Origin of the sequence: Brevibacillus fluminis, assembly GCF_052072235.1 — a bacterium.
In the GTDB taxonomy this organism is placed as follows: domain Bacteria; phylum Bacillota; class Bacilli; order Brevibacillales; family Brevibacillaceae; genus Brevibacillus_D; species Brevibacillus_D fluminis_A.
This window is the reverse complement of the sequence record NZ_CM125436.1, coordinates 3,403,431-3,518,405: the sequence shown is the minus strand read 5'-3', so window position 1 is coordinate 3,518,405 and position 114,975 is coordinate 3,403,431. Positions and strand designations below refer to the sequence as shown.

The 114,975-nt window shown below is 52.3% G+C and carries 117 protein-coding genes (2 of these 117 running past the window's edge); 111 read left to right on the top strand and 6 right to left on the bottom strand.

From position 1 onward, the window contains the following. Together rsmD and coaD are read left to right on the top strand one after the other, a co-directional pair. Positions 1-246 carry the 3' portion of a 16S rRNA (guanine(966)-N(2))-methyltransferase RsmD gene (rsmD, locus tag ACTID9_RS17495; protein WP_441066006.1) on the top strand. Its footprint begins 327 nt before the window's first position, so the window shows 246 of its 573 coding nt (coding positions 328-573); the start codon falls outside the window, past its left edge; its stop codon occupies positions 244-246. Continuing rightward, positions 243-725, top strand: coding sequence for a pantetheine-phosphate adenylyltransferase (gene coaD / locus ACTID9_RS17490; protein ID WP_441066004.1), 483 nt, complete (start codon positions 243-245; stop codon positions 723-725). The genes rsmD and coaD overlap by 4 nt, the downstream gene beginning before the upstream one ends. A gap of 11 nt (positions 726-736) precedes the next feature. Here coaD and ylbJ read toward each other — a convergent pair whose 3' ends face one another. After that, positions 737-1,966, bottom strand: coding sequence for a sporulation integral membrane protein YlbJ (gene ylbJ / locus ACTID9_RS17485; protein WP_441066002.1), 1,230 nt, complete (start codon positions 1,964-1,966; stop codon positions 737-739). A 142-nt stretch (positions 1,967-2,108) separates the two neighbouring features. Here ylbJ and ACTID9_RS17480 point away from each other — a divergent pair, with 142 nt between their 5' ends. Further along, complete coding sequence (locus tag ACTID9_RS17480; RefSeq protein ID WP_441066000.1) at positions 2,109-2,906, top strand: patatin-like phospholipase family protein; 798 nt, start codon at positions 2,109-2,111, stop codon at positions 2,904-2,906. Beyond that, entirely contained in the window at positions 2,903-3,943 is a 1,041-nt protein-coding gene (locus tag ACTID9_RS17475; RefSeq protein ID WP_441065998.1) for a SepM family pheromone-processing serine protease, read from the top strand. Before ACTID9_RS17480 ends, ACTID9_RS17475 begins: the two co-directional genes overlap by 4 nt. Here the strand turns inward: ACTID9_RS17475 and ACTID9_RS17470 are convergent. After that, the gene (locus ACTID9_RS17470) at positions 3,927-5,153 is read right to left on the bottom strand and encodes a nucleotidyltransferase (RefSeq protein WP_441065996.1); all 1,227 of its coding nucleotides are present in this window, start codon (positions 5,151-5,153) and stop codon (positions 3,927-3,929) included. The two genes, ACTID9_RS17475 and ACTID9_RS17470, sit on opposite strands and share 17 nt — an antisense overlap. 170 nt (positions 5,154-5,323) lie before the next feature. Between ACTID9_RS17470 and ACTID9_RS17465 the strand changes: the two genes are divergently transcribed. The 13 genes from ACTID9_RS17465 (at position 5,324) to rnc (ending at position 15,734) form a co-directional block, all read left to right on the top strand. Then, on the top strand, positions 5,324-5,839 hold the full coding sequence (locus ACTID9_RS17465) for a YceD family protein (protein ID WP_441065994.1): 516 nt from the start codon (positions 5,324-5,326) through the stop codon (positions 5,837-5,839). Between the two features lie 193 nt (positions 5,840-6,032). Continuing rightward, positions 6,033-6,203 (top strand): 50S ribosomal protein L32, encoded by a 171-nt coding sequence (gene rpmF / locus ACTID9_RS17460; protein ID WP_122916600.1) that lies wholly within the window; start codon positions 6,033-6,035, stop codon positions 6,201-6,203. Positions 6,204-6,328: 125 nt separating this feature from the next. Continuing rightward, complete coding sequence (locus ACTID9_RS17455; RefSeq protein WP_441065991.1) at positions 6,329-7,111, top strand: ABC transporter permease; 783 nt, start codon at positions 6,329-6,331, stop codon at positions 7,109-7,111. 2 nt (positions 7,112-7,113) lie between these two features. After that, a complete protein-coding gene (locus ACTID9_RS17450) occupies positions 7,114-7,902 on the top strand; it encodes an ABC transporter permease (RefSeq protein ID WP_441065989.1) in 789 nt (262 codons plus the stop codon). A 51-nt stretch (positions 7,903-7,953) separates the two neighbouring features. Continuing rightward, the gene (locus ACTID9_RS17445) at positions 7,954-8,916 is read left to right on the top strand and encodes an ABC transporter ATP-binding protein (RefSeq protein WP_441065987.1); all 963 of its coding nucleotides are present in this window, start codon (positions 7,954-7,956) and stop codon (positions 8,914-8,916) included. Between the two features lie 97 nt (positions 8,917-9,013). Further along, positions 9,014-9,595, top strand: coding sequence for a transcription factor FapR (gene fapR, locus ACTID9_RS17440; RefSeq protein WP_441065985.1), 582 nt, complete (start codon positions 9,014-9,016; stop codon positions 9,593-9,595). A gap of 30 nt (positions 9,596-9,625) precedes the next feature. Continuing rightward, a complete protein-coding gene (plsX, locus tag ACTID9_RS17435; protein ID WP_441065983.1) occupies positions 9,626-10,633 on the top strand; it encodes a phosphate acyltransferase PlsX in 1,008 nt (335 codons plus the stop codon). Positions 10,634-10,638: 5 nt separating this feature from the next. Beyond that, positions 10,639-11,643 carry a beta-ketoacyl-ACP synthase III gene (locus tag ACTID9_RS17430; RefSeq protein ID WP_441065981.1) on the top strand — a complete coding sequence of 335 codons (1,005 nt, stop codon included), beginning with the start codon at positions 10,639-10,641 and terminating at the stop codon, positions 11,641-11,643. Positions 11,644-11,661: 18 nt separating this feature from the next. Continuing rightward, entirely contained in the window at positions 11,662-12,612 is a 951-nt protein-coding gene (fabD, locus tag ACTID9_RS17425; protein WP_441065979.1) for an ACP S-malonyltransferase, read from the top strand. Continuing rightward, positions 12,606-13,346 (top strand): 3-oxoacyl-[acyl-carrier-protein] reductase, encoded by a 741-nt coding sequence (gene fabG / locus ACTID9_RS17420; RefSeq protein ID WP_441065977.1) that lies wholly within the window; start codon positions 12,606-12,608, stop codon positions 13,344-13,346. Before fabD ends, fabG begins: the two co-directional genes overlap by 7 nt. A gap of 75 nt (positions 13,347-13,421) precedes the next feature. Then, a complete protein-coding gene (gene acpP, locus ACTID9_RS17415) occupies positions 13,422-13,655 on the top strand; it encodes an acyl carrier protein (protein WP_122916591.1) in 234 nt (77 codons plus the stop codon). A 120-nt stretch (positions 13,656-13,775) separates the two neighbouring features. Beyond that, positions 13,776-15,017, top strand: coding sequence for a beta-ketoacyl-ACP synthase II (fabF, locus tag ACTID9_RS17410; protein WP_441065975.1), 1,242 nt, complete (start codon positions 13,776-13,778; stop codon positions 15,015-15,017). A gap of 30 nt (positions 15,018-15,047) precedes the next feature. Then, positions 15,048-15,734 carry a ribonuclease III gene (rnc, locus tag ACTID9_RS17405; RefSeq protein ID WP_122916589.1) on the top strand — a complete coding sequence of 229 codons (687 nt, stop codon included), beginning with the start codon at positions 15,048-15,050 and terminating at the stop codon, positions 15,732-15,734. 165 nt (positions 15,735-15,899) lie between these two features. On the opposite strand, the gene ACTID9_RS17400 is transcribed toward rnc, so the two are convergent. Further along, entirely contained in the window at positions 15,900-17,684 is a 1,785-nt protein-coding gene (locus tag ACTID9_RS17400) for a sigma-54 interaction domain-containing protein (RefSeq protein ID WP_441065972.1), read from the bottom strand. 299 nt (positions 17,685-17,983) lie between these two features. Here ACTID9_RS17400 and ACTID9_RS17395 point away from each other — a divergent pair, with 299 nt between their 5' ends. From ACTID9_RS17395 to ACTID9_RS17370, 6 genes are all read left to right on the top strand, one after another. Further along, positions 17,984-19,141 (top strand): amidohydrolase family protein, encoded by a 1,158-nt coding sequence (locus ACTID9_RS17395; protein WP_441065970.1) that lies wholly within the window; start codon positions 17,984-17,986, stop codon positions 19,139-19,141. Positions 19,142-19,174: 33 nt separating this feature from the next. Then, positions 19,175-20,515, top strand: a complete 1,341-nt coding sequence (locus tag ACTID9_RS17390) for an APC family permease (RefSeq protein ID WP_441065968.1) — start codon at positions 19,175-19,177, stop codon at positions 20,513-20,515. Positions 20,516-20,583: 68 nt separating this feature from the next. Then, entirely contained in the window at positions 20,584-21,771 is a 1,188-nt protein-coding gene (locus tag ACTID9_RS17385; RefSeq protein WP_441065966.1) for a M20 metallopeptidase family protein, read from the top strand. Between the two features lie 4 nt (positions 21,772-21,775). Beyond that, positions 21,776-23,122 (top strand): glutamine synthetase family protein, encoded by a 1,347-nt coding sequence (locus tag ACTID9_RS17380; RefSeq protein WP_441065964.1) that lies wholly within the window; start codon positions 21,776-21,778, stop codon positions 23,120-23,122. A gap of 36 nt (positions 23,123-23,158) precedes the next feature. After that, positions 23,159-23,911, top strand: a complete 753-nt coding sequence (locus tag ACTID9_RS17375) for an SDR family NAD(P)-dependent oxidoreductase (protein ID WP_441065962.1) — start codon at positions 23,159-23,161, stop codon at positions 23,909-23,911. A gap of 235 nt (positions 23,912-24,146) precedes the next feature. Next, positions 24,147-25,832, top strand: a complete 1,686-nt coding sequence (locus tag ACTID9_RS17370; RefSeq protein ID WP_441065960.1) for a methyl-accepting chemotaxis protein — start codon at positions 24,147-24,149, stop codon at positions 25,830-25,832. A 58-nt stretch (positions 25,833-25,890) separates the two neighbouring features. Here ACTID9_RS17370 and ACTID9_RS17365 read toward each other — a convergent pair whose 3' ends face one another. Then, positions 25,891-26,379: a PepSY-associated TM helix domain-containing protein gene (locus tag ACTID9_RS17365; protein WP_441065958.1), complete on the bottom strand. Its 489-nt coding sequence runs from the start codon at positions 26,377-26,379 to the stop codon at positions 25,891-25,893. A gap of 179 nt (positions 26,380-26,558) precedes the next feature. On the opposite strand from ACTID9_RS17365, the gene ACTID9_RS17360 reads away from it, so the two are divergent. From ACTID9_RS17360 to ACTID9_RS17255, 22 genes are all read left to right on the top strand, one after another. After that, entirely contained in the window at positions 26,559-27,242 is a 684-nt protein-coding gene (locus tag ACTID9_RS17360; RefSeq protein ID WP_441065956.1) for a response regulator transcription factor, read from the top strand. Beyond that, the gene (locus ACTID9_RS17355; RefSeq protein ID WP_441065954.1) at positions 27,239-28,696 is read left to right on the top strand and encodes a sensor histidine kinase; all 1,458 of its coding nucleotides are present in this window, start codon (positions 27,239-27,241) and stop codon (positions 28,694-28,696) included. The genes ACTID9_RS17360 and ACTID9_RS17355 overlap by 4 nt, the downstream gene beginning before the upstream one ends. Positions 28,697-28,799: 103 nt before the next feature. Beyond that, entirely contained in the window at positions 28,800-32,372 is a 3,573-nt protein-coding gene (gene smc / locus ACTID9_RS17350) for a chromosome segregation protein SMC (protein WP_441065952.1), read from the top strand. Between the two features lie 23 nt (positions 32,373-32,395). Further along, entirely contained in the window at positions 32,396-33,397 is a 1,002-nt protein-coding gene (gene ftsY, locus ACTID9_RS17345) for a signal recognition particle-docking protein FtsY (protein WP_441065950.1), read from the top strand. After that, positions 33,366-33,671 (top strand): GNAT family N-acetyltransferase, encoded by a 306-nt coding sequence (locus tag ACTID9_RS17340; protein WP_441065948.1) that lies wholly within the window; start codon positions 33,366-33,368, stop codon positions 33,669-33,671. The genes ftsY and ACTID9_RS17340 overlap by 32 nt, the downstream gene beginning before the upstream one ends. 121 nt (positions 33,672-33,792) lie before the next feature. Next, complete coding sequence (locus tag ACTID9_RS17335; RefSeq protein ID WP_441065947.1) at positions 33,793-34,131, top strand: putative DNA-binding protein; 339 nt, start codon at positions 33,793-33,795, stop codon at positions 34,129-34,131. 11 nt (positions 34,132-34,142) lie between these two features. Beyond that, positions 34,143-35,588, top strand: coding sequence for a signal recognition particle protein (ffh, locus tag ACTID9_RS17330; protein WP_441065945.1), 1,446 nt, complete (start codon positions 34,143-34,145; stop codon positions 35,586-35,588). A gap of 93 nt (positions 35,589-35,681) precedes the next feature. Beyond that, positions 35,682-35,954, top strand: a complete 273-nt coding sequence (gene rpsP / locus ACTID9_RS17325) for a 30S ribosomal protein S16 (RefSeq protein ID WP_441065943.1) — start codon at positions 35,682-35,684, stop codon at positions 35,952-35,954. 23 nt (positions 35,955-35,977) lie between these two features. Beyond that, complete coding sequence (locus tag ACTID9_RS17320; protein ID WP_441065942.1) at positions 35,978-36,205, top strand: KH domain-containing protein; 228 nt, start codon at positions 35,978-35,980, stop codon at positions 36,203-36,205. 73 nt (positions 36,206-36,278) lie between these two features. Then, the gene (locus ACTID9_RS17315) at positions 36,279-36,755 is read left to right on the top strand and encodes a YlqD family protein (protein WP_441065940.1); all 477 of its coding nucleotides are present in this window, start codon (positions 36,279-36,281) and stop codon (positions 36,753-36,755) included. Further along, positions 36,694-37,212 carry a ribosome maturation factor RimM gene (gene rimM / locus ACTID9_RS17310; protein ID WP_441065938.1) on the top strand — a complete coding sequence of 173 codons (519 nt, stop codon included), beginning with the start codon at positions 36,694-36,696 and terminating at the stop codon, positions 37,210-37,212. The genes ACTID9_RS17315 and rimM overlap by 62 nt, the downstream gene beginning before the upstream one ends. A 9-nt stretch (positions 37,213-37,221) precedes the next feature. Next, a complete protein-coding gene (gene trmD, locus ACTID9_RS17305; protein ID WP_441065936.1) occupies positions 37,222-37,950 on the top strand; it encodes a tRNA (guanosine(37)-N1)-methyltransferase TrmD in 729 nt (242 codons plus the stop codon). Positions 37,951-38,138: 188 nt separating this feature from the next. Further along, complete coding sequence (gene rplS, locus ACTID9_RS17300) at positions 38,139-38,486, top strand: 50S ribosomal protein L19 (RefSeq protein ID WP_122916571.1); 348 nt, start codon at positions 38,139-38,141, stop codon at positions 38,484-38,486. Positions 38,487-38,683: 197 nt separating this feature from the next. Further along, on the top strand, positions 38,684-39,247 hold the full coding sequence (gene lepB / locus ACTID9_RS17295) for a signal peptidase I (RefSeq protein WP_122916570.1): 564 nt from the start codon (positions 38,684-38,686) through the stop codon (positions 39,245-39,247). A gap of 29 nt (positions 39,248-39,276) precedes the next feature. After that, positions 39,277-40,158, top strand: coding sequence for a ribosome biogenesis GTPase YlqF (gene ylqF, locus ACTID9_RS17290; RefSeq protein WP_441065933.1), 882 nt, complete (start codon positions 39,277-39,279; stop codon positions 40,156-40,158). A 123-nt stretch (positions 40,159-40,281) separates the two neighbouring features. Further along, on the top strand, positions 40,282-41,067 hold the full coding sequence (locus tag ACTID9_RS17285) for a ribonuclease HII (RefSeq protein WP_441065931.1): 786 nt from the start codon (positions 40,282-40,284) through the stop codon (positions 41,065-41,067). Positions 41,068-41,084: 17 nt separating this feature from the next. After that, entirely contained in the window at positions 41,085-42,827 is a 1,743-nt protein-coding gene (locus tag ACTID9_RS17280) for a hypothetical protein (RefSeq protein ID WP_441065929.1), read from the top strand. Next, positions 42,824-43,117, top strand: coding sequence for an EscU/YscU/HrcU family type III secretion system export apparatus switch protein (locus ACTID9_RS17275; RefSeq protein ID WP_441065927.1), 294 nt, complete (start codon positions 42,824-42,826; stop codon positions 43,115-43,117). The genes ACTID9_RS17280 and ACTID9_RS17275 overlap by 4 nt, the downstream gene beginning before the upstream one ends. Then, the gene (locus ACTID9_RS17270; RefSeq protein ID WP_441065925.1) at positions 43,114-43,476 is read left to right on the top strand and encodes a YraN family protein; all 363 of its coding nucleotides are present in this window, start codon (positions 43,114-43,116) and stop codon (positions 43,474-43,476) included. Before ACTID9_RS17275 ends, ACTID9_RS17270 begins: the two co-directional genes overlap by 4 nt. 267 nt (positions 43,477-43,743) lie before the next feature. After that, a complete protein-coding gene (locus tag ACTID9_RS17265; protein WP_441065923.1) occupies positions 43,744-44,502 on the top strand; it encodes a class I SAM-dependent methyltransferase in 759 nt (252 codons plus the stop codon). Positions 44,503-44,605: 103 nt separating this feature from the next. After that, entirely contained in the window at positions 44,606-45,796 is a 1,191-nt protein-coding gene (locus ACTID9_RS17260) for a D-alanyl-D-alanine carboxypeptidase family protein (RefSeq protein WP_441065921.1), read from the top strand. Positions 45,797-45,933: 137 nt separating this feature from the next. Next, positions 45,934-46,389 (top strand): hypothetical protein, encoded by a 456-nt coding sequence (locus ACTID9_RS17255; protein WP_441065919.1) that lies wholly within the window; start codon positions 45,934-45,936, stop codon positions 46,387-46,389. A 130-nt stretch (positions 46,390-46,519) separates the two neighbouring features. On the opposite strand, the gene ACTID9_RS17250 is transcribed toward ACTID9_RS17255, so the two are convergent. Beyond that, a complete protein-coding gene (locus ACTID9_RS17250; RefSeq protein ID WP_441065917.1) occupies positions 46,520-47,149 on the bottom strand; it encodes a C40 family peptidase in 630 nt (209 codons plus the stop codon). A gap of 181 nt (positions 47,150-47,330) precedes the next feature. Here ACTID9_RS17250 and lspA point away from each other — a divergent pair, with 181 nt between their 5' ends. The 3 genes from lspA (at position 47,331) to ACTID9_RS17235 (ending at position 50,137) form a co-directional block, all read left to right on the top strand. Beyond that, on the top strand, positions 47,331-47,789 hold the full coding sequence (gene lspA / locus ACTID9_RS17245) for a signal peptidase II (protein WP_441065916.1): 459 nt from the start codon (positions 47,331-47,333) through the stop codon (positions 47,787-47,789). Positions 47,790-47,979: 190 nt separating this feature from the next. Continuing rightward, complete coding sequence (locus ACTID9_RS17240; RefSeq protein WP_441065914.1) at positions 47,980-48,489, top strand: metallophosphoesterase; 510 nt, start codon at positions 47,980-47,982, stop codon at positions 48,487-48,489. Positions 48,490-48,559: 70 nt separating this feature from the next. Continuing rightward, entirely contained in the window at positions 48,560-50,137 is a 1,578-nt protein-coding gene (locus ACTID9_RS17235) for a YifB family Mg chelatase-like AAA ATPase (RefSeq protein ID WP_441065912.1), read from the top strand. 15 nt (positions 50,138-50,152) lie between these two features. Here the strand turns inward: ACTID9_RS17235 and ACTID9_RS17230 are convergent, their stop codons facing one another. Further along, positions 50,153-50,533: a hypothetical protein gene (locus ACTID9_RS17230; protein ID WP_441065910.1), complete on the bottom strand. Its 381-nt coding sequence runs from the start codon at positions 50,531-50,533 to the stop codon at positions 50,153-50,155. Positions 50,534-50,579: 46 nt separating this feature from the next. On the opposite strand from ACTID9_RS17230, the gene ACTID9_RS17225 reads away from it, so the two are divergent. The 63 genes from ACTID9_RS17225 to rnpM form a co-directional block, all read left to right on the top strand. Beyond that, positions 50,580-51,704, top strand: coding sequence for a hypothetical protein (locus ACTID9_RS17225; RefSeq protein ID WP_441065908.1), 1,125 nt, complete (start codon positions 50,580-50,582; stop codon positions 51,702-51,704). Positions 51,705-52,443: 739 nt separating this feature from the next. Then, complete coding sequence (locus ACTID9_RS17220) at positions 52,444-53,664, top strand: MFS transporter (protein ID WP_441065906.1); 1,221 nt, start codon at positions 52,444-52,446, stop codon at positions 53,662-53,664. Positions 53,665-53,888: 224 nt separating this feature from the next. Continuing rightward, positions 53,889-54,788 (top strand): AlbA family DNA-binding domain-containing protein, encoded by a 900-nt coding sequence (locus tag ACTID9_RS17215; protein WP_441065904.1) that lies wholly within the window; start codon positions 53,889-53,891, stop codon positions 54,786-54,788. Between the two features lie 159 nt (positions 54,789-54,947). Next, a complete protein-coding gene (locus ACTID9_RS17210; protein WP_441065902.1) occupies positions 54,948-55,904 on the top strand; it encodes a hypothetical protein in 957 nt (318 codons plus the stop codon). Between the two features lie 213 nt (positions 55,905-56,117). Continuing rightward, the gene (gene sucC, locus ACTID9_RS17205) at positions 56,118-57,278 is read left to right on the top strand and encodes an ADP-forming succinate--CoA ligase subunit beta (RefSeq protein ID WP_441065901.1); all 1,161 of its coding nucleotides are present in this window, start codon (positions 56,118-56,120) and stop codon (positions 57,276-57,278) included. Positions 57,279-57,412: 134 nt separating this feature from the next. Next, positions 57,413-58,315, top strand: coding sequence for a succinate--CoA ligase subunit alpha (sucD, locus tag ACTID9_RS17200; RefSeq protein WP_122916553.1), 903 nt, complete (start codon positions 57,413-57,415; stop codon positions 58,313-58,315). Positions 58,316-58,446: 131 nt separating this feature from the next. Then, positions 58,447-59,547, top strand: coding sequence for a DNA-processing protein DprA (gene dprA / locus ACTID9_RS17195; protein WP_441065898.1), 1,101 nt, complete (start codon positions 58,447-58,449; stop codon positions 59,545-59,547). A 92-nt stretch (positions 59,548-59,639) separates the two neighbouring features. Beyond that, entirely contained in the window at positions 59,640-61,718 is a 2,079-nt protein-coding gene (topA, locus tag ACTID9_RS17190) for a type I DNA topoisomerase (RefSeq protein WP_441065896.1), read from the top strand. A gap of 37 nt (positions 61,719-61,755) precedes the next feature. Continuing rightward, the gene (trmFO, locus tag ACTID9_RS17185) at positions 61,756-63,075 is read left to right on the top strand and encodes an FADH(2)-oxidizing methylenetetrahydrofolate--tRNA-(uracil(54)-C(5))-methyltransferase TrmFO (protein WP_441065894.1); all 1,320 of its coding nucleotides are present in this window, start codon (positions 61,756-61,758) and stop codon (positions 63,073-63,075) included. 56 nt (positions 63,076-63,131) lie between these two features. Beyond that, positions 63,132-64,052, top strand: a complete 921-nt coding sequence (gene xerC, locus ACTID9_RS17180; RefSeq protein WP_441065893.1) for a tyrosine recombinase XerC — start codon at positions 63,132-63,134, stop codon at positions 64,050-64,052. A 6-nt stretch (positions 64,053-64,058) separates the two neighbouring features. Next, positions 64,059-64,604, top strand: a complete 546-nt coding sequence (gene hslV, locus ACTID9_RS17175) for an ATP-dependent protease subunit HslV (protein ID WP_441065891.1) — start codon at positions 64,059-64,061, stop codon at positions 64,602-64,604. 19 nt (positions 64,605-64,623) lie between these two features. Beyond that, a complete protein-coding gene (gene hslU, locus ACTID9_RS17170; RefSeq protein ID WP_441065889.1) occupies positions 64,624-66,021 on the top strand; it encodes an ATP-dependent protease ATPase subunit HslU in 1,398 nt (465 codons plus the stop codon). A 40-nt stretch (positions 66,022-66,061) separates the two neighbouring features. Further along, on the top strand, positions 66,062-66,841 hold the full coding sequence (gene codY, locus ACTID9_RS17165) for a GTP-sensing pleiotropic transcriptional regulator CodY (RefSeq protein ID WP_441065887.1): 780 nt from the start codon (positions 66,062-66,064) through the stop codon (positions 66,839-66,841). A 314-nt stretch (positions 66,842-67,155) separates the two neighbouring features. Continuing rightward, the gene (flgB, locus tag ACTID9_RS17160; RefSeq protein ID WP_441065885.1) at positions 67,156-67,560 is read left to right on the top strand and encodes a flagellar basal body rod protein FlgB; all 405 of its coding nucleotides are present in this window, start codon (positions 67,156-67,158) and stop codon (positions 67,558-67,560) included. A gap of 6 nt (positions 67,561-67,566) precedes the next feature. Further along, on the top strand, positions 67,567-68,028 hold the full coding sequence (gene flgC, locus ACTID9_RS17155; RefSeq protein WP_441065883.1) for a flagellar basal body rod protein FlgC: 462 nt from the start codon (positions 67,567-67,569) through the stop codon (positions 68,026-68,028). Between the two features lie 14 nt (positions 68,029-68,042). Next, complete coding sequence (fliE, locus tag ACTID9_RS17150) at positions 68,043-68,339, top strand: flagellar hook-basal body complex protein FliE (protein ID WP_441065881.1); 297 nt, start codon at positions 68,043-68,045, stop codon at positions 68,337-68,339. A 33-nt stretch (positions 68,340-68,372) separates the two neighbouring features. After that, positions 68,373-69,959, top strand: a complete 1,587-nt coding sequence (gene fliF / locus ACTID9_RS17145) for a flagellar basal-body MS-ring/collar protein FliF (RefSeq protein ID WP_441065879.1) — start codon at positions 68,373-68,375, stop codon at positions 69,957-69,959. A 12-nt stretch (positions 69,960-69,971) separates the two neighbouring features. Continuing rightward, complete coding sequence (gene fliG / locus ACTID9_RS17140) at positions 69,972-70,985, top strand: flagellar motor switch protein FliG (protein WP_122916541.1); 1,014 nt, start codon at positions 69,972-69,974, stop codon at positions 70,983-70,985. Positions 70,986-71,082: 97 nt separating this feature from the next. Beyond that, positions 71,083-71,799, top strand: a complete 717-nt coding sequence (locus ACTID9_RS17135) for a FliH/SctL family protein (RefSeq protein ID WP_441065877.1) — start codon at positions 71,083-71,085, stop codon at positions 71,797-71,799. After that, positions 71,786-73,108 (top strand): flagellar protein export ATPase FliI, encoded by a 1,323-nt coding sequence (gene fliI / locus ACTID9_RS17130; RefSeq protein WP_441065875.1) that lies wholly within the window; start codon positions 71,786-71,788, stop codon positions 73,106-73,108. Before ACTID9_RS17135 ends, fliI begins: the two co-directional genes overlap by 14 nt. Beyond that, positions 73,108-73,548 carry a flagellar export protein FliJ gene (fliJ, locus tag ACTID9_RS17125; protein WP_441065873.1) on the top strand — a complete coding sequence of 147 codons (441 nt, stop codon included), beginning with the start codon at positions 73,108-73,110 and terminating at the stop codon, positions 73,546-73,548. The genes fliI and fliJ overlap by 1 nt, the downstream gene beginning before the upstream one ends. A gap of 18 nt (positions 73,549-73,566) precedes the next feature. Next, complete coding sequence (locus ACTID9_RS17120) at positions 73,567-74,457, top strand: magnesium transporter MgtE N-terminal domain-containing protein (RefSeq protein WP_441065872.1); 891 nt, start codon at positions 73,567-73,569, stop codon at positions 74,455-74,457. A 58-nt stretch (positions 74,458-74,515) separates the two neighbouring features. Further along, complete coding sequence (locus tag ACTID9_RS17115) at positions 74,516-75,907, top strand: flagellar hook-length control protein FliK (RefSeq protein ID WP_441065871.1); 1,392 nt, start codon at positions 74,516-74,518, stop codon at positions 75,905-75,907. A 23-nt stretch (positions 75,908-75,930) separates the two neighbouring features. Beyond that, positions 75,931-76,329, top strand: coding sequence for a TIGR02530 family flagellar biosynthesis protein (locus ACTID9_RS17110; RefSeq protein ID WP_441065869.1), 399 nt, complete (start codon positions 75,931-75,933; stop codon positions 76,327-76,329). 100 nt (positions 76,330-76,429) lie between these two features. Beyond that, a complete protein-coding gene (locus tag ACTID9_RS17105; RefSeq protein ID WP_441065867.1) occupies positions 76,430-77,254 on the top strand; it encodes a flagellar hook-basal body complex protein in 825 nt (274 codons plus the stop codon). Positions 77,255-77,327: 73 nt separating this feature from the next. Next, positions 77,328-77,552 carry a flagellar FlbD family protein gene (locus ACTID9_RS17100; protein ID WP_441065865.1) on the top strand — a complete coding sequence of 75 codons (225 nt, stop codon included), beginning with the start codon at positions 77,328-77,330 and terminating at the stop codon, positions 77,550-77,552. A 13-nt stretch (positions 77,553-77,565) separates the two neighbouring features. Continuing rightward, positions 77,566-78,021, top strand: coding sequence for a flagellar basal body-associated FliL family protein (locus tag ACTID9_RS17095; RefSeq protein WP_441065863.1), 456 nt, complete (start codon positions 77,566-77,568; stop codon positions 78,019-78,021). 39 nt (positions 78,022-78,060) lie between these two features. Then, positions 78,061-79,056 (top strand): flagellar motor switch protein FliM, encoded by a 996-nt coding sequence (gene fliM / locus ACTID9_RS17090; protein WP_441065861.1) that lies wholly within the window; start codon positions 78,061-78,063, stop codon positions 79,054-79,056. Beyond that, on the top strand, positions 79,049-80,437 hold the full coding sequence (gene fliY / locus ACTID9_RS17085) for a flagellar motor switch phosphatase FliY (protein ID WP_441065859.1): 1,389 nt from the start codon (positions 79,049-79,051) through the stop codon (positions 80,435-80,437). The genes fliM and fliY overlap by 8 nt, the downstream gene beginning before the upstream one ends. Before the next feature lie 36 nt (positions 80,438-80,473). Then, the gene (locus tag ACTID9_RS17080; protein WP_122916530.1) at positions 80,474-80,836 is read left to right on the top strand and encodes a response regulator; all 363 of its coding nucleotides are present in this window, start codon (positions 80,474-80,476) and stop codon (positions 80,834-80,836) included. A gap of 3 nt (positions 80,837-80,839) precedes the next feature. Then, positions 80,840-81,529: a flagellar biosynthetic protein FliO gene (locus ACTID9_RS17075; RefSeq protein ID WP_441065856.1), complete on the top strand. Its 690-nt coding sequence runs from the start codon at positions 80,840-80,842 to the stop codon at positions 81,527-81,529. Then, the gene (gene fliP / locus ACTID9_RS17070; RefSeq protein WP_441065854.1) at positions 81,526-82,317 is read left to right on the top strand and encodes a flagellar type III secretion system pore protein FliP; all 792 of its coding nucleotides are present in this window, start codon (positions 81,526-81,528) and stop codon (positions 82,315-82,317) included. The genes ACTID9_RS17075 and fliP overlap by 4 nt, the downstream gene beginning before the upstream one ends. 18 nt (positions 82,318-82,335) lie before the next feature. After that, positions 82,336-82,605 (top strand): flagellar biosynthesis protein FliQ, encoded by a 270-nt coding sequence (gene fliQ / locus ACTID9_RS17065; RefSeq protein ID WP_122916528.1) that lies wholly within the window; start codon positions 82,336-82,338, stop codon positions 82,603-82,605. A gap of 4 nt (positions 82,606-82,609) precedes the next feature. Beyond that, positions 82,610-83,386, top strand: coding sequence for a flagellar biosynthetic protein FliR (fliR, locus tag ACTID9_RS17060; RefSeq protein ID WP_441065852.1), 777 nt, complete (start codon positions 82,610-82,612; stop codon positions 83,384-83,386). A gap of 2 nt (positions 83,387-83,388) precedes the next feature. Beyond that, a complete protein-coding gene (gene flhB / locus ACTID9_RS17055) occupies positions 83,389-84,486 on the top strand; it encodes a flagellar biosynthesis protein FlhB (RefSeq protein WP_441065850.1) in 1,098 nt (365 codons plus the stop codon). 21 nt (positions 84,487-84,507) lie between these two features. Next, on the top strand, positions 84,508-86,544 hold the full coding sequence (flhA, locus tag ACTID9_RS17050) for a flagellar biosynthesis protein FlhA (protein WP_441065848.1): 2,037 nt from the start codon (positions 84,508-84,510) through the stop codon (positions 86,542-86,544). After that, on the top strand, positions 86,541-87,965 hold the full coding sequence (flhF, locus tag ACTID9_RS17045; RefSeq protein WP_441065846.1) for a flagellar biosynthesis protein FlhF: 1,425 nt from the start codon (positions 86,541-86,543) through the stop codon (positions 87,963-87,965). The genes flhA and flhF overlap by 4 nt, the downstream gene beginning before the upstream one ends. After that, positions 87,958-88,830 (top strand): MinD/ParA family protein, encoded by an 873-nt coding sequence (locus tag ACTID9_RS17040; protein WP_441065845.1) that lies wholly within the window; start codon positions 87,958-87,960, stop codon positions 88,828-88,830. Before flhF ends, ACTID9_RS17040 begins: the two co-directional genes overlap by 8 nt. Before the next feature lie 41 nt (positions 88,831-88,871). Then, a complete protein-coding gene (locus tag ACTID9_RS17035; protein ID WP_441065843.1) occupies positions 88,872-90,074 on the top strand; it encodes a protein-glutamate methylesterase/protein-glutamine glutaminase in 1,203 nt (400 codons plus the stop codon). Positions 90,075-90,092: 18 nt separating this feature from the next. After that, positions 90,093-92,174, top strand: a complete 2,082-nt coding sequence (locus ACTID9_RS17030; protein WP_441065841.1) for a chemotaxis protein CheW — start codon at positions 90,093-90,095, stop codon at positions 92,172-92,174. Positions 92,175-92,189: 15 nt separating this feature from the next. After that, entirely contained in the window at positions 92,190-92,666 is a 477-nt protein-coding gene (locus ACTID9_RS17025) for a chemotaxis protein CheW (protein ID WP_122916520.1), read from the top strand. Positions 92,667-92,669: 3 nt separating this feature from the next. Next, positions 92,670-93,299 (top strand): chemotaxis protein CheC, encoded by a 630-nt coding sequence (locus ACTID9_RS17020; RefSeq protein ID WP_441065840.1) that lies wholly within the window; start codon positions 92,670-92,672, stop codon positions 93,297-93,299. After that, entirely contained in the window at positions 93,286-93,771 is a 486-nt protein-coding gene (locus ACTID9_RS17015) for a chemotaxis protein CheD (protein WP_441065838.1), read from the top strand. Before ACTID9_RS17020 ends, ACTID9_RS17015 begins: the two co-directional genes overlap by 14 nt. A 3-nt stretch (positions 93,772-93,774) precedes the next feature. Then, positions 93,775-94,152, top strand: coding sequence for a hypothetical protein (locus ACTID9_RS17010; protein ID WP_441065836.1), 378 nt, complete (start codon positions 93,775-93,777; stop codon positions 94,150-94,152). Positions 94,153-94,169: 17 nt separating this feature from the next. Next, the gene (locus ACTID9_RS17005) at positions 94,170-94,964 is read left to right on the top strand and encodes a FliA/WhiG family RNA polymerase sigma factor (protein ID WP_441065834.1); all 795 of its coding nucleotides are present in this window, start codon (positions 94,170-94,172) and stop codon (positions 94,962-94,964) included. Positions 94,965-95,263: 299 nt separating this feature from the next. Beyond that, the gene (locus tag ACTID9_RS17000; RefSeq protein WP_441065832.1) at positions 95,264-96,670 is read left to right on the top strand and encodes a DUF342 domain-containing protein; all 1,407 of its coding nucleotides are present in this window, start codon (positions 95,264-95,266) and stop codon (positions 96,668-96,670) included. Between the two features lie 15 nt (positions 96,671-96,685). After that, a complete protein-coding gene (locus ACTID9_RS16995; RefSeq protein WP_441065830.1) occupies positions 96,686-97,012 on the top strand; it encodes a hypothetical protein in 327 nt (108 codons plus the stop codon). Between the two features lie 21 nt (positions 97,013-97,033). Continuing rightward, positions 97,034-97,576 (top strand): DUF6115 domain-containing protein, encoded by a 543-nt coding sequence (locus ACTID9_RS16990; RefSeq protein WP_441065828.1) that lies wholly within the window; start codon positions 97,034-97,036, stop codon positions 97,574-97,576. After that, a complete protein-coding gene (locus tag ACTID9_RS16985) occupies positions 97,569-98,228 on the top strand; it encodes a hypothetical protein (RefSeq protein ID WP_441065826.1) in 660 nt (219 codons plus the stop codon). Before ACTID9_RS16990 ends, ACTID9_RS16985 begins: the two co-directional genes overlap by 8 nt. Positions 98,229-98,398: 170 nt before the next feature. Next, entirely contained in the window at positions 98,399-99,103 is a 705-nt protein-coding gene (rpsB, locus tag ACTID9_RS16980; protein ID WP_441065824.1) for a 30S ribosomal protein S2, read from the top strand. Between the two features lie 93 nt (positions 99,104-99,196). Continuing rightward, positions 99,197-100,084, top strand: coding sequence for a translation elongation factor Ts (gene tsf / locus ACTID9_RS16975; RefSeq protein WP_441065822.1), 888 nt, complete (start codon positions 99,197-99,199; stop codon positions 100,082-100,084). A 91-nt stretch (positions 100,085-100,175) separates the two neighbouring features. Continuing rightward, a complete protein-coding gene (pyrH, locus tag ACTID9_RS16970; RefSeq protein ID WP_441065820.1) occupies positions 100,176-100,901 on the top strand; it encodes a UMP kinase in 726 nt (241 codons plus the stop codon). Beyond that, positions 100,901-101,458 carry a ribosome recycling factor gene (gene frr, locus ACTID9_RS16965; RefSeq protein WP_441065818.1) on the top strand — a complete coding sequence of 186 codons (558 nt, stop codon included), beginning with the start codon at positions 100,901-100,903 and terminating at the stop codon, positions 101,456-101,458. The genes pyrH and frr overlap by 1 nt, the downstream gene beginning before the upstream one ends. A 69-nt stretch (positions 101,459-101,527) precedes the next feature. Further along, positions 101,528-102,301: an isoprenyl transferase gene (locus tag ACTID9_RS16960; RefSeq protein ID WP_441065816.1), complete on the top strand. Its 774-nt coding sequence runs from the start codon at positions 101,528-101,530 to the stop codon at positions 102,299-102,301. Positions 102,302-102,322: 21 nt separating this feature from the next. Then, positions 102,323-103,123 (top strand): phosphatidate cytidylyltransferase, encoded by an 801-nt coding sequence (locus tag ACTID9_RS16955; protein WP_441065814.1) that lies wholly within the window; start codon positions 102,323-102,325, stop codon positions 103,121-103,123. A 40-nt stretch (positions 103,124-103,163) separates the two neighbouring features. After that, on the top strand, positions 103,164-104,315 hold the full coding sequence (locus ACTID9_RS16950) for a 1-deoxy-D-xylulose-5-phosphate reductoisomerase (RefSeq protein WP_441065812.1): 1,152 nt from the start codon (positions 103,164-103,166) through the stop codon (positions 104,313-104,315). A 23-nt stretch (positions 104,316-104,338) separates the two neighbouring features. Then, a complete protein-coding gene (rseP, locus tag ACTID9_RS16945; RefSeq protein WP_441065810.1) occupies positions 104,339-105,607 on the top strand; it encodes an RIP metalloprotease RseP in 1,269 nt (422 codons plus the stop codon). A 157-nt stretch (positions 105,608-105,764) separates the two neighbouring features. Then, positions 105,765-106,820, top strand: coding sequence for a flavodoxin-dependent (E)-4-hydroxy-3-methylbut-2-enyl-diphosphate synthase (gene ispG / locus ACTID9_RS16940; RefSeq protein ID WP_441065808.1), 1,056 nt, complete (start codon positions 105,765-105,767; stop codon positions 106,818-106,820). Positions 106,821-106,912: 92 nt separating this feature from the next. Further along, positions 106,913-108,625, top strand: a complete 1,713-nt coding sequence (locus ACTID9_RS16935; RefSeq protein ID WP_441072629.1) for a proline--tRNA ligase — start codon at positions 106,913-106,915, stop codon at positions 108,623-108,625. Positions 108,626-108,765: 140 nt separating this feature from the next. Beyond that, on the top strand, positions 108,766-113,070 hold the full coding sequence (locus ACTID9_RS16930) for a PolC-type DNA polymerase III (protein ID WP_441065806.1): 4,305 nt from the start codon (positions 108,766-108,768) through the stop codon (positions 113,068-113,070). A 137-nt stretch (positions 113,071-113,207) separates the two neighbouring features. Continuing rightward, positions 113,208-113,666, top strand: coding sequence for a ribosome maturation factor RimP (gene rimP, locus ACTID9_RS16925; RefSeq protein WP_441065805.1), 459 nt, complete (start codon positions 113,208-113,210; stop codon positions 113,664-113,666). A 57-nt stretch (positions 113,667-113,723) separates the two neighbouring features. After that, positions 113,724-114,818 (top strand): transcription termination factor NusA, encoded by a 1,095-nt coding sequence (gene nusA / locus ACTID9_RS16920; protein ID WP_441065803.1) that lies wholly within the window; start codon positions 113,724-113,726, stop codon positions 114,816-114,818. Continuing rightward, positions 114,818-114,975, top strand: the 5' portion of a protein-coding gene (gene rnpM, locus ACTID9_RS16915) for an RNase P modulator RnpM (RefSeq protein ID WP_122916718.1). Its footprint extends 133 nt past the window's final position; only the first 158 of its 291 coding nucleotides appear in the window; its start codon is at positions 114,818-114,820; the stop codon falls past the right edge of the window. Before nusA ends, rnpM begins: the two co-directional genes overlap by 1 nt.

Sequence of the window (114,975 nt, the reverse complement as noted above, 5' to 3'; positions counted from 1 at the left end):
CGCGATGTGAAGTTTTCCGTCGTTTTTCTTGATCCGCCCTATGCTTATCAAAAAATTGCGGCAGAGATGGCGATTTTGCAGGATACAGGATTGTTGGCGGATGGCTGCTGGATCGTGGCCGAGCATGATGCCGAATTCAAGCTTGGTGCGCAAATCGCCGATTGCGTCTTGCAGAAGCAGGCGACATACGGCGATACGACGATCAGCATTTATCGCTACGAACCGAAGGGAGAGGCACAGGAATGAAAATTGCAGTTTGTCCCGGCAGTTTCGATCCCGTAACAAACGGGCACCTGGACATCATTTCGCGCGCGGCCGCCATTTTTGACAAAGTGATCGTGGCCGTTTTGACGAACTCGAAAAAAACGCCGCTGTTTACCGTGGAAGAGCGGATGGAGCTGATTCGCAGCGCAACCGCCGATTATCCCAATGTGGAGGTCGATACATTCGACGGCCTGCTCATCGACTATATGAAACAGCGGCAAGCACAAGTGCTGATCAAAGGGCTGCGCGCCGTCTCCGATTTTGAATACGAAATGCAGATGGCCTCGGTCAACAAAAAGCTGGATGACTCCGTTGAAACCTTTTTCATGATGACCAGCAATCAGTATTCGTATCTTTCCTCCAGCATCGTGAAGGAAGTCGCGCGCTATCATGCGCCGGTCAGCGATCTGGTTCCGCCGGTAGTGGAGCAGGCGATTCTTGCAAAAATGAAGAACAGGTAAAAAAGCCCGCCTCAGCGAGTGGGGCGGGATACTTGTCGATACAATAGCAGGCTGATGATGATCAGCACGATAAAGATGAGTGTGGCAGTCAAACCGTTGTGACTGAGCGAATCGCTCCAGGCATGCAGCATGCGCGGCTGGTCATACACTTGAAACACCGGCTTGCTGGCGGCGATTCCTTCCGTCATGCGCGTGAGCGGGCCCCAGAAAATCAGGGTCATAATGGCGGCCAGGATCGCGTGGATAAAGCGCGCCAACAAGTAGGGGGCGACGCGGATATCGGTGCTTGAAAGGATGCTCGCCACCTGTGCGTGCACGCTCAAACCTCCCCAGGAAAGGACGGCGCTCGCGATCGCAGCTTTCCACATGAGCGACACCTGGCCTGGAACTTCGCTCGTGGCTTGTGCGCCGAGCGTCACCTCGAACAACCCGGAAATGAGCGCTTTGGCAAACTGTGGCGGCAGGTCGAACGGAGCGAGCAGCACCGTGAAGACAGCGGACAGAAACTGCGTGATGTTCAGCGTACCAAGGAGCTGCAAAATAACCGAAAACACGATTAAAAAGCCGCCGATCATCAAAAGCGTTTGCAAAGCCGAATGAACGGCATCGCCCATCAAGCGGCCAAAGGCTCGGCCGTCATTGAGGCGGGCGCGATGCATGGCTTGCAAGGCGCGGAGCAGTAAAGGAAGCTTGTTTTTGCTAATCGGCTTTGTCGCCAGGTCGCGCGGCGCGTGAAACCGGTACATGATTCCCAGCAACAGCGCGGATACGTAATGGGTGGCGGCGAGGATGAAGCCAAGCTGCTCGTTGTGAAAAAAGCCGACGGCAACCGCCCCGATCACGAATAGCGGATCGCCGGTCGTGACAAACGATACAAGCCGTTCCCCTTCCGCCCGGGTGATGGTTCCCGATTCCCGCAAGCTGGTGGTCAGTTTAGCCGTGACGGGATAGCCGGAAGCAAATCCCATCGTCAAGATGAAGCCTCCTGTGCCCGGCACATTGAAAAGCGGACGCATCAACGGTTCCAGCAGCACGCCGACAAAATGAACGACGCCAAACCCCATCAAGATTTCCGACAACACAATGAATGGGAGTGTAGCGGGAAACACCACTTCCCACCAAATATTCAAGCCCCTCAGGGCGGCTTGAAACGATGTTTGCGGATTTGAAACGAGTGCAATAACCAAGCCAATGGAAAAAAGCGCAACAAACAGCGTGAGAAAATGCGAACGGCGAGCCATACGTCCCTCCTGCGGATCAGGATAGTACATGTCTACGTCCAAGGTGGTGAAACTATTCGCCCAAGCTTCCCACGAAAGCGAAATGAAGCGCATGGTTCCTACATAAGCTAAAAAATGGTGATTGGGAAAAGGGGGACGGCACATGGCAGCAGGCAAAAGACGACCCAAGATCGGCTTGGCGCTCGGCTCGGGCGGCGCGCGCGGCTTCGCGCACATTGGCGTGCTCAAGGTGTTAGAAGAGCATCAGATCGAGGTGGATTTTTTGGCCGGCAGCAGCATGGGCAGCCTGGTCGCCGCATTTTACGCGAATGGCATCAAGCCGGACATGATGGAAAAGCTGGCATTGAATCTGAAGCGGAAGCATTGGCTTGATGTGATCGTGCCGAACCTGGGCTTCGTCGCCGGTCAAAAGATCAAAGAATTGATAAGACTGTTGACGCATGGGAAAAATATCGAACAGCTGAATATCCCCTTGGCGATTGTCGCGACCGACATCGAACGCGGGGAGCGCGTCGTTTTCACGAAGGGGCCGATCGACCAGGCGGTGCGCGCAAGCATCTCGATTCCAGGCATCTTTGTGCCGGAAAAGGTGAACGGGCGGCTGCTTGTGGATGGCGGCGTCATCGATCGGGTGCCGATTACCGTGGCGCGGGAGCTTGGCGCCGACATCGTGATCGCCGTCGATGTGGCCCAGTTCGACACGCAGATTCAAGTCAATTCCATCTTTGAAGTGATCGCGCAGGCGATCGATGTGATGGAGCGCGAGATTTTGCGCCATCGGATTGTTTCGGCGGACTTGGTGATCCGGCCGGATGTGGGACAGTACAGCAGCATCGCGTACAGCGGCATTCAGGAGATTATCGCCGAAGGGGAACGGTGCGCACGGGAGCATGTAGAGAAAATCATCGAGTTGATTGAAAAATGGGAGGACCAACAGTGAAAAGCTTACGCCAATCACGCTGGCTGATCGTGGTTTTGATCGGCCTTTTGACCATCAGTCTGTATATACCGTTGCCATACTACGTCACGAGACCGGGTTCAGCCATGGAACTGGCGCCGATCATCAGCGTCGAGGGCGGAAAGAAGGATGAGAAGGGCGCGTTCATGCTGACGACCGTGCGGATGGGACAGGCCAATATCGCCTGGTATGTGTATTCCAAATTTTCGCCGGATGCCGAGCTGATCGATCGCGATCTCGTCCTGAACAAAGGGGAGTCGAACGAAGATTACACCAAACGCGAGCTGGGCGTTATGCAAGATTCACAGATGACGGCTGAAGCGATGGCTTTCCAACGGGCAGGCTATCCCGTCAAGATACAGAAGCTGGGCGTCATCGTCAACGGGACGCTCGAAGGCATGCCTGCGGCAAAGGTGCTGAAGGTGGGGGACATCATTACACAGGTGGATGACAAGCGGATCACCGACACGAACGAGCTGTTCACCGCCCTCGCCAACAAAAAGGCGGGCGACACGATCGCACTAACCTATCTGAGGGACAAACAAGAACAGAAAGCGAGTTTGACACTGGTCGAGCTGCCGGCGGACAACGGGCAGAAGCCACGTCCCGGATTCGGGATCAGACCGGCAGACAAGACGCTGATTGAAGTGCCGAAAAAGGTAAACATCAACGCGGAAAACATCGGAGGGCCATCCGCCGGACTGATGTTTACGCTGGAAATTTACGATCAGCTGCGCCCGGATATCGACCTGACCAAAGGGTACCGGATCGCCGGTACAGGCACGATCAATCCGGATGCGACAATCGGGCGCATCGGCGGGATCAACCACAAAATCATCGCTGCGCAAAATGCAGGAGCAGAAATTTTCTTTGCCCCTGACGATTCGGATGCGCCTGTATCGAATTATCAGGAGGCGCTTGCGACCGCGAAGCGGATCGGGACGAAGATGAAGATCATCCCGGTCAAAAAGCTGGATGACGCGCTGGTCTATTTAGAATCGCTCACGCCAAAACAATAGGCGGGCGCCGGTACTCAGCCGTGAACGGGCGATCTCCCGGTTCAGGCTGGGCCAGGCTGTAGACGGCGGCAGCGGCGATCTCCATGTCCAGCATCGGATGCAGTCCATCCGTCACTTTTGTGATCAACGGGATGGACGACTTCTTTTTCGCCTCATGCAAAAGCTGCTTGCCAACCTTCGAAAAGCCGAGAATCCGGGCATAAGGCGCCCCGTTTTTTAAGGAAAGCTCGGCCATCGTACTTTTTTTCATGTCAAGCAGGACGGCTGTCAGCATACGCTGGATGCGGTTCCATGTGTAGCGCTTGTTTTTCGTGGCGGCGACCAGTTCCGCAACCGTGCCAGCTTGTCTCGCTGCCGCTTTCAGCCGATGCTCGATCCCCTCGCCGACTTCATGGTAGCCAGCGATTTCTTCCGGGGAGAGCTGCAATAGACGGTGAAAAAGCGGATGGCGGAACCGTTCCCAATTGATTGGCCCGCGCCCCAGCGCAAACTCGCGCTGCATAATGGCGAGCGTGGTGGGGGGAACATAGGGTGCCAGCTCATCAAAGCCGGCATCATCGCCGAAAATCAGCTTGCGGATGGCTGTGGCGCTGGCGATCTGGGCGTCGGTGATCGTCGTTTGATGGTATCCGGCCTTTTGCCGCTTGATGGTCGCAGGTTGAATGCGGCTGCCCAGCCGTTTGAGGGCAAGCAAATAGTTGAGTCCCAAAATATTGTTGGGCGAGGCTAAATCGGCCTCTGGTGAACCGTTGTGGCCCAGCAACTCCGAAGCCGCCCGTGCGTAGGCGGTCGGGTAGGAGAGTCCTTCTCCGAGATGGGCCTTAAGCGAACGGGAAAAAGCTTCCGGTTCTTCAGCGAGCAGTTCCGCCAGCTCGCTGATCCAACCGATCTCCCCGCTTTCGCTGCCGAAGCAGAGGGAATCGACCACGCCGATGCGGTCGAGCACCGACACGGCACCCAACGCGAACAGCTCGGCGGTGGCGCACGAGAAGGGCAGCGGAAGCTCGATGACCAGGTCGATGCCCGCCTGCAGCGCCATTTCCGCTCGCGCCCATTTGGAGAGCAAGGCGGGCTCGCCGCGCTGCAAAAAATTGCCGCTCATCACGATCGCGCAGGCGTCTGCGCCCGTGACCCGCTTGGCTTCCGTATAATGATAGTAATGACCGTTATGCAACGGATTGTATTCGACGACCAATCCTACCGTCTTCAAGCAACGTTCCTCCTTTTTTTTTCTTGCTCCATAGTGTAGTAGAGTGCTATCTTTTTAGCAACCGTTGGAAAACGCGACGGGACGGAACGAGAGTGCTGTCAAGGAAATTTGGTTGACAAAGATTTGGGCAAAAGCTATAATCATCTTTGTTGCGCTTGAGGTGAAAAAACATGATTATTCGATTGAGTGAACTGGATCATCGCAAAGGTGAACCACTACCGTTCCGAGTGACATTGGATGCCGACGAGATCAAGTCGCGCCATCAAGAAATTCGCAGTGTCACACCCGTGCAAGCAGTCGGTGAGGCTGCCAAGCTGGGAACTCTCTATTATGTGAATGGGCATATGGAGGCAGACGTCAATTACGTCTGTGCCCGCTGTTTGACCCCGTTCACCCAGCACATGCATGTGCCGTTCTCCGAGTCGTTTACCAACGACGAATCGCTGGTGTTCGACGAAGAAAGCGACATCCAACTGCTGGATGGAGAAGAGATTGAGCTGGAGCCGCTGCTTTCAGAAGATTTTCTCCTGGAAGTGCCAACGTTCCCGCTTTGTTCCGAGGATTGCAAAGGATTATGCCCATCGTGCGGCGTGAACCGCAATGAGCAGCCATGCAGCTGCAAAAACGAGCGCATCGATCCGAGGTTGGCCGGTCTGGCTGACTTTTTCCAAAAGAACAACGAGTAATCTTGGACAAAGGTTCAATATGAAGCAATGTGTATTGTAACAGATTCACGCTTCATTTTTGAATGACTGGCGCGCTTGGCTTGTCCGATGCCGCCGATCATGAATAGAAGGCTTCCTCTCAGTGTGAAGAGCGCTTGTGTGCTTCCTTCTATCGAGGCCTACTTGAAACAGAATTGAAGGAGGTGTAAGTAAGATGGCAGTACCTCAACGGAGAACTTCCAAAACTCGTAAAAGAATGCGTCGTACGCACTTCAAATTAGAGATTCCAGGCATGATCAAATGCGACAATTGTGGCGAACACAAGCTGGCTCACCGCGTTTGCGGAAGCTGCGGACACTACAAAGGTCAAAAAGTAGCAAAATAAGAAGCAGGGTGATACCTCACCTTGCTTTTTTCTTTCGGCAAAAAACACGGTGGCGCCAAGCTTCTTGGCGCTGCCTTCGTTGCGTTTTCGCCAAAATCGCGTTTTTGCAAAAGAGGGGGAATGAGATGGTTTATTGGCTGCTTCTCGTAAAAAGCTTTCGTCGCAATCTTCAGTATCGGATGGCACATCTTATCAACAATTTTGCCAGCACCATATTCGGGTTCGTGTTCATCGCCATTTGGGCCGGCGTGCTCGAAGGCAAAGGGAACACGGACAGCCTCTACAACCCTTCCACCATGACGCATTACATCGCGTTTACACAAGTCATGCTGTGGATCACGACATTCCTCAGCCCGGGATTGGGCATCCATCTTCAGGTGCGCACCGGTGCGGTCAGCCTCGACCTCATGCGGCCTGTGAGCTATTTCCTGTTTGTGGTTTCACAGGAAGCGGGCAAGATTTGCTACAACTTCCTGTATCGCACGCTGCCCATCGCCATCGTCTATTCCGCTACAGTCGGCTTTTATCTTCCACGCGAGCCCATCACCTGCATCGCTGCGCTGCTCTCCATTTTACTCGCGGTTTACATCGGGTTGCTCCTGTTTTTTCTCGTCGGTCTCACTTCTTTTTGGACAAATGAAATCAGCGGATTGCACAACGTGCTTATCACCTTGCTGTTTGGTCTCGGCGGCCAATTTGTGCCGATCGATCTGTTTCCGCATTGGCTTGGTTCGCTTGCGATGGGGTTGCCGTTCGCCGGTGTGCTCTACTACCCGACCATGCTGTATCTGGAACAGGTGTCTTACGGTGTGCTCGGCCTGCAAGCAATCTGGGCGATCGTCCTGACCATCGTCTGCCTCGTGCTGACCGGCAGGGCGCGGCGCAGAACCGAAATTCAAGGAGGATAGCCATGTGGTCTTTTTATTGGAAAATGGTAAAAACCAATATTCGCTCACAGCTGCAATACAAAGGCAACTTCATCATGACCGCATGTGCCAACGCCAGCCTGTCGGTGCTCGACTTTTTGCTGCTTGGCGCAGTGCTGGCGCGGTTTGATCACGTAAAAGGCTGGAGCCTGTATGAGATCGGCGTGTTGTACGGGATCATCTCCTGTGCGATGTCCTTGTATCGGACGATGTCTGCGGAAATCCACGAGTTCGAAAAATACATCATCCAGGGGGAATTCGACCAGCTCCTGGTTCGGCCGATGCCGCCGTTGTTCCTGTTGCTGACCAAGCGTGTGGATTTGGGGAAAGTGGGGGGGCTGCTGCAAGGGATCGTCGTGCTTGTTGTCTCGCTCGCCGGATTGTCTCGCCAAGGAGCGGCGATCGGGCTTCTCATCGCGTATGTGCCCGTGGCGATCCTGCTTGGGTTCGTGATGATGTTCTCGATCTCGTTGATTACAGCGACAACGGCTTTTTGGACGTCACAGGTGAAGGATTTGCAGGCGTTCACGCTTTATGCCCCGTCCAATGCGGCGAACTATCCGATCAGCCTGTACCCGAATTGGCTCAAGCTCGTTTTTCTGGGCCTGCTCCCGGTCGGCTTCATCAATTACATACCGGCACTGTATTTGCTGGACAAAGGGGGCAGCTGGTATCATTTGCTGCTGTCTCCAATCGTGGTGATCGGATACTTGCTCGTGGCGCTTTGGTTTTGGCGCTTCGGGATCAAACATTACCATAGCACAGGCTCGTGAGCGGCAACGTGTTTTTGCTTTTCTGGCCGATAATAGAAGGGAGAGAAAGAAATGATCGTAGCCGACGGGCTTGAGAAAACATTTTGGCACAGACCGAATGCAAAGGGGGTGCTCGGCAGCTTCCGCGCGTTGTTTTCCGGAGCAGGCTCGGCGAAAAAAGCGGTCGAGTCCGTCTCCTTTGCGATCGGGGAAGGAGAATTCGTCGGGTATCTGGGGCCAAACGGCGCGGGCAAGTCTACCACCATCAAAATGCTGGCGGGCATCCTCCACCCTTCCGCCGGATCGGTTGAAGTGGCAGGATTGAGTCCACAGCGGCAGCGCAGAGAGGTTGCCAAAAAAATCGGCGTCGTGTTTGGACAGCGCACGCAGCTTTGGTGGGACTTGCCGGTGCGCGATTCGTTTGAAATTTTGCAGGCCATGTACCAGGTTGACAACAAAAAGTACGCCCTGGCGATGGAGCGATTTGACGATCTGCTGGAGCTGGGGAGCTTCATCGATACGCCTGTGCGCAAGCTGTCGCTCGGCCAGCGCATGCGTGCCGACTTGGCGGCCGCCCTGCTGCATGATCCGGCGATCCTGTTTCTGGATGAGCCCACGATCGGGCTCGATGTGGTCGCCAAAGAACGAATCCGCGGGTTTTTGAAGGAAATCAACCGGGCGGAGCGAAAAACCATTTTGTTGACCACCCATGACATGGATGACATCGCCGAATTGTGCCAGCGCATCATTGTCATCAATCACGGGAAGCTGGTCATGGATGGCAGCTTGTCCGCCCTGCGCGAGCAGATCGGGCTGCCGACCACATGCACGGTGCAATTTGCCGCCACGCCGCAGATCCAGCCGATTCACGGCGTCGAACGCGTCGAGACGAACGGCGCGCAGGTCCAGGTTTTTTACGACAAACGCACGGTTTCGACCCCGGTAATCCTCGATGAGATCAGCAAATGGGGCGATCCGCTTGATATTACGCTGGCGGAGCCGGAGATCGAAGAATTGATTCGCCGGATTTATTAGGGTTGTAATGATCCCGCATGTCGAATATACTAGTTTTGGCACCAGGTATTAATTTCTGATCGTAAAAAAGGTTCGATATGTCTATACATATTGGGGGGTGGCGACCATCGCCCGATTGCCGAAAAAAGATCGACAAACGCGGCTCGTCCAGTATTTAAAAGAAAATCCTTTCGCAACGGATGAAGACTTGGCGACAGCTTTTCGCGTCAGCATCCAGACCATCCGGCTTGATCGGCTGGAGCTTGGCATTCCGGAGCTGCGCGAGCGGATCAAGTCGGTGGCAGAACGCAGTCTGGACCCGGTGAAGTCGCTGGGGATTGATGAAGTGATCGGTGAGGTTGTCGATCTGCAATTGGATGTGCAGGGAATCTCCGTGCTCGACATCAAGGAAGAGCATGTGTTCACCCGTACGCAAATTGCCAGAGGACATTATATATTTGCACAAGCCAATTCGCTTGCAGTCGCGTTGATCAATGCAGACGTCGCGCTGACGGCAACGGCGCGCATCCGGTTTATCCGCCCCGTCAAGCTGGGCGAGCGGCTGGTCGCCAAAGCGGTGGTCCGCTCGAGCAGCGGGGATGAGAGCCGCGTGCGCGTCGAGACGAGAGTACAAAATGAAGTTGTTTTTTCTGCAAGCTTCCGTGTCGTGCGCGCAGCCGCATGGGAAGCGGAACCATAATTGTAGGCAATGAGAAGAGGAGGAAATGATTTGCGTATCGCTATCGATGCGATGGGAGGCGACCACGCTCCGAAAAGCGTAGTGGAAGGTGCATTGCTCGCCATCCAGTCCAACCCGTCGCTTACGGTTGTGCTCGTAGGAGACGAGGCAGCCATCAGACAACACATGCCCGCAACCATCCCCTCCAGAATTGAGATTCAGCACACGACCGAGGTCATCGAGGCAGAGGATGAACCGGTGCGTGCGGTCCGCCGCAAAAAAGATTCGTCAATGGTCGTAACGATGGAGCTGGCCAAGCAGCGAAAAGTGGACGCTTGCATCTCCGCGGGGAATACGGGCGCGCTGATGACAGCAGGTCTGCTGATCGCAGGGCGGATGAAAGGAATCGAGCGCCCTGCGCTGGCGGCGTTTATTCCGAATGTGCAAGGCAAAGCGTCGCTCTTGCTCGACGTCGGCGCCAACGTAGACGCGAAGCCCGTTCATTTGCTGCAATATGCGATCATGGGCAGCGTGTACGCCGACAAAGGCATGGGCATCCCGGAGCCGAAGGTCGGGCTGCTCAATGTCGGTACGGAGGAGACGAAAGGAAACGAGCTGTGCAAGGCCACCTATCCGCTGCTCGCGCTCTCCAAAACCCGTTTTATCGGCAACGTGGAGGCGCGCGACATCATGCAGGGCTCCTGCGATGTCGTCGTTTGCGAAGGCTTTGCGGGGAACGTTTTGTTAAAAGCGATCGAAGGGGCAGCATCCACGATATTCTCCTTGTTGAAAGAGGAGTTTACTTCCAGTTTCTTGAATAAAGTAGGAGCCTTTCTTTTGAAACCGAGCCTGGTCCGGTTCAAAAAGCGGATGGACTATGCCGAGTACGGCGGAGCGCCGCTGCTCGGGTTGATGGTCCCGGTTTTTAAGGCGCATGGCTCGTCCAGTTCACTGGCGATCAAAAACGCGTTTCTGGCAGCAGCCCGCTATGTGGAAAATGACGTAAACGGCTTGATTCAGCAAGAACTCGATCTACATATACAAACCGAAAGCGAGTGAAACAGATGGCTCAATTGCGACCTGTCGGCATCCTCGGCACGGGCTCCTACACGCCTGAACGAGTGCTGACCAATGCGGATTTGGAAAAAATGGTGGAGACGAATGACGAATGGATCGTGACCCGCACGGGAATTCGCGAGCGCCGGATTTCGTCCAAGGAACAGGCGTCCTCCGATCTCGCCTACGAAGCAGCGCAGCGAGCGCTGAAGAAAGCCAACATCACGGCGGAAGAGCTGGATATGATCATTGTGGCTACCGTAACGCCGGACATGATGTTCCCATCCACCGCCTGCATTTTGCAAGATAAACTCGGCGCGAAAAAAGCGTCCGCACTCGACATTTCGGCAGCTTGCACCGGCTTTTTGTACGGGATCACGACTGCCTCCCAATTCATTGCAAACGGCATGTACCGCTATGTGCTGGTGATCGGGGTTGAATCGCTCTCCAAAATCACCAACTACGAAGACCGCAACACATGCGTCCTGTTCGGTGACGGAGCCGGTGCGGCGATTCTGGGGCCAGTGCCAGAAGGCTACGGCTTCAAGGCGTTCGATCTCGGCGCAGACGGCTCGGGCGGCGAATTGCTGAACCTGCCTGCAGGCGGATCACGCATGCCAGCTACAGCGGAAACGGTAGAGCAAGGGCTCCATTACCTGTACATGGCCGGCAGCGAAGTATTCAAGTTCGCCGTCCGCGTGATGAACTCCGCGACAGAAACGGTTTTGGAAAAAGCGGGACTGGAAAAAGACAGCATCGACCTGCTGGTGCCGCATCAAGCGAACCTGCGGATCATCGATGCGGCCGTAAAACGCTTCGGCCTTTCCGAAGACAAAGTCGCGATCAACCTGGATCGCTACGGCAACATGTCCTCCGCCTCCATCCCGGTTGCACTGGATGAAGCGGTGGCAGCAGGTCGCGTGAACGAAGGCGACAATGTGGTGCTGGTCGGATTCGGCGGCGGATTGACGTGGGGCGCGGCACTGTTGACATGGTGCACGAAGCAAGCCTAACGGAAGGGAGTTAACAGGATGAGTAAAATTGCACTCGTATTCCCGGGCCAAGGCTCTCAGTTTGTCGGCATGGGAAAAGAACTGGTTACACAATCGGCTGCGGCCAAACATATATTTGACCAGGCGGACGCAGCGCTCGGTTTTTCGCTGTCTGCGCTCTGCTTTGAAGGTCCGGATGAAGAGCTGAAGCTGACTGCCAATACGCAGCCGGCAATCTTGACGATGAGCGTTGCCGTGCTGGCGGCGCTGAAAGAAAAACAGCCTGTCATCAAGGCTGACTTTGTCGCAGGTCACAGCCTCGGCGAGTATTCCGCGCTTGTCGCAGCCGGCGCCCTCACGTTTGAGGATGCCGTGAAAACAGTCAGACTGCGCGGTCAATTCATGGAAAGCGCCGTTCCGGCAGGCCAAGGCGCCATGGCGGCCGTTCTCGGAATGGAGCGGGATGCGCTGCAGACGGTGTGCGCAGAAGTAACGGCCGGCGGCAACCCGGTTCAGCTGGCAAACCTCAACTGTCCCGGCCAGATCGTCATTTCCGGAAGCGCGGAAGGCGTGAAGCTGGCAGGCGAGGGGGCGAAGGCTGCGGGGGCAAAGCGCGTTCTGCCGCTTAATGTGAGCGGACCGTTCCACTCCTCCTTGATGGAGCCGGCGGCTGATCGGCTGAAAGAAGTCCTTGCAGGCATCGCGATCAGTGAAGCGTCCATTCCGGTTGTGGCGAACGTTTCGGCCCGTCCGGTAACAGGTGCTGCGGACATTGCCACCAGCCTCGTCGATCAGGTGGCATCCCCCGTGCTGTGGGAGGATTCTGTCGCGTGGATGGCGGAGCAGGGCGTGACGACGTTCATCGAAATCGGTCCTGGCAAAGTGCTCGCCGGTCTGATCAAAAAGATTGCTCCGGGCGATGTGAAAATCTACTCGGTGCAAGACGCGGAATCGCTTGCAGAACTGCTGGATGGAGGTATTTTATGCTAACAGGAAAGGTAGCGCTGGTAACAGGCGCATCCCGCGGCATCGGACGCGCGATCGCGCTCAAGCTGGCAGCTGACGGCTGCAACGTCGTCGTCAACTATGCAGGCAGCGAGTCGGCAGCGGCTGAGACCGTAGCGAAAATCAAGGAGCTGGGCCGCGAAGCGATCATGGTGAAAGCGAATGTGAGCAGCGCGGATGAAGTGAACGATATGTTCAAGGCGGCCCTTGACACATTCGGGCAAATCGACATTTTGGTGAACAACGCCGGGATCACCCGCGATAACTTGATGATGCGCATGAAAGAGGAAGAATGGGACGATGTGATTGACACGAACCTCAAAGGTGTGTTTAACTGCATCAAGGCGGCTACTCGTCCGATGATGAAACAGCGCAGCGGCCGAATCATCAACATCACCTCGGTGGTGGGCGTGCTCGGCAACGCGGGGCAAGCCAACTATGTAGCGGCCAAAGCGGGCGTGATCGGCCTGACCAAAACCGCAGCGCGCGAGCTGGCGTCCCGCGGCATCACGGTGAATGCAGTAGCTCCGGGCTTCATTGCAACGGACATGACAGACGTTTTGCCGGAGGATGTAAAAGCCAACCTGCTGACCCAAATTCCGCTCGCACGTCTGGGGCAAGCGGATGAAATCGCCAATGTCGTGCACTTTTTGGCGAGCGATGCAGCTGCTTATATGACAGGCCAAACCTTGCATGTCGATGGCGGCATGTACATGTAACCCGTTTGAATCCTTGATTCAACTGGTTTTTGCAAGGGACATCCCTTATAATACTTGGAGAGGGGGTGAAGCAAGATGGCAGACGTTTTTGAGAAAGTGAAAAAAATCGTGATTGACCGGTTGAATGTAGATGAGTCCAAAGTTACGTTGGAAGCTTCTTTTAAAGAAGATCTGGGTGCTGACTCTTTGGATGTAGTGGAACTCGTGATGGAACTCGAGGATGAGTTCGATTTGGAGATTTCCGATGAAGATGCTGAGAAAATCACTACTGTGGGCGAGGTAGTAAAATACATAGAGTCCCACAAGTAATTGTAGAAGGGAGTCTCGTTTCGGCGGGACTCCTCCCTTCACATATGCGGACTTTCCACGTTTATCCCCATTCAATCCGTAATGAAAGCGAACTGCTTATTACATATAGAGGTGAAGCGAATGAAACGAAGAGTGGTGATTACAGGCGTTGGCGTCATTTCACCAGTGGGCAACGACGTTGATACCTTCTGGGAAAGCCTGCGCTCCGGTAAATCGGGGATCGATAAAATCACGAGTTTTGATGTCTCGGACTATCCGACCCAAATTGCTGGCGAAGTGAAAGATTTTGTGCCGGAAGACTACATGGATAAAAAAGAAGTGCGCCGTACGGACCGTTTCGTGCAATTCGCACTGGCTGCTGCCAAAATGGCCATGAAGAGTTCCGGTTTGGAAATCAATGAAGAGAATGCCGAGCAAATCGGTGTCTACATCGGTTCCGGTATCGGTGGATTATCCACGTTTGAAGAACAGCATCGTGTCATGCTGGAAAAAGGACCGCGCAGAGTCAGTCCGTTTTTCATTCCGATGTTGATCGGGAATATGGCATCCGGTTTGATCTCCATCGAATTGGGCGCCAAGGGTCCGACCTCCAGTGCGATTACAGCGTGCGCAACAGGGACCAATGCAATCGGTGACGCGTTCCGCCTGATTCAATACGGACATGCGGATGCGATGGTAACCGGAGGAGCGGAAGCGACGGTGCTGCCGATGGCGTTTGCGGGATTCTGTTCGATGAAAGCGATGTCGACGCGCAACGATGAGCCGCAAAAAGCGAGCCGTCCATTCGACCGCGACCGCGATGGCTTCGTCATGGGCGAAGGCGCGGGCGTGCTGGTGCTTGAAGAGCTGGAGCATGCGAAAAAACGCGGCGCGACCATTATCGCGGAAGTGATCGGCTATGGCATGAGCGCGGATGCGCACCATATCACGGCTCCGTCTCCAAACGGCGAAGGCGCTGCCCGCTGTATGAAACTCGCGCTGAAAGATGCGGGAGTCGAGCCGGAGAGCATCGGTTACATCAATGCGCACGGTACATCTACCGGCCAAGGCGACATTGCGGAAACGCAAGCGATCAAACAAATTTTCGGGGAGCATGCGTACAAGCTGGCCGTCAGCTCGACCAAATCGATGACAGGCCATCTGCTCGGCGCAACAGGCGGTATCGAAGCGATCGCGACGGCATTTGCCCTGCGCGATCAGATTTTGCCGCCGACCATCAATCTGGAAAACCCAGACCCCGAATGCGATCTTGATTATGTGCCGAACAAAGCTCGCGAAGCGCACGTTGATGTGGCTCTCTCCAATACTTTTGGATTTGGCGGTCACAATGCAACGATTGTGCTTAAACGATACCAGGCATAAAAGACGATGTCTCGGATTGGGGGTGCGGTGATGAATTTTGCAGAGCTGCAAACGAACATAAATGTACGCTTTCGCGATGAAAGCGTGTTGCGGCAGGCTTTCACCCATTCTTCGTATGTAAATGAACAAAGAGGCAGAAAAATCCAGGACAATGAACGTCTTGAGTTTTTGGGAGACGCCGTATTGGAATTGAGCATCTCGCAATTTCTTTACCGGACATTTCCCAAAATGACCGAAGGCGAAATGACAAAGCTGCGCGCCGCGATCGTGTGTGAACCATCCCTGGTAAAGTTCGCTGAACGGTTTCAGTTTGGCGAACTCGTTCTTCTCGGAAAAGGGGAGGAGCTGACCGGCGGCAGACAGCGGCCGGCTTTGCTCGCAGACGTGTTCGAGGCATTCATTGGCGCGCTTTATCTGGATCAAGGGTTGGAAGCAGTCTTTCAGTTTCTCGATGCCTATGTCTTCCCGCTGATTGACAAAGGGCAATTCACCCAGATCACCGACTTCAAGAGCCAGCTGCAAGAATTCGTCCAGCAAGACAATTTGGGCGAAATCACGTACCGAATCGTCCAGGAACGGGGACCGGCCCACAACCGTGAGTTCGTTTCCGAGGTGCTGCTCAACAACGGAGCGCTTGGCGTCGGGACGGGCCGCTCCAAAAAGGAAGCGGAGCAGCAGGCTGCAGCCCGTGCATTAATCAAATTGGGAGCAAAATAAAAAATCCGTTCTTTCTGTTGGGCAACCGGCAGAAAGGCGGATTTTTTGCGTTTTCGGCAGCGGGGGGCAGCGCGATGGTCATCGATTTTGAACCGTTGTGGCAGCCATTGGCTAGTCCCTCCCTGATGCACGCGCGAGCTGCAGGATTGAGACGTTTATCTTTTCCTATTGCTGCAAATTGTATTTTTTCAGCTTGTAATTCAAATTTTGCCGCGAAAGGCCCAGCTTTTCTCCGGCACGCGTGATGTTTCCGTTTGACTCTTTAAGCGCTTTCATAATCAAGTTGCGTTCAAGCAAGGCAACCTGTTCTTCCAGCGTCCCGTTAAGCGCAAAAGGGACCGAGGACATCGTGGCGGCGAGTTCGCCTGAGTTGGCGAGGTGCTGCAGCATATTGTCTTTGAACGAATGGGGCAAATGCTCAAAGGTGATGGCCCGCTCATCATACATCAGATTGAGGCAGCCCTCGATCACATGCTCCAGCTGACGGACATTGCCTGGCCAGTTGAACTGCAGCAAATACTGGTACACATCCGGATCGATTTCATCGACAGTCACACCCAATGCGGTCGCATGCTTGGCGATGAACGACTCGATCAGTGCCGGAATATCCTCCTTGCGCTTGCGCAGGGGCGGGATGGTGATATTGACCACGCTCAGACGGTAATACAAGTCCTCGCGCAAATGACCGTTGCGAATCGCTTCCAACGGGTCCTCATTTATCGTCGCGATGATGCGCACATCAACATCGACCACCTTCGCCGAGCCGAGACGCTGTGACTTCTTCTCCTGAAGCACGCGCAGCAGCTTGGCCTGCAGGTTCAATCCCATCGAATTGATTTCATCCAGCAGCAATGTTCCGCCGTCCGCTTGCTCAAACAGTCCTTGCCGGTCGATCGCGCCCGTAAAGCTGCCCGGGCTTGTCCCGAACAACAAACCTTCCAACAGGCTTTCAGGGAGGGCGGCGCAGTTTTGCGCGATAAAAGGTTCCTTTTTCCGCGGGCTTTCGTTGTGCATGCTTTGGGCGAACAGCTCCTTGCCGGTGCCCGTTTCACCGATAATCAGAACGTTCGAGCTGGAGCGGGCCGCACGTCGCGCCTGTTCGACCGTTTGCCGCATATCACGGCTCACGAACACGATATCTTTGAACTCGAACCGCGTGTGATTGGCGGCGCCGGTCATGGCAGGCTCGCCGTCATCCTGCGGCTTCTGGTTTTGCAGGTGGGAGATGGTTTCGGCCAGTTGCTTTTGCTCGGAAATGTCTTTTAACACCTGGATTGTAGCGAGCTTTTTGCCGCCCACCAAAAGGGGAGAGGTACGCGTCAAGGTGGTGACCGCTTTGCCTGTATTGGTAAAGTGTGTTTCGCGATGGTTCAGCACCTTTGACAGCTTCATGGACGCAAGCAAGGTGCTCGTCTCTTCCGTAAGCCCGGGCCAAACCTCAAAGATGCGCTTTCCTTTGACAGCGGACGGCTCCTTAAGCTCGATTTCGCCCATTTTTCGATTGTAGAAAAGAATTTTGCCTTCGGGGTTGATGACGCACAGCCCCTGGTCCACTTCATCGAGCACCGCATCGTAGAGCAGCTTGGTGTCATGCAAATCTTGCAGCTGGTACTTCAATTTTTGCTGCTGGGTGATGTTTTTGAGGATGACCAGATAATACAGGCTGCCGGATGGTGTCTGGGTGGGCAGCACATTGGCGACAAGCTCCTGGGTTCCGAACGAGACCGGGATGCCGGTCGCTTCCTTGTCGGGTTTGAAATACTTTTGCAAGCTCATGTCAGCGATCAGCTCAAAGATGGAAACGGGGGCGGCAAACACCGAACTGAGCGAAAAAAGGCGCATGGCGGAACGATTCATATCCAGCACATCGCCGCGTTCATTCGTAATCACCATGCTCTCAAAGCAGGCGTTCCATACGTTGCGCAATCCAATCCGGGAAAGATCAGGCACGAAAGAGCCCTCCTATGATGGAAAAATTATTTTCGCAAATGCGGGCATTTTTTCACAGAATTACACGATAATTCCGTGATATTCCTTTACTATAGTACAGCAAGCGTGAAAATTCAAACCGATATTTTCAAAAACCACCTCAATTTCAAATCTTCAGAAAAATATTTTTCAATATTATTTTTCGGTGAAACATTTTTTTCGCCAAAAATGCGTCGAAACACCAGGAATCATGCGGTTATCGGGGTTGGCATAACTGTTGCAATACTGTTTGGCGAGTTTGAAAAAGGGAGGAAGAGATTGTGACACTAGACTTGCGCAGCATCAAAGCGATTGACGTTCATGCCCATCCGTACTTGCTTTCCTCCACACCGCTGTCGGTTGTGGACTTTGTGCAAAAGCTCTCATTATCCGTTATTCCCGATATGTTCAAGGAAACGACTCGCACGAACCCGAAGCTGCCGTTTCCCGGCACCAACATGTACATGCAGATTACGATACAGCGTCTTGCAAAATTTTTTGCGTGCGAGCCAATCGCGGAAGAAGTTGTCGCCCATCGCAACCGATTGGCACACGATCCGGCAGCCTATACGCAAAGCCTGTTCCGCGACGCCAATCTGGCCGGTCACCTGCTCGATTTCGGCTATCCGCAGCCGCCGCTTTCCAAGGAAGACTACAATCGGCTGACAGGCGTTCCTTCCTGGGAGATTTACCGCATCGAACCGGTGATGGTGCGGCTCCGTGAACAGCATGCTGATTTTGGCGGATTTATCGAAGCGTATCGCGCCGAGCTTCGGGACGCCTTGAAAAACAGCGATGTGCTTGGGCTCAAATCGATTATCGCCTATCGCAGCGGATTGGAAATCGCGCCGATGGATGAGGCCCAAGCCCGTGACGACTACCCGCATTTTTGCAGCGATTCCCGCGCCAAAGTGAAGGCGCTCCGCGATTACTGCCTGCATGTCGCGATGGAGGAGTGTCATCTTGCCGACAAGGTGATGCACATCCATACGGGCGTCGGGGATGGCGAAGTCATTTTGCCGAAGGCCAGTCCGTCGTTTTTGCTGGACATGCTGCGTGACAAAAAATATGTGGAAACAAAAGTTCACCTTGTTCACGGCGGCTATCCGTGGATTGAGGAGGCGGCATTCATTACGAGCGTTCTGCCGAATGTCTACATGGACATCTCGCTGCAAAATCCGTTTATCGGGCACGGGGTTGAGCGCATTTTGTCGCAAGTGTTCGAGTTCGCACCGTTCAACAAGGTGATGTACGGGTCTGACGCGTTTACGTGTCCGGAAATGAACTGGCTGGGCGTGCATCTGTTCAAGGAATGCTTTGCCCGCGTGCTGGAAGGCTGGATAAAACGCGATTACATCGACCAGGATGTGGCGTATCATATTGCGGAAGGCGTACTCTACAAAAATTTTGAAGAGGTTTACCCGGGCACAAAATCATAGATCAACCAGCGTACCAATAGGGGGGTATATAGAATGATCGAAGAGTTTGGCTATAAACAAGAATTGAAACGAGCGCTGAGCTTCTGGGATTTGCTGATCTATGGATTGATTTTTATGGTGCCGATCGCGCCGTTTGGCGTATTCGGCTACGTGTCGGATGCCTCCAAAGGCATGGTCGCCCTTGCGTACCTGATCGGGATGACCGGGATGATCTTCACGGCGTTAAGCTATGCCAAAATGTCGGAAGCGTTTCCAGTGGCAGGCTCTGTGTACGCCTATGCGCAGCGCGGGTTGAATGAATACGTCGGCTTCGTTTCCGGCTGGTCGATTTTGCTCGACTACATCCTCATTCCGTCGCTGTGCTATGTCGTGAGCGCCAACGCTCTGGTTGCCCTCGTGCCTGGCGTACCGGGGTGGCTGTGGATTATCCTGTTTATCGCGGTCAATACCTTCATCAACATTCGCGGTGTCGAGTTTACAGCAAAAGCAAACAAATATACGTTGATCCTGTTGTTCACCGTCCTCCTTATCTTTTTAATCGCGGGCATCACGGCTTTGTTTGCGGGAAAAGGCAGCGGCGGCTTCACGATCAAACCGCTGTTTGATGCCGAAAATTTCAACATCAATCTCGTGATGGGCGCGGTATCCATCGCGGTGCTTTCCTTTCTCGGTTTTGATGCGATTTCCACGATGGCCGAAGAAGTAAAAGGCGGCAACAAAGTGGTGGGACGTGCGAGCGTGGCGGCACTACTTTCGGTAGGCTTCCTGTTTGTCGCCCAAACATGGGTGGCAAGCGACCTGGCTCGCGGTACGACGCTCGACAATCTGGACACGGCGTTCTATGACATTGCCGGGATTGCAGGCGGAGCATGGCTCAAGACCGTTGCGATTTTGGCGACCGTGTTCTCGTGGGGCATATCCTCGGCATTGGTTTCCCAGGCGGCCATCTCGCGGATTTTGTTTTCGATGGGACGTGACCGCAAGCTGCCGCGTGCGCTCGCCAAAGTGCATCCCAAATACCAAACCCCCTATGTCAGCACGATTTTGGTTGCGATTGTCTCCATGGTGGTCAGCCTCGGCTTTCAAGATGCGATGCCGGTGCTCACCAATCTGGTCAACTTTGGCGCACTGACCGGCTTTTTGATCCTGCATATCACGGTGATCAATCACTTCATGATCCGGAAAAAATCAAAGAACATTTTTGGCCACCTGATCCTGCCGCTTATCGGAATGTGCGTCATCGGCTACGTGATCACCTCGATGGACGCGCTTGCGCTTAAAGTAGGCTCAGCCTGGCTCTGTCTCGGAATTATTTACATCGTTATTCATACAAAAGTGTACAAAGACAAACCGATCCAGATGGATCTTCAGTAACGGCTACAGCGGATTGACGGGCTTGACTAAACGAGCCGTCAGCACGTGTGTGAAAGGAGCAATCGAACATGTCAATCGGGACAGAGTGGACGTGGGATTCTGCCATCGATGAACACTTGTACGCCATTCGCAGGCAGCTTCATCAGCATCCCGAGCTGTCGTTTTCAGAGCATGAAACTTGTGCAACAATCGTCCGGACGCTCGAGGAGTGGGGGATTCCAAGCAAAATCATGTGTGAGACAGGTGTCGTCGTCGACATTCACGGCGGATTGGGCACGGGACGCACCATTGCGCTGCGCGCCGATATCGATGCATTGCCGATCGAGGAGAAGAGCGGTGTGCCGTTTGCTTCCCAAAACCCGGGTGTGATGCACGCCTGCGGCCATGACGGCCATACGACGATTTTGCTCGGAGCGGTCTATCATCTCTGGCAGCATCGCGACCGGTTTCGCGGGATGGTGCGCTGCATTTTCCAGCCGGGGGAGGAAGCGGATGGAGCAGCCCAAAACATGATCGAAGCCGGTGTGCTGGCAGAGCCGACGATTGAAGCGGCGGTGGCCCTGCATCTGTGGCCGCACCTGCCGTTTGGCACCGTCGGCGTGCGGGAAGGGAGCGTTACCGCGTCTTGCGATGATTTTTCCATTCGCATCACGGGCAAAGGCGGGCACAGTGCGCGCCCGCATCAAGCGGTCGATGCGATCGCGATCGCAGCCGAAGTCATTCGTGCTCTGCAGTATTTGCGCGTCAAAATGAGCAATCCGGTTGAACCGCTCGTCATTCACGTTGGCAAAATCAACGGGGGCGTGGCAAGCAACGTGGTCGCCGATGCGGTAACGCTGGACGGGACGATCCGGAGTCTGACGGAGGAGGTCCGCCTCGACTGCAAGCGCAAGTTCATTGAGCTGGTGGAAGGCATCGCCCGGCAATACGGCGGCGAGGCTAACGTCTTGTACCATGATGGCAATCCGGCTGTGAACAATGATGCCCGCGTTTTGCATCGGCTCGCGCAAAGCGCCGGGCAGGTTATCGGTGAAGCGAATTTGCATACACTGCCACATCCTTCCATGGGGGCCGATGATTTCGGCTATTTTGCCAAAGCGGTTCCTAGCACCTACTTCCGGCTCGGCATCAGACAGTCGGAAAAGGACAGTTTTGATCTCCATCATCCACAGTTCTACTTTGACGAAGCAATCATCCCAATCGGCGGCAAAATTTTCACACAGTTCGCCTTAAACTGGCTAGAAGAAGGGGAGTAAGGCTATGTATACAAAAGCGGAAGTTCTTGCATTGGTGGAAGAAAAAGGGATTGAGTTCATTCGCATCGAATTTTTGGATTATGCGGGCGTCACGCGCGGCCGGACGATCCGACCCGACAGCCTGCGCGATGCCATGGAAAAAGGGGTTAACTTCAGCGCCGCGATCATGAGCTTCGATATTTTTGACGAATACATCCCGGACCCGATGTACAAACCGGGAGACGGCGACTTTTTTGCGGTGCCGGACCCGAGCACGTTTGCGATCGTCCCGTACCGCAAAAATACCGCGCGCATGCTGTGCGACCTGGTCGACATCAACGGAGACCCGTGGGTCGGCTGCCCGCGCAATGCGCTGAAGCGGTTGCTGACGGAAGTGGAATCGCTGTTGGGCGGCACGCTGAACATGGCGTATGAGCAGGAAGCATATTTGCTAAAGGAAGAAAACGGAAAGCTCGTTCCTGCCGACAACAGCCATTGCTTCTCGACCGATGGCGTGGACATTCAGGAGGAGTTCATCCAGGAGTTCATTTACTCCTTGGAAGCGATGAATGTGAAGACCGAGCAAATTTCCAGCGAATACGGCCCAGGTCAGCTGGAGATCAACTTGCGCTACCAGCCAGCGCTAAAAGCGACGGACGATCAGGTGACGTTCCAGCATCTGTTCAAGCAGATCGCCCGCAAGCAAGGCTTCGTCGGCACCTTGATGCCCAAACCGTTCGATCATTTGGCCGGCAGCGGCCTGCATGTGCACATGAGCCTGTACAACGAGGCGGGCGAAAATCTGTTCTCGGATATTACCGACCAGCGCGGGCTCGACCTTTCGGAAAAAGCGTATCACTTTATTGGCGGCCTGCTGCAGCACGGACGATCGCTGATTGCCATCGGTGCGCCAAGCATCAACTCGTACAAACGGATGCGGCCGGGAACGTGGGCGCCCGCGCATATTTGCTACGGTGCGGGCAATCGTTCCGTATTGGTACGCATCCCGGAAAAGCGACGAGCGCGGCGCTTTGAGTTCCGGGGAGCGGACGGCACGTGCAATCCGTATCTCTTGTCCGCTTGCCTGGTTGCAGCCGGTTTGGCTGGCATCCAAAACGGCATCCATCCCGGCGAACCGGCGAATGACGATGTGAGCTGGCTGACGGAAACCGAAATGAAGGAGCGCGGCATCTCGCGTGCGCCGCGGACGCTGGAGGAAGCGATGGACAGCTTGAGCCAGGACACGATTTTGGCTCGCGCCATCGGCCGCGAGATATGGGAAGAATTCATCAAAGTGAAGCGGACGGAATGGGACAAATATGCCCGTCAGGTGGGCGAGTGGGAACGTAACCTTTTTGCAAGGCGCTTCTAAGGAAACGAATCGCAAATGCAGGGGAGGGGGAGTACGATGACGACGGGAAAATATGTGGACAGCTTGCAAAATAAACGGGTGGTCATTACCGGCGGAGCCAGCGGGATCGGCCTCGCGACGGCGTTACGCTTTGCAGCAGAAGGCTCGATCGTCACCATCCTGGATTTTAATCAGGACAGATTGGCGGGCGTGCTGGAAGAGCATCCCGAAATCGCGTACGGGTTGAAAGTGGATGTCAGCAATCCGGAGGAAGTCAATGACGTGTTTGCGGCAATCGATACCAAAATGGGAGGGATCGATGTGCTGATCGCCAATGCCGGGATCAGCGTCCGCGCCAACTTTGTCGATATTACACCCGAGCAGTGGCGCAAAGTGATCGGCACGAATCTGGACGGTATTTTCTACACCGCGCAGGCAGCAGCCAAACGGATGCTGGCGCAAGGGAAGGGAGTCATTCTGATGACCGCCTCGACCAACGGTGTTGTCGGTCATCCGTACTATGCCGACTACAACGCCTCTAAGGCCGGGGTGAACCTTCTGGCCCGCACGATGGCGCTGGAGCTGGCGCCGACCATTCGCGTCAACACGATCTGCCCGGGGTATGTCCTGACGCCGATGCAATTGGCTGAGTACACGCCCGAGATGCTGGATCAAGTGAACCAAAACATTCCGCTCAAGCGCCATGCGATGCCGGAAGAGGTAGCGGGACTGTTCGCTTTCCTCGCTTCTGATGAAGCGCAATACATTACCGGTCAGCAAATTCCGATCGACGGCGGCGAGCTGGCGTAGCAGAATGCGGGTACAACGAACGAAATAAGCGATGGGAAGGGCTGCGATCCATATGCAGCCCTTTTTTGCATAGTTGTTTTTCCTGTGCTTTCAAACTCATTAAAAAAACGGTAAAGAATTCCGAGTAGAAAGCCGAATTTTATAGATAAGGGAAAAGGTAACTTACAAAAAGAAAAAAATGGGGGACAATCGTACAATCATGAAAAGAAGACGCATGGGATTGAGAGGATCATTGTTGTGGACAGTCGTTGCCGTACTCGTAACAATGAGCGTGGCGGCGGGCGCGCTCGGCCTGTATTTGGTGAAAAAAACGGCCTTCTCGACGCTGCAGTCAGACGCGCTCAAAATGGTGAGAGGGCTCGACAACCAAATTGACGCCGATCTTTATCGCAAATTTCTGGAAAATCCGTCGGGGTCCTCGCCCGAGTATGAACAGCTCCGGGCACGCTTCGACGAATTGAGGACGAACGCAGGCGCGATGTATTTGAATACATTGGGGCAGGTAAACGGGAAATGGAGCGTGATCATCGACGGCCTGCCTCGGGAACAAGCAGCCCCTTACGGCGAACCGATCATGAACGATGATCTCGATGTCGCGGCCATCAAGCAAAACGGCTACCTGGTATCCGACATTACCGATGATCCCAAATGGGGCAAGTATTTTACCGTCGTCATTCCATTCAAGAACGATGCACAGACGTTCGGTTACTTATCGATCGCCATTTCCGCCCAAACCGTCGATGAAGTCGAAGCGCAAATGCGCGGATTCTCGCTGCGCATTCTCATCCCGGCTGTTACCCTGCTTTTGCTCGTTTCGCTTGCGATCATCACGCTGTTCGTGGAGCGGATGATCAAACAGATCAATTCGGTCAAGGCGAGCATGGAACAGGTGACGAACGGGGATGTGACGGTGCGTTCGGTTCGCACACTCGGCAATGAGCTGGGCGACATCAGCGATTACAACAACCGCATGATCGAAAGCATGAAAGAGCTGGTTGCGCGCGTGAAAGCGAACGTCGCCGTACTGCGCGACCATTCGCAAAACACCGCGGCGATCTCCGAGGAAACGCTCGCCCAAAGCGAGGAACTCTCAAGCGTCATGAACGAGGTGGCGGCAGGGGCCGTTCATCAGTCGGAACAACTGGAACATGCCGTGGAAAAATCAAAAGAAGTGAAACATGCAGTCGAGGAAGTTGCAACGAGCGTCGACCGATTCAAGGATGTGGCCGTCGAGCTGGCTCGTGCGGGTACGGAAGCGCAGGAGCTGTTCCGCACGCTTTTGGAGCGCGGAAATAAAAGCACACAGTCGTTTGAGGACCTGCAGTCTGCCTCGATCCATTTGCGGCAGGCGTCGGCAGATGCGGCGGACATCGGCTTGAAAGTAAAAGAAATCGCCGATCAAACCCGGTTGCTCTCGCTCAATGCCTCGATTGAAGCGGCACGCGCCGGCGAGCATGGCAAAGGGTTCGCCGTTGTCGCCAATGAGGTTGGCAAGCTGGCTGACCAGTCGGCACAAGCGATCATGCAGATCGATGCGATCTTGCAATCATTCGCAGCGCGCACCGAGGAGATGACGGTGCAAATTGATGAAAGCAAGCAGCTGGTCAGCGAGCAAAGGGAGGCGTTCCGCCGAACCCAGCAATCGTTCGAAGGGCTTGGTGCCATTTCCAGTCAGATCGAAGGCATCGCTGCCAATTTGAGCCGGACAATCGTTCAACTGGATCGAACCCGCAAAGAATTCGATGACTATCTCGGGCAAATCGCCGATGTCACGCGCCAAACATCCGCTGCATCCGAACAGGTGGCGGCGGGCTCGGTTGAGCAAAGCCGTGCGGTCCAACAACTGGCTACGATCGCCCAAGAGCTGACGGGCGTGGCGGAAGAGCTGTCTGGCGTCATCGGACAGTTTAAAACCGAATAGGGGAACAATGACGAACACCCGCCGATCAGCGGGTGTTTGTTGTATGTTGATGGTTGCTTCATTGAGAAGAAATCGCTTCTTGGTTGGCGAGCGCCTTTTTTCGTTGATTGCGCTGTGCCCGGAGTACACGCAAGGACAGCGTAATGCCGGTGATCGTCAAGATGATCATGCTGATTGCGGTCAAATCCACGATCCATTTGAGATTAGCGCCGCTGAACTTGCCTTCGTGCAGTCCGCGGATGATTCCCATCAAGCTCGATTGGTTTTCGCGTTCTCCGCGAAAGCCGCTGTTTGCTCCGGCATGACTGTCTTGTCCGGCGGCGGATTGTGTTGGGGTTTGCGCATTGGCGATTGTGGCGGCATCGGCAGAGGCTGTTGCTGTTGCGGCGCCATTTTCCATCTGCTGCATCGGGAAGCCTTTTCGATTCATTTCGCTTGCACCGATCAGCCAAGGCTCGGAGATCAACAGCCCCGTTATCGATTCCATTAAAATAAACAGAGACGTGATGATGCCGATCCAAAGATGAAGTTTTCGCGTTGTTTTCATGTGAGATGCTCCTTTACCTGTTCATACGGTTTTGTTCTCCCTAGTATCAAAGATGAACCTGAAACGTGGATGAATGGTAGCTGAAAGTTTGCTGAAAGGTAAGGGGAACGCAAGAAATCATGCTGGCGAATCATTATAGTTAGAGAGGAACGCAGTAACAACAGCAAGGAGGAGCGAAGATGGTACAGCCGAGTGAGATTAAGGTATTGATCGTCGATGATGAAGAGAGCATACGAAAATTTCTGGAATTGGGGCTGCGCAACGAAGGGTATGAGGTGAGGACCGCCGAGGAAGGGATCGAGGCGGTGAATGTTGCCCACGACTTCCAGCCGCACATCGTCATCCTCGACATTATGATGCCGGGCATCGACGGCTTTGAAGTGTGCCGCATGCTGAAGAGCGCTGGCAACGTCGCGATCATCATGCTGACGGCAAAGGAGGAGGTCGAGGACCGGGTGAAAGGACTTACGCTCGGTGCCGATGATTACATGATCAAGCCGTTCAGCTTTCAGGAATTGCTCGCCCGCATCCAGGCCCGGATTCGCAACCAATTTCCCCATTTGCTCAGTGACGTGGCCATCGGGCCGTTTCGGATCAATGACGCCAGACGCGAGATTACGTATCATAATCGCGTGCTCGCCCTCTCGACCACAGAATATGAGCTGTTGAAATACATGCTGCTGAATCAGGGGATCGTGCTCAGCAAGGCGACGATTTTGACCCGCGTATGGGGCTACGACTTCGGCGGTCAGGAAAATATTGTGGAAGTGTACGTTCGCTCGATTCGGGAGAAATTGGGGGATCTGGATCATACGTTGATCCGCACGATTCGCGGTGCGGGGTACCGGGTGGATTTGCCGTGAAAACCAGCTCGACACGCTTTTTTTCGATCAACCGTCGTTCGTTACGCTATCAAGTGCTGTCCCGGACGCTATTCCTGTTGGCCGGCTTGCTTTTATTGATCGGCTTTTTCCAATATGTACTGATGAAAGATTTTTTGATGAAAAACATGGTGATGAGCATCAAAAGCCAAATTCAGTCGGTTCCCTTCGAAATCTGGAGGGAAGGAGTGGAAAACAAATCATACGTCCCGTTTCAATTGATGCGCCTCCCGGACGTCACGCTGGCGTTCATCGATGCCAAAGGGACTTTTACGGATTTATTGGGGAGTGCGGGTCATGGCAAACCACCGCAGCTGCCGCTCGCGGATTATCAGCAGGCACTGGCTGCGACAAGAGATGAACCGCCGCTGTATCGCATTCATCCGGATGAGTACGGGATCAATCGTTTGCTGATTCTGCAGTCTGTGGGGGTGCGAGGGAAGCGCGTCGGCGTCGTGCAAGTGACGACCAGCATGCGGGGGATTCAGGATGTGCTGATGAGACAAATGGGCATCTTTCTGCTTTTGTCCGCCGCAGCTTTACTCGGTGGATTTTTGACGTTCCGCCCTGTGCTAAGGCGCATTCTTGTCCCTCTCTCTACGATGGTACAGCAAGTGGAGCAAATAGACGCAGCGAAGCTGGATCAGAGGCTGCATGTGAAACAGGGGCTGCTTGAAGCGGATCAGCTGTCGTCCGCATTCAATGCGCTTTTGGCACGGCTTGCGCAGTCGTTTCAGGCTGAACAGGAGGCAAAGGAAAACATGAGGCGATTTGTCGCGGATGCATCCCACGAATTGCGCACGCCATTGACCTCGATCCACGGTTTTCTGGAAGTCTTGCTCCGCGGTGCAGCAGCAAATCCGGCCCAGCTCGATGATGCCCTGCACAGCATGTACTGCGAGTCGGAGCGTGTCAACAAGCTGGTGAATGACCTGCTGTTTTTGGCGAAAGTGGATCGGGCTCCTTCCATCCATCTGACCAATGGCCGCCTCGACCAGATCATCGCGCAGATGGAAGCGCAGCTGCTGCTGCTGGCAGGGTCGCGCCGAGTGGAGTTTGACATCCGGGCGGAACGCGAATCCCGCTTTGACCAGGATCGCATCAAACAAGTTATCCTCAATCTGTTTCAAAATGCTGTTCAGCATACAGATGCGGCCGGCGGCGTGATCGGCCTTTCGCTTTGGCAAGATTCCGATTGCCTGGTGCTGGCGGTGAAGGACAACGGAACCGGCATCGGACAAGAGCACCTTCCCCATCTGTTTGACCGGTTTTACCGGATTGACTCCGCCCGGACGCGCAAATCCGGCGGTACGGGACTGGGGCTATCCATCACCAGGTCGATCGTCGAGCTGCACGGGGGGACAATAGAGGTGACAAGCGAGGAGAAACGCGGGACCCAATTCACCGTTCGCCTGCCCGTATCGCATGATTCTTGAGGCCCTTCTTCGCTAATACACGCGGTTATGATAGAATAATACAGTTAAAGCGATTTTTTTGCTCCTGGATTCATCGGGAGCGTTTCTGGTAGGAGGAGTACGCATGTACTTAAAACGCCTGGAGCTGATCGGCTTCAAATCGTTTGCGGACCGCACAGAGTTCGAATTCGTGCCTGGCGTGACCGCCGTCGTAGGGCCGAATGGGAGCGGAAAGAGCAATGTTTCCGACAGCATCCGCTGGGTGTTGGGGGAGCAGAGCGCCAAGTCGCTGCGCGGTGCAAAAATGGAAGATATTATTTTCGCCGGAAGCGATTCGCGAAAGCCGGTCAACTTTGCAGAAGTATCGTTGACATTGGATAATACCGACCGTTCGCTTGATCTGGAGTATTCCGAGGTGACGGTCACGCGCCGTGTCTATCGTTCTGGCGACAGTGAATATTCGATTAACAAACGTGCGTGCCGTTTAAAGGATATTATGGAGCTGTTCATGGATACCGGGCTTGGGCGCGAAGCCTACTCGATCATCGGACAGGGCAAAATTGAAGAGATTTTGAGCACCAAGTCCGAAGAAAGACGAGGAATTTTCGAGGAGGCAGCGGGGATCGTCAAGTACAAGAACCGCAAGCGCGAGGCTCAGAAAAAGCTGGAGGAGACGGAGCAAAATCTGGTGCGCATCCACGATATTGTGGGCGAAATCAACGAACAGATCGGTCCGCTCTCCGAACAGGCAGAGACAGCCAAAACGTATAAAACATTGCACCAGCAGCTGGTGGAACGCGAAGTGGCCTTATATGTGCAGCAAATTGATTTGACGCATGAGAAGTGGCAGGAAGCGAGCAAAAAGGCGGAGCAGCTGAAAGAAGAGCTGATCGCGCATTCGACCGAAGCGTCTTCAAAAGAAGCGGATGTCGAGCAAGCCAAGCTGAAGGTCAACCAGCTGGATCAGTCGCTCGACGAGCTGCAGCAAGTGCTGCTTGAAGTGAGCGAAGAGACGGAAAAGGTGGAAGGGCAGCGCGAAGTTTTGAAGGAACGGCTGCGCAACCTTGCATCCAACCGCAAACAAACGATGGAGCAGATGCACCGTTTGACGCAAAAGCAGCGCGACGTAGACAGCGAGCTTGCGGCTGAGCAGGAGAAGGCAGCCAATGCAAAAGAAAAGCGCCGCGAAACCGAAGCGTTGCTTGCAGAGGCCGAGGCGGAGCTTGCCAATATGGTTCAGGCTCTTACTGACGATGTCGACCGGCTGAAAGGCGATTATTTTGAAACGATGAATCAATCGGCCAACCAGCGCAATGAAGTGCGCCGGGAACAGCAGTTGATCGCAGCCAATGAGGCACGCCTCGCCCGTTTTGCGCAAGAGCATACCCGTCTGCAAGAGGAAGAAGCGGCGCGTCTGGGAAAAGTCGAGCAGATTCAGCAATCGCTGCAAGAGATCGAGCGCGGCATCGTGTCCGCACTGGAATCCTACAAGCAGCTGATGGAAGAGCAGCGCCAGGGCCAGCAGGAGCTGGAAGCGCAGCGCCGCGCGTTGCAGCAGATGGAACAGCGTCGCGAGGCAACCAAATCCCGCCTCGATTTGCTGAAGGAAATGCAGGCGGATTTCGCCGGTTTCCAGCAAGGCGTGAAAGAGATTTTAAAAGCGCGGGAAAAAGGCTTTGCCGGCATCCACGGGGCGGTTGCAGAGCTGGTGACCGTGCCGGAGCGGTACGAAACGGCGGTCGAGGTTGCCTTGGGCGGCGCCTTGCAAAACGTCGTCGTGGAAAACGAAGCGGCGGGCCGCGAAGCGATCGCCTATTTGAAAAAGCACAATGCCGGACGGGCGACGTTTTTGCCGCTCGATGTCATTCGCTCGCGACAGCTTGGCGCAGAGGACCGGCGCAAGCTGGAGCAGGCGGAAGGCGTCGTCGGGATCGCAAGCGAACTCGTTTCGTTCTCGGATACATACCGAGCGATCGTGGAATCCATGCTCGGCAATGTGATCGTCACCGAAACGCTGGAACAGGCGAACCGTGTGGCGCGCTCCTTCTCCTACCGCTACCGCATCGTCACCCTGGACGGGGACATCGTCAATGCGGGCGGTTCCATGACAGGGGGGGCGCTGAAAAAGAACTCCACGAACCTGCTTGGGCGCAACCGGCAGGCAGAAGAGCTGGAAGCGACCATGGCCGCACTCGCCGCGCAAATCGAGGAGCAGGAGACGGTCATCCGTGCCCACCGCGCGCTAGCTGCACAGCGGGAGCAGGAGCAAGAGCGGCTGCGCAACGAAGGGGAGTCGCTGCGCGTCAAGGAGCAGGAGCTGAAAAGCTTGGCCCAGCAGACGCATTCGGAAGGGCGGACGCTGTCCGATCGACTCTACATGCTCGAGCAAGACAAGGAAGCGTGCCAAAAAGAAGTAGCGGAATCGCAGGCCAAACTCGCACAGCTGGAAGCGCGGCTTGCTGAGCTGGCGCGCGAGGAAGAGCAGCTGTCCCAAACGATTGCCGAGGCGGAAGCGAAACGCCAGGCGCAAATCGCGAGCAAGGAAGAGATGAACCAGCGGATCACATCGCTGAAAGTAGCTTGTGCCCAAGCGGCAGAGGAGCACCGTGCGCGTCTGGAGCAGGTCGATCGCCTGACACAGCAGCTTAAGACGCTTTCGGCGGAGTGGGAGGAAGCGAACCGGACGCTGGCCTCGCTCGACGAGCTGGAAGGCAGCAATGAATTGGTCGAGGCAGAGCTGGAAAGCAAAATCGCCGAGCTGCGGGCCGACAAGGAACGAGTGGCCGGACTGATCAGCGAGCGCCGCAACGAGCGGGCGCTCCTATACAGCCAGCTCGAGCAAGTGGAGCTTGCCGCCAAAGACATCCGTAAAAAAGTGAAAGCGCTCGAGGATGCCGCCCATCAGGAAGAAGTGAAAACGAACCGGTACGACGTCGAACTCGATCATCTGTTGAATAAATTGACGGAAGAATATGAGCTGAGCTATGATCTGGCGAAGCAAAAATATCCGGCACAAGGCGAGCTTGCACAGGAACAGCAGGCAGTCGCTCAGTTGAAGCAAAAAATCACAGCGCTGGGCACGGTCAATCTCGGTGCCATCGAGGAATACGAGCGCCTGTTTGAGCGAATGCAGTTCCTCTCCTCGCAGGAAGCCGATCTGTCGGAAGCGAAAGCCATGCTCTATCAGGTTATCGAGGAAATGGATACGGAAATGTCCCGTCGCTTCAAAGAAACGTTTGAAGAAATCCGCGAGCAGTTCCGCGACGTGTTCGTTCAGCTGTTCGGCGGAGGGCGTGCCGATCTGATCCTGACGATGCCGGACAATTTGCTGGAAACCGGTGTCGACATCGTGGCCCAGCCCCCGGGCAAGAAGCTGCAAAACCTGGCGCTTCTCTCCGGTGGGGAGCGCGCGTTGACCGCGATGGGCTTGCTGTTTGCCATTTTGCGAGTCAAACCGGTGCCGTTCTGCGTATTGGATGAAGTGGAAGCCGCACTGGATGAGGCGAACGTGACCCGCTTTGCCGAGTACATGCGCCAATTCAGCGGGCAGACCCAATTCATCTGCGTTACGCACCGCAAAGGGACGATGGAATCGGCGGACGTGCTGTACGGCATCACCATGCAGGAAGGCGGCGTATCCAAGCTGGTTTCCGTCAAGCTGGAAGATACCAAAAAGATGATCGAAAGCGCCTCTTAATGAACAAGGAAGGAACGTGAACGATGAGCTTTTTCAAACGACTAAAAGATGCGATCGTGCAAAAATCGGAGGCTGTCACCCAGAAGTTTACCGACGGTCTGGCCAAAACCCGCGATTTGCTGGTGGAAAAGGTCGAAGATCTGGTCCGCCGCTACAAAAAGCTGGACGAAAATTTCTTTGAAGAGCTGGAAGAGATTTTGATCGCAGCCGATGTCGGCGTCAATACCGTCATGGAGCTGATCGATGAGCTGCGCTCCGAGGTACGCAAGCATAAAATCGAAAACGCGCTTGACCTGCAGCCGATTTTGTCCGAGAAGCTGGTCAATCTGCTGAAAAACGACGATACGGCCAGCACGGAGCTGAATGTGGAAACGGGCCGCCTGAACGTGATCTTGTTTGTCGGCGTCAATGGCGTAGGCAAAACGACGACGATCGGCAAAATGGCGCACATGTTCAAGCAGCAGGGCAAAAAAGTCATCATGGCGGCAGGCGACACGTTCCGCGCGGCAGCGATCGAGCAGCTGGAAGTGTGGGGCGATCGCGTCGGCGTCGAGGTGATCAAGCACTCGCAGGGCGCTGATCCGGCAGCGGTGATCTATGATGCCGTCCATGCCGCCAAATCGCGCGGCGCAGACATCTTGCTGTGCGATACGGCCGGCCGTCTGCAAAACAAAGTCAACCTGATGGAAGAGCTGAACAAAGTGTACCGTGTGCTGCAGCGTGAAATTCCGAATGCGCCGCATGAGGTTCTGCTCGTGCTGGATGCGACAACCGGCCAAAACGCGCTGTCACAGGCGAAAACGTTCGGTCAATCGGCTGGCGTCACCGGCATCGTGCTGACCAAGCTCGACGGAACGGCGAAAGGCGGCATCGTCATCGCGATCCGCAACGAGCTGCAAATTCCGGTGAAGTACGTCGGTCTGGGCGAAAAAATGGATGACTTGCAGCCATTCGATCCGGAGCAATTCGTCCATGCGCTGTTTGCCGGGCTGATTGAAGAAAAAGAAACGGAAGAAAAGGAGTAACGGTGCCTGGCAAAACTGCACCATCGGCTATTTCATTGACCAGTCGCAAAACGGGCAAGGCTTCATGACGGAAGCAGTTAAGCTCGCCGTACGGTTCGCTTTTGACGAGGCGGGCTTGCACCGTGTCCAGGCAGGCGTGATGCCGCATAACGTTCGTTCCATCCGTGTGCTCGAAAAAGCAGGTTTTCGCAACGAAGGACTGTCCAAGCGGTACCTCAACATTAACGGCGTTTGGGAGGATCATCTGATTTTTGCCCGGACGTCTGAAGAGTAAAAAATGATGTCAACAAAAAAGCTTGACAGTCAGATGTGAATTGGGTACTATAATAAACGTCGCTGTAAAGAAAAAATCTTTACAGAGATAGTCGAGTACCTCACAGCAAAGGATTGGTTCGATGTTAGAGAAAACCAATCAGGTAAATCTCTTGTTTGACTTTTATGCGATGCTCCTAAAGGGCAAGCAACGTGAGTACCTGGAGCTGTACTACCTGGATGATTTGTCGCTCGGCGAAATCGCTGAAATGCATGAGGTCAGCAGACAGGCCGTCTACGACCACATCAAGCGAGCCGAGAAGCAGCTTTTCGAATATGAAGAGAAGCTTCAGCTGCTTGTTCGCCACGAACGGCGTCAGGCAGTATATCAAGAGATGGCAGGACTGGTAGAAGAGCTTCAAGAAAGCGCAGCGAGAGATAAGCTGAAAACTTTGCTTCACATGCTGTCAGAGATGGAATAGGAGGGGCTCGCATGGCATTTGAAAGCTTAGCCAGCCGTCTGCAAAGCGCGTTTGACAAACTGCGCGGCAGAGGGAAGATCGACGAGGCATCGGTTAACGAAGCGATGCGCGAAGTGCGACTTGCCCTGCTGGAAGCAGACGTTAACTTCAAAGTAGTAAAAGATTTCGTCGCCCGCGTCAAGGAACGGGCAATCGGCCAAGATGTGCTCAAAAGTTTGACCCCGGGCCAAATGGTCATCAAGGTGGTAAACGAAGAGCTGACTGAGCTGATGGGCGGTAACGTGGCCAAGATCGCTGTCGCACCGAAAGCACCGACCGTTGTCATGATGGTTGGTTTGCAAGGGGCAGGGAAAACCACGACGACCGGCAAGCTGGCGAAATATCTGCAAAAACAAAACCGGAAACCCTTGCTGGTTGCCTGCGACATTTATCGTCCAGCGGCAATCAAGCAATTGCAAGTGTTAGGGGAACAAGTTGGCGCCCCTGTGTTCGCACTGGGTGACAAAGTAAGCCCGGTGGAAATCGCCAAACAAGCGCTGGAACATGCGAAAGCGAACCATCTCGATTACGTGCTCCTCGATACCGCAGGCCGCCTGCATATCGACGAAGCGCTGATGGATGAGCTGAAGCAGGTGCGCGAAGTAGCCAAGCCTGATGAAATCCTGCTGGTTGTCGATGCGATGACAGGTCAGGACGCGGTCAACGTAGCGGATAGCTTCAATCAGCAATTGGAGCTGACCGGTGTCATTTTGACCAAGCTGGATGGCGATACGCGCGGCGGTGCGGCGCTCTCCGTCAAGGCGGTGACCGGCAAACCGATCAAGTTCGCCGGGATGGGCGAGAAGCTCGATGCTTTGGAACCGTTCCACCCTGACCGGATGGCCTCGCGTATTTTGGGGATGGGCGACGTGCTCAGCCTGATTGAAAAAGCGCAGGAAGCGGTCGATGAGGAAAAGGCCAAGCAGATGGAAAAGCAAATGCGTCAAGGGGAGTTCACCTTTGACATGTTCCTCGACTCCATGCAGCAAATGCGCAAGCTGGGGCCGCTGGAAGATTTGCTCGGCATGCTGCCAGGCATGAACAAGATGAAGGATTTGAAAGTGGATGAAAAGCAGCTGGGCCGCACGGAAGCCATCGTTCAGTCGATGACCAAGGCGGAACGCGCCAATCCCGACCTTCTCAATGCCAATCGTCGGAAACGGATTGCGGCAGGAAGCGGCACGACCGTACAGGAAGTCAACCGGTTCATCAAGCAGTTCGAAGAAATGAAGAAGATGATGAAGCAGTTCTCCGGCATGTCCGAGAAGATGAACAAAAAAATGAACAAATTGGGCAAGAAAAAGGGTGGAGGCCTGCAGCTTCCGTTTGGTAACAAAGGCGGTTTGCCAATGATGCCGGACGACAAGAAAAAAGGCGGCATGAACTTCCCATTCAATTTCAAGCCACCGTTCAAGTAAAACGACGAGGTTGAACTTCTTTCGCACCTGTGCGATAGTTCACATATAAGTTTTCCAACGTATACCGTTGACCAATATAGGAGGTGAAACAACATGGCAGTAAAAATCCGTCTGAAACGTATGGGTTCCAAGAAAGCTCCTTTCTACCGTGTAGTTGTAGCAGATTCTCGTTCCCCACGTGATGGCCGCTTTATCGAAGAGATCGGTTACTACAATCCAGTCGCTCAACCGGCTGTTGTCAATATCGATTCGGAGAAAGCTGTTCAATGGATCTTGAACGGTGCAGCTCCAACTGATACAGTGCGCAACCTGCTCTCCAAAGCGGGCGTTCTCGCAAAAGTTCATGAAACCAAATACGGTAAGTAAGAATCTCGTGCGGGGGTTGTGACATGAAAGAGTTGGTCGAAACGATCGCTAAAGCTCTCGTCGATCATCCTGAAGAAGTACGAGTGAACGCAGTCGACAAAGAGCGCCTCCTTGTTTTCGAGTTGTCCGTTCATCCAGATGACATGGGCAAGATCATCGGCAAACAAGGACGAATTGCCAAGGCACTGCGAACCGTAGTGATAGCCGCTGCTGCACAAGCAGACAAGCGTATCACGGTTGAAATTGTCTGAGTAAAGACTGGGAGGCATGCTCCCAGTCTTTTTTCAACGTTTTTCTTCAACGTTCTTGCCAGGAGGGATGCGTGTGATCACGATACAACGGCAAATTCCTGTGAAATTGATTTTGACAGAGCAATCGCGCGAACGGCTGCGTCACGAATATGAGGCGCAAATCAGACAGGTGCAAGAAGAATTGCGACAGTGGGAATTCTATTCAAAAAGGCTGCTGCACGAAGCGCAAGGCAAGTCGCAGGCTGCTCGCCAGCAGGCAGAGGAGCGGATTGCACGGGAGGAAAAGAACCGCAGGGAGAAGCTGGAGCGGATTCAATTCCAGCTGGAGCAGTCCCAACAGCTGCCGATCGGCAGTGAACTGCCCTATACGACGGTGCAAAGCAGCGTGCAGGTGCAAATCGGAGACAACTGGAATGACATCATGACCGGAACGGAAATCATTGTAAAAGACGGAATTGTACATGCCATCCGCCAAGGGGGAGAACGAAATGGAACAAACGAATTATTATACGGTGGGCAAGCTGGTGAACACCCAAGGTCTCAAGGGTGAAGTCCGGGTGATTTCGACGACCGATTTCCCCGATAAGCGGTTCAAAAAAGGGAAGACTCTTCTTCTGTTCCATCCGACGCTTACAAAGCCGATCGAAGTGAAGGTTGCGACAAGACGGCAGCACAAGGAATTTGAGCTGCTCACCTTCGAAGGCTTCGATTCCATTGAAGCCGTGGAAAAATACAAAGGCGGCGAGCTGAAAGTTTCCGAGGACGATCTGATCCCGAACCGCGACGGTGAGTTTTACATTCATCAGCTGATCGGCTGCCAGGTGTTCACAGAAGAAGGCGAGGAGCTGGGCAAGCTGACAGAGGTGCTGCAGCCAGGCGCAAACGACGTGTGGGTCGTAAAAGGAAAGCGCGGCGAAATCCTGCTTCCCTACATTGACGCGTGCATCAAGCAGGTGGATATCGAGAACAAGCGGATCGTGTGCCATCTGATGGAAGGGCTGCTCTAGGAGGAAAAGATGCGGATTGACATATTAACGCTGTTTCCAGAAATGTTTCACGGGGTGCTTGGCTCAAGCATTCTCGGCAAGGCGGCTGAAAAGGAGATCGTGTCGTTTCATGTGACCAATTTCCGGGACTACTCGGAAAGCAAGCACGGCACGGTGGATGACACCCCATACGGCGGCGGCGGCGGGATGGTGCTTAAGCCGGACCCGCTCTTCCGGGCCGTCGAGGCGGTTTCAGGGGATGCCAAGCCACGAGTCATCCTCATGTGTCCACAGGGCAAGCCATACCATCAAAAAATGGCCGAGGAACTTGCCAAAGAGGAGCATCTCGTGTTTTTGTGCGGGCATTACGAAGGCTATGATGAGCGCATCCGCGAGCATCTGGTGACTGATGAAATTTCCATCGGCGATTATGTGCTGACCGGCGGCGAGCTGGGGGCGATGGTGGTCGTCGACAGCATCGTGCGCCTTTTGCCGGGAGCGTTGGGCAACCAAAGCTCGGCGGTCACCGATTCCTTTTCCACCGGCTTGCTCGAATACCCGCATTATACGCGCCCGGCCGAGTTCCGCGGCTGGAAGGTGCCTGACATCTTATTGTCCGGCCACCACGCCAATATCGAGCGCTGGCGGCTGAAAGAATCGCTGCGACGCACGCTTGCGCGCAGGCCGGAGCTGTTGGAACGGATTGAATTGACCGAGGAGATGAAAAAACTGCTGCGCGAGATTCGCGAGGAAACATAAGAAGCAGAAATCTTCGAGTCGGATGAAAAAAATAGGAAGAATAGACTTGAACAGTTCTGGGCGATATGCTATTATACTTCTTGTGGCAATTTTGCCCGCTGACTAAGGCGGTCCGCTACTCGCAGCACGGCAAACGGCTGTGTGAGAAGCACGAGTAAGAACGTCTGATTGGAAGGAGGGAATTCACAATGAAACAAGTGATCCGTGAATTAACACAAGAACAACTGAAACAGGATCTTCCTGCTTTCCGTCCTGGTGATACGGTTCGTATTCACGTTAAGGTTATCGAGGGTCAGCGCGAGCGTATCCAGCTCTTCGAAGGCGTTGTAATCCGCCGTCGCGGTACCGGTATTAGCGAGACTTTCACTGTTCGTAAAATTTCGTACGGTGTTGGTGTTGAGCGTACATTCCCGGTGCATACACCGAAAATCGATAAAATTGAAATCGTTCGCCACGGTAAAGTTCGTCGTGCGAAGCTGTACTATCTGCGTGAGCGCGTGGGTAAAGCTGCTCGTATTAAAGAAATTCGCCGATAATGAACGTAAGGTGATACAATCTGGTATCGCTTAGAAGAAGGAGGTCTGGATTTCCAGTCCTCCTTTTTCATACAGATAAGAATTTATAAAATTCTTATCCAGTATAAGGGCAACCGCGGCTTCGCCAAAAAGCATGGCGCAGCCAGGTTTTCTAAAATTATGACGCAAGAAAACGGAATAGCAGGAGGATAATAAAGATGAGTGAAGCGACTGCGACTTCCTCCAGCAAGGGGAAAAAAGAAGCGTGGGAATGGATCAAAGCTCTGGTTATCGCACTCGTGTTTGCCTTTTTCATTCGGACGTTTCTGTTTGCGCCATTTATTGTAGAAGGCGAATCGATGGAAGCAACATTACATAACAATGAGCGCTTGGTCGTCAACAAAGCGATTTATTATCTCTCCAAACCGCAGCGTGGCGATATTATCGTTTTCCACGCTGAAGCTGACAAGGATTATATCAAACGGGTAATCGGGGTAGCGGGTGAAACGGTGGAAGTCCGAGATGATGAGCTGTTTATCAACGGCAAAAAAGTGGACGAGCCTTACTTGGCCAAAAAACGGGAAGAAGCGAAAGCGGAAGGCTTGCCGTTAACCGAGAATTTTGGGCCGATCCAAATCCCGCCCAACCACATTTTCGTCATGGGTGACAATCGGCAAAACAGCCGGGACAGCCGCATGATCGGCCCTGTGGATTTGGGTACGGTGGTAGGCCGGGCGGAGTTCGTGTTCTGGCCCATTCAAGAAGGACGGTTGACCCGCTAGACCGGATTTACGTGAAGTAGGTGAACGTATTGACGATTCAATGGTTTCCGGGGCATATGGCAAAAGCGCGGCGCCAGGTGACCGAAAGACTGAAACAAATTGACGTGGTGATCGAGCTGCTGGATGCCCGTCTGCCGTTATCGAGCCGCAATCCGATGATCGATGAGATCGTGAGCGGAAAGCCGCGTCTGATCTTGCTCAATAAGGCCGACTTGGCGGATGAAAAAGCAACCAGCCTGTGGATCAATTACTTCAAGGAGCAGGGGCTGCGGACGTTGCCGATCGATGCGCTCTCCGGCAAAGGGGTCGGCAAATTGCCTGAGCTGTGCCACGAGCTGGCAGCCGATATGCTGAACAAGCGGACGGAGCGCGGCATGCAGGCGCGTGCCGTGCGCATCATGATTCTCGGCATTCCGAATGTCGGCAAATCATCGCTGATCAACCGGCTGGCGAAGCGCTCGGTGGCCCAAACAGGCGACCGGCCGGCGGTAACCAAAGCCCAGCAGTGGGTGAAGATGGGCGATACGCTGGATTTGCTGGACACGCCTGGGATTTTGTGGCCCAAATTCGAGGACCCGATGGTTGGCTTGCGCTTGGCGGCAAGCGGCGCGATCAAGGATGAGCTGATTGATTTTGGCGAGGTTGCCCTGTTCGTGATCGAGTATATGATGAAATACTATCCGGAACAGCTGATTGAGCGGTTCAAGCTCAAGGAACTGCCGGAAGACAAGCTGACCATGCTTGAGGAAGTCGGAAGAAAACGCGGTTGCTTGGTGTCAGGCGGCCATATCGATTACGATAAGGCAGGGGAAATTTTTCTCCGCGAGCTGCGTTCCGGTAAACTTGGCACCATCACCATCGAACGGCCGGTGGATTGGCTTGAACAAACGAATGAAACGGAAAGCTGTTGACTGTTGCGGTCAGCGGCTTTTTTTTCGTGCAACACGGGCGGGCTGGAATCGAAAATGATTTGACGTACCGTCTGTCTATCGCCAAAATAAGAAAAGAAGCATAGGTAAGGGAGAAACCGATCAATGAAACTAGCGGAAATGTCGATAACAGAAATACGAACGGAATTGGAACGCACGCAAGAACCGTCCGCCGAGTTGCTCGCGATGCTGCGCGAGGACCAGCGAAAAGGCGTACAGGCTCTCTATAAGCAAATCGAACAGCGAGCTGCCAAGAAGGCGATGCTGGAAGCCAAATGGAACGAAATGAACCGTTTTGAGCGTGCACAGCGTCAAGCAGGCAAGCGATACATAGCAGGAATCGATGAGGTAGGGCGCGGACCGCTGGCAGGGCCGGTTGTGGCCTGCGCTGTCGTGCTGCCGGAAGATCTCGTTTTGCCAGGATTGGATGACTCGAAAAAAGTGCCTGTCGCCGAGCGAAACAGACTGTATGAGCGGATCGTGGCAGAAGCGACCAGCGTCGGCATCGGGACAGTCGATGCGGAACGAATCGATCAGATCAACATTTTGGAGGCGACGAAAGAAGCGATGAAGCTCGCGATCGCCGCCATATCCGTGCCGATTGACGTGTGCCTGATCGACGCCGTTACATTGCCGAATTTGCCATTTGAACAAGTGCCCATCATCGGCGGGGATGCGGCAAGCGTTTCGATCGCGGCGGCATCGATTGTGGCGAAGGTGACGCGCGATCGGCTCATGGAAGAATACGCACGGCACTATCCGCAATACGGCTTTGAGAAACATGCAGGATACGGGACGAAAGAACATTTGGCTGCGATAGAAGCGTACGGCCCATCACCGATTCATCGGCGTTCATTTACCGGCGTGAAGGAGTGGGTCACCGGCGAATAAAAAGGGGGGAGCAACACGTGCTGCAAACATCGCAATTGCTGCAATCGTTTGTCGGAAGAGCAGCTGTACAAAGCGCAACGCCCGTTGAATTCATCCCGGGGCAAGTTTTTCGCGGAACGGTGCAAAAGCTGTTTCCGGACAATCTGGCACTTGTGCAGATCGGCGGCATGCCGGTCATGGCCAAGCTGGAAGCCAGCCTGGAAGCGGGGCAAAAGGCATGGCTGCAGGTGCAGCCAACATCCGGAATGGTCACGCTGAAAGTGTTGACGGACACAGAGCGTCCGCAGCAAGCACAGGCACCGACCATCGACGGCTTGATGAAGTCGCTGGGAATTCCCGAATCAAAAGACAGCCAGGGGATCGTACAGACATTGGTGAAAGAGAACGCCCCGATCACAAAAGAGATCGTGAATTCCTTTGAAGCGGTAGCCAAATCGCTGTCCCCTTCTGCTGCAACGACCGAGGCATTCGTCTTGGCGATGAAACGCGGCTTGCCGTTGACCAAAGACGTGGTAGGAGCGGTTAAGGCGTTCCTGTCCCCGACACAAACGATCGGGACGGCGCTGCAGGCTGTCGCTCATGAGCTTGACCGGTTTTTAGCCTCCACTACGGCTGAGACAGACGGATTGAGCAAAGGGACAGCTGAACAGGCTTCCGTAGCAGAAAGCGTGAACCAGCAAAGCACAGCTACTCCAGATTCCACTGCCGCTCTGAAGCAGACCGCTTTGCAATTGAAGGAGCGGCTCGCCGTGTTGGGGAACTTGATCGATTCGATCACCACAGGAGCAGGCAGTCAACCACAGCAAAAAGGGACGGAACGTATGGATGTGCGCACTGGACAACCTGCTGATCTTCCGGTGTCAGTCCCGAAAGAAGGCTTGTTGCAGCATAATCAGGCGAGCGGTGGCGCGGATTCAGGCGTATCACCATCGACAGTCTCACAGCCACAGCCCACGCAAAAAGGGGGGCAGGTACAAGAGGGACCATTTGTGGGAAGTACCGGTCAACCCGAGGCGCAAACGGTAAAATCCCACGTACAATCGCCCCATTCAGCAGACGATGCCCGCTCGGTTTCCGGCCAACCGGATGTTTCCTCTCCGGAGACAGCCAATCCGCTGAAAGAGCTGTTTCGACAATTGGGCATCACACATGAAAGGCATCTTCTGCAGCAAAGCGTGACGGGCAAAATCGACCCGCAGCAAGCCGATACACTGGAGAACATCAAGTCGCTTGCCATGCAAATCGCCCAAAGCCCAGCTGCCCATCAATCGCCAGGGCTGAAGGAGGCGGCAGACAGTTTACTTGCGCAAGTAACCGGTCAGCAGCTCATGCTGGTCCAGCCGCCGAATCAAGCATTGGCTCAGATCGTTATGCAAATACCGCTGCGAACCGACCAAGGGGAGCAGAACGCATTCATCCAGATTGAATCAAAGAAAAAAGATGGCGGACAACTCGATTCGGACAATTGCCGCCTGTTGTTCAATTTGGATATGGAGCAGTTGGGAATCACCATGGTGGATGTGTCGATAGTCAATCGAATCATCAGCATTCAAGTGTTCAACAACATGCCATGGATCGAGCCGTTGCTTTCGGCTGGAAAAGGAGTGCTTTCGGCCGAGCTGCGCGAACTGGGCTATCAGCTGTCCAATTTGCGGGCACTGCCGATCCCGGAAGGAACGAAGAGCACGAGTACGGCAGAAGCCAAATCGGGTCGTGCATCGATGCTGAATGAATACAAAGGGATGGATATCCGCGTATGAGTGAAGAGCCAGTACAGGAACATGCCAAACGCAAACAAGCGGTTGCCCTTCGTTACCAGGCAGGTGTGACAGACGCGCCGGTGGTTGTGGCAAAAGGCAAGGGCTACATTGCAGACAACATTTTAAAACAAGCAAAAGAACACAGCATCCCGGTCCAGGAAGACCCTTCACTGGTCGAAGTATTGGGCAAGCTCGATCTCAATCAGCAAATTCCGCCTGAACTATACCAGGTCGTGGCAGGTATCCTCGCGTTTGTCTATCGCTTGGATAAGCAAGGGAAAAAACCATGAAGGGCTATTCGCGCAGCCAGTTGGGACAAGCCGGTGAAGAGATGGCGGAAGCGTATTTGCAAGAGCAAGGCTATGAAATACTCGCCCGCAATTTTCGCACGCGCCATGGGGAAATCGACAGAATCGTACGCAAAGGTGGCACGATCGTTTTTGTCGAGGTAAAAACGCGCAGAAGTTTGACGCATGGGACACCGACAGAAGCGATTACGCTGCAAAAGAGGCAAAAGATCCGCCAGACGGCGCTGGCTTACCTGCAGGAGCATGGGGGCTCTGGGGAAATTCTGCGGTTTGACGTTATTTCGATTTTGCTGCAAAACGCCGATCCGCCCAAAATCGAGCATCTGCAAAGCGCGTTTTGAAGGCAAGCAGAATGCCGGTCGGAGATCGAACAAATAGGCGTGCCTACTGGGGAAACGTCTACATCAGAGCGAGAACTCGCTGCGTAGTATGTAATGTACTCGACGCGATGAACTCCTCCAACACTTTGATGGACCTCCCGTATTGAACGGAGGTTCTTTTTTTGGTGTTTGTATAGGTAATACCTATAGATAGGATTGATTTTATAGATTTTACAAATGGAGATTCTTTTGATAAAACGAAAGTAAGAAGAGAAGGAGGAGAACAGGATGAGCAACGTATGGAACGCGGAGTTGTATGACAACAAAATGAGCTTTGTATCAAAGTATGGTGTGCAAGTGTTGGCGTTATTGCAGGCAAAAGCAGGGGAACGAATTTTGGACCTCGGCTGTGGAACCGGCGACATCTGCCATGAGTTGGCAAAAGCAGGCGTGAATGTCAAAGGAATCGACTTTTCTGCGGACATGATTGAATCTGCAAAAATGAAATATCCGGAGCTTGCGTTTGAGGTGGCAAATGCCGAGACGTACCGGTCGGACGAGGTTTTTGATGCCGTATTTTCAAACGCCGCACTCCATTGGATGAAACGGCCGGAGCTGGTCATTCAAACCGTTTTTGCAGCGTTGAAACCAGGCGGCCGATTTGTTGCGGAATTTGGCGGAAAAGGAAACGTGGCACACGTATGCCAACGTATCGCCGATGTGTTGAAAACGCGCGGACTGGATGCGGAAGAGCGCAATCCATGGTATTTCCCGACGATCGGCGAATATACGGGCTTGCTGGAGCAACAAGGGTTCCATGTGGAGTATGCGTTGCTTTTTGAACGCCCAACCCCGCAGGCAGATGGCGATGAAGGGATGAAACACTGGCTGCACTCGTTTAGCGGTCCGTTCTTCACCGATTTTACCCCTGAACAAAAAGAGCAGGCATACGAGCAAATCTGTGATGATCTGCGACCGGCACTGTTCCGGGACGGAACCTGGTGGGTCGACTACTGCCGCCTGCGCGTCGTGGCGAGAAAAAAATAATCGTGCATCGTCTGCAAGAAGAGGTCACCTGTATCCGTGAATGGATGGGGTGGCTTTTTTTCTTGTAACCCCGCGGCATGATCAGGAAAGGGAAGGAGCGGAAATGTATGGTAAAATGGAAAAAACGGACGATTTCGTCGCGATGGAGGCGTCAAGCATGCGATTTTGGAAAAATAGCTGTTCATTCGTCATGGCAATCGGTATATGCGGGGCGCTGCTGCCGATCGTTACAGGGTGCGCCGGGGATAAGTCTTGGCATGTGCGTGAAGACGAACAACCAGGCAATTTGGCGCAACCGGGAGCTTCACAAGGGAAACAAGTGTCGTTAGGAGCGGCAGAATCCAAAAAGAAAGAATCAGAGATACAGACGAACATCGGAACACAACCGACGGGAAGCACGGGTTCACAGTCAGAGGCCGACGCGGTGACACAGCCATCGGCGAGCAAGGGAACATCGGAGACTGTAAAAGCCAAGGAAAAGGCAACAATAGACAAAGTAACGCCACAAGCCGCCAGTACGATGCACAGCCAAACGCCAAGCACTGGGACATCGACAGAAAAAACAGCCCAGCAGCCGTCAAAAAGCCAAACGAATACGTCACCAACCCGTACAGCAACAAAATCGCCAACCAAACAGGGAATAGCGAGTTCCACCCCGGCAGCAAAGCCATTGCCGCAAGCCAAACTACTGGATAACATCGCTGCCGCTGATTTACATGTACTCGTTAACAAGCAAAACGCACTTCCTGCTTCCTATATCCCAAGCGATCTCGTTACACTCAACATTCCGTTCTCCTTTTCTGGAAAAAGTCCAAAGAAAATGCTGCGCAAGGAAGCGGCGGAAGCGCTAGAATCGTTGGTTGCCCAGGCAGAACGTGAGAAAATCAAGCTGGTCGGCGTTTCCGGTTATCGTCCCTATCATTTACAGGAAGCTATTTTTGCGAGCAACGTCAAAGCAGAGGGATTTACAGAAGCGAACCGAACCTCCGCGATCCCGGGACAAAGCGAGCATCAAACAGGCTTGTCGATCGACATTTCCAGCCCTGTGGTAAAAAATCAATTGACGGAAAAGCTGGGAGAGACCGCAGAGGGCAAGTGGCTGGCTCAAAACGCTTATCAATTCGGCTTCGTCATCCGTTATCCCCAAGACAAGGAAAAGGTCACCGGCTATTCCTACGAACCATGGCATATTCGTTATGTCGGGAAAGACATGGCGAAAGTGCTGCATGAGAAAAATCTGACCTTAGAAGAATACTACCAAACCGTCCAAGCGGACCATGCGTATAACATGTAGCGTACGAGCAAGTGTGGCTGCGAAAAGGAAGAAGCTCGATGAAAGTCACAATGAAAAGTCGTTGTAAAACCTAGCGTTCAGTTCAGGAGGCAACCACAGAATCCAAGCACCCATTGATAGCAGGAAGGAGAAAGAACATGGTAGCAAAAGTAACGGCAGCGCTTGTTTCTTCCCTTGTATTATGTTTGTCACTCGCCATCAATAGCTATGTCCCGTTGACAGCACGCGACCCAAATTCGTTCTATTCCTCGTTTTTTGACCTGGTGATGCTGTTTTTGATTTATGCTGGCCCTGTTTACGTACTGGGTGGAATACCAAGCGCCATTCTGATTGAGGCACTCCAAAGAAGAATGGCCCTCACAAACAGAGCAGGGGTGTATGTTAGTAACGTCTGCGCCTATCTGATCGCAGGTGTAGTGGTCACGTTTCTTTTTTTGCTGGTCATCAGCAAAGGCAGGATGCTAGCAGAAGCGATTGGCGAAAACCTGTTCTTCTTCGTGTTGGGGGCAATTGCCGCTGTTTTGTACTATCATGTTTTGATGGTGGTTACATTTTTGTATGGCCGTTATCGAACGGCTGTGAAGGAGAAATAGTCCGATAAAACAAAAAGGCAGCCTAGGACAAAAATCACTGCCTAGCCTGCCGAAAAGTAGTTGTAGGATTGTCGTTTAGAGAAGAGAGGTCCATTTCCTCATGCTTGCCGTGCTGCTACCAAAGCGGCGATCAGTCTGTAATAATCCGCTTTGCCCCCCAATAGTGCGCATCGTAATACGGATCACCAAAGAAGGTGCTGATTTTTACATTCCGCACGCCGCCTTTTGTGCCGGCTTGCAAAACTTTGTTATCGCCCAAATAAAGCGCTACGTGCGATACGCCCTCCTGATACGTGCCGCTCAAGAAAACCAAATCGCCTTTGCGCAGCTGTGATTTCGCGACGGGAGTCCCCATTTCGCTGATCATGGACGACGAGTGGGGTAAATGATATCCATTTTGATTGAATATGTATTGGATGAATCCGGAGCAGTCGAACGCTACACCCGGCTGGTCTCCGCCGAAAACATACGGCACACCCAACTGCGTCATGCCCGTGGCAATGATGGCATCCGCTTTCTCGGACCACTGTTGGGTTTTCTGTGCGGGGATCGCAATGCTCGAACCGACGATCAAATTGGTTGGGGATACGTTCGGATTCGCGGCCATGAGGCTGGAGAGACTTATGGTATACTTGCTGGCGATTAACCACAGCGTGTCATTCGCTTTAATGGTGTATTGGTTGCTCGCAGCGGCAGTAGCGATGCCGGAAAACAGCAAGCTCGCTGCTAGGACCGAACTCATGGCTATGACTTTTTTCATAAGTACCTCCTGATGTATTCGTGATGGATGATTTCCAAAGAAATCTATTTTTAAGGTAGCATCTATTCTGAAAAATAGTAATACAGCAAAACATGGTAATTTTTCTGGGAAAATTCGGAGATGGAACGATCGCATTTAAAAAAACGACAGAACTGACCAAGTGGAAAGCAGGGGAACCAGCATGCCGTTTTACATCGTCGCAGCATGGGTCATCATCGCGGATCAAGTGACAAAATATTTGGTCCGCGCCAACATTTCGGAAGGGGATACGCTGCTCTTTTGGGGCATGCACCTTACACATTACGAAAATGCCGGTATGGCCCATAGCTTATTTCAAGGGTATGCGAGATTGTTTGGAGTGGCGGCTATTCTGTTTGTAGCAGGCGTATTTTACTTTCGAAAGCAGATGGAGCATAAAGGAGCGCTGCTGGAAATCAGCTTGGGGTTTCTAGTCGGCGCTGCAATCGGGAATGCGATCGACCGGTTTTTGTTCGGACAAGTGACAGACTTTTTGCTGTCCCCGTCAGGCAAAGGCATTCTCAACCTGGCGGACCACGCGATCAATATCGGTTTTTTGCTTCTGATCATCAACGGTGGCATGCACGTATATCGGAAGTGGAAAAACAGCAGTATGAGGTAGCAAATGAAATTCAGGCATAAGCTGGAAGGATACCGCGTCACATACGGGCAAACCTTTTAACAGGAAACTTTTTGGAAGAGGGGCTAGCCGTCAACGCACCATCACAGATCAGTAGAGGATTTGTTTGTGCGTAAATAAGTCGACGCAAAATCCTGTCAGGGGCGAAAAAATGATGATGGAGGGCAAATCCATGCAAAAAATCTTCGTCATTTCCGATCACCATTTTGGACATAAACAGATCATCGATTTTGAGTCAAGGCCGTTTCATGATGTCGACGAGATGACAACAAAGATGATCGAGCGCTGGAACGCTGTCGTAGGCAAGGAAGACAACGTGTTTCATCTCGGCGACTTCTCCTTTTTGAATCGCGAAAAGACAAGGGACATCGTGCAGCAGTTAAACGGCAGCAAGTTTTTGATCATGGGGAACCATGATCGGGGACGGACGAAGGAATGGTGGCTTGATGTCGGATTTGATGAAGTCAGTGAATATCCTTTGGTTTACGGCGGATTTTATTTTCTGTCGCACGAACCGATGTACATGAACAAAAATATGCCCTATGTTAACATTCACGGCCATATCCATGGGCAAAAGTATGAAGGCAACCAGTATATGAATGTGAGTGTGGAACAGTGGGATTATACACCGGTTTCTTTTGAACAGATAAAACAGATGACCGTCCTGAATGAGGAGCAGTAGGGAGAGTCAAACTTTATTTGCACCACCCCTCTGTCTTTTCCTACACTACAATCAAGAGGGGGAGGTTACCATGTACGCACGCACCTTTTCAGGCACCGTCCACGGAATTGACGGCTTGATCGTCACGGTCGAGGTTGATATTGCCAACGGCTTGCCACAGTTTGACGTAGTCGGTTTGGGCGGTTCGGCGGTAAAGGAATCGCGTGACCGTGTCCGCTCTGCTTTGCGCAACAACGAATGCCAATTCCCGATCCAACGCATCACCGTCAATCTGGCGCCGGCTGATATGCGAAAGGAAGGGTCTGGCTTTGATTTGGCCATCGCGCTGGGCATTTTGGCTGCGTCAGAACAGATCAAAGAGACACCGGCGAAGATGCTGGTCTTGGGAGAGCTTGCTTTGGATGGGAGCGTGCGTCCTGTAACGGGCGTGCTGCCTATTTTGCTGGAAGCCCGTCGGCACGGATTTACGCACGCCATCGTTCCGCTGCATAACAAGGCTGAAGCGGAGCTGGTTGATCTGAAAATACACCCGGTACGCACACTTCAAGAAGCGGTGCGCAGCTGGCTCCATCCAAATGCAAATGGAAGTGAGAACGAACGGCTGGAAGGAGAGGAGCAAGCGGAAAAAATTATCCTTCCGCATGCCCCGGTACTTGACCAAAATGTGCAGAAGGATGCGGGGGATTTTGGTGAAGTCCTGGGACAAGCTTTTGTGAAGCGAGGGCTAGAAGTTGCGGCAGCAGGGTTTCACAATGTCCTGCTCATCGGACCGCCCGGTTCAGGCAAAACAATGCTGGCAAACTGCATGCCGTCCGTCATGCCTGGTCTCAGCATGGAGGAGGCTTTTGAAGTCACAAAAATCTACAGTATATCCGGACAATTGTCCGCTCACGGTGGATTGATCGGAAAGCGCCCGTTTCGTTCCCCACACCATACGATAACGGCAGCTGCGCTCGCCGGAGGAGGTTCGCACGCTCCACGGCCAGGAGAGTGCAGTCTGGCACACAACGGCATCCTGTTTCTTGATGAGATGCCCGAGTTTTCGCGAGCCGTTCTGGAAGTGCTCCGGCAGCCGTTGGAGGCGGGGCATGTGACGATTGGACGGGCCAAACAAGTGTATACGTACCCTGCTCGATTTCTGCTGATCGCATCGATGAATCCTTGTCCGTGCGGCTTTTATTTGTCTCCGGATCAACGGGAGTGCACGTGCACACCATTACAGGTAATGAAATACCGTTCCAAAATTTCCGGACCGTTGCTGGACCGCATCGACCTTCATCTGGAGGTACCGCGCGTTCCTGTTGAATTGTTGGGAGAACGCCGCCAGGAAGAGCCGTCTGCAACGATTCGCAAGCGAGTCGAACAGGCAAGAGCAGTACAAACCAAGCGTTTTACCGACAGACCAGCCTATCCGTTCAATAGCGGAATGAACGGCAAAGATTTGCGCAAACATGCACAGCTTGATGAAGATGGAAAAGAATTGCTGCAGGCAGCATTTGAAACATTAAAACTGAGTGCGCGCGCATACGACAGAATCCTCAAAGTCGCGCGAACGATTGCGGATCTCGATCATGCGGAACAGCTGCAAGCTCACCATGTGGCAGAAGCGATCCGCTATCGTACCCTGGATCGCGGGGTTCTTGCCTGACATGGCGTGGCACCTCTATTTTTCTACATACTGCTCCAATCGTTTGAGAGCGACATGAGGATTCAAATCAATCTGAAAAACCATTGTCAGGTGGCTGGTAGAAGGAAGAGTCAGACGGGCGTGATGAAATAACGTCGGTCTTTGCCATTTGAGAATGCTGATAATTTCACTTACGGGTGGCGTCACATCTTTCACGCGCAAAAGAGAGTTCAGGTACGTAACCAGTTGGCTAACTGCCTTCGGATCGTCTGTGTCTTGCAACTGATCAAGCATCAGCGAAAAATTTTTGATCAAGCTTTTTTTGCGTTCACGTTCATTGGTTCGGGAAGCCATCTGAGACATTTGAATCACCGCCAGTTCGCTGTAATGCGATCTTTTTACCCTTTTTGGTAACATTTCAAACCTTTCAGACGTCAATTCGTTACAGAAAGGATGACGTTACATGAAAAGAAAATTTGTTGCCCTGGCGATCGCACTCTTCACAGTTTCTGTTTGTTCCCCGTTACCAACATTGACAGCGAACGCAGCTGGAGCTGTTCCTGCTGCTGCAAACACGGCGGCTCCACCAACCAAAATCTATCAGATTGTCCTCGATGGAAAAAAGCAAGCGCTCGTCGCGCAGTTTCCAGCCATGCATCGAGCAAGCATGTCTCCAAGCGGGCGCTTTGTCTATGCGGAAAAGCAGGGATTCAGGAAAGATGAGCAGACAGTCCCCTATTTATTCGATACGAAAACCAAGCAGCTCAGTCAGTTGAGCGGTTTCGCCAAGTGGGTCACGGGCAAGGACGAATTGCTGATCATGGATAAAGGCAGCTTGTATCGGTTCAACCCGCTCACAAAACAAAAAACATTGCTTGTAAAAGGGACGGCTGACACACCGATCCTCGACTATGCAATCTCACCGGATGGTCATTATCTCACTTTTATTCAATCAGACAGGAAAGAGCCTGATTCACAAAAACGCAACAAGCTTTATCTGCAAGATATGAATACGCTCAAAATGAAGGTCAACGACCAATTTTTCCTCAGTGACAGTGAGGTCAGCAGCACGCAGTCGATAGCGTTGATTTATTGGATACCGACGTCAAAAAAAGTATTGTACAAGGCAAACGGCACGATTAAGGAACTGGATTTGCCGACCGGACTGAAATATACGCATCCATTGAAAAGCTTCCCTTCGTATTCCAACGATATGAAGCTGCGATTTGACGTCAAGGAAGGCCACGGTTTTATGACCGACCTTCAAATAGGGAAGAGTGCTCCAACAGGGGAGTATCCTCAATCGATGGAGCGGGAGTTGATTCAAGTATTCTGGTCTCCAACCGGCCATAACTATGTCGCGGAGAAGTTTCTGTTTACATCAAATGCACAAGATGCATACGAGCAGTTGGTGATCAAAACAATAAACCAATCATTTGTGTACCCATTCGATGGACGTCCCTATCTCACTACCATCGAAAATATCCAATTTTTAGGATGGGCAGCCGATGGCAAATCGTTTTTTGTCGGCGATTTGGACTCGGTGCACATGAGTCGTTTCGATGGGTGGCAATCGCGTATAAGATAAGGAAAGAAAAAAATAATCGCCCGATAAGAAAAGATCAACGGCGAATCCCGATTGGTAATCTTCCTACCTCCAAGTCATATACTAGGAGCGTACATGTCATCGTACGCTCCTTTCTTTTTCATGCGTAACAATTACAGCGGTTTGAAGCATGTGCCTGTTTGATTATTTGTATCCCTTGATCGGCCACTTCTTACCCTCTGCCATTCTCCCGACGAACAAGGAGAAAAAATTTCAATTGCTCCACTATCGCCACGGCTTCACAGACCGGACGCTTCGGTAAACCCAATTCTGTCGCAAGCACCTGTTCCATAGCAGCAGCCAACACGAGCGTATGTTTGTTTTTTAGATGCTGCCATCCCATCCCCACGTACGCAAAACGCTTCAAACGTATAAAATTCCGATCCAAAAACCACAAGTCGACACAAATCATGCAAAGAAAATAGGCATCAGGTGCAAAAAAATTACGCAAATCTGGGCAAATGATTCCGGTTGATCCACCTGTTTTCGCTGGAAATGCCAAGGATGGCAATGCAACATGAATCTCACCTCTCCATCCCCGTCTAATCCTTTCATCGCATGAAAGGATTGAATCCTGCGCTTTTGCTTGGTATAGTTGAATCATAAATGTTTCAAAATAATTGTACTATTGGAACGAAAGAGGCGAAACCCGTGTAGGACTCCTTTACGATCTCATTAACAAAATCAATACAAAATAGAGAACGTAAGGGGCGTTACCCTCATGGGAAAAAAACAGTTCGGTTTTCTTGTCGCCGGCCAATCATTGGCTAATATCGGCGATGTCTTTTACATTGTCTCGATGATTACGCTTGTCTATACGATTACGGGTACAGCTGTCTATACGGCGATGTTCCCTGCACTTCGTTGCTTGGCACAGTTTACGAGCGGCATTTTGGCGCCGCTATTGCTGGATCGGTTTCGGCTCCGTTCCATCATTATCGCTTCACAGCTTGGACAGACCATTTTGCTTTTGGGTTTAACGCTTTACTCGACGCAGATCGACTCGCACTCACCATTGTATGGGTTGTATGGATTTATTATTTTGATGGCGCTGCTTGATGGGTGGACGACACCTGCGAGAAACGCGATGATCCCGCTGCTGGTTGAAAAAGATCAGCTGCTGCGAGCCAATGGCCTACTATCCACGGTCGATCAAAGTGTGCAAATGGCTGGTTGGGCAATGGGGGGCGTGCTCGTTGCTTGGTTGGGCGGCACGACCGTTTTATGGCTCACTTTTGCGATGTTTTCGCTTTCTGTCCTCTCACTGTTTTTCATCCGATTGCCGGAATCGGAACGATCCCGGGAGAAGAACAAACCAGGTCTGGGTGACTCCTTGAAAGAAGGCTGGTCATACATTTGGGCGATAAAGCCGATTCGCATTTTGACGACGATGGATTTTCTCGAAGGGATCGCGGGTGGCGTGTGGATGGCTGCCATTCTGCTCGTCTATGTGAATGAAGTGCTGCATCAAGGTGAACAGTGGTGGGGATTTATCAACGCGAGCTATTTTCTGGGGACGATCGCCGGTGGTGTGATCGTGATCGCGCTCGCCAATCAGTTGAACAGCCGCCTTCTCGTCACCGTGATCGGCGGGACGCTCTGCACCGGCTTGTTGACACTGTGCTTCATCCATGTCAGTGTTCCGGTTTGGGCCCTTGTCATCTCCGCTTTGTTTGGGCCGGTTTATCAACTGCAAGCAATCGCCAAACAAACGATATACCAACGGGTCGTCCCGACGAATTTGCTACCAAAAGTATTGTCTGCCCAGGCAGCATTGGCGTATATCACATTTGGCGTTTCCGCAATCGGATTGAGCTATGTTTCCGACCATTTCGGCATCCGGGCGACGTATGACATAGCGGCAGCTCTTATTTTTACGGGTGCGGCATTGGGGTGGTTCTGTCGCAAGGCAATTCGCACCATCACGCAGGTGGAGAGCTAATCCCGAGGTTTTTTACGCAAGAAGAGCTTGTCTGACTGGAAACGCGAATGGTACGATTTGCTTATCACGGAGAATGATGGTAAGCGGCTATTGGAAAGGATGGAAAAACTTGCAGCCGGAAAGAACCCGAATCGTCAGGGGGGAATCTTTCTGGCTGCAAAATGAATTGGCACCAAAGTTCGCTTATTTTCAAAATACGATTCCGCACAATGATAGGGAGAGCTATGAGAAATCCATGCTACTTTTTGGCCATTGTTCATCATGCAACTGAAGATACGATTTTCTTTGATCTCTATCACATAACGAAACCGCTTTACGGCGATCAGACGCGAGAATTGATCAAGTCGGCCGTCTCGCTTCCGAACCGTTATTTTGATTTTTTGATCCATAGCGGTGTTTTAGAGATGCAGGGATTGGAAAGCTATCAGCCGACACAAGTCCATGCGGTGGCAATCGGCATGAATATCAAATCGCTCGGGACCAACGTGCTGTTCGATATGTGCTTCTCCCCGCAAACCTACAAGCTGTGGCAAAATTCCGATGCCGCGATCGAAGAGATCAATTTGCCGGCGGACATTTTTGAAGAATATGTGTATCGCTTGGGCGCACTGAGCCGGTTCCGCTATTTGGGCAAAATCGATGACCCGCTAACGGCAACACAAATTGGGGAAAACGACATGATTGAATTCAAGCGTGACTTCCTCAACTCCAAAAGCGCCATCATCAAAGCGGTCGTCGCCTTTGCGAACAGCAACAACGGCAACCTATACCTTGGCATCAATAACGATAACACGATCGCAGGCATCAATGAGGAGTTGGCCCATTACGGCGATCCAGACAAATACATGCTCGCGATTACTCAGTATATTCAAGACAAAACGACGCCGCTTTTGGCGCCTTTTCCCAAGATTTCGATCAAAAAAGTCGATGATAAGTACGTGGCGTGCATTTTTGTCGAAGTAGGATCGGAGCTGATTTGCGGATTGGACAAAAACAACGAAAAATTTGTCTCCATTCGGACGAATAATCGCTCCATCATCGTCCGCGATCCGCATCAAATCGGTGAAATTTACGTGAAACGCAAGCTTGGTACGGAAGTAAGCCGCCGTTTGGGTTTGCTGTAAAAGCAAAAGAGACAAAAGAAAAGCATCATACAAAAGGGAGCAGGGGGAATTACGAAAGGAGGACGCTCAATGAGGGCTTGCTTGCATGCTTGGACGATGTTCCTGGCGATACTGGCATGTTCTATTTCTGCGGGTTGCTCTGAAGGTACCACGAAGCCTGTGACAGACAACGATTCCCATGCAACTTCCATGATCCAAGAGCAGTTCGGCACGATTGATAAAGTATCGGTTATGACCACCGATGGCCAGGAGATTTTCCTGAATAAACATGAGTTTTTGCAAAACGCCGAGAACATGGCGGCGTTCTTGCCGCAACAGCTTGAAAAGCTGAAAACAGACGATGCCCGCTTCACGCTGATTGTTTACCGTTCACAATCGGCGCCTTTTGTGTTGGAAATCGGCCCTGGCGGTGAAGCCATGAACGCTTTATACCATTGGATTCGCAAAGAGACGGCAGCGGCCGTCTTCCAACAAATTCATATTCGTACGCTGGAAGTGGCTGCAACTGACTTGGAGCTGCACTACATTCCGACCGATGAAGAAACGGCAAAAATAAGCAAGCTGCTCACAACCGCAACCTATTCTGAAACCACAGAACCATTGCAATACTCCCTCTATCCCGGCTATCAGCTGGTGATCAATACGCCGGAACGCGCGATTGCTGCCCAACTCCTTTCCCCGAGCCTGATCGGATTGTCACTCGGTAAAGAACATTTGTTTTATACGGTTTCCACGGATCTGTTTTCCGCAGTCGCGGACTGGCTCCCGCCGGAAAAAGGGGGAGTACCGGATGTATTTGACCCGTTGCTGCAAGCGACAAAAGTGATTCTCGCCCCAACCGGTGAAGGGATGTCCGACACCTTGACTTATGATCCGGCCGAATCAAGCCGGTATATGGGGTTGCTGCATGAAACCGTCCGGGAATTGAAACGCGCCCGCCCTTTATCGACGCCTTCCCCAACAACTGCACCAACCTATTATTTGCGTGTGATGACCGGGAATACGGAGCACACGATCCGCGTTTACGGCGACACGTTTCGCTATGAAGGGAAAATGTACCAACAATCCGAATTGCAGGAGTTTTTGCGAGAGTATCGCCAGATTATCAGCAAATAAATGCGATTCATGGAAACCCCAAGATTGGGCAAGGATATAGGAAACGAGATTTTTAGAAGTGAAATGGACTACCATATTTGCAGATTATGTCGTAATATAGTCTTGTTGTACAGATTTGTGGCAGGATTTTGACACAGGGGAGAACTTGGAAACCTTCTCACTGAGTCAGAGCACTGCTGATCTGCTCTACGATCTGACATAGGAGGATGGAGAATGAACATTCATGAGTATCAAGGTAAAGAGATACTGAGACAGTACGGTGTGAAAGTTCCTGATGGGCGTGTAGCGTTCACTGTTGAAGAAGCAGTTGAAGCAGCGAAAGCATTGGGAACTTCCGTTTGCGTCGTAAAAGCGCAAATCCACGCGGGTGGCCGTGGTAAAGCTGGCGGCGTTAAAGTTGCGAAAAACCTGGATGAAGTTCGTACATATGCGGAACAAATCCTGGGCAAAGTGCTGGTTACCCATCAAACTGGCCCAGAAGGTAAAGAAGTAAAACGCCTCTTGATCGAGCAAGGCTGCGACATCAAGAAAGAATACTATGTAGGTTTGGTTGTTGACCGTGCAACGGGCCGCGTTACGATGATGGCGTCCGAAGAGGGCGGTACCGAAATCGAAGAAGTGGCTGAACATAGCCCGGAAAAAATCTTCAAAGAAGTAATCGATCCGGTAACCGGTCTGAATATGTTCCAAGCGCGCCGCCTGGCTTATGCGATCAACATTCCGAACGCATTGGTAAACAAAGCGGTTAAATTCATGATGAGCTTGTACCAAGCATTCGTAGATAAAGATTGCTCGATCGCTGAAATCAACCCATTGGTTGTAACGGGCGACGGTGAAGTGATGGCGCTGGACGCCAAACTGAACTTCGACAGCAACGCGCTGTTCCGTCATCCTGACATCGTGGCATTGCGCGATCTGGATGAAGAAGATCCGAAAGAAATTGAGGCTTCCAAATTCGATCTGTCTTACATCGCGCTTGATGGTAACATCGGCTGCATGGTAAACGGTGCAGGTCTCGCGATGGCGACAATGGATATCGTTAACTTCTACGGCGGTCAACCTGCGAACTTCCTCGATGTAGGGGGCGGAGCGACGGAAGAGAAAGTAACCGAAGCCTTCAAAATCATCTTGTCCGATGAGAAAGTAAAAGGGATCTTCGTTAACATCTTCGGCGGTATCATGAAGTGCGACATCATTGCAAACGGTGTTGTAGGTGCAGCGAAACAAGTAAAATTGGATCGTCCGCTGGTCGTTCGTCTGGAAGGTACGAATGTTGAGCTGGGCAAAAAGATCCTCAACGAATCCGGCTTGAACATCGTAGCAGCTGAATCCATGGCTGATGGTGCCGAGAAAATCGTTGCTCTCGTGAAGTAAGCATTTTCATCGTTCCAAAAAGTGCATGCGCAATAGCGCGCTGACTTGGTTGGACCAGAAGAAAAACATTCGTTTGCAAGGCAAGAAGTTTTTCTTATGAACCGATACGTAAGAAAAGGTGGGAACTATACGCGATGAGTATCCTCGTTAATAAAAATACAAAAGTAATTACGCAAGGGATTACTGGTGCTACTGGTCTGTTCCATGCGAAAGGTGCCCTCGAATACGGTACACAAATGGTTGGCGGTGTAACACCAGGCAAAGGCGGCACTGAGGTGGAAGGCATCCCGGTTTTCAACACCGTTGCGGAAGCGGTTGCGGCTACAGGTGCGAACGCGTCTGTTATTTATGTTGCGCCTCCATTCGCTGCTGATGCGATCATGGAAGCGGTTGACGCTGAGCTGGACCTCGTGATCTGCATCACGGAAGGTATTCCAGTTATCGACATGATCAAAGTGAAACGCTACATGGAAGGCAAAAAGACTCGCCTGATCGGTCCTAACTGCCCAGGCGTTATCACTCCAGGCGAATGCAAAATCGGTATCATGCCTGGCTACATCCACACACCAGGTAAAGTGGGCATCGTTTCCCGCTCCGGTACCCTCACGTACGAAGCAGTGCACCAAACGTCCACTCGCGGCATTGGTCAATCCACTGCGGTTGGTATCGGTGGAGACCCTGTAAACGGTACCAACTTCATCGATGTACTGAGCCTGTTCAATGAAGATCCAGACACGGAAGCAGTCATCATGATCGGTGAAATCGGCGGTACAGCGGAAGAAGAAGCGGCTGAATGGATCGCTGCTAACATGAAAAAGCCGGTAATCGGCTTCATCGGCGGTCAAACTGCGCCTCCAGGAAAACGCATGGGCCATGCTGGTGCTATCATCTCCGGCGGTAAAGGTACAGCAGCTGAAAAAATCGCGAAACTGGAATCCTGCGGTGTTCGCGTAGCGAAAACACCTGCAGTGATCGGTGAAACGCTGGTAGAAGTATTGAAAGAAAAAGGCTTGCTGGAAAAAGTAATGAGCAAGTAAGATACTTTTGAAAAGGGGGACGGCTTTGCCGTCTTCTTTTTTTACGCCCAAAACGCTTTGCAAGATTCATATTTTTGCGAATGCTTCTGTCTCTTCCTATAATATAGAGAAAAATGGAGGGGGAGCGCGGAGTGAAAGAGAATCTGCTAGAACGAGATTGGCTCTATTCGTTACGGATACGAAAAGGGGTGGGAAGGCGGACGTTGCAGCGCCTGTTTGACATGTATGGATGCTTTTCCGTAATCGGTCAGCTTGATCGAGAAGAATTGTGCCGGGAGTTGCAGCTCTCGCCAGCAATCGGCGCAGCTCTTCGCTCCCAACTGGTCCCCGAGCAAATCGAACGGGAGAAACAAAGACGGCTCGTGGCGGGACAGCGCTTCATCTGTATCCTTGATCCGGAGTTTCCGGAGAGTTTGCGTGAAATTCCAGACCCGCCGATGCTGCTGTTTTATGAAGGGGAGTTGTCGTTGCTGCAAAAACCGTTGGTTGCTGTCGTCGGCGCTCGAAAGCCAACTTCATACGGAAGGTCCGCCTGTCAATTTTTGACGGAACAACTGTCGAATCTTGGGGTAGGAATCGTATCCGGTCTTGCCCTCGGGATCGACGCAATCGCCCATCAGACAGCGATTCGAACCGGAGGAGCGACGATCGCCGTGCTCGGCTGCGGGCTCGATATCGTCTACCCGCGCTCCAACGCTGGGCTTTTTGCCCAAATCAAGGAAAAAGGCTTGATTGTAAGTGAACATCCGTACGGCACCAGCCCTCTACCAGGGCTTTTTCCTGAACGAAATCGCATCATCAGCGGGCTTTCGCTCGGGACCTTGGTGGTGGAAGCAGCGGAAAAAAGTGGTTCTTTAATCACAGCTGACTGCGCATTAGAGCAAGGAAGGGATGTATTCGCCGTGCCGGGGCCGATTTTTTCAGAAATGAGCGTAGGTCCGCATAATTTGATAAAACAGGGAGCAAAGCTAGTAACAAATGCAGCTGATCTGGCGGAAGAGTGGATCGGACGGCTTGCCACAGGTGTGCACATCCCGTTGCGCGAAAAACCGAAGGTAAACGATGAAGAGCAGGAAATATTGTCATTGCTCTCACATGAGCCGCTCCATTTCAATCAGCTGTCAGGCTTGGTGAAAACGGAGAGTACCCGCATGCTCAACAAGCATTTGCTGATGCTGGAAACAAAGGGTCTGATCCGGAGTTTGCCGGGCGGCTTTTATGTCAAAAACTAAAAATCAAGAGCTTATCCTGCCAAATGTTTGACAAATGCAACTTGCTTATTGAATAATAGGGGAGATTCTATACCTGAAGGGGGAGGAAGGAATTGGCAGATACGCTAGTGATCGTCGAGTCCCCGGCGAAGGCAAAAACAATTGGAAAATACCTCGGTGGAAAATATATTGTAAAAGCTTCGATGGGCCATGTTAGAGATCTCCCTAAAAGTCAGATGGGTGTAGATGTGGAGAAGGGGTTTGAACCGAAATACATCACGATTCGCGGCAAGGGAGATGTGCTGAAGGTTTTAAAGGATGCTGCGAAAAAAGTGAAGAAAATATATCTCGCAGCCGACCCGGATCGCGAAGGAGAAGCGATCGCGTGGCATCTGGCGCAATATCTGGGATTGGATACAAGCCAGCCGCTTCGCGTGGTGTTCAATGAAATTACCAAAGATGCGATTAAGGAAGCATTCAAACATCCGCGCCATATCAATATGGACCTGGTGAATGCCCAACAGGCACGGCGTATTCTCGACCGGCTGGTGGGTTATAATATCAGCCCGATTCTGTGGAAAAAAGTTCGCAAAGGTCTCAGTGCCGGTCGCGTTCAATCGGTAACGGTCAAAATGATCATCGACAGGGAAAAAGAAATCAATGCATTTATCCCTGAAGAGTATTGGACGATCACGAATACGATGCTGTATGAAGGAAAGTCGTTTGAGGCGCGCTTTTACGGCTACGATGGTGAAAAAGTGGAGCTGCATTCCGAACAGGAAGTACAGGAAGTGCTCGCGCGGATCAAAGACCAAACGTACATCGTGAAAAAGGTGACCAAGAAAGAACGCAAACGGAATCCTGCACCGCCATTCACCACCAGCTCGCTTCAGCAGGAAGCGGCCCGAAAGCTCAATTTCCGTACAGCAAAAACCATGATGTTGGCACAGCAATTGTATGAAGGGATCGACTTGGGGAAAGAAGGCACAGTCGGTTTGATTACATACATGCGTACTGACTCAACCCGCATCTCCCAGACTGCGCAAAATGAGGCGAAAGAATTTATCCTCTCCACGTATGGACCGACCTATTCCCCGGAAGAAGCGCGAGTTCACGGCAAAAGCGAAGGGGCGCAGGATGCGCATGAAGCGATTCGGCCTACTTCGGTATTGAGAACGCCTGAAGAGATGAAAGCCTTTTTGGGTAGGGACCAGCTGCGTCTATACCGATTGATCTGGGAACGCTTTGTTGCCAGTCAAATGTCTTCTGCCGTTCTCGATACGATGAGCGTGGACATCGAGGTGAACCAGGTGATCTTCCGTGCGAGCGGTTCAAAGATTAAATTCCCTGGTTTCATGAAAGTCTATGTGGAAGGCAGCGACGACGGCGGCAACGAGGATGAAAAATTTCTGCCGCCGATTGAAGAAGGACGCGAGGTACAGGAGGAAAACATCGAGCCGAACCAGCATTTCACCCAGCCGCCACCACGTTATACAGAGGCACGGCTTGTCAAAACGCTGGAGGAAAACGGAATCGGACGTCCATCCACCTATTCTCCCACGCTTGAGACAATCCAGAAGCGTGGCTATGTGGCGCTTGATGAGAAACGGTTTGTGCCAACTGAACTGGGGGAAATCGTCATATCCTTGGTGGAGGAGTTTTTTCCTGAAATCCTCGATGTAGAATTTACCTCCCAAATGGAGTCGGAGCTTGACCATATTGAGGATGGGGTAACCAATTGGATCAAAGTGCTCGATGAATTTTATGGTGACTTTGCCAAACGCGTCGCGGTGGCAGAGGAAGAAATGAAGGAAGTCGAGCTGAAAGACGAGGAGTCGGACGAGGTTTGTGAGCTGTGCGGCAGCGTCATGGTTTATAAACTGGGCCGCTTTGGCAAGTTCCTCGCTTGCTCCGGCTTCCCGGATTGCCGCAATACGAAACCGATCGTCAAGGAAATTGGCGTGACCTGCCCTTCTTGTCACGAAGGCTCCATCATCGAACGGAAAAGCAAAAAGAGCCGGGTGTTTTATGGCTGCAACCGCTATCCGGAATGTGAATACGTGTCATGGGACAAACCGATTTCACGGCCATGTCCAAAATGCAACAGCTTGATGGTCGAGAAAAAACGGAAAAAACAAGGGGTCAGCGTCGTGTGCACGAGCTGTGACTACATGGAGGAAGCAGACACCTGATTGGGACCAAGATTCTAAAGCAGTGGAGGAAGTCAGCATGACAAAATCTTATGTAACCGTAGTTGGCGCTGGATTGGCGGGAAGTGAGGCAGCCTGGCAGATTGCCCAGGCTGGCGTTCCTGTCAAGCTGTACGAAATGCGTCCGAAAGTGCAGACACCTGCGCACCATACGGAAAAATTCGCAGAATTGGTCTGCAGCAATTCCCTTCGCGCCAATTCGCTAACCAATGCGGTCGGCGTATTAAAGGAAGAAATGAGAAGGCTCGGGTCCGTCATTATCGAAGCAGCGGATCGCTGCGCCGTTCCGGCGGGCGGCGCACTTGCCGTCGACCGGCATGAATTTGCCGATTACGTCACGGAAGCGGTGCGCAACCATCCGCTCATCGAGGTCATTACCGATGAAATCACCGAGCTGCCGGAAGGGCCGACCGTGATTGCAAGCGGCCCGCTCACTTCTCCGGCACTGTCTTCTACGTTAAAAGAACTGACCGGTGAAGAGTATCTGTATTTCTACGATGCGGCGGCACCGATCATTGAAAAAGATTCGATCGACATGAACAAAGTCTTCGTAGCTTCCCGTTACGATAAAGGTGAGGCAGCATATCTCAATTGCCCAATGTCAGAGGAAGAGTTCAATCGATTCTATGAGGCATTGATTACGGCGGAGACGGTACCGCTGAAAGAGTTTGAGAAAGAAATTTTCTTTGAAGGCTGCATGCCGATTGAAGTGATGGCAAACAGAGGCCGTCAGACCATGCTGTTCGGACCGCTGAAGCCGGTAGGACTCATCGATCCGAATACAGGGAAACAGCCGTATGCCGTCATCCAGCTGAGACAGGACAACAGCGCTGCAACGCTTTATAATATGGTAGGCTTCCAGACGCATCTGAAGTGGCCGGATCAAAAACGGGTATTTTCGATGATTCCTGGGCTGGAAAATTGCGAGATTATCCGCTACGGTGTCATGCATCGCAATACGTTCATCAACTCGCCGAAGCTTTTGCGTCCCACCTATCAATACCGCGAGCGCGACGACCTGTTTTTCGCAGGGCAAATGACAGGCGTGGAAGGGTATGTGGAATCAGCCGCTTCCGGACTTTTGGCAGGGATGAATGCTGCGCGGCTGGTGAAGGGGGAAGAGCTTTTGGTACTACCGCAAGAAACGGTGATGGGCAGCATGGCTCATTACATCACAACGACGGCAGCCAAGCATTTTCAACCGATGAACGCGAATTTTGGGCTGTTACCTGATTTGCCTGAGCGAATCCGCAACAAAAAAGAAAAAAACGAGCGGATCGCAGAACGGGCGTTGAATACAATTCAGAATTTTACACAAAAACGACACACAATTGGTTGAATATCTAAATTTGCTTGTGGTACTATAAAGGTGCTTTTGGGGGGAGTGCTTCAGAAATGAACTCTGCTCAATTTTCACGGGAAGTCGATGCTTACACGGACTACTTGAAGGTGGAAAAAAACGCCTCGCTTCACACCATCAACAACTACGTTGCAGATATACATGAATTTGTTGCATTTATGAAACAGCACCAAATCAACTCATTGGCTGCTGTTTCTTCTTTGCACGGGCGCTCTTTTTTGGCCCGCTTGGCAGGTCAAGGGTTGAAGCGCCGGAGCATCGCCCGGAAATTGTCTAGTTTGCGGAGCTTTTATCGCTTTCTGATGCGCGAAGGGGTTGTGACGCAAAATCCGTTTCAAGCTGTATCTACACCGAAAGTAGAAAAGAAGCTGCCTTCCTTTCTCTATCCGCAAGAGATCGAACGATTGCTGACTGCACCCGATGCCACGACACCGCTCGGGCAGCGGGACCGGTTGATCTTTGAGCTGTTGTATGCAAGTGGAATTCGTGTGTCAGAACTGGTAACACTAGAAGTAAAGGCGATTAATCTTTCGATGGGCGTTGCGCTTGTGTTCGGAAAAGGCGCGAAGGAGCGGTATGTGCCGATTGGCAGCTATGCCATTTCCGTGATCCGCGATTACCTCGCATCCGGCCGACCGCAATTGCTGGCGGGAAAAGCCGACTCGGGCAGGCTGCTGCTCAACTATCGCGGGGAACCGCTCACAGATCGCAGCGTGCGCCGCATCGTCGATAAATACGTAGAGGAAACGGCTTTACATTTGAGCATCTCACCGCACACGTTTCGGCATACCTTTGCTACCCATATGTTGAATGCAGGGGCGGATTTGCGGACGGTTCAGGAATTGCTTGGACACGTGAACATCTCTACCACGCAAATTTATACACATGTGACCAAAGAACGGCTTCGTGAAGTGTACGATTCTGCACATCCACGGGCAGAGAAACACGGGAGGTGAAGGACGATGGAACAATTTCATGCGACAACAATTTTTGCAATTCATCATCAAGGTGCTGCGGCGATGGCGGGAGACGGTCAAGTTACGTTCGCGAACAGCATGGTTATGAAGCATGGGGCAAAAAAAGTGCGCAGGCTCTATCGCGGTGAAGTTGTAGCCGGATTTGCGGGCTCTGTGGCCGATGCCATCACGCTTTTTGAAAAGTTTGAAGGGAAGCTCGAGGAGTATCATGGCAACCTGCAGCGCGCAGCGGTGGAACTCGCCAAGGAATGGCGGGGCGATAAGATTCTGCACAAGTTGGAAGCGATGATGATCGTCATGAATGCTTCCCATCTGTTGCTCATTTCGGGAAACGGCGAAATCATCGAACCGGATGACGGAATCTTGGCAATCGGCTCAGGTGGCAGTTTTGCCCTGTCAGCAGGCCGCGCCTTGAAAAAATATGCTCCACATCTTACGGCGCGAGAAATAGCAGAAGCTTCCTTGCTGACAGCGGCGGAAATTTGCGTGTTTACGAATTCCAATCTAGTGGTAGAAGAGATAAAGAGCTAAGCGAAAGGGAGGATGTCAAATGCTTGCGTTAGAACAGTTAACTCCCAGATCTATCGTCGAACATCTTGACAAATATATCGTTGGGCAGTCGCAAGCCAAAAAGGCAATTGCCGTTGCTCTGCGAAATCGCTATCGACGCAGCAAGCTTCCCGAAGGATTGAAAGAAGATGTGGTGCCGAAAAACATTTTGATGATTGGCCCAACCGGCGTAGGGAAAACAGAGATAGCCCGCCGGATTGCCAAGCTGACAGGTGCGCCGTTTGTAAAGGTGGAAGCGACCAAATTTACCGAAGTCGGTTATGTCGGCCGCGATGTTGAATCGATGGTGCGCGATTTGATCGAATCGGCCATTCGTATCGTGAAAAACGAAAAGATGGAGACCGTTCAGGACAAGGCGGAAAAACTGGCAAACGAAGCGCTGGTCAATCTGCTTGTTCCATCCAAAAAACAGGCGAGCACGTTCAAAAATCCGCTGGAAATGCTGTTTGGCAACCAAAACCAGCAGCAGAACACGCAAAACGATCCAGATGACGCAAACATTCAACAAACGCGCAGACAAGTCGCATTCCAATTGGCAGCAGGCCAGTTAGAAGAGCAGATGGTAGAGATCGAGGTAGAGGATCAGGCACCATCGATGCTCGATATGTTTCAGGTTCCGGGGGCGGAGCAAATGGGGATGCAGATGCAGGATATGCTCGGCAGCCTCATGCCCAAAAAGACGAAGAAACGAAAATTGCGAATTAAAGAAGCGCGAAAGGTATTAATCCAGCAAGAAGCGCAAAAACTGGTGGATATGGATGAAGTCATTCAAGAATCCATCAATCGGGTGGAACAGCATGGCATCATCTTCATCGACGAGATCGACAAGATTGCCGGCAAAGATGGACGCGGGCCTGACGTATCACGTGAGGGTGTGCAGCGCGATATTTTGCCGATCGTAGAAGGCTCAACCGTGATGACCAAATATGGTCCGGTGAAAACAGACTACATTTTGTTCATCGCCGCAGGAGCGTTTCATATCGCAAAACCGTCTGATCTCATTCCGGAATTGCAAGGGCGCTTCCCGATTCGTGTGGAGCTTAGCAGCCTCAAAGTCGACGACTTCGTTCGAATTTTGACTGAGCCCAAAAATGCGCTGATCAAGCAATATGTCGCTCTGCTCGAGACCGAAGGGATCCGGGTAGAGTTTACGCCAGAGGCCATCCATGAGATTGCCGTCCTGGCTACTGAAGTGAATCAATCGACAGACAACATCGGGGCACGACGGTTGCATACCATTTTGGAAAAGCTGCTCGAAGATTTATCATTCGAAGCGCCGGACATCCATCTGGAGGTTGTGCAAATCACGCCGGCCTATGTGCAGGAAAAGCTGGCAACCATTGTGAAAAACCGTGATTTGAGTCAATACATCTTGTAAAACTACCACTGCGAAAAGTGAATATCAGGAGGACTTTAAAATGGATTTGCTTTCTAAGACAAGAAGAATCAATCGGATGTTGCAAAAATCTGCAGGACATGCGGTCAATTTCAACGAGATGGCGCAAGTCTTGAGCGATGTCATCGATGCAAATATTTATGTGTTGTCCCGCAAAGGGAAACTGTTAGGCTATGAAGTTGCACAAGAAGTGGACAACGACCGCATTCGCAAAATGGTCGAAGAGCGCCGCTTCCCGGAAGCCTATAACAACAACCTGCTGAAAGTGGAAGAAACGTCAGCAAACCTGGATATCGACAGCCCCTATACAGCATTCCCTGTGGAAATGAAAGATGTGTTCCGCTCCGGATTGACGACGATCGTTCCTGTTATCGGCGGCGGTGACCGTTTGGGTACGCTGATTTTGGCTCGTCTGAACAAAAGCTTCGTTGAGGATGATTTGATCCTGGCTGAAGTAGGGGCAACGGTTGTCGGGATGGAAATTTTGCGTGAACGCGCGGAAGCGATTGAGGAAGAAGCGCGCAGCAAAGCGGTTGTACAAATGGCGATCGGTTCTTTGTCTTACAGCGAACTGGAAGCAGTTGAACACATTTTCGACGAGCTGGAAGGAAAAGAAGGCTTGCTCGTTGCTTCTAAAATTGCGGACCGTGTCGGTATTACCCGCTCTGTGATCGTAAACGCGCTGCGCAAGCTGGAAAGCGCAGGCGTAATCGAATCCCGCTCGCTGGGGATGAAAGGAACATTCATCAAAATTTTGAACGAAAAGCTGCTCCCTGAGCTGGAGAAGCTGAAAACTTCCTAAAAGGTAGGTAGGCATAGGTAACTACTGCTGCGAGCCTACGAAAAAAACAGCTTACGACTGTAAGCTGTTTTTTTGTTTGAGACATATTCAAAAAGCTCCTCGTTGGATGATATTTCCTTACATTTGGAACTATTTGTAGGTTGAAAATAGGAAAATCGTGAAATAGTGCTTATGAATCAAATTAGGAGCTTCCATAAGATAGGGCTTTTTTACAAAATATGATTTTGATATGATTATTCGTGTTGAGTTGTCGAATCAGCAGGAATTATGGGGTCAATTGTTGAACTGGTAGTTATGTAATGGAGGGATTGCGAGTGTTATTTAATCAGACTTTGGGGATTATGGAGAGATCGCTGGATGCTTCCTCCCTCAGACTACGCACGATTCAAAACAATATCGCCAATGTGGATACGCCGCAGTACAAAAGCAAACAGGTAAATTTTGAAAGCATGTTGCAGGCGGAGCTGAACGGCGATAGCGAAAATTTGCAAGCCTACCGAACCGATGCCCGGCACATACCGTTTTCTGACACTGGCTCAATTCCGCTGCCGACGATTACATCAAATTCGGGTTTGATCATGCAAAATAACGGGAATAACGTCGATATCGAATATGAAGAAGCACAGCTAGCAAAAACACAGCTTTACTATCGAGGTTTGGCGGATATGACCAACAGCTATTTTGTCAAAATGAAGAGTGTTATCGATGGCGGGAGGTAGAAAGTAGTGGGAATGTTTCAAGGGATTGATTCAAGTGCTTCTGCCCTAACCGCAAACCGTTTGCGCCTGGATGTGATTGCGGCCAACCTGGCAAATGCAGAGTCGACGAGAGCGCAAATGGTAAACGGCGTGTGGCAACCTTATCGTCGGAAAATGGTGGATCTTGCACCGAAAACGAACGAGTCGTTCGATAACTTTTTGCAAATGGCAATGGGCTCCGTTTCGCCCCAAGTCGAACAAGGCGTGCGCGTGACTGCCATTCGGGAAGACAGCACACCATTTCGCCGCGTGTATAATCCTGAGCACCCGGATGCTGATAAAGATGGCTATGTCTTTCTTCCTAACGTGGATACCATGAAGGAAATGGTTGACATGATTTCTGCATCGCGCGCTTATGAAGCGAACGTGACTGCGTTGAACGCGGCTAAGAGCATGATGCTGAAGGCGCTGGACATTAATGGGAGATAGGAGAAAGTAAAAAAATGGAGATTAACGGCTTATCTAATATCAGCATGATGCAACTGACGACACCAAAAACACCAACGGTTGCTGAAACAACAAAATCGTTCGGTGACTATTTGTCGAATGCACTCGATACCGTAAATGAAGCACAAGTTACTTCTGACAAACTTACGCAACAATTTGCTGCTGGTCAAGTCCAGGATGTGCACCAGGTAACAATTGCCGGTCAGAAAGCAACGATTCTTTTGCAGCTTACGACGCAAGTGCGCAATAAAGTGATTGAATCGTATCAAGAAATTATGCGCATGCCGTTGTAACGAATCGTTGTTATTTCTCTGGCGAGGTGAAACATGAACGAACGTCTTCTCCAATATAAAAATCAGATTGTAGAAAAATGGAATAGTTTAACGAGAAAGCAAAAATTGATTTTTTCCTCGATCGTCATTTTTTTGCTCGTTTCACTCGGCCTATACATATACATTGCGTCGAGACCGGTTTATGTTCCGTTGTTCAAGCAACCACTGAGTGAGCAAGAGATCGGAACGATCAAGCAAGAACTGGATTCCAGCAAAGTCGATTACCATATCATCAACAACGGTACAGGAATTGAAGTGCCGCAAGTGAACGCGCAGGATGTCATCGTGGATTTGGCAGCAAAAGGGATTCCGAGCACAGCGGGAATCAGCACGCAAATTTTCACCGGGACAAGCTCTTTCGGGATCACGGATCGTCAATTCGATGTGCTGAAAAAAGACGCGCTGCAGGCCGAATTGAAAAAAATGCTGGAGCGGGTAGATGGGGTACAGACCGCGCAAGTGATGCTCACGCTACCGAATGATGACGTGTGGGTGACCGAGACGAAAGAACAGGCATCGGCATCGGTGATTGTGCAGATCGAACCAGGCAAACAGTTAACACCCGAACAGACGAGGGCCTTATATTTTATTGTTTCTCGAAGTGTACCGAACTTGCCAACCGATAAAATTACGATTACCGACCAATACTCGAATTTGCTGAAATTGCCTGACACAGATGATTCGACCAACTCGATGACTGCTTATCAGCAGCAGGAGAAAATCAAAGCGGAAGTTCAAGCCAATATTCAAAAAGATATTTACAATTTCCTCGGCGTCATTATGGGGCGAGATAAAGTCATTGTGCAGACAGCCGTGAAAATGGACTTTGCCACTGAGAAGCGCGAAGAAAAACTGGTGACAGCGCCGGATACAACCAATAACGAGGGATTGGTCATCAGCGCGAAAAAACTGTCCGAAACGTTCTCCGGACAAGGGACACCGCCGGGCGGTACTTCCGGAACCGGACAAAACGATGTGCCAAGCTTCCCGGGAACAAGTCAAAATGGCTCAAACAGCAATTATGAAAAAACGGATGATATTGTAAACCGTGAAGTAAACCGGATTACACGCAATATCGTGGAAAGCCCGTACAAACTGGTAGACCTGTCGATCAACGTCGGGGTTGAACCTCCAACGGGCGGTCAGCTTGACCAGCAAACGATGGATAGCATCCGTCAAGTGTTGCGAAATGTGGTCCAAGTATCCTTGAGCGAAAAAGGGGTAACGTTAACTCCAGCCGAGCTCGATCAACGCATTTCCATCTTCCCTCGAACATTCTCGGGGAAAGTTGTGGTCGAGCAGCAGACGGGCTTAAGTCCTTCCTTGCTGATCGGTGCAGGTGTATTGGCACTTCTGGCACTTGGCGCTGTGGGCTATATGGTATTCCGCCGCCGCAAGCAAGCGCAACAGATGCAAGAAGAGTTGACAGACATTCCAGAACCTCAAATTTTCGAGGTTCCTGATTTGCAATATGATGAAAATAGCGATGAGGTTGTTGTGCGAAAACAACTCGAAAAACTGGCGCGTAGTAGGCCGGACGAGTTTGTCGTCTTGCTCCGTACCTGGTTAGCTGAAGATTAGGGAGTGAGGTTTATGGCGCGCGGTGCCAAGGAATTGACAGGCCGTCAGAAGGCTGCCATTCTTCTCATCTCGCTTGGGCCGGAAGTATCGGCACAGGTGTTCAAACATTTGCGAGAGGACGAAATTGAGCAGCTGACATTGGAGATTGCCAATGTCAGAAGAGTGGATAACGAGGAAAAAGACAAGATTTTGGCTGAATTTCATCAAATCGCGGTAGCGAAAGATGTCATATCCCAGGGCGGGATCACGTACGCCAAAGAAATCTTGCAAAAAGCGCTGGGTGAAACGAAAGCGATGGATATTATCAATCGCTTGACAGCAAACTTGCAGGTACGCCCGTTTGACTTTGCGAGAAAAGCAGACCCGAATCAAATTTTGAACTTTTTACAGAATGAGCACTCCCAAACGATTGCGCTGGTGCTCGCCTATTTGGAGCCGCAGCAGGCCGCGCTCATTCTCTCCTCGCTGCCGCAGGAACGACAGGCGGATGTTGCAAAGCGCATCGCGTTGATGGACAGCACATCGCCGGAAGTCATCACGCAGGTGGAACAGGTCCTGGAGCAAAAGCTGTCTGCTACCGTTACGCAAGATTACACGCAAGCGGGCGGTATCGAGGCGATCGTCAACGTCCTGAATGGCGTAGACCGCAGTACGGAGCGAACCATTCTTGACTCGCTGGAAATTCAAGACCCTGAGCTTGCGGAAGAGATCAAGAAACGGATGTTCGTATTCGAGGACATCGCCTCCTTGGACAATCGTTCGATTCAGCGCGTGATCCGCGATGTCGAAAACGCAGACCTCCAGCTCTCGCTCAAGGTTGCGAGCGAAGAGGTGCGCGAAACGGTGTTCCGCAACATGTCCAAGCGTATGGCCGAAACGTTCAAAGAAGAAATGGAATTTATGGGACCAGTCCGTCTCCGCGATGTCGAAGAGGCGCAGTCGCGCATCGTCGCTACCATTCGACGCTTGGAAGAGGCGGGTGAAATTATCATAGCCCGCGGCGGAGGGGATGATATCATTGTCTAGGATTTTTAAAGCGTCCAGCTATCAGCATTCAGACGAGAAGATTCTCCTTTCTGTCAAAGCCTCATTGCCCCTTAAGACGGAAGATCTTGGAGAAAAGTTGCAGGAAAATGAGAATTATTTGCATGAAGTCCAACTCGAAGCGCAAACCATCCTCCGCGATGCCGAAGAAATGGCAAAGCGGATATTGGCCGAAGCGGTCGAGCAGGCTGAGTTGAACAAAAATCAGGCAGAAGCCGATATTCAGCAATGGGCCAAGGAGCAGCGCAGGCTGGCAGAGGCCCAAATCGATCAAGACCGCCAGCAGGCGCGCCAGGAAGGGTACCAGCAAGGCCTGATCGAAGGGAAGCAGCAAGCGCTCCAAGAGGAAGAGCAAACCGTTCAGCTGGCCAAGCAAGTGCTGGAAATGGCCTATGCGGAAAAACGGACGATCATCGCTGAAGCAGAGCCGTTTCTCGTAGAGTTATCAACAGAAATCGCGCGGAAAATCATCGGGGCTGAACTGGAACTGGATCAAATGAGGAAGCTGGAGCTGGTAAGCAGGTACTTGCGCCGCTCCCGCGTGCACGGAGACATCTCCCTGTATGTCAATCATGCGGACTATCCCTTTCTCTCGGAACACAGGCAGCAGTTGGCTTCCTTGTTCGATGGACAAGCAGAGCTGCAAATTTTTCCGGATCATACCGTCAAGGATGAAGGCTGCGTGATCCGGACGCCGCTTGGCAGCATCGATGCGCGCATCGATACGCAGCTTGCCGAGATTAAACAAGCGCTGATCGAGATTGCACGGGGAAGTGACGCAGATGAGCCAGCTTGATCTGAAAAAATACGTATACGCGCTCGAACAGATAGATCCCGTCAGAGTGAACGGTAAAGTAACACAGGTCATCGGACTGACGATTGAATCGCATGGCCCCGAGACAAAGCTGGGCGAGGTTTGTCTGATCTACCCGCAGAACGGACAGGAACCGATTATGGCGGAGGTTGTCGGTTTTCGCGATCACAAGGTGCTACTGATGCCGCTTGGCGAGTTAACCGCAGTTGGACCGGGATGCGATGTGGTCGCGACCGGCAAACCGCTATCCGTCAAAGTTGGACCAGAGATACTCGGCTATGTGCTCGATGGGCTTGGAAGACCGATGGACGGTTCGGTGCTCCCGTACGGCTTGACGACGTACCCGACCGAGAACCAGCCGCCGAATCCATTGACCCGGCCGCGTATTGAAGAGAAATTAAATGTTGGCGTCCGGGCGATCGATGGCCTGTTGACAGTTGGCAAAGGGCAGCGTGTCGGGATTTTTGCCGGTTCCGGCGTAGGGAAAAGCACACTCCTGGGCATGATCGCGAGAAACACATCGGCAGATATCAATGTGATCGGATTGATCGGAGAGCGTGGGCGCGAGGTGAAGGAGTTCATCGAGCGCGATCTCGGGGAAGAGGGGCTCAAACGATCCATCCTGGTCGTGGCTACCTCCGACCAGCCTGCTATGATTCGTATCAAAGGCGCGATGCTGGCGACATCCATCGCCGAATATTTTCGCGACCGCGGATTGAACGTCATGCTGATGATGGACTCTGTCACACGTTTTGCGATGGCGCAGCGCGAGGTCGGACTCGCGATTGGCGAGCCGCCGGCAACGAGAGGGTACACGCCTTCCGTATTTGCCATGCTGCCACGCCTGTTGGAGCGTGCGGGAACGTCCCATCTAGGAAGCATCACGGCTTTTTACACCGTGCTTGTCGATTCGGACGACATGAACGATCCGATTGCCGATGCGGTGCGGGGGATTTTGGACGGTCACATCGTGCTGGATCGGAAGATTGCCCAGAAAGGGCATTTTCCGGCGATTGATGTTCTGCAAAGCGTAAGCCGTGTCATGAACGAAATTTGCACGCATCAGCATCTCGATGCGGCACGCACGCTGAAGCGGCATATGGCTACCTATAAAGAAGCGGAAGACCTGATCAACATCGGTGCCTATAAGCAAGGCAGCAATCGCGACATCGATGCGGCCATTCGTTTGCGGGATGTGATTACCGGCTTCACAGCTCAAGGGACACATGAACCGGCAGAGCTGGAGAAGACCATCAATGCGCTGATTGCTCATTTTGGAGGGCTGAACTAATGGCGGTATTTCGCTTTCATCTCCAGAAGATTCTCGATTTGAAGGAAAAGGAACAGGAGCAGGCCGAATGGGCTTTCGGCAAGTCCGTTCAAAAAAAGACCGAGGAAGAAGAGAAGCTGATTCATCTGCATCAGCGCAGGGATCAGCTGACCGATACGCTGCACAAGCTGCAGGAGCAAGCGTGCACGGCAGCCAGGCTGATGGAAATGAATCAATTTCGTCTGGCGATCGACAAGGCGATCGTGCAGCAGGTTGACACCATCTCGGCGTGCGACCGAAACGTGGAGAACTGCAAGCGGACGTTGACGTCCAAAATGCAGGAAAACCAGCTGTGGAGCAAGCTTAAAGAAAAAGAACGCCTCAAATACGACGAGGCTGCAAAATATCGGGAGCAACAGATATTGGATGAGATCGGCCTCGTTCAGTACGTTCGCAGATAGCCGGCTAGGAGGTTCATCATGGAAGAAACCCAGGAAGAGAAATCGTACAGCAAGTGGGAATGGATTTTTTATATGATCATCATCCCGGCCTTGTTTGCGAGCATCCTGGGCGGCGTTCTGCTAAGCTTCTTGGGCGTAAATGTAGTGGGGAAAGTGTTAGGCTGGGCGAATTCAATCCCCTACATTGAAAAAATTGTCCCGGATGTACCGCAGGAAGCCGACCCGGATGCGGCAAAAAAGCAAAACGTGCAGAACCAATTGGTTACGACTCAGACTGATTTGAACAAAAGCAAGCAGCAGCTCGCGCAATTGCAAGGGGAGTCGGCCCAAAAGGACGCCACGATCCAAAACCTGCAAAAACAGGTGCAGGATTTGCAAAAAATGATGGAAGACAAAAAAGCGGATGCCGCAGAACGACAAAAGCAGTTCCAGGATTTATCCAAAATTTATACGAGCATGTCGCCGAAAAACGCAGCTGCCATCGTGGAAAATCTTTCGGTGGAAGAGGCTGTTACGGTGCTTGCCGCAATGAAACCCGAGCAGCGTGCAGACCTTTTGGCGAAAATGGATCCGAAAAAAGCGGCTGACATTTCGATTTTGCTGAAGGATACGACGATTAGCAAAGATGATGACATCGCGGCGCTCCAACAGCGCGTGCAGGTGCTCACCAAGGCGCTGAGCGAGACAAGGCAAGATTCGACCAGCATGGACAATCTCGTCAATTCGTTTTCGCAAATGCCGGCAGCCCGCGCTGCCGAGATCATAACCGCCTTGATGACAACCAACCAAAAGCGGGCGATCTCCATTATGGCAGGCATGGCCAATGACAAGCGCGCGCAAGTGTTGGCCGCCATCGGTGAGAAAAATACCGCGCTTGCTGCTCGCATTACCAGCGAGTTGCTCCGATAGCTCCACAAGCTATCGATTACATAGCAACTATTTTTATTCAAAAACAGGAGGTGACACAATGAACGTAAACAACGCGGTTACCACGTTTACAGCCGCTGACGCACAAGCAGCGACCGGGCTTGGCGGTGGGAAGAATGCGGCGATGCCGGAGCAGCAAGCCGGTTTTGGCAGCTTGTTGGCCACTGAGCTGACTGGTCTTCTCGCCAACATCCAGACGCAGACGGTGGATTCGCTTGTACCCCAAACTGCGGAGCAGGATGACCAGGGGGACGATGTAGGCGACCTGCTTGCCATGCTGGATCAGCTGCTGCAAAGCGGAACCGTCAACATGATTCCGCAGCAAGCGATTGAGCAGGCAAGCCAAGCGGCACAGACGGAATCGCCGGATCAAGGGCAGGTGGCAGTCAGTCTGCAGCCAAATGTCAAGCAGGCATTGGTCACAGCTTTTGTCAATCAAGGGGTGGATGATCAGCGTGCGACTCAGATGGCTGACCTGCTGGAATCATTGGTCCGTTCGCAATCGTCAGACCAACAGCCACAGGTAAAGCAAGCCGTACAGCAGGCGGTCGCCATTTTGGCGAAATACGGGGTAGACGTTCAGCAAGTAGTTCAGCCGGGGGGCGCAGCAAAGGACCCGGAACTATCGTTCACTACAGCGAAGAAAACGGTTGGTGGCAATCCGCGGGACATCCGCTATTCGCCGGTAACCCAATTCCAGTCAGCCATGCAGGCTCACTTGCTGCCACACCAAGTTCAGGTGGCATTGGCAAAATATCAGCCAGGTTTGGCAATCCGTCCGGAACAGCCGCAAACACAACTGGATCAATTGCTGCAAGCTGCTTTGCAAAATGTCGCTGACGTGACGAATGTGTCGTCAGATGAGGCGCAGACGAACAACAATGCATTTGCGGGCAGTCTGCAGACGGCTCTGCAGCCGAATGCCCAGCAGTCGAACGCACCGATAGCACAACCAAGCGGTGAGCTGGTTCGTTCGGAGCAATTGCCGAAAGATGTGGCGAATTTGTTCGTGAAGCAGATGAAGATCGTGGGTGCGAACGGAATGTCTGAAGCGAAAATAACGTTGCATCCGCAAGCGCTCGGTCAGGTCGATGTGAAAATTACCGCGAACAATCATGTGATTACCGCACAATTCGCCGCTGATACGCATGCCGGCAAGGAATTGCTGGATAATCAATTGCCGCAATTGCGGGCAGCTTTGACCCAACTGGGTTTGCAGGTCGACCGTTTGGAAGTGACGCAGCAGCAGCCTTCCCAGCAAGCGCAATTCGGCTTCCAGGAGCAGCGCGGAAGCCAGCAAAATCGCCAGGGAGAGCAGAACAAGCAATCCAATGAAGACGATGCTGAATTTAACATCGACGCGTTGACAGAGTCTGGTGGTGCAGATAGCTGGCTTGCCTCGAAGCAGGCGAAAGTGGAATATTCTGTGTAAAGGTTTGGAGGGATGCAACCGTCATGAGTGAACAATTTCGCGTCGGTCAATCGTTCTATCCATCCCAAACACGATTTCCAGCAAAGCAGATGGCGCCTGCGCAGACCAAAAAGCCATTCGAGCAATGGCTGCAGGATTCGCTGCCTGGCGCTTCGCAAAAGCAAGCGCAGCCGCTCCGTTTTAGCCAGCATGCTTCTGTGCGAATGCGAGAGCGGGGAATCGAGCTGGATGCCGCCCATCTCGCCAAGCTGGAGGGCGCTGTGACGAAAGCAGCGGGAAAAGGCGCCAAGGAATCACTGATCATGATGGACAACGTGGCGTTCGTGGTCAGCATCGTCAATCGGAAAGTGATCACGGCCGTAGAGCAAGGGCAGCTGAAGGACAATGTGTTTACCAACATTGACAGTGCCATTTTCGTATAAGCAAACGTAAGGGATGGGGGCTGGCCCTCGATCGAGGAAGCCCAGCGATTGCCGACTGACTGAGGCAATCGGAACAACACAACTTGAGGGGGATTATTGAATGCTTCGTTCAATGTATTCTGGGGTTTCTGGTATGCGTGGCTTTCAAACAAAACTGGACGTAATCGGCAATAATATCGCGAACGTGAATACGGTCGGCTTCAAGAAGAGCCGCGTCATGTTCCAAGATATTTTGAGCCAAAACGTTACGGGCGCATCTGCGGGGAATGGTAGTGGCTTGGGTGGTATAAACGCGAAACAAGTGGGCTTGGGTTCAACAACTGCATCCATCGATGTCGTACACTCTCCAGGCAGCCCGATGACAACAAATTTGACATCGGATTTGGCTATTGAAGGTGATGCATTTTTCGTTGTAAGTCCTGACGGAGGTACAACGAGGTATTTAACAAGAGCTGGAAATTTCACGCGTGATGGGGACGGCTATCTGGTCAATTCTCAAGGCATGCAAGTCCTGGATAGTGGCGAGTCGCCAATTCAAATCCCGCGAGGCACGTATGTTTCTTACTCGATTGGTCGGGATGGCAGCATCAATGCGACTGATACGCAAGGTGTGACGGCTCCGATTGGAAGCGGATTTATCGGAGTTGCTACTGTAGACAACGCAGCTGGTTTGAAAAAGATCGGAAATGCCTTATATGAATTGACACCGAATGCGAGGGAGGCTGGAAATACCCAGGTTGACAATATTACGAACCCTGCAGGTGCTAACTCTTCCATCGTTTCCGGTGCCTTGGAAATGTCCAACGTCGACTTGTCGGAGGAATTTACGGAAATGATCGTGGCACAGCGCGGTTTCCAGGCGAACTCCCGCATTATTACCACTTCTGACACAGTATTGGAAGAGTTGATCAACCTGAAACGCTAGATCGTAAGGTAAAATAAAGGAAGCAGGGCGGGGCCTTTGGGCCCCCACTTCCCCATGTGAAAGGGTTGGTCAGATGATCGAATTAACTCGATTGAACGGAGGAAAATTCTTTCTCAATATCACCCATATAGAAGTCGTTGAAGCAACTCCTGATACGGTCATCACCCTGTTGAACGGGAAAAAGCTGTTGGTAAAGGAACCGGCAAAAGCCATCGCGGAGCAAATCACCGCCTTTTACCAAAAAGCCAACTCGGCGACCGTCATTCCGCGTCCTGAAGACGACGACTCTATAGTATAGCAGGAGGCTTACGATGTTTCAAAACAAGCTGTTTAACATGGCCTTAATTATCATTATTTCCATAACCTTGATTGGTGCGGTGACGTTCGTGCTGTGGCAGTTCTACTTTTCGCCTTCTGCGCAAACGGCGGCAGCAGGACATGAAGAGGTGAAGCCGATGACCGCCGATGAAATGGTGGAATATACCGTTGATTCCGGCGAAATCACCACCAACCTGCTCTCGAATGACTACATTGTGGCGCGCTTTTCCATCACCGCTGACAGCAGCAAGGGCAAGGAAGAGCTGACCAAACGCATGCCGCAGGTGAACCAGATTATCATCAAGACATTGGCAGGATTGAAACGCGATGAACTCAGAGGAACGGAAGGCTTGAACAAGCTGGAAGCAAAGATCATGAATGAGATCAGCGCCATCATGCAGGAAGGTAAAATCGTTCAGGTCATTACGACCAAGAGCCTCTTTTCATAACGTGTAACAGGAATATACATAGCTAGGGAGGTGATCAGGATGGCCGAGGTTCTCTCACAAAGTGAGATAGATGCGCTGTTGGCCGCGCTCTCGTCTGGAGAGATGGATGCCAACGAGCTGAAAAAAGAAGATAGCGAGAAAAAAGTAAAAGTTTACGATTTTAAACGTGCTCTGCGGTTCTCAAAAGACCAGATACGCGGATTAACGAGAATTCATGAAAACTACGCCAGGCTTTTGACCACGTATTTTTCAGCTCAGCTGCGAACCTTTGTTCAAATCACTGTCGCCTCTGTCGATCAGTTGCCATATGAAGAATTTATTCGCTCAATCCCCAAGATGACGATCCTAAATATCTTTGAAGCTCCTCCTTTGGAAGGGCGAATGGTAATGGAGGTCAATCCCAATATCGCTTATGCCATGCTGGACCGATTGCTGGGTGGACAAGGGGCGATCCCGGAAAAGATGGGCGCGCTCACTGAGATCGAAAATACCGTGATGGAACGGGTGTTCAGCAAAGCGCTGGATAGCTTCCATGAGGCGTGGAAGCAAATCATCGACATCGATCCTTATTTGGAAGTGCTGGAGATGAATCCGCAATTCATGCAGATCGTTTCGCCTAATGAAATTGTGGCGGTTATCTCACTCAGCACCAAAATCGGTGACACGACAGGGATGATCAACATCTGCTTGCCGCACGTCGTATTGGAGCCGATCATGCCGAAATTGTCCGGACAGTATTGGTTCTCGACGCAGCGACGCACGCGCGATGAGCGTGAGGAAATTGTCCTTCAAGAAAAAATCAAGACAGCTATGTTGCCGATCGTGGCTGAACTCGGTACGGCGACGATCAATGTAGGCGAGTTCTTGAGTCTTTCCAAAGGCGATGTAATTCAACTGGATCAGGTAATTGACAGCAAATTGAGCATCAAAGTTGGCGAACGCATTAAGTTTCGAGGTCAACCTGGTACGGCAAAAGGCCGCATAGCCGTTCAGATCGACGAAGTCCTCGAAAAAGAGGAGGAGACCTATGAGTAGAGATATGTTATCTCAAGAAGAGATAGATGCCCTGCTTCGCGCCAACAACCTGGTGGGCGATGAGGAAGAACCGGAAAATCACGACGATGACACGGACATCACGGATTTTCTGACCGCTTTTGAACAGGATGCGCTTGGCGAGATTGGCAATATCTCATTTGGAAGTGCGGCGACCGCTTTATCCACGTTGTTGGGACAAAAAGTAGACATCACGACACCGACGGTATCACTGATTAAGCGAAGCACGTTAGAAGATGAATTTCCACGTCCCCATGTCGCGGTGCACGTTGAGTATACAGACGGTTTTCAAGGCATCAACCTGCTGGTCATCCGTGTCGAGGATGCGGCAGTCATCGCCGACTTGATGATGGGGGGTGACGGACGCCCAGCGACAACGGAATTATCCGAAATGCATGTGAGCGCCGTACAGGAAGCGATGAACCAAATGATGGGTTCTGCCGCTACCTCTATGTCCACGATTTTCAATAAATTGGTAAATATTTCGCCGCCAGGCATCGATATTTGGGATTTGTCACAGCCAGAAGGAAAAAATAACATTCCGGATGTTGACTTTCTCGTCAAAATATCGTTCCGTTTAATGGTAGGGGAACACGGCCAATTGATCGATTCATCCATTATGCAATTATTGCCAGTGCCATTTGCGAAACAGATGCTCGACATGCTGATGGGAGGAGCCTCGGCAGCGGAGCCTGCAGCCACACCGGAACCGGCCAAAGCGGCTCCTGCGCCGTCGCCAGAGCCTGCGTGGGACAATCCGGCTCCGGTTGCGGCAACGGCGGAAGCGGTAAGACCGCCGGTTTCGCAGCAGCCGCCTGTGCAGCCTCCGGCGATGCAGCCGCCACCTGGCATGCAGCCGCCGATGTATGGTCAGCCGCAGATGGACCCGTATGCGCAGCAGCATTATCAGATGCAGCCGCCGCCGGGGTATCCGCCGTACCCGTATCCGCCCTATCCCTATCCTCCGCAGTACCAACAGCCGCCTGCGGCTCCGCCCGCACCGCAGCATTTCGGAGGACTGGGTGCGACGCCTCAGCCGTCAGCGAGCGTAAAGCCAGCCCAATTCTCCGCTTTTGGAATGGGAAGCGCGCCGTCGTTCGATGACCAGAATTTGAACCTGCTGCTTGATATTCCGCTGCAGGTGACGGTTGAGCTGGGACGTACAAAAAAAGTAATCAAGGACATCTTGGAGCTTTCCGCCGGTTCCATCATTCAGCTGGACAAGCTGGCGGGCGAGCCTGTTGACATCTTGGTGAACAACAAGCTGGTTGCCAAAGGCGAAGTTGTCGTAATCGACGAAAACTTTGGCGTACGCGTGACGGATATTATCAGTCAATGGGATCGTGTTCAAAAACTACAGTAACGAACATTTCATTTACTTTTTGGGAGGAATTACGTAATGTCGAACAAAGTATTGATCGTTGATGATGCTGCATTTATGAGAATGATGATTAAGGAAATTCTGACCAAGAACGGCTACATCGTTGTGGGCGAAGCAAGCGATGGTGCGCAAGCTGTTGAAAAATACAAGGAATTGGGCCCGGATTTGGTGACAATGGACATCACCATGCCAGAAATGGACGGGATTACCGCATTGAAGGAAATCAAAAAGATTGACGGAAATGCACGCGTCATCATGTGCTCTGCAATGGGGCAACAGGCGATGGTAATTGATGCGATTCAAGCAGGGGCAAAAGACTTCATCGTCAAACCATTCCAAGCGGATCGCGTGCTTGAAGCGATCAAGAAAACACTGGGCTAAGAGATGAAAGGAACATCAGCGGTAGCAAGACTGTTTCTCCTTTGCTTCGTGTGCTTGCTCCTGCTTGCTAAACCTGCTGGAATTGTCTGGGCGGACGATTCTGGCTCCATTTCTGTGGCGGATCAGCTCAAGCTGGATAGCCAAAAGAAAACAGGCCAGACCGCCCCAACCAAATCAGAAGATGCTCCGCTCGCTCCAAGCTCGGACGGATGGGGCCTTCTGGTGCAATTCATTTTTTCCCTCGGCTTCATCATCCTTCTGATTTACTTCCTGCTGCGTTTTCTTGCCAAACGGCAAATGGGCGGAGCAGGACGTAACGGCGGGATGAAAGTCATCAGTTCCGTCTCGGTTGGGAATGGCAAGTCAATGCAAGTGGTTCAGATCGGCGATTCGCTTTATGTAGTCGGTGTGGGCGACAGCATTTCGCTTTTGCGCCATATCGAAGCGGGCGATGAAATGGACGCAATTCTCGCGGATGCGGAAATCGTGCCGACAGGTGCGGGCAAATGGGAAGAGATATTCGCCCGGTTGCGGCGCAAACCGCAAGCCGATCGTTTTGAAGTGACCGAAGAGCTGGATACGTCTCGATCTTTCGATGAAATGTTGGGCAAAGAGTGGGACGAGGTCGGGGGCAAAACGGGCATCGCACTTTGGGATGATGAGTCAAAACGAGGTAAAGGAGACCACGTATGAAAAAGAATCACATACTCCTGCTGCTTTGTTTGCTCGTCTTGACCAGCGCTGCGGTCTTCATCGTTCCAGCGAACGTCTCTGCCGCTCCAGCAGGTGCAGCGGGAACTGCGAATGTGATCCCGTCGATCGATTTCCAAATTGGCGATGGTGATAAAACGCCGTCGGGTACGGCGACAACCTTGAAGATTTTGCTGATGCTGACCGTGCTTTCGGTAGCGCCGGCGATTCTTTTATTGATGACGAGCTTTACGCGCATCGTGGTTGTGCTGTCCTTTGTCCGAAACGCGCTCGCCACGCAGCAAATGCCGCCAAACCAGGTGCTGGTCGGCTTGGCGCTGTTCATGACGTTTTTTATCATGACGCCGACGTTCTCGGCTGTGAATGAACAGGCGGTGCAGCCTTTCATGGAAGGCAAACTGACGCAGCAACAGGCATTGGTCAAAGCATCGATTCCGTTCAAGGAATTTATGGCCAAGCAGACGAGGGCGAAAGATTTGCAGCTGTTTCTCGATTATATGAAAGCGGAGAGACCCAAGACGATTCAAGACATCCCGTTGACCGCGCTCGTGCCTGCGTATGCCATCAGCGAATTGAAGACGGCGTTTCAAATCGGCTTTATGATATTTATCCCGTTTCTTGTAATCGACATGGTCGTTTCCAGCGTGCTGATGGGGATGGGGATGATGATGCTGCCGCCAGTCATGATTTCACTGCCATTCAAGATTCTTTTGTTCATCATGGTGGACGGCTGGTACCTGATCGTCAAATCTCTGTTGACCAGTTTTTAACAAGCAAAGGAGGCCGACATGTCACAGGAATTAATCATGCAGATCGCGCAAAGTTCCGTCTATACCATCTTGTTGGTTTCTGCACCGGCACTGGGAATTGGACTCGTTGTCGGCTTGCTTGTCAGTATTTTTCAGGCAACCACGCAAATCCAGGAACAAACGCTTGCCTTTATCCCAAAAATTGTCGCGATCATGGTTTCACTGCTGTTGTTCGGACCATGGATGCTGCGCATTCTCGTCGAGTTCACGATGAATATTTTTGGCAATCTGCATCGGTTTGTAGGGTAGGGACATGGAATTTTTGCTACAGGTTCTTCCGATCTACTTGCTGGTATTGGTACGCGTTACGGCATTTTTCGTCTCCGCCCCGATCTTTTCAAACCGAGGTGTCCCTAACCAGTTCAAAATCGGGTTTGGCATTGTGGTGGCAGCGATCAGTTTTTCTTATGTGACGGTCGCAGAACCGATTCAACTGGATTTGTCCTTTGCGTTGTTAGCCGTTAAAGAAGCATTGATCGGTGTCATGCTTGGATTCTTATGCCAGATGTTTTTCTTTGCGATTCAAATTGCCGGCGGTCTGATGGACATGCAGCTCGGCCTGGCGATGGCGAATGTGATCGACCCTCGTACAGGCGCGTATGTGCCGATTACCGGTAACTTCAAAAGCATGCTGGCAACCCTTTATTTTTTGAGCATCAATGGCCATCACGTGCTGATCGATGGCTTGCTGCGCAGCTACAAGATGGTGCCGATCGACAAAGTGTGGGTCCCGATTAACAGCGAACAGATGCTCTGGTTTGTCGTACGGGCGTTTGAGTACATGTTCTCGAGCGCATTTTTGATGGCGACGCCGATCGTCGTCTCGCTGTTCCTGGTAGACCTGTCTCTTGGTATTATCGCCAAATCGGTGCCGCAATTTAATATCTTTGTTGTCGGGTTGCCGATAAAATTAATTGCCGGCTTTCTCTTGTTGATTGTGGTAATGCCGGCTTTCTTTTTGGTAATCAGCGGATTGTTCGAACGGATGTTCCGCGCATTAGTTGAGATGCTGAGGCTATTGGGGGGATGACGATGCTGCGGGTCCAGCTGCGCTTCCCCGTCGATCTCCAATACTTCAACGGGGAAAAAACCGAAAAAGCGACCCCGAAAAAGAAGCAGGAAGCGCGGAAAAAAGGGCAGGTCGCCAAAAGCTCGGACTTATCCCCTGCTTTTGCGGTTACAAGCATTTTCACGCTGCTGTATGTTTTCGGATCGTCCATGCTCGATTCGTTTGAACGCATACTCCGGGAGACGCTGACCACGTACCTCTTGTGGGACGTCAATCAGGAAAATCTCGGCGTAATCGTGAGCAAGATCGGCTTTGAGGCGATCAAGATCGTGGGGCCGATTTTTGGTTTTGCGATCGTGGTCGCCTTGGCTGTCAATTACATGCAAGTCGGTGTGAACTTTACGACAGAGCCGTTGATGCTGAAGTTGGACAAGATCAATCCGATCCAAGGCGCCAAACGCATTTTTTCGATGCGAACGATCGTGGAGCTGCTGAAATCGATCCTGAAAATTTCGGCAGGGATTTATGTGGCGTACTCCATTTTGTGGAGCGCCAAAGATACGTTGATCAAGCTGTCGCTTACTTCTGTGGAAAACGTGCTCGCGTTCACGGGGGATGAAGTCGTCAAACTGGGCTTGTTCATCGGGATTCTTCTCGTCATTCTGGCGGTAAGCGACTATGTCTATCAACGGTATGAGTATGAAAAGAGCTTGCGGATGTCCAAGCAAGACATCAAGGACGAATACAAGAAGAGCGAGGGCGACCCGCTCATCAAAAGCAAGATCAAGCAGCGGCAGCGGCAAATGGCGATGCAGCGGATGATGCAAGAGCTGCCGAAAGCGGACGTGGTGATTACGAACCCGACGCACTTTTCCGTCGCGATCCGCTATGAAGCGGGTGCGATGAGTGCGCCGACGGTCATCGCCAAAGGACAGGATTACATCGCCCTGAAAATCAGGGAAATCGCCAAGAAAAACCGCATCGTCATCATGGAGAACAAGCCGTTGGCGCGTGCGCTGTACAGTCAGGTTGAGATTGGCCAACAAATCCCGGAAGAGATGTTCAAAGCGGTAGCGGAAGTGCTCGCTTACGTCTACAAGCTGCAGGGCAAAGTGAAATAACCGACAAAGGAGGAGACAGTCGTGGGGGCAAAAGAACTTGGCATTATATTCTTTGTGATCAGCATCGTCGTCATGATGGTAATCCCCCTCCCACCTGCCCTTTTGGATCTATTGTTGATCTTGAATATCTCGTTGGCATTGACGATTTTGCTCGTATCGATGAGAACCAAAGAGGCTTTGCAATTTTCGATCTTTCCTACGCTTTTGCTGTTAACGACCCTGTTTCGACTTGCCTTGAACGTATCGACCACGCGGAACATCCTTTCACACGGCGAAGGCGGCAGGGTCATCGAGGCCTTCGGCCAATTCGTTGTCGGTGGAAACCAGGTGGTCGGTTTTATCGTGTTTCTGATCCTGATCATCATCCAGTTCATCGTGATCACGAAAGGCTCGGAGCGCGTGGCGGAAGTAGCCGCACGCTTTACGCTCGACGCGATGCCGGGGAAGCAGATGAGCATTGATGCGGATTTGAATGCGGGTATGATCACGGACGTCGAAGCGCGGAATCGCCGTCAAAAAATCGAGCGGGAAGCGGATTTTTACGGCGCGATGGATGGTGCCAGCAAATTCGTAAAAGGGGACGCCATCGCCGGGATTATCATTTTCATTATCAACATCATCGGCGGTTTCATTATCGGGATGGCTTTTCTCGATATGAGTGCCGGTGAGGCGGCGAAGCACTTCACCAATCTTTCCGTAGGGGATGCGCTGGTCAGCCAAATTCCCGCACTGCTGATTTCGACGGCGACAGGGATTATCGTAACCCGCGCGACATCCGATGACAGCCTCGGTTCCGACATTACCGGTCAGCTGTTCGGCCATCCGAAACTATTGTACATTGTGGCTGGTGCCATCGCTTTCCTTGGAATTTTGACGCCAATCGGGATATTTGCAACATTTCCGATCGCCGGGATTCTCGCCTATGGGGGCAGGCAGCTTCAGCGAAGGGTGAATACAAAAGTGGTGGAAACGGCACAACAGGAAGCGGAGCAAAAAATGGACGAAGTCCGATCGCCGGAAAGTGTCGTCAATCTGTTGCAGGTGGATCCGATCGAGTTCGAATTCGGATACGGCTTGATCCCGCTCGCAGATACGAAACAAGGCGGGGATTTGCTCGACCGCGTCATCATGATTCGCCGCCAGTGCGCGCTGGAGCTGGGTATCGTTGTACCCGTCATCCGGATTCGCGACAACATTCAATTGCGGCCGAATGAATATGTCATCAAGATCAAGGGGAACCAAATCGCAAAGGGAGAAATTTTGCTCGATCACTACCTGGCGATGAGTCCTGGATTCGATGACGATTCCGTTGTCGGGATTCCGACGCAAGAACCCGCGTTTGGTTTGCCTGCATTATGGGTAACAGAAGAGTATAAGGAAGTTGCCGAGCTGTCCGGCTATACGGTGGTCGATCCGCCGTCGGTCGTTGCCACGCATTTGACAGAGATCATCAAGCGTCATGCGCATGAGCTGTTGGGCCGCCAGGAGACGAGAGCCTTGATCGACAACATCAAGGAAATGATGCCTGTGCTGGTTGACGAGCTGATTCCCGGCATGCTTTCGGTCGGCGATGTGCAAAAAGTTTTGCAAAAGCTGCTGAAAGAAAAAATTTCGGTGCGCAATTTGCCAGCAATTTTGGAAGCGCTGGCCGATAACGCCATGTACACCAAAGATCCGGAAGTGCTGACCGAATATGTGCGCCAGGCGCTCGCAAGGCAAATTACGCTGCAGTATACCGAACCCGGTCAGCCGCTGGTCGTGATCACCGCTGGTCCAGGATTGGAGAAAGCGATCTCGGACCGCATCGAACAGACCGAGCAAGGAAGCTACCTGGCGATGGACCCGGATACGACGCAGCGGATTTACCAAAGCATGTCCGAGCAGGTTGGCAAAGTCGCCGCCACCGGGCAGCAGCCGATCTTGCTGGCGTCGCCTGCGATCCGCATGTATTTGCGGCAGCTGATGGAGCGCATGATGCCGGATATTCCGGTGATCTCGTATAGCGAGCTTGAACCTCATGTGGAAGTGCAAAGTGTAGGGATGGTGAATGTGCAGTGAGGGTGAAACGTTATCTGGTGGATTCGATGCCTGATGCCTTGGAAAAGATCAGGATCGACCTTGGCAAGGACGCGATTATTTTAAATACCAAACCAGTGAAAACCGGTGGCTTCATGGGTTTGTTCAGCAAGCGGCAGATTGAAGTAATCGCGGCGGTCGATGCCAAACAGGCGAATGACCGCTCGGAAAAAGGGGGACCTGCGCAAGCGGCCGCTCCGGTCAATTCCTATGTTGCCAAGCAAGCCTACCAGCGAACTGTCGGCAGTTCATCACCTGAAACGACAGAGACGAAACGGCCACAGCCGGTGAAGGCTGCTGCATCTCCTGCAATTGCTGTGGCGGAGCTGGCAGCGCCAGCGGAAGCATCGCTGCAGCAGGCTGCGGTTCAAGAAAAAGCGGAAATGGACCAAACGCCACGAACCGCATCGATTCCGCAAGCAGAAGCGGCGATTGCCCGCGTGGAATCGCCGCCGCAACAGGTGGCAAGCATGAGCGCTGGCGCAGAAGGCCAGAAGCTGAAACAAGCGGTGGCGCAGCCAAGCGGAGACCTCGCCCAAGAGTTGCGCGATATGCGGCACGTGTTCCAAAAGCTTCTGCTGAAACCGGATGGCACCGAGGTGCTGCCGGATGCCTTGCGCAAGGTGCGCGATCGTTTGATGGAACAGGAGCTTCTGCCGGAGCTTAGCATGGTTGTTTTGCAAGAGATGACCAAACGGCTTGAAAAGACAGAATCACTTGCGGATGAAGAAGCGAATCAGCTTGCTGCCACCGTCATCCAGGAGCAGGTTGCGGCTGCCGCACCGGTTTCCACGCACATCAGCCGCACGACAAAAGTGGCGTTTTTCTTTGGTCCGACCGGCGTTGGCAAGACGACGACCATCGCGAAACTGGCAGCCGACGCGATGCTCAAGGAAAGGCGAAAAGTTGGTTTCATCACGACCGATACGTTCCGAATCGGAGCGGTGGAGCAGCTCAAGACATATGCGAATATTTTAAACGTGCCCCTGGAGGTTGTGTTTGCTGCCAAAGATTTGCCGATTGCGATGGATCGTCTCGCCCATTGTGACCTGATTTTTGTCGATACAGCCGGACGCAATTACCGTAACAATGAGTATGTCAAGGGGATCATGGACTTATTGGAGAAGGAAACGGACAGTGAAAACTACCTGATTTTAAGCCTAACTTCCCGCTATAGCGATATGAAGCCGATTGTGCAAAACTTTCAAGATGTATCGATTCATAAGGTCATTTTCACAAAAGCGGATGAAACGATGATCTTTGGTTCCATTCTGAATGTGACACATGAATTCGGTCTGAAGCTCTCCTACATCACAATCGGGCAAAACGTGCCGGATGACATCGTCATTGCAACCCCGGAAGTCGTCGCCAGCCTGATTTTGGGAGAACGGGCGTATGCGTGATCAGGCCGCACAGCTGCGCGAACGGCTGCAGAAATCGCAGGAAGGGAAGGCAACGAGGCTGATCACCGTTACAAGCGGAAAAGGCGGAGTCGGCAAATCGAACTTCACCCTGAATTTTGCCCTGGGATTGTTGGAGAGCGGGCAAAAAACAGTGGTTTTCGACGCTGACCTTGGATTTGCCAATCTGGATGTGCTGATGGGGATCAGCTCCAAAAAACATTTGCTGCAATTGCTTGAGCCGCAGACAACCGTTTGGGATATTCTCGAAAAAGGTCCTGGCGGGCTGGAGTTCATCGCGGGAGGAACGGGCTTTTCGCAAATGATGAAGGTTGATGACGGCAAGCTGGACACGCTGTTTCGCCAGCTTGAAAACTTGCAGGGCTATGCCGATGTCCTCCTGTTCGATACCGGAGCGGGGGTCAGCAATGAATCCATGCGGTTTATCCTCTCGGCAGACGAAGTTCTTTTGGTCACGACGCCCGAACCGACATCCATCACCGACGCGTATGCACTCATTAAAATGATCCATTCGCAAAATCCGCAGACGGCGATTCGGCTTGTGATCAATCGGGTCAGCAGCTATCAGGAAGGCAAGCAGACGGCAGACAAACTGGCGATGGTCGCCAAACGGTTTCTCGACATGGAGCTGTCCACGCTTGGGGTGATCCCGGATGATGCCCATGTCTCGAAATCGGTGAAGCAGCAGAAGCCCTTTTTCCTGACGTATCCGCAATCGGCTGCGGCAAAAGGCATCCGAGAGCTGGTTGCGGCTTATACCCGCGGCGCTGGGGCCGTTTCGTCGATCGAAACCGGGTCAGGCGGACTCAAAGGGTTTTTCGCCAAAATGAGAAACATGATTCGATAGGATGGAAGGAAAAAGGCTTATAGGGAGAGGGGGCAGCTGCAATGAAGACAATTCGGGTTCTCGTGGTAGATGATTCAGCTTTTATGAGGAAAGTCATATCCGATATATTATCAGAAGATCCGTCGATCGAAGTGATCGATCGGGCGAAAAACGGAAAAGAATGCGTAGAAAAAGTGAAGAGTCTTCAGCCGGACGTCGTCACACTCGACCTTGAAATGCCGATCATGAATGGCTTGGAAGCATTGGAACAGCTGATGAAGGAGCATCCCGTACCAGTCGTCATGCTCAGCAGCGTGACGAGAGAGGGGGCCGAGCAAACCATTCGTGCGCTGGAACTCGGAGCGATTGATTTCGTCACCAAACCATCCGGATCGATTTCTTTGGATATACATAAGGTGGCGGACGGAATCGTGGAAAAGGTGAAAGCGGCGGCTTTGACCAGAATGAGACAGCGCAGGCCGGGCGGATTCGCACCCAAGCCATCCGCGTCCATTCCATCGCCATCACCGGCGCCAAGTCCCGCTGTGCAACCGCAACCGCCTGCAAAGCCTTTGGGTTTTCCGCGTCCGCCTGCGGCTCCGGCTGAGCGGGAGACCGCGTCAACACAAGCGACGCCACCTTCTGTGACTCCGATGAAACAAAATCGGATCGCACCGCTGGGAACCTCGTTTTCAAAGCTGGTGGCAGTCGGGACGTCGACAGGCGGACCGAAAGCGCTGCAAACGTTGCTCACGGCGATACCGGCCCAGTTTCCGGCGCCGATTGTGGTCGTCCAGCATATGCCGCCCGGCTTTACCCGTTCCTTGGCCCAACGATTGGACACGCTTTGCGGCCTGCACGTCGTCGAGGCGGAAAACGGACAAGCGCTGGAGGCGGGAACCGTCTACATAGCTCCAGGGGGCTACCATATGGAAGTCGCTGAACAGAGCGGGAAACAACTTACGATTCATTTACATCAGGCAGATCCGCGCGGTGGGCACCGTCCATCAGTAGACGTACTATTCGAATCAGTGAGCAAGTTGACAAATGTTAGCAAATGGGCAATTATCATGACAGGCATGGGAAGCGATGGGACTAAGGGATTACGACAAATGAAAGAGGCCGGGCCAGTGACGAGTATCATCGAGGATGAATCAAGCTGCGTTGTATACGGTATGCCGCGTTCTGCGGTCGTTGCCGGATTGGCAGATCATGTAGTACCCCTGGAAAAAATCGCGGAGACGCTAGTAAGGCTCGTCAACTGATTGGGAGGTGGATGTATCATGGATATGAATCAATACCTAGACATGTTTATTGAAGAGTCCAAGGAGCATTTGCAGGCCATCAACTCCAACCTGCTGCTTTTGGAAAATGATCCGAATAGCATTCAGATCGTCAATGAGATTTTCCGTTCCGCACATACGCTCAAAGGGATGGCGGCGACGATGGGCTTTGAGGATATGGCAAGCCTGACCCATGAGACCGAAAATGTGCTCGATTTGATTCGCAACCACAAGCTGCAAATCAACAGCGATTTCATGGACGTGATTTTTCAAAGTGTAGATTTGCTGGAGGGCATGGTGTACAACATCATCGATGGCGGCGATGGGGCAGCGGACGTTTCGGAACCGGTTGCCAAATTGCGTGCGATCGTCTCTGGCGATGTGCCGAAGCCGCATGCGGAAGTGGAGCAGTCCATTGTGGAAGTAGCGGCGAGCGCCGTCGCGGTTGCTCCGGAACAAACAAACGTTGAAGAAACCCGCGACTACGGACTGGATGATTACGCGATCACCATCATTCGCCAATCCAAGGAATCCGGCAATGTCCCGTATTCCATCCGTGTCACACTGCGCCAAGACTGCTTGCTGAAAGCGGCGCGCGCGTACATGGTGTTCGATGCGCTGGAGTCGATGGGCGAGGTGATCAAATCGCAGCCGAGTGCAGAGGAGATCGAGAACGAGAAGTTCGACTCGTTCTTTGAAGTGGTGTATCTCTCCTCGCAGCCGGCCGAAAAAATCAAAAAGGCGATCGAAAACATCTCCGAAATCGATGAAGTGCTCCTTGAGGTCGTACAGCTGAAAGAGCATGTCGAAGCGGATCTGCAAAAGAAACAGGCGGAAGTTACCCAATCTGCTCCGCAAAAGACGGCGGATGCAGGAAACGGAAGCAAAAAAGAGGCGGACAACGGACAGGCTGCCGTGAAAAAAGCTTCTACAGGCAAAACGATTCGTGTCGACATCGAGCGCCTCGACATTTTGATGAACCTCTTCAGCGAGCTTGTGATCGATCGCGGCCGTCTGGAGCAGCTGGCACGCGAGCTGGGCAAAAGCGAGCTGCAGGAAACGGTTGAGCATATGAGCCGCATCAGCGGCGATTTGCAAAACATCATCCTCACGATGCGCATGGTTCCGGTCGAGCAAGTGTTCAACCGCTTCCCGCGCATGGTGCGCGATTTGGCAAAAGAATTGAACAAAAAAGTCAATCTCGAAATTTTCGGCGCGGAAACCGAACTGGACCGAACCGTCATCGATGAGATCGGCGATCCGTTGGTGCATTTGCTGCGCAACTCGATTGACCATGGTGTCGAGTGGCCGGAAGAGCGCAAAAAAGCGGGCAAGCCCGAAGAAGGTTCGGTCCAGCTGAAAGCGTACCATAGCGGAAACCATGTCTTTATTGAAGTGAAAGACGACGGTAAAGGGATCAACAAAGAGCGCGTCTTGAAAAAGGCGATCGAAAAAGGGATCGTCAATCAAACGAATGCGGATTCCCTCTCCGACAAGCAAATTTATGAACTGCTGTTTGCTTCCGGCTTGAGCACGGCTGAACAAATTTCCGATATTTCCGGACGCGGTGTCGGACTGGATGTGGTAAAGACCAAAATTGAATCCCTCGGCGGTTCGGTGAGCGTCGATTCCAATCCAGGACAAGGCACAACCTTCCTGATTCAACTCCCGCTGACACTTTCGATCATTTCCGCGATGCTGGTGCAGGTCGAAGACGAGAAATTCGCCGTGCCGCTCAGCTCCATCATCGAAACAGCGGTCTTCCGCCAGGATGAGATCATGATGGCGCATCGTCAAAAAGTGATCGATTTCCGTGGAAAAGTGGTGCCGCTTGTTTCCCTGAAAGACATCTTCCAAATTCCTGACAACGGGACAGCCAAGGATGATGAGGTGGCGGTTGTCATCGTGCGCAAAGGCGAAAAAATGGCCGGCCTCGTCGTTGACTCGTTTATCGGTCAGCAAGAGATCGTGTTGAAATCGCTGGGCAAATACTTGGTCAATGTGTTCGCAATCTCGGGTGCCACGATTTTGGGCGACGGTCAGGTTGCGTTGATTATCGATTGCAATTCGCTTATCAAGTAAGGGAGGGAATCATAAATGATCGAGCAAAAAGAAATTATCCGAGAAGTGAAAGTCATTGTGTTCCGGCTAAAGGATGAAGAGTACGGCGTTGAAGTGAGCCAGGTGAAATCCATCGAGAAGCTGGAGCACATTACCCGTGTGCCGCGGACGCCAAAATTCGTCAAAGGGGTCATCAACCTGCGCGGCGTAGTTACGCCGATCATTGACCTGCGCAGCCGTTTTGCACTTGATGAAGCGACGTATTCCGAATCGACACGCATCATCATCGTTGCCGTTGGCGAGCTGGAAGTGGGGTTGATCGTTGATGCGGCAAACGATGTCATCGATATTCCGCTCAGCTCCATCGAACCGCCGCCAGAAGTTGTGGGAGGCGTGGAAGCCGCTTACTTGCGCGGTGTAGCGAAATTAGAGAAACGTCTGTTGATTCTGCTGAATTTGGACAAAGTCCTGAATACAGAAGAAATCAAACAGCTTGATGCGTTTGAGGTTTAACTTATGACAAACTTCTCGAACTATGGAGATTTTCAATTGGACGTTCTTCGGGAAATTGGAAATATTGGGGCGGGGCATGCAGCGACCGCCCTCTCCAAGCTGATTCAAAAAGAAGTGGATATGAAGGTGCCGCAAGTCAAAGTCATCACCTTTGACGAGATTGCAGATTTCGTTGGCGGAATGGAAGCTGTGGTCGTTACGGTCTTTTTGCGTGTGGAAGGCGATTGCCCGGGCAGCATGTTTTTCATCGTCGATTTGCAGTCGGCGCGCAATTTGCTCAAAGAGCTTTTGGGAATGGAAGTCAGCGAGGATTATGGCCTGACCGATATGGAGGCTTCTGCGCTCCACGAGATTGGCAATATCCTGATCGGCTCGTACTTGTCGTCCTTGGCAGATTTCACCGGGCTGAACCTGCAGCCATCGGTACCGGCCCTGGCAATCGATATGGCCGGCGCCGTACTGAGCTACGGCCTGATTGAGTTGGGCCGCTCCGGCGACTTCGCCCTGACGATCAACACCTCCTTCTTTGAAGGCAATAACCAGGTTAAAGGACATTTCTTCTTAATTCCGGACCCTGACTCTTTTGAAAAACTATTTATCTCATTAGGAGTCCCTCTCGATGGAAATTATTAAGATAGGTATGGCTGATTTAGGCATCGCATTTCCGCCCGATCGTCTGCGCACAACCGGTTTGGGTTCGTGTGTAGGGGTCGTCCTCTTTGATGAAACAAAAAAAATCGCTGGCATGGCGCATGTCATGCTGCCTGATTCTTCTCTCGGCAAAACAGCCGACCTCAATATCGGAAAATATGCAGATACAGCGATCCCGAAGCTGATTGCCGACATGGAAGCTGCCGGGTCTTTCACCCGCAACATGATTGCCAAATTGGCCGGCGGGGCGCAAATGTTCGCTTTCATGTCCGGAAATGACACGATGAGGATCGGGCCGCGCAATGTGGAGGCGTGCAAGGAGATGCTGCACTCGGCACGCATACGCATCGTGGCGGAAGATACGGGGGGAAATTGCGGACGAACCATCGAAATGGATGCGGCAACCGGCATTCTGCAAATACGCACCGTAAATCAAGGAATAAAGGAAGTGTAGACGATGGCGGGAACAATCGTGCTGAATTTCGCTGTCGGAGCGGCCGCATTTGTCTTCACGTTTCTTTCCGCGGTCTTTCAAAATGTGTGGTCGGTATCGCTTTGGCGTGCATTCATCGCATTTTTGGTCTTTTTTATCGCAACCTATATTGTCCGCTGGCTGATCGGCTTGTTTGCGTCTCCAGCGGCCACGCCGGATGTCGGCAATCACGTCGATTTGGTTACGCCTGAAGCAGGGGCGCATGGCCCTCACAGCGCGGAAGCGGAACGTGATCTGGCAGAATCATTTACGCCGTTTCAGCCACCGCGACTGGACCGAACGGAAGTAGAGGAAGACCCTGATAAGATTGCAAATATCATTAGGCGGTTAGCTGATGAATAAAGGTTGGTGGTTTTTGCATGACTCGCGTAAACAACCAAGACAAAGCAAAAGAATTCGACAAGTGGATAATGTGGAAGGAAGAAGGCAGCCGAGAAGCCGAGGTTGACTTGGTGACACAATTTTTGCCGCTCGTCAACAAGGTGGCAAACCGTTTGGCGATTGGCCTTCCCAGCAACGTGGACAAGGATGACCTCGTCAGCTATGGACGAATGGGCCTTCTCGATGCACTGTCTAAATTTGACCACACGCGAGGCTTGCAATTTGAGACCTATGCGATGTGGCGAATACGTGGAGCAATGATTGACGGGCTGCGGGAAAATGACTGGATTCCTCGCACGGTACGCGATAAGGCCAAAAAAATCGAGGAAGCCTACACCCACCTTGAGCAGCAAAACTTGCGCACGCCGACCGAAAGCGAGCTATGCGATTACTTGGGCATGACGGAAAAGGAAATTCAGCAGGTTGTCTATGACACGTCTCTCGCCTCCATGATTTCGATTGATGAAGTGGTTGGGGATGAAGATGAGCAGAAGACGGCGCGCCATTCCTATATCGTAGATGAAGTAACGAAACGGCCGGAATCGGTTGCGGAAAAAAACAATCTGAAGGAAATCCTTGTGCTGGCAATCGATAAGCTGCCGGAAAAAGAGCGGCTGGTCGTGTCCCTGTTTTATTTCGAGGAATTGACGCTGTCAGAGATCGCCGAGGCGATGAGCCTGTCGCCGTCACGCATTTCCCAGCTGCATTCCAAGGCGATTTTCCGCATGCGCACAGCCCTGCAGCGTTGGAAAAATCAGCTAATGAACAATTAGCTTTTTCAATAGATGATCATTTTGGATCGAAAAAGAAGGTTTTGACACGATTGAGGATGAAATCTTTTGGGACGGAAGAAAAACTTCCAGAAGAAGGCAAGGCACCAAGTCTGATATCTGGCTTGGGCCAGCATGTATCAGGCTTTCTTCAAGAAGTTTTTCTTCCCGTATTCGCAATTTGCAACTTCTCAAGGGGGGTCTGATGCACGTGAATGCGATAGTCGCAGCATTTGCGGCTTTGCACCGATGGACAGCCTCGAAGGAAGTTTTTTCATTTTAAATGCCAAGGAGGGAGTCGTTTGCAGGACGCAAAGCTACATTCTTTGGAATTGGTGGTCTCGCCTGACCGCATGCAAGCCGATTTGATCATTCATTCTGAAAATGGGCAAATCGACATTACGGAAAGTGAGATTCGCCAGTTTTTAAAGAGCCAGCAGGTTGAATTCGGAATTTTGGAGCATGTGATCGAACAAATTTGCAATGATCCGCGGCGCTATGTGAACCAGCCCCAGCCGATCGCAGATGGGATGCCGCCGGTGCCAGGGACGGACGGTCGTGTCGAGTTTGCGTTCCAATCGTTGATGAGCGATGAGCCGAAACCGAAAGAAATGGATGATGGACGCGTCGATTATTACAACATCGTCAGCATTCCCAATGTGTCACGTGGACAGCTTTTGGCGCGCAAAGTGCCGCCTGTGCCGGGAATTGACGGCTGTGACATCACCGGAGCGGCGGTTGTGGCGAAAAAGGGCAAAGAGGTCATCATCAAGCCGGGGAAAAACGTCGTGCTGAATGAAGACAAAACGCTCTTGTATTCCGCAATTGACGGGCAAGTCTCCTTTTCCGACGATCAAAAAATCAACGTGTTCCCCGTATTTGAAGTGAAGGGCGACGTCGATTTCAGCGTAGGCAACATCGATTTTGTTGGAACGGTTGTGGTTCGTGGCAATGTACCGACCGGTTTTCGCATCAAGGCGTCCGGCGACATCCGCATTTTGGGAAGCGTGGAAGGCGCTGAGCTGGAAGCAACCGGATCGATCGAGATCAAAAGCGGCATCGTCGCCCAGGACAAAGGTTCGGTCGTCGCAGGCAATACGATCAAGACCTCATTCATCCAAAACGGCAACGTCTCGGCACAAGGCGATGTTATCGTGTCGCAGAGCATCATGTTTTCCAATGTGCGTGCGGGAAAAAACATCATTTGCCGCGGAGCCAAAGGCTTTATTATCGGGGGGACGCTGCAAGCAGGCGAAAAAATCGTGGCCCGCGTCATCGGGAATGCCAGCGCGACGCCGACTGTCCTGGAAGTGGGGGCAAAACCCGAGCTTCGCAACGAATTGGCGACGATCCAGCGCGAATTGCAAGTGATCCATGAAAATATGCGCAAAGCGGATCAAGGTCTGAATGTTCTGAATCAATTGATGCAGACAACGGGAGACCTGACACCGGACAAGCGCGCCTTGCAAATCAAGTTGACCAACACGCGCCTCATGCTGGAAAAGGATGGCAAGAAATTGGATGCGAGACGACAGGAAATCGAGAAGCTGATCGAGGGCGACTCGCCGGCAGCGGTCGAAATCCATTCCGTGATGTACCCGGGCATCAAGCTCGTATTTGGACGGATGGTCCGGTTTATCAAGCAGGAGTTTTCTCACACCCGTTTTGTTATGATTGACGGCGAGATCAGCACATCGACACTTCTGTAGGGGAGTGAGACAGGCATGAGCTTGAAGGCAGTGGAACTGCAGGTAGCCATCCCCCGGACACAGGAGCTGGGGCGGCAGCAGGAAAATCATCAGCAGCGCTTGTGGCATGAGCAGCAGTCGATCATTGCCGAGCGGAATCAGGAGGACCAGCACAACCGGGTCCGCACGCAAGAGCTGGAAAAATCGGCAAAAGGGTACAATACAGAAGACAGGGAGCGCGAACGCAGGAAATCGCAGGAAGCGATGGAGCAATGGGAAGAGAGCAGACAAGCGGAAGCGCGCAAGCCGCATGTTCCGATGAAAGATCCATTGCGTGGACGCCACGTTGACATCTCATTGTAAAAACAGAAAGTGTGTGTGAGTATGCTGGAACAACCAATCTATCTTTTGATGGGGGCAGGCCTTCTTATCCTTCTTATCGCATTGATTGTAACCATCCGGCAAAAGGGAGCTTCCGGACAAGCGCAGTCGCGTTCGCAAGAGCAAAAGCTGCAGGAACGTCAAGAGATGGAGAAGAGCTTGCAGCGCTTTGTGCATCAAGTGAAGCAAGAAAACGAATTGGTGGTTGCGAACCTGCGCAAAACCAAGGAAAATTTGCGTTCGGATTTGGATCAGCTGGAGGAGCGCATCCAGACGCTTGAAAGCGAGCTTGGTGCAGTTCGCGCGCAATTGGAAAGAAGCGGGGGCGAAACGCCAAAAGAGACGCCATCTATCGGCGACAACGAAACGCCGCGCGTTCAGGAAGATACACTCTTTCTGCGGGAACGGTTTCAACGCGCGTTCGCGCTTCAGCGGGAAGGATTGTCCCTTGATGAAATCGCCAAGCAGCTGGGAGCGGGCCGCGGTGAGCTTGAACTGATCTTCTCGCTGGCTGCGCCGCAAGAAAGAGGGCGTGCCCATGAGTAGTCGCTCTTTTTTATACGGATTGGGCAGCGGCCTCATTGCAGCTGCGGCGGTCATGTGGTTTTATCCGGCACAGCCCGGACAGAAAGCGCTGACACAGGAGGAACTGGCGGCGATCGCGCAGCAAAGGCAGCTTGTGCTCATGCCCAAGGCGGAATACAACAAGCTCAAAAATACGGATAAAAGCGCAACGTCGCCAGCGAAGGCGCCCGTTTCGCCAACAGCGCCGCAGACACAGGCACCGAAGCAGCCGGCAGCAGGCGATACAGCGCCATCCAATCAGCCGGGGCAGCCATCCGCTCCTGTGCAGCCTGCGGCGCAGCCGGGCAAAGCGCCTGATGCCACAGCGCCAAGCAAGCCTGACTCCGCATCAGCAGCGCCGCAGGTGGCACAGCCGACCGCACAGGAGCCGCAAGTGACATCGCCTGGGGTACCGGTTGAATTGGTCACGGTGCGCATCCCGGGGGCAACCAATGCGACCGCTGCCGGCAAGCTGCTTGCCGATGCAGGCTTGATCCAATCTGCGGATCAATTGGTGAACGCGCTGCGCGCCGCCGGCAAGCTCGACCGCATCCGGGCAAACACCTACCAAATCCCTAAAGGGACAAGCATTGACGAAATTGTGAAACGTATTACAACCCCGCCGAAAAAATAAGGCGGGCTTTCTTGCATTTGGATTTGCCATATGATATAGTTTTCTACGGTGTTCAGTTCAATACGCACGTCAACCAATCCTGTCAACGGTGCTGCGAGTTTCGCAGTTTTGGTGGGAGATGCGGTTGGGGGTGGGCACAAAAAACCATTTCTTGAAGGAGGTGTGTTGCTATGGCGGTAATCTCCATGAAACAGCTGCTCGAAGCTGGTGTACACTTTGGTCACCAAACTCGTCGCTGGAACCCAAAAATGGATCGCTATATCTTCACCGAACGTAACGGTATCTACATCATTGACTTGCAAAAGACAGTAAAGAAAGTCGAAGAAGCGTATAACTTCGTTCGCGAACTGTCTGCTAACGGAGGCAAAATCCTCTTCGTTGGTACGAAAAAGCAAGCGCAAGAAGCTGTGAAGGAAGAGGCTGAACGTACAGGCCACTACTACATCAACCAACGCTGGTTGGGTGGTACCCTCACCAACTTCACAACCATCAAAAAACGTACTGCTCGCCTGGCTGAGCTGCAACGTATGGAAACCGACGGTACTTTCGATGTACTGCCGAAAAAAGAAGTAATCGTACTGCGTAAAGAAATGGATCGTCTGGAGAAGTTCTTGGGCGGTATCGCGAACATGAACGACCTGCCTGACGCTCTGTTCATCATTGATCCACGTAAAGAGCGCATCGCTGTTGCTGAAGCTCGCAAATTGAACATCCCGATCGTTGCCATTGTTGATACAAACTGCGACCCGGATGAGATCGACTATGTGATCCCTGGTAACGACGACGCAATCCGCGCTGTTAAATTGTTGACCAACAAAATGGCTGACGCTTTGTTGGAAGGCAGCCAAGGCGCTGAACAAACAACCACGGCGTAAGACATGCGAGGGTGGACTGAGGGCTTCAGAACCTCGTCCACTCTTTTTTTCAGGATAGACTATGGACGTACGAAAACCAGGGAGGTAAAAAACATGGCAATTAGTGCACAAGCGGTTAAAGAATTGCGCGAAAGAACGGGCGCAGGTATGATGGATTGCAAAAAAGCGTTGGAAGAAACCAATGGCGACATGGAAAAAGCGATTGACCTGCTGCGTGAGCGCGGTATCGCGAAAGCAGCGAAAAAAGCAGGTCGCGTAGCGGCTGAAGGTTTGACTGCGGTTGCAGTGAGCGGCAACGTTGGCGCAATCGTAGAAGTGAACTGTGAAACAGACTTCGTTGCGAAAAACCCTGAGTTCCAACAACTCGTAAAAGACATCGCCGAGCATGTTGTCGGACAACGCCCGGCAACGGTTGAAGCTGCACTGGAGCAACCGTTCAAAGGCGAAGGCAACACATTGGCTCACGTGATCAGCGAGAAAATCGCGACAATCGGTGAAAACATCTCCTTCCGCCGCCTGGCTGTTTTGGAAAAAGCGGACAACGGCGCGTTTGGTGCCTACCTACATATGGGTGGTAAAATCGGTACCCTCGTTGCGATTGAAAACAGCACGAACGAAGAGCTGGCAAAAGACATCGCAATGCACGCAGCAGCGTCCAACCCTCGTTTTGCAAACCGTGAAGAAGTATCGGCAGACGAGATCGAACGTGAGCGCGAAGTGTTGAAAAACCAAGCGCTGCAAGAAGGCAAACCAGCAAACATCGTTGAGAAAATGGTAGAGGGCCGCCTCTCCAAATTCTTCGAAGAATACTGCTTGGTAGAGCAACCGTTCGTAAAAGATCCGGACAAAAAAGTTTCCCAACTCTTGAAGGAAGCAAACGCTTCCCTGAAAGCTTTCGTTCGTTTCCAAGTAGGCGAAGGCATCGAGAAGAAACAGGAAGACTTTGCTGCTGAAGTAATGGCGCAAGTAAATAAGCAGTAAGACAAAATAAAGGGAACACCTATGTGTTCCCTTTTTTAAAGGAATCATAAGAAGCACAAGAGAATGTGTAGATGAATGGAGGCCGCTGTAAATGCCACTTCCTGCTTATAAGCGAGTTGTGTTAAAGTTGAGTGGAGAAGCCCTGGCAGGAGAAGTGGGGTACGGGATTGACCCGAAAATCATCTTTTCCATTGCCAATCAAATCAAAGAGATCGTCGAATTAGGTGTACAGGTAGCAGTCGTAGTTGGGGGAGGTAACATTTGGAGAGGGCTTTCCGGCAGCTCCAAAGGCATGGATCGCGCTACGGCCGATTATATGGGGATGCTCGCCACCATTATGAATTCGCTGGCTCTGCAGGACGGTCTTGAGAAAGTAAATGTGCCAACGCGGGTGCAAACCTCGATCGAGATGCGCCAGGTAGCGGAACCGTACATACGCAGAAAAGCCATTCGCCATTTGGAGAAAAACCGCGTTGTCATTTTCGCTGCTGGTACAGGGAATCCATACTTTTCGACAGACACGACGGCAGCCCTTCGCGCTGCTGAAATCGAAGCAGAAGTCATTTTGATGGCTAAGAACAAAGTTGATGGTGTTTATACTGCTGACCCGAGCGTTGACCCGACAGCCGAGAAATACGACCAGCTCACGTTCCTTGAAGTTTTGAACCAGGGTCTGGGTGTAATGGATTCGACTGCCTCCAGCTTGTGTATGGACAACAATATTCAGTTGATGGTGTTCTCGATTACCGAAGAAGGGAACATCAAACGAGCCGTGATGGGCGAAAAAATTGGAACTATTGTCAAGGGGGAAGCCTGATGCCACAATCGGTATTGAAAGACGCAGAAGAACGGATGACAAAAGCGGTAGCCGCACTGAAAAGGGACTTGGCATCGCTTCGCGCAGGCCGCGCAAATCCAGCCATGCTCGATAAAATCGTGGTTGATTACTACGGCACGCCGACGCCAATCAGCCAGCTGGCGAACGTCAATGCGCCAGAACCGCGTTTGCTGCAAATCCAGCCTTGGGACAAAGGTGCGATGAAGGACATCGAGAGAGCCATCATGCAATCCGACCTCGGTTTGACACCGACAAACGACGGTGTTGTGATCCGCATCGCAGTGCCAATGCTGACGGAAGAGCGCCGCAAAGAATTGGTGAAAGTCGCGAACAAGAGCGCAGAAGAGGCGAAAGTTGCAATCCGCAACATCCGCCGCGATGCGAACGACGAGTTGAAAAAACTTGAAAAGGCAGCGACCATTTCGGAGGACGAATCTCGCCGCCACCAGGAAACGATCCAAAAAACAACGGATAAATTTATCCTTGAAGTGGATAAAGTTGTGAAAGAAAAGGAAAAAGACATTTTGGAAGTGTAGACCCATGCAAGCTTCCCCCTCGTTTGAGGGGGAATTATGTCTATATCTCTCATTTTGGGGGAAAGCTTAATGTTAGAGAAGCTCTCGCAGATGCTTACGCGAAAAGAACGGCAATCCATTGATGAAAATACAGTTCGTGATCGGGAAGCGCTGCCTGCGCACATTGCCGTCATTATGGATGGAAATGGCCGCTGGGCGAAACAGCGCAGCTTGCCGCGCATTGCGGGCCATCGTGCAGGCATGAAGACGGTCAAGGAGATTGTGAAAGCTGCCGACGAGATCGGCATCAAAATCTTGACCCTGTATGCTTTTTCTACCGAAAACTGGAAGCGTCCGCGGGATGAAGTTGATTTTTTGATGAAGCTGCCGCAGGAATTTATATCGACAGAATTGGATGAATTAATCGAACGGAATGTTTGCATCCGCATGGTGGGCAGCAAGGAAGAGCTGCCGTCTTTCACGCGGGATGCATTGGAAAAAGCGGAAAGAAAAACGATAAACAACACAGGCCTGAAGCTGAATTTTGCCTTGAATTATGGCGGGCGCAACGAAATTGTGCGTGCCATTTCCGAGATTTCTCAACGGGTAAAAGAAGGGGGCCTTGAGCCGGAAGAGATTACTGAGTCGTTGATCGCACAACACCTGTACACACGCGAATTTCCGGACCCTGATCTCTTGATCCGCACAAGTGGCGAAATTCGTCTGAGCAATTTCATGCTGTGGCAAATGGCTTATACGGAGCTTTGGTTCACGGATGTGCTCTGGCCTGACTTCAGCAAAGCAGATTTCTATCAAGCCATCGCCGATTATCAAGGACGGGCTCGTCGCTACGGTTCGGTGTAACTCATAAAGAGGTGGGATCAATTGAAGCAGCGGATCATCACGGGAGGGATTGGTGGCATCATTTTCCTATCCCTTGTTTATGCAGGAGAAGAATGGTATTCATTGCTCATTGTGCTACTGGCCTCGATCGGCTTGTACGAATTTTTACGAATGGCCGGACTGCGGCTGTTCAGCTTTGCAGGACTGGTCGGCTACGTACTGATGATGAGCTTGATTTGGCCGTCTCTCTCTTTTTCGAACCTCGTGCCAATCGGTACCGGCGGCAGCACGCCATTGCTGTTGCCTGCGTTATTTCTGCTGCTGTTTTATACCGTGGTTCGCAAAAATCAGTTTCAGATTGAACATGTCGCCCTTACGCTGGTTGGGGCGTTATACATAGGATTCGGGTTTGCGTATATTGCGGCGACCCGCAACTTTTCGCCAGACGGTTTTTATTTGACCATGCTGGTTTTGCTGGGGATCTGGGCAACAGACTCCGGCGCATATTTCGTGGGACGGGCTATCGGCAAAACCAAGCTCTGGCCATCCATCAGTCCGAACAAAACGGTGGAGGGTGCGCTGGGCGGCCTGCTTTTAGGGCTCGTTGTGATCGTGGGGATCGATCTGTGGTTTGCGGTGCTCCCGCTCTCAAAAGCGATCTTGATCGGGTTTGTCACGGGAATCGCGGGGCAGCTCGGCGATCTGGTGGAATCGGCGATCAAGCGGCACTACGATGTGAAAGACTCGGGGCATATTTTTCCCGGGCATGGTGGTGTGATGGATCGGGTCGACAGCTGGATTGTGGTATTCCCGATTTTGCATGTTCTTCATTTGTTAAGCTAACGAAATCCGTTGTTATGTGCATGGGTAGAGGGTGAATATCATGAAAAAAATAGCGCTGCTTGGCTCGACAGGATCGATCGGAACGAGCACATTGGCGGTAGTGGCGGAGCATCCCGAGGCGTTCTGCATTTCGGCGATGGCTGCCGGCAGCAATGTTGATTTGCTCGTGGAGCAGGTGCAGCAGTTTTCGCCTGAACTCGTCTCGGTCGGATCGGAAAAAGCCGCACGGGAGCTGCAAGGCAGGCTGCAGGGCAAAAAACCGGAAATCGTCTGGGGCGAGCAAGGCTTGCTAGACGTAGCGGCACATGCCGACGCCGAGTTTGTCATGACGGCCGTTGTCGGAAGCGTTGGGGTTGCGCCAACCTTGGCGGCGATCCGCGCAGGCAAAACAATCGGCCTGGCCAATAAAGAAACGCTCGTCACGGCCGGGCATATCGTAATGGAAGCCGCTCGTGCGAACGAGGTGACGATTTTGCCGGTTGACAGCGAGCATGCTGCCATTTTCCAATGCTTGCAAGGGGAACACCGCGGAGATGTCGAACGGATCATTATCACGGCATCAGGCGGTTCCTTCCGTCATAAAAAAAGAGAAGAGCTGAAAAATGTGACGGTGCAGGATGCGCTCAACCATCCGAACTGGAGCATGGGTGCCAAAATCACCATCGATTCCGCAACGATGATGAATAAAGGGTTTGAGGTAATCGAGGCGCACTGGCTCTTCGATATGCCGTATGAGCAAATTGATTGCCTCCTGCATTATGAAAGCATCATACACTCTATGGTAGAATATAAAGATAGGGCGGTGATGGCACAGCTTGGCACACCTGACATGAAGGTGCCGATCCAATACGCGCTCACCTATCCGCGCCGTACGAATTTGGCGACAGAGCGCCTCGATTTGGCGAAATTGTCCACGTTGCATTTTGCCGAAATGGATGATGAACGGTACCCATTGTTAAGGCTGGCGTTTGACTGTGGCAAGGCGGGTGGTACGCTTCCGGCAGTCCTCAATGCGGCGAACGAGATTGCGGTCGCACGCTTTTTGCGGGGCGAAATCACATTCCTGGCCATCGAAAAAATTGTCGAACAAGCGTGTGTAGCACATACACCCGTACACAATCCTGATTTGGAAACAATCATGGCAGCCGACGCGTGGGCGAGACAATTTGCAGCAGGGCATGCGGGCGTCTGATTGGTAAAAAAGGAGGTTAACCGTTGCCTTTACCTAACTTTGATTCGCTAGAGTCCGTGATTGCGATCATCGTCGTCTTCGGGATGCTGGTGTTCGTGCATGAATTGGGTCACTTTCTGTTGGCCAAGCGGGCGGGCATTTTATGCCGCGAGTTTGCGCTGGGAATGGGACCGAAAATTTTCCGCTTTAAACGTGGGGAGACGGAGTATACACTGAGATTGTTGCCGATCGGCGGGATGGTCCGCATGGCTGGCGAAGATCCAGAGATGGACGTGCTCAAAACCCACATGAATGTGGGCGTCGAATTGGATCATACGGGCAAAATCAAACGGTTTTTCCTGGACAAATTGGATGCGCTCCCTGCAAACGTAGTGAAAGGGACGCTCTTGGATTGGGAGCTTGAACGCAAGCTTCAGGCGACGCTCGAGGTCGCAGGAGAAACAAGATCATTCGCTGTTCATCCGCAAGCGTTGCTGGTAAGCGCGGGACAGGAAGTGCAGATCGCGCCGCATGACCGCCAGTTTGGTGGAAAGACGGTGCCGCAACGTTTCTGGGCGATTTTTGCCGGACCGGCTGCCAACTTCATTCTGGCATTTGTCCTTTTGGTCGCAATCGGCCTGATTTACGGCGTGCCGACGAATGCGCCCAAAATCGGACCTGTGAATCCAGGTGGTCCAGCGGCGATAGCCGGCTTGCATGAAGGGGATCGGGTCGTCACGATTGATGCGAAACCGGTCGCATCCTGGATGGAGATTGTTGAAGTGGTCAGCAAATCACCAGGCAAGACACTTACGTTTGTCATCGATCGTAACGGGCAGCAACTGAAAGTGCCTGTCAAAGTGGAAAACAAAGACCAGGTAGGCAAGATCATGGTATACAGCCCGGTCGTGTATTCGCCGGGAGAAGCGCTGCGTTTTGGCGCGGAGACCACGTATGATTTCACGGCGATGATTGTCAAAGGGCTGGCCTCCCTGTTCACCGGCCACGTCGGGCTTAAAGATTTGAGCGGGCCTGTGGGCATTTTCAAAATGACGGGCGAATTCGCCCAGCAAGGAATGTCGATCCTGCTGAAATGGGCAGCGATCTTGAGCATCAACCTCGGGTTGTTTAATCTTTTGCCGCTGCCAGCTTTGGATGGTGGACGACTCGTGTTCCTCATCGTGGAAGCCTTGCGCGGCAAACCGATTGATCCGCATAAGGAAGGAATGGTTCATTTCCTTGGCTTTGCCTTCCTGATGCTGTTGATCCTCGTTGTGACGTGGAACGACTTGCACCGCATTTTCTTTTCATAAAGTCACGCCCAATTTTGGGAGAAATAGAACCGCGAACAGGCAGATCAGTACAGACAGAAATGAGAGAAAAAACAAAGCGCGGCCACATGCCTGTGCGGGCGAAAGCTAGCACGGGCGGCCGCATGACTTGTTTTACACAAAAGGAGAGTGCCTCGTAATGTTCAAGCGTGAGGAGACGAAACCGGTATTTGTGGGTGGCGTACAAATTGGCGGACAAAAAAGCGTCGTCATTCAGTCGATGACCACCGCCGATACGCGTGATGTGGAAGCAACATTGGCCCAAATTCAAAGTTTGGCAGATGTAGGATGCCAAATCGTTCGATTGGCGGTCATCAATGAAGATGCTGCTCGTGCGATCAAGCAGATCAAAGAGCGCTCGCCATTGCCGCTGGTTGCCGACATTCATTTCGATTACAAGCTCGCGCTCACCGCGCTGGAGAGCGGAATCGATAAAATTCGGATCAATCCGGGGAATATCGGCTCGAAAGAGAAAACCAAAGCGGTCGTTGAAGCGTGCCGCGAGCGCAATGTGCCGATCCGCATCGGCGTCAATTCCGGTTCGGTAGAGAAACGGTTGCTCGATAAATACGGTTATCCAAGCCCGGAAGCAATCGTGGAGAGCGCGATGAGCCATGTCGAGATTTTGGAAGAACTCAATTTCGACAATATCATCATCTCGCTCAAATCGTCCGATGTGCCAACGATGATCCAAACGTATTCCCTTATGGCGCAAAAACGCAACTATCCGCTGCACGTAGGGGTAACCGAGGCGGGGACGATGTTCTCCGGCAGCATCAAGTCGTCCGTGGGAATCGGCACCGTGCTCTCGATGGGCATCGGCGACACGATCCGCGTATCGCTGACGGCCGATCCGGTCGAGGAGATCAAGGTGGCGAAGCAAATTTTGCGCAGCCTGGATATCGTCAACAACGATCCGGTCGTAATCGCGTGTCCGTCTTGCGGCCGTTGTGCCATCGATCTGATCGGTCTGGCTACCAAGGTGGAGGAAGCTGTTACCACGATCAAGAAGCCGCTGAAGATCGCCGTTATGGGCTGTGCGGTAAACGGTCCTGGCGAAGCGCGTGAAGCGGACGTGGGCGTTGCTGGCGGCAATGGGGAAGGTCTGATTTTCCGCAATGGTGAAATTGTGCGGAAAGTGAAGGAAACCGAACTGTTTGAAGAATTGATGAAAGAAATTCACAGCATGGTATAAAAAGGGGAATGGGAACGATCGCCATTTGCGCGATCGCAACCGACCCGTTATGGAATGTTTGTCGTGGAGATTGAAGGAGGAACTTGTCCGTGTTGAAGCAGAGTCAGATGTTTATTCCTACATTGCGTGAAGTACCATCCGATGCAGAAATCGCCAGCCACAAGCTGTTGGTTCGCGCTGGTCTGGCGCGCCAGCTGGCGTCGGGGATTTATTCCTATCTGCCGCTTGGTTTGCGCGTCTTGCAAAAGATTCAAGCGATTGTCCGTGATGAAATGAACAAGGCAGGAGCACAGGAAATGGTGATGCCAGCCATGCAGCCAGCCGAGCTGTGGGAAAAGAGCGGCCGCTGGGAAGCGTACGGCCCTGAGCTGGTTCGCCTGAATGACCGTCACAATCGTCCGTTCGCCTTGGGACCGACGCATGAAGAAGTCGTGACGACATTGGTTCGCGATGAAATCAATTCCTACAAAAAGCTGCCGATCAATTTGTACCAAATCCAAACCAAATTCCGCGACGAAGTTCGTCCTCGCTTCGGTTTGATTCGCTGCCGCGAGTTCATCATGAAGGATGCGTACTCGTTTGATACAACGCAAGAAGGATTGGACAAAAGCTTTCAGGACATGTTCAATGCCTATACCAATATTTTTACGCGTGTCGGCCTGAATTTCCGCGCTGTTGAAGCGGATGCGGGTTCGATCGGCGGAACCGGTACCTATGAATTCATGGCGCTGTGCGAGATTGGCGAAGACACGATCGCATATGCGACAGAAGGCGATTACGCTGCCAACCTGGAAAAGGCGGAAGTGGTGTACAACGGCGCGCCAAAACAAGATGCGAGCGTGCCTGCACCTGAAAAAATCCACACGCCTGGCGTGAAAACAATCGAACAGCTGACGGAATCGCTTGGCGTGGAAGCAAGCTCGATCATCAAGAGCCTTGTCTGCAAAGTCGATGACCGGATCGTTCTCGTCCTGGTGCGCGGTGACCATGAGCTGAACGATGTAAAACTGAAAAACCTGTACGATGCGACGAATGTCGATTTCGCCAGCGAGGCGGAAGTGCGTGCAGCGGTTGGCGCGCCAATCGGCTTTGTCGGCCCAGTGGGTGTCGACGGCGACAAGATTGACATCATCGCCGACAACTATGTTCAGGATATCGTAGATGGATTGGTCGGTGCCAATGAGGCAGACTATCATATCAAACATGTGCAGCCAGGCCGTGATTTCACGGTCAAAACCTATGCCGATCTGCGCAACATCATGGAGGGCGACGATTGCCCTCGCGGCGGCGGTAAAATCGCGTTTGCGCGCGGTGTTGAAGTCGGACACGTCTTCAAGCTGGGGACGAAATACTCGGAGCCGATGGGCGCGACCTTCCTTGACGAAAACGGCCGTTCCAAACCGATGATCATGGGCTGCTACGGCATCGGGGTTTCCCGTACGCTCGCAGCGGTTATCGAGCAAAACAACGATGAGAACGGCATCATCTGGCCGGTTTCGATCGCGCCTTACCACGTTCATGTGATTCCAATCAATGCCAAAGTAGACGAACAGCGTTTGGCGGCGGAAGAGCTGACCGCAAAACTGACCGCTGCCGGCATCGAAGTCCTCTATGATGATCGTCTGGAGCGCGCAGGCGTGAAATTTAAAGATGCGGATTTGATCGGTCTCCCAATCCGCATCACGATTTCCGATAAAGTCAACGAGGGTACGGTTGAGGTGCGTGTGCGCCGATCCGGCGAAGCTGTCGATGTTCACGTCGATGACTTGATCAGCCATGTAAAAGAAAAATTGGCTGTACTGTAAGATACTGCTCCGGCGAAAGCGGGAGGAAAATGACCGTTTTTGTCGAACTTGTAGGAGGCTACTCTGATTCCTGATTCAGGGTGCCTCTTTTCTTTTTTCGCGTCAAACGGAATTTCTCGCAAGATGAGGTGACTAGGGGAATGGATCGCATAGCAGAACAGCAGCAGCGCTTTTCCGTGCTGGTGCAACAGCTGCAGCTGCCGACCGATTGGGTGCAGCCTTATTTTCAATCGGGTCGGATCGATAAACTGGAGATTCGCAAACAGACGAAAGAATGGATTTTTTCGTGTACCCTGCCGAGACTATTGCCCAAGGATGTCTATCATCAATTTTATAGCCAGCTGAAGCATTCGTTTGCGCATTTGGCACAAGTGGACTTATACCTTCGTTATGATCAGACGCCGGGCGTTGACGAATTGGTGGCGGATTATTGGAACTACCTGCTGGCACTCTTGGAACCAAAAGTGAACTCGATCGCGCAAACGGTGCGCAATGCGCAAAAATCGGTGGATGGCAGCCTGATTACGGTGACGCTGCCGACCGAAATGGCGATGGAAATGGCAAAACGGAAGAAAGTGGATGCCGAGCTGGCCGAGCTGTTCGCGAAGGTGGCGGACATCAAGCCGCGTTTTCACTTCCAGGTGGAAGAAAACAATGAGGCGATGAAAGCATTCCTCGAGCAGCGTGCGGAAGAAGAGCGGGCGCTTGTGGAAGTCGTGGTCAGCGCGGTACAAGCCGAGAAAGAGTCCCAGCAGGAGCAGGAAGCGGTCACAACGATCATGGTCGGCTATGAGATCAAGGACGATGCGATTCCGATCCATGAGATTCAGGAGGAAGAGCGCCGCATTGTCATCCAAGGGACCGTGTTCAATAAAGAGCTGCGCGAACTGAAAAGCGGACGCCATCTGCTGACGTTCCATCTGACGGATTATACCGACTCGCTGACAGTCAAGATTTTTTCCCGCGACAAAGAAGATGCCAAAGTTCTCGAAGCGATCAGCGACGGCATGTGGCTGAAGGTGCGCGGCAGCGTGCAGCATGACCAATTTGCCCGCGAACTCGTGATGACGGCGAACGATTTGAACCAAATTGAAGCACAGGGCCGAAAAGACTGGGCGGAAGAGAAGCGTGTGGAGCTGCACTGCCATACGCCGATGAGTTCGCTCGACGGTGTCGCATCTTTGAAATCGCTCATCGGCACAGCGGCCAAATGGGGACACAAAGCGATTGCAGTCACGGACCACGGCGTCGTGCAGGCGTTTCCGGAGGCGTATGGGCTCGCGAAGAAAAACGGGATCAAGTGCATTTTAGGCTTGGAGGCATACGTCGTGGAAGACGGCATCGACGTCGTCTACAACCTCGATCCGAAAACGAACGATATCGAGATCAACGAGCACACCGAATACGTTGTATTTGACGTGGAAACGACCGGTTTGAATGCCGCTGAGCATACGATCATCGAGATTGCCGCCGTCAAGATGAAAGGGCTCGAGATTATCGATCAATGGACCGAGCTGGTCGACCCGCAGCTGACGATCGGGCCGAAGACGACCGAGATTACGGGGATTACCAACGAGATGCTGCGCGGCAAAGATACACTCGAGGTCGTTTTGCCCAAATTCAAGGAGTTTGCCGGCAATGCGATCCTGGTCGCGCATAACGCGGAGTTTGACCGCGGCTTCATCAATGCGTGCGCCAAGCGGATCGGCATGGAAACCTGGAACAATCCGTTTCTCGACACGCTGCCATTGGCGCGAATGATGTACAAAGATATGCGCAGCTACCGACTGGGAAGCCTGGCCAAGCGATTCAACGTCGATTTGATCAATGCGCACCGTGCCTTGGACGATACCGTCGCACTGGCGCACATTTTGCAATATATGCTCAAAGACATTCGCGAAGCGCAAATCACAAGCCTCGCACAGCTGAATGAAGAGAGCAACAAGCAGGCCGATTACAAAAGCTCCCGGCCGTTCCATGCGACGATCCTCGTGCAAAACAAGACCGGCCTGAAAAACTTGTACAAGCTGGTCAGCCGCTCGCATGTCGAGACGTTTTTCCGTTGGCCGCGAATCATGCGCAGCCAGCTGACAAAGCACAAAGAAGGCTTGCTCATCGGGACAGCCTGCAAAGACGGGGAGCTGTTCCAGGCGATTTTGCGCGGAAAAACAAAGGAAGAGCTGAAAGAGGTTGCCCGCTTCTATGACTATATCGAGCTGCAGCCGATCGAGCATTACAAGCCGCTGCTACGCGATGAGAACATACCGTCGCTGGACGTGGTGCAAGGCTATCACCAGCTGCTTTTGGAGATCGGAGACGAGCTGGGGATTCCGGTCGTCGCCACGGGTGACGTCCATTTCCTCAACCCGCAGGACCATGTGTACCGGGAAGTGTTTTTGCTCTCCCAAAACAATCCGGATGCCAACGACCAGCCGCCGCTCTATTTGATGACGACGGACGAAATGCTCGCCGCATTCTCCTATTTAGGTGACCGCGCGCGGGAAATCGTCATCACCAATACGAACAAAGTGGCGGACATGATCGAGGATGTCAGTCCGATTCCGGATCGCCTCTATACGCCAAACATCGAGGGGGCAGACGACGAGCTGCGCGACATGTGCTATGTCAAGGCTCGCAAGCTGTATGGCGATCCGCTGCCGGAAATCGTCGAGGCGCGCCTGGAGAAGGAACTGAACTCGATCATCAAGCACGGCTTCGGCGTTATTTATTTGATTTCACAGCGTCTGGTGACCAAATCGCTGCGCGATGGCTACCTGGTCGGTTCACGGGGGTCTGTCGGCTCCTCGTTTGTCGCGACGATGTCCGATATTACCGAGGTTAACCCGCTGCCGCCGCACTATTTGTGCCCGAACTGCCAGCACAGCGAATTCATCCTGGACGGGTCGATCGGTTCCGGTTTTGACCTGCCGGATAAGGAATGTCCGAAATGCGGCCACATGTTCGCCAAAGATGGACAAGATATTCCGTTTGAAACGTTCCTTGGCTTTAAAGGGGACAAAGTACCCGATATCGACCTGAACTTTTCCGGGGAGTACCAGCCACGGGCGCATAAGTATACGCAGGAACTGTTCGGCGTCGATAACGTATACCGCGCCGGCACGATCGGTACCGTAGCGGAGAAGACCGCCTTCGGTTATGTTCGCAAGTTTGCGGATGAGCGCGGCAAGGTCATGCGCAATGCCGAAATCGCCCGTTTGGTCAATGGTTGCACGGGTGTGAAGCGGACGACGGGACAGCACCCGGGCGGGATCATCGTTGTGCCGGACTACATGGAGATTGAAGATTTTTGCCCGATCCAGTACCCGGCGGATGACAATGAATCCGAATGGCGGACCACGCATTTCGACTTCCACTCGATTCATGACAACTTGCTCAAGCTCGATATTCTCGGGCACGACGATCCCACGGTCATCCGCATGCTGCAGGACTTGACCGGTATGGACCCGAAAACGATCCCGCTGGATGATCCGAAAACCATGTCGATCTTCAGTACGACCGAAGCGCTCGGCGTTACCCCGGAACAAATCCGCACGAATATGGGGACGCTCGGCATCCCTGAGTTCGGAACCAAATTCGTTCGCCAGATGCTCGAGGATACGAAGCCGACCACCTTCGCCGAGCTGGTGCAGATCTCCGGTCTGTCCCATGGTACGGACGTATGGCTGAACAACGCGCAGGATTTGATCCGCTCCGGCACGTGCAAGCTGTCGGATGTAATCGGTTGTCGCGACGACATCATGGTGTACCTGATCTACAAAGGGCTCGATCCGTCACGAGCGTTTAAAATCATGGAGTCCGTGCGGAAAGGGAAGGGCGTCAACGAGGAAGACCAGGAAGAGATGAGAGCCAATAACGTGCCGGAATGGTATATCGACTCGTGCCAGAAGATCAAATACATGTTCCCGAAGGCGCATGCGACCGCTTACGTCATGATGGCCGTGCGCATCGCCTACTTCAAGGTGCATCGCCCGCTTGAGTTTTACGCGACGTATTTCTCGGTCCGTGCCGACGACTTTGACATTCCGTTGATGGTCAAAGGCTCTGCAGCCATTCGCGCCAAGATCGAGGAGATCGAGGGCAAAGGGCATGATGCGCAGCCAAAAGAGAAGGCGCTCTTGACCGTGCTGGAAATGGCGCTGGAAATGGTTGAGCGCGGGTTCAAATTCAAAAATGTCGACTTGTACCGTTCGGACGCGACCCGCTTCCTGATTGAGGGCGATTCCTTGCTTGCGCCGTTCAATGCGTTGCCTGGTCTCGGTACGAACGCGGCGATCAGCATCGTAAAAGCGCGCGAAGATGGAGAGTTTTTGTCGAAAGAGGACTTGCTTTCCCGCTCGCGGATTTCCAAAACGATTTTGGAGTATTTGGAAGAGCAGGGGGCTTTGCAAGGACTGCCGGAATCCAACCAGCTTTCCCTGTTTTAGCCGTTCACGGTTGTCATGCTAGGAACGTTATGCTATAATTTCTTTGGGAATACTGTTGATACTCGTTACTGTTGAGAGTGGGGAAACCCACTCTTTCTTTCTGGGTAAATGAGCATGAAGCAAAGGAGGTACCTGAAGTGAGTAAGGTAACGCAAATCGTTGAAGATCTGCTTGCACCCATCATGGAAGAAATGAATCTGGAAGTCGTTGAAGTCGAGTACAAGAAAGAGGGGAGCAACTGGTTTCTCCGCGTCTTCATCGACAACGAGTCGGGCACCATCGATATCGATGACTGCGGCGCTGTGAGCGAACGGTTGAGCGAGCGTCTCGACGAGGTCGATCCGATTCCGACGGCGTACTTCCTGGAAGTCTCTTCACCCGGTGCAGAGCGTCCGCTGCGCAAGGAGAATGACTATCGCAAGGCGGTCGGCAAACACGTACATATTGTCACCAAAGAAGAAATCGACGGCCACACTGTTTTTGAAGGGGAATTGACATCCTTTGAAGAAGGTGTGTTAACGGTTGCGGAAGCGAAGAAGACGTATCGCATTTCGCTCGCGCAGATTGAGTCCGCGCGGATGGCAATCGTTTTTTAAGGAAGCACACGACAAATACATGATGTTGCAATTCCGAAAGGAGGGGGCAAAGAAAAAATGAACTCGGAGTTTATCCAAGCATTAGAAGACATTGAAAGAGAAAAGGGAATCGCCAAGGACATTCTGATCGAAGCGATTGAAGCTGCCCTGATCTCTGGATACAAACGTAATTTCAATTCAGCGCAAAACGTGCGGGTGGATGTGAACCGCTTTACCGGTCAAGTGCGCGTATATGCCCGCAAAACGGTGGTGGAGGAAGTCCTTGACACACGCTTGGAGATTTCGCAGGAAGCGGCGCATGAGATCGACCCCAACTACCGTCTGGAAGACATCGTGGAGATTGAAGTGACTCCGCGCGACTTCGGTCGCATCGCGGCGCAAACGGCCAAGCAAGTGGTCACCCAGCGCATTCGCGAAGCCGAGCGCGGTTTGATTTACAGCGAATTCATCGAGCGCGAGGACGACATCGTCACCGGTGTTGTGCAGCGCCAGGATAGCCGTTTCTATTACATCGATCTCGGCAAGGTGGAGGCGATCATGCCGCTTACCGAAAAAATGCCGACCGATGAATTTAAGCCGCAAGATCGGATCAAGGCATATATTATCAAGGTTGAAAAAACGAACAAAGGACCGCAAATCGTGGTCTCCCGCACGCATCCTGGCCTGCTGAAACGACTGTTTGAGCTGGAAGTGCCGGAAATTTACGACGGGGTTGTCGAAATCAAGTCGGTAGCCCGCGAAGCAGGCGACCGTTCCAAAATCGCGGTTCACTCCGTCAATCCGGAAGTTGATCCGGTGGGTGCCTGTGTCGGACCGAAGGGCATGCGCGTACAGACGATCGTCAATGAGCTGAAAGGCGAAAAGATCGATATCGTGCGCTGGTCCGAGGACCCGGCTGAATATGTGAAAAACGCACTGAGCCCGTCCAAGGTGCTCTATGTAGACGTAAATGTCGCGGAGAAGGTCACTCGTGTCATCGTTCCGGACTACCAGCTGTCGCTCGCGATCGGCAAGCGCGGCCAAAATGCACGTCTCGCGGCCAAGCTGACCGGCTGGAAAATCGACATCAAAAGCGAGAGCCAAGCCGAGCAGGAAGGAATCGACTACCCACGCAGTGCCGAGAATCAAGAACTGGTGGATGTGGATGAATGATGAAGCAGAAGAAGATTCCGCTTCGCAAGTGCATCGTCTGTCAGGAGATGTATCCGAAAAAAGAGCTGGTCCGCGTTGTTCGCACGCCAGAGGAAGAAATCCGGATCGATCTGAACGGGAAAGCAGCGGGACGCGGGACTTACGTATGCCGCCGCGA

What these genes read in the sequence shown, in the direction of transcription:
- coaD (WP_441066004.1), top strand. Translation starts at nt 243, where the DNA reads ATGAAAATTGCAGTTTGTCCCGGCAGTTTCGATCCCGTAACAAACGGG.
- ylbJ (WP_441066002.1), bottom strand. Translation starts at nt 1,966, where the DNA reads ATGGCTCGCCGTTCGCATTTTCTCACGCTGTTTGTTGCGCTTTTTTCC.
- ACTID9_RS17480 (WP_441066000.1), top strand. Translation starts at nt 2,109, where the DNA reads ATGGCAGCAGGCAAAAGACGACCCAAGATCGGCTTGGCGCTCGGCTCG.
- ACTID9_RS17465 (WP_441065994.1), top strand. Translation starts at nt 5,324, where the DNA reads ATGATTATTCGATTGAGTGAACTGGATCATCGCAAAGGTGAACCACTA.
- rpmF (WP_122916600.1), top strand. Translation starts at nt 6,033, where the DNA reads ATGGCAGTACCTCAACGGAGAACTTCCAAAACTCGTAAAAGAATGCGT.
- ACTID9_RS17455 (WP_441065991.1), top strand. Translation starts at nt 6,329, where the DNA reads ATGGTTTATTGGCTGCTTCTCGTAAAAAGCTTTCGTCGCAATCTTCAG.
- ACTID9_RS17450 (WP_441065989.1), top strand. Translation starts at nt 7,114, where the DNA reads ATGTGGTCTTTTTATTGGAAAATGGTAAAAACCAATATTCGCTCACAG.
- ACTID9_RS17445 (WP_441065987.1), top strand. Translation starts at nt 7,954, where the DNA reads ATGATCGTAGCCGACGGGCTTGAGAAAACATTTTGGCACAGACCGAAT.
- ACTID9_RS17430 (WP_441065981.1), top strand. Translation starts at nt 10,639, where the DNA reads ATGGCTCAATTGCGACCTGTCGGCATCCTCGGCACGGGCTCCTACACG.
- fabD (WP_441065979.1), top strand. Translation starts at nt 11,662, where the DNA reads ATGAGTAAAATTGCACTCGTATTCCCGGGCCAAGGCTCTCAGTTTGTC.
- fabG (WP_441065977.1), top strand. Translation starts at nt 12,606, where the DNA reads ATGCTAACAGGAAAGGTAGCGCTGGTAACAGGCGCATCCCGCGGCATC.
- acpP (WP_122916591.1), top strand. Translation starts at nt 13,422, where the DNA reads ATGGCAGACGTTTTTGAGAAAGTGAAAAAAATCGTGATTGACCGGTTG.
- fabF (WP_441065975.1), top strand. Translation starts at nt 13,776, where the DNA reads ATGAAACGAAGAGTGGTGATTACAGGCGTTGGCGTCATTTCACCAGTG.
- rnc (WP_122916589.1), top strand. Translation starts at nt 15,048, where the DNA reads ATGAATTTTGCAGAGCTGCAAACGAACATAAATGTACGCTTTCGCGAT.
- ACTID9_RS17390 (WP_441065968.1), top strand. Translation starts at nt 19,175, where the DNA reads ATGATCGAAGAGTTTGGCTATAAACAAGAATTGAAACGAGCGCTGAGC.
- ACTID9_RS17385 (WP_441065966.1), top strand. Translation starts at nt 20,584, where the DNA reads ATGTCAATCGGGACAGAGTGGACGTGGGATTCTGCCATCGATGAACAC.
- ACTID9_RS17380 (WP_441065964.1), top strand. Translation starts at nt 21,776, where the DNA reads ATGTATACAAAAGCGGAAGTTCTTGCATTGGTGGAAGAAAAAGGGATT.
- ACTID9_RS17375 (WP_441065962.1), top strand. Translation starts at nt 23,159, where the DNA reads ATGACGACGGGAAAATATGTGGACAGCTTGCAAAATAAACGGGTGGTC.
- ACTID9_RS17365 (WP_441065958.1), bottom strand. Translation starts at nt 26,379, where the DNA reads ATGAAAACAACGCGAAAACTTCATCTTTGGATCGGCATCATCACGTCT.
- ACTID9_RS17360 (WP_441065956.1), top strand. Translation starts at nt 26,559, where the DNA reads ATGGTACAGCCGAGTGAGATTAAGGTATTGATCGTCGATGATGAAGAG.
- smc (WP_441065952.1), top strand. Translation starts at nt 28,800, where the DNA reads ATGTACTTAAAACGCCTGGAGCTGATCGGCTTCAAATCGTTTGCGGAC.
- ftsY (WP_441065950.1), top strand. Translation starts at nt 32,396, where the DNA reads ATGAGCTTTTTCAAACGACTAAAAGATGCGATCGTGCAAAAATCGGAG.
- ACTID9_RS17335 (WP_441065947.1), top strand. Translation starts at nt 33,793, where the DNA reads ATGTTAGAGAAAACCAATCAGGTAAATCTCTTGTTTGACTTTTATGCG.
- ffh (WP_441065945.1), top strand. Translation starts at nt 34,143, where the DNA reads ATGGCATTTGAAAGCTTAGCCAGCCGTCTGCAAAGCGCGTTTGACAAA.
- rpsP (WP_441065943.1), top strand. Translation starts at nt 35,682, where the DNA reads ATGGCAGTAAAAATCCGTCTGAAACGTATGGGTTCCAAGAAAGCTCCT.
- ACTID9_RS17320 (WP_441065942.1), top strand. Translation starts at nt 35,978, where the DNA reads ATGAAAGAGTTGGTCGAAACGATCGCTAAAGCTCTCGTCGATCATCCT.
- rimM (WP_441065938.1), top strand. Translation starts at nt 36,694, where the DNA reads ATGGAACAAACGAATTATTATACGGTGGGCAAGCTGGTGAACACCCAA.
- trmD (WP_441065936.1), top strand. Translation starts at nt 37,222, where the DNA reads ATGCGGATTGACATATTAACGCTGTTTCCAGAAATGTTTCACGGGGTG.
- rplS (WP_122916571.1), top strand. Translation starts at nt 38,139, where the DNA reads ATGAAACAAGTGATCCGTGAATTAACACAAGAACAACTGAAACAGGAT.
- lepB (WP_122916570.1), top strand. Translation starts at nt 38,684, where the DNA reads ATGAGTGAAGCGACTGCGACTTCCTCCAGCAAGGGGAAAAAAGAAGCG.
- ACTID9_RS17285 (WP_441065931.1), top strand. Translation starts at nt 40,282, where the DNA reads ATGAAACTAGCGGAAATGTCGATAACAGAAATACGAACGGAATTGGAA.
- ACTID9_RS17275 (WP_441065927.1), top strand. Translation starts at nt 42,824, where the DNA reads ATGAGTGAAGAGCCAGTACAGGAACATGCCAAACGCAAACAAGCGGTT.
- ACTID9_RS17270 (WP_441065925.1), top strand. Translation starts at nt 43,114, where the DNA reads ATGAAGGGCTATTCGCGCAGCCAGTTGGGACAAGCCGGTGAAGAGATG.
- ACTID9_RS17265 (WP_441065923.1), top strand. Translation starts at nt 43,744, where the DNA reads ATGAGCAACGTATGGAACGCGGAGTTGTATGACAACAAAATGAGCTTT.
- ACTID9_RS17260 (WP_441065921.1), top strand. Translation starts at nt 44,606, where the DNA reads ATGTATGGTAAAATGGAAAAAACGGACGATTTCGTCGCGATGGAGGCG.
- ACTID9_RS17255 (WP_441065919.1), top strand. Translation starts at nt 45,934, where the DNA reads ATGGTAGCAAAAGTAACGGCAGCGCTTGTTTCTTCCCTTGTATTATGT.
- ACTID9_RS17250 (WP_441065917.1), bottom strand. Translation starts at nt 47,149, where the DNA reads ATGAAAAAAGTCATAGCCATGAGTTCGGTCCTAGCAGCGAGCTTGCTG.
- lspA (WP_441065916.1), top strand. Translation starts at nt 47,331, where the DNA reads ATGCCGTTTTACATCGTCGCAGCATGGGTCATCATCGCGGATCAAGTG.
- ACTID9_RS17240 (WP_441065914.1), top strand. Translation starts at nt 47,980, where the DNA reads ATGCAAAAAATCTTCGTCATTTCCGATCACCATTTTGGACATAAACAG.
- ACTID9_RS17235 (WP_441065912.1), top strand. Translation starts at nt 48,560, where the DNA reads ATGTACGCACGCACCTTTTCAGGCACCGTCCACGGAATTGACGGCTTG.
- ACTID9_RS17230 (WP_441065910.1), bottom strand. Translation starts at nt 50,533, where the DNA reads ATGTTACCAAAAAGGGTAAAAAGATCGCATTACAGCGAACTGGCGGTG.
- ACTID9_RS17225 (WP_441065908.1), top strand. Translation starts at nt 50,580, where the DNA reads ATGAAAAGAAAATTTGTTGCCCTGGCGATCGCACTCTTCACAGTTTCT.
- ACTID9_RS17220 (WP_441065906.1), top strand. Translation starts at nt 52,444, where the DNA reads ATGGGAAAAAAACAGTTCGGTTTTCTTGTCGCCGGCCAATCATTGGCT.
- ACTID9_RS17215 (WP_441065904.1), top strand. Translation starts at nt 53,889, where the DNA reads ATGAGAAATCCATGCTACTTTTTGGCCATTGTTCATCATGCAACTGAA.
- sucC (WP_441065901.1), top strand. Translation starts at nt 56,118, where the DNA reads ATGAACATTCATGAGTATCAAGGTAAAGAGATACTGAGACAGTACGGT.
- sucD (WP_122916553.1), top strand. Translation starts at nt 57,413, where the DNA reads ATGAGTATCCTCGTTAATAAAAATACAAAAGTAATTACGCAAGGGATT.
- trmFO (WP_441065894.1), top strand. Translation starts at nt 61,756, where the DNA reads ATGACAAAATCTTATGTAACCGTAGTTGGCGCTGGATTGGCGGGAAGT.
- xerC (WP_441065893.1), top strand. Translation starts at nt 63,132, where the DNA reads ATGAACTCTGCTCAATTTTCACGGGAAGTCGATGCTTACACGGACTAC.
- hslV (WP_441065891.1), top strand. Translation starts at nt 64,059, where the DNA reads ATGGAACAATTTCATGCGACAACAATTTTTGCAATTCATCATCAAGGT.
- hslU (WP_441065889.1), top strand. Translation starts at nt 64,624, where the DNA reads ATGCTTGCGTTAGAACAGTTAACTCCCAGATCTATCGTCGAACATCTT.
- codY (WP_441065887.1), top strand. Translation starts at nt 66,062, where the DNA reads ATGGATTTGCTTTCTAAGACAAGAAGAATCAATCGGATGTTGCAAAAA.
- fliE (WP_441065881.1), top strand. Translation starts at nt 68,043, where the DNA reads ATGGAGATTAACGGCTTATCTAATATCAGCATGATGCAACTGACGACA.
- fliF (WP_441065879.1), top strand. Translation starts at nt 68,373, where the DNA reads ATGAACGAACGTCTTCTCCAATATAAAAATCAGATTGTAGAAAAATGG.
- fliG (WP_122916541.1), top strand. Translation starts at nt 69,972, where the DNA reads ATGGCGCGCGGTGCCAAGGAATTGACAGGCCGTCAGAAGGCTGCCATT.
- fliI (WP_441065875.1), top strand. Translation starts at nt 71,786, where the DNA reads ATGAGCCAGCTTGATCTGAAAAAATACGTATACGCGCTCGAACAGATA.
- fliJ (WP_441065873.1), top strand. Translation starts at nt 73,108, where the DNA reads ATGGCGGTATTTCGCTTTCATCTCCAGAAGATTCTCGATTTGAAGGAA.
- ACTID9_RS17120 (WP_441065872.1), top strand. Translation starts at nt 73,567, where the DNA reads ATGGAAGAAACCCAGGAAGAGAAATCGTACAGCAAGTGGGAATGGATT.
- ACTID9_RS17115 (WP_441065871.1), top strand. Translation starts at nt 74,516, where the DNA reads ATGAACGTAAACAACGCGGTTACCACGTTTACAGCCGCTGACGCACAA.
- ACTID9_RS17110 (WP_441065869.1), top strand. Translation starts at nt 75,931, where the DNA reads ATGAGTGAACAATTTCGCGTCGGTCAATCGTTCTATCCATCCCAAACA.
- ACTID9_RS17105 (WP_441065867.1), top strand. Translation starts at nt 76,430, where the DNA reads ATGCTTCGTTCAATGTATTCTGGGGTTTCTGGTATGCGTGGCTTTCAA.
- ACTID9_RS17100 (WP_441065865.1), top strand. Translation starts at nt 77,328, where the DNA reads ATGATCGAATTAACTCGATTGAACGGAGGAAAATTCTTTCTCAATATC.
- ACTID9_RS17095 (WP_441065863.1), top strand. Translation starts at nt 77,566, where the DNA reads ATGTTTCAAAACAAGCTGTTTAACATGGCCTTAATTATCATTATTTCC.
- fliM (WP_441065861.1), top strand. Translation starts at nt 78,061, where the DNA reads ATGGCCGAGGTTCTCTCACAAAGTGAGATAGATGCGCTGTTGGCCGCG.
- fliY (WP_441065859.1), top strand. Translation starts at nt 79,049, where the DNA reads ATGAGTAGAGATATGTTATCTCAAGAAGAGATAGATGCCCTGCTTCGC.
- ACTID9_RS17080 (WP_122916530.1), top strand. Translation starts at nt 80,474, where the DNA reads ATGTCGAACAAAGTATTGATCGTTGATGATGCTGCATTTATGAGAATG.
- ACTID9_RS17075 (WP_441065856.1), top strand. Translation starts at nt 80,840, where the DNA reads ATGAAAGGAACATCAGCGGTAGCAAGACTGTTTCTCCTTTGCTTCGTG.
- fliP (WP_441065854.1), top strand. Translation starts at nt 81,526, where the DNA reads ATGAAAAAGAATCACATACTCCTGCTGCTTTGTTTGCTCGTCTTGACC.
- fliQ (WP_122916528.1), top strand. Translation starts at nt 82,336, where the DNA reads ATGTCACAGGAATTAATCATGCAGATCGCGCAAAGTTCCGTCTATACC.
- fliR (WP_441065852.1), top strand. Translation starts at nt 82,610, where the DNA reads ATGGAATTTTTGCTACAGGTTCTTCCGATCTACTTGCTGGTATTGGTA.
- flhB (WP_441065850.1), top strand. Translation starts at nt 83,389, where the DNA reads ATGCTGCGGGTCCAGCTGCGCTTCCCCGTCGATCTCCAATACTTCAAC.
- ACTID9_RS17040 (WP_441065845.1), top strand. Translation starts at nt 87,958, where the DNA reads ATGCGTGATCAGGCCGCACAGCTGCGCGAACGGCTGCAGAAATCGCAG.
- ACTID9_RS17035 (WP_441065843.1), top strand. Translation starts at nt 88,872, where the DNA reads ATGAAGACAATTCGGGTTCTCGTGGTAGATGATTCAGCTTTTATGAGG.
- ACTID9_RS17030 (WP_441065841.1), top strand. Translation starts at nt 90,093, where the DNA reads ATGGATATGAATCAATACCTAGACATGTTTATTGAAGAGTCCAAGGAG.
- ACTID9_RS17025 (WP_122916520.1), top strand. Translation starts at nt 92,190, where the DNA reads ATGATCGAGCAAAAAGAAATTATCCGAGAAGTGAAAGTCATTGTGTTC.
- ACTID9_RS17020 (WP_441065840.1), top strand. Translation starts at nt 92,670, where the DNA reads ATGACAAACTTCTCGAACTATGGAGATTTTCAATTGGACGTTCTTCGG.
- ACTID9_RS17015 (WP_441065838.1), top strand. Translation starts at nt 93,286, where the DNA reads ATGGAAATTATTAAGATAGGTATGGCTGATTTAGGCATCGCATTTCCG.
- ACTID9_RS17010 (WP_441065836.1), top strand. Translation starts at nt 93,775, where the DNA reads ATGGCGGGAACAATCGTGCTGAATTTCGCTGTCGGAGCGGCCGCATTT.
- ACTID9_RS17005 (WP_441065834.1), top strand. Translation starts at nt 94,170, where the DNA reads ATGACTCGCGTAAACAACCAAGACAAAGCAAAAGAATTCGACAAGTGG.
- ACTID9_RS16995 (WP_441065830.1), top strand. Translation starts at nt 96,686, where the DNA reads ATGAGCTTGAAGGCAGTGGAACTGCAGGTAGCCATCCCCCGGACACAG.
- ACTID9_RS16990 (WP_441065828.1), top strand. Translation starts at nt 97,034, where the DNA reads ATGCTGGAACAACCAATCTATCTTTTGATGGGGGCAGGCCTTCTTATC.
- ACTID9_RS16985 (WP_441065826.1), top strand. Translation starts at nt 97,569, where the DNA reads ATGAGTAGTCGCTCTTTTTTATACGGATTGGGCAGCGGCCTCATTGCA.
- rpsB (WP_441065824.1), top strand. Translation starts at nt 98,399, where the DNA reads ATGGCGGTAATCTCCATGAAACAGCTGCTCGAAGCTGGTGTACACTTT.
- tsf (WP_441065822.1), top strand. Translation starts at nt 99,197, where the DNA reads ATGGCAATTAGTGCACAAGCGGTTAAAGAATTGCGCGAAAGAACGGGC.
- pyrH (WP_441065820.1), top strand. Translation starts at nt 100,176, where the DNA reads ATGCCACTTCCTGCTTATAAGCGAGTTGTGTTAAAGTTGAGTGGAGAA.
- frr (WP_441065818.1), top strand. Translation starts at nt 100,901, where the DNA reads ATGCCACAATCGGTATTGAAAGACGCAGAAGAACGGATGACAAAAGCG.
- ACTID9_RS16960 (WP_441065816.1), top strand. Translation starts at nt 101,528, where the DNA reads ATGTTAGAGAAGCTCTCGCAGATGCTTACGCGAAAAGAACGGCAATCC.
- ACTID9_RS16950 (WP_441065812.1), top strand. Translation starts at nt 103,164, where the DNA reads ATGAAAAAAATAGCGCTGCTTGGCTCGACAGGATCGATCGGAACGAGC.
- ispG (WP_441065808.1), top strand. Translation starts at nt 105,765, where the DNA reads ATGTTCAAGCGTGAGGAGACGAAACCGGTATTTGTGGGTGGCGTACAA.
- ACTID9_RS16930 (WP_441065806.1), top strand. Translation starts at nt 108,766, where the DNA reads ATGGATCGCATAGCAGAACAGCAGCAGCGCTTTTCCGTGCTGGTGCAA.
- nusA (WP_441065803.1), top strand. Translation starts at nt 113,724, where the DNA reads ATGAACTCGGAGTTTATCCAAGCATTAGAAGACATTGAAAGAGAAAAG.